Source organism: Agromyces mediolanus (assembly GCF_023715325.1).
GTDB lineage: Bacteria > Actinomycetota > Actinomycetes > Actinomycetales > Microbacteriaceae > Agromyces > Agromyces mediolanus_A.
Genome location: NZ_JAMBNX010000002.1, coordinates 112,042 through 227,384 on the forward strand (window position 1 = coordinate 112,042; position 115,343 = coordinate 227,384).

General features: G+C 70.5%; 88 protein-coding genes and 1 pseudogene (2 of these 89 only partly in view). 53 read left to right on the plus strand and 36 right to left on the minus strand.

Going from position 1 to position 115,343, the window contains the following annotated elements; translation table 11 throughout:
* A protein-coding gene (locus tag M3147_RS04330; RefSeq protein ID WP_251202255.1) for a YihY/virulence factor BrkB family protein crosses the window boundary here: on the minus strand, positions 1 to 975 show its 5' portion. Its footprint begins 336 nt before the window's first position; only the first 975 of its 1,311 coding nucleotides appear in the window; its start codon is at positions 973 to 975; its stop codon lies beyond the left edge, outside the window.
* Between the two features lie 322 nt (positions 976 to 1,297).
* Here M3147_RS04330 and M3147_RS04335 point away from each other — a divergent pair, with 322 nt between their 5' ends.
* The gene (locus M3147_RS04335; protein ID WP_251202256.1) at positions 1,298 to 4,693 is read left to right on the plus strand and encodes a VWA domain-containing protein; all 3,396 of its coding nucleotides are present in this window, start codon (positions 1,298 to 1,300) and stop codon (positions 4,691 to 4,693) included.
* 313 nt (positions 4,694 to 5,006) lie between these two features.
* On the plus strand, positions 5,007 to 12,683 hold the full coding sequence (locus M3147_RS04340) for a DUF5979 domain-containing protein (RefSeq protein WP_251202257.1): 7,677 nt from the start codon (positions 5,007 to 5,009) through the stop codon (positions 12,681 to 12,683).
* A 233-nt stretch (positions 12,684 to 12,916) separates the two neighbouring features.
* Here M3147_RS04340 and M3147_RS04345 read toward each other — a convergent pair whose 3' ends face one another.
* The 4 genes from M3147_RS04345 to sdhC are packed head-to-tail and all read right to left on the minus strand — an operon-like array spanning position 12,917 to position 16,370.
* Positions 12,917 to 13,678 (minus strand): succinate dehydrogenase iron-sulfur subunit, encoded by a 762-nt coding sequence (locus M3147_RS04345; RefSeq protein WP_251202258.1) that lies wholly within the window; start codon positions 13,676 to 13,678, stop codon positions 12,917 to 12,919.
* A 1-nt stretch (position 13,679) separates the two neighbouring features.
* Positions 13,680 to 15,485, minus strand: coding sequence for a succinate dehydrogenase flavoprotein subunit (gene sdhA / locus M3147_RS04350; RefSeq protein WP_251202259.1), 1,806 nt, complete (start codon positions 15,483 to 15,485; stop codon positions 13,680 to 13,682).
* A gap of 7 nt (positions 15,486 to 15,492) precedes the next feature.
* Complete coding sequence (locus M3147_RS04355) at positions 15,493 to 15,936, minus strand: succinate dehydrogenase hydrophobic membrane anchor subunit (protein WP_243568929.1); 444 nt, start codon at positions 15,934 to 15,936, stop codon at positions 15,493 to 15,495.
* 11 nt (positions 15,937 to 15,947) lie between these two features.
* Positions 15,948 to 16,370, minus strand: a complete 423-nt coding sequence (gene sdhC / locus M3147_RS04360) for a succinate dehydrogenase, cytochrome b556 subunit (protein WP_251202260.1) — start codon at positions 16,368 to 16,370, stop codon at positions 15,948 to 15,950.
* A gap of 161 nt (positions 16,371 to 16,531) precedes the next feature.
* On the opposite strand from sdhC, the gene M3147_RS04365 reads away from it, so the two are divergent.
* The 12 genes from M3147_RS04365 to M3147_RS04420 all read left to right on the plus strand — a co-directional run bounded on the left by M3147_RS04365 (position 16,532) and on the right by M3147_RS04420 (position 28,927).
* On the plus strand, positions 16,532 to 17,647 hold the full coding sequence (locus M3147_RS04365; protein WP_251202261.1) for a mannose-1-phosphate guanylyltransferase: 1,116 nt from the start codon (positions 16,532 to 16,534) through the stop codon (positions 17,645 to 17,647).
* Positions 17,648 to 17,705: 58 nt separating this feature from the next.
* The gene (locus tag M3147_RS04370) at positions 17,706 to 18,764 is read left to right on the plus strand and encodes a BMP family lipoprotein (protein ID WP_251202262.1); all 1,059 of its coding nucleotides are present in this window, start codon (positions 17,706 to 17,708) and stop codon (positions 18,762 to 18,764) included.
* 263 nt (positions 18,765 to 19,027) lie between these two features.
* The gene (locus tag M3147_RS04375; protein ID WP_251202263.1) at positions 19,028 to 19,324 is read left to right on the plus strand and encodes a GIY-YIG nuclease family protein; all 297 of its coding nucleotides are present in this window, start codon (positions 19,028 to 19,030) and stop codon (positions 19,322 to 19,324) included.
* A 285-nt stretch (positions 19,325 to 19,609) separates the two neighbouring features.
* The gene (locus tag M3147_RS04380) at positions 19,610 to 20,707 is read left to right on the plus strand and encodes a BMP family lipoprotein (protein ID WP_251202264.1); all 1,098 of its coding nucleotides are present in this window, start codon (positions 19,610 to 19,612) and stop codon (positions 20,705 to 20,707) included.
* A gap of 168 nt (positions 20,708 to 20,875) precedes the next feature.
* Positions 20,876 to 22,390, plus strand: a complete 1,515-nt coding sequence (locus M3147_RS04385; protein ID WP_251202265.1) for an ABC transporter ATP-binding protein — start codon at positions 20,876 to 20,878, stop codon at positions 22,388 to 22,390.
* The gene (locus M3147_RS04390; RefSeq protein ID WP_439954181.1) at positions 22,387 to 23,667 is read left to right on the plus strand and encodes an ABC transporter permease; all 1,281 of its coding nucleotides are present in this window, start codon (positions 22,387 to 22,389) and stop codon (positions 23,665 to 23,667) included. The genes M3147_RS04385 and M3147_RS04390 overlap by 4 nt, the downstream gene beginning before the upstream one ends.
* A complete protein-coding gene (locus tag M3147_RS04395; protein ID WP_439954182.1) occupies positions 23,664 to 24,980 on the plus strand; it encodes an ABC transporter permease in 1,317 nt (438 codons plus the stop codon). Before M3147_RS04390 ends, M3147_RS04395 begins: the two co-directional genes overlap by 4 nt.
* 125 nt (positions 24,981 to 25,105) lie before the next feature.
* The gene (locus tag M3147_RS04400) at positions 25,106 to 25,552 is read left to right on the plus strand and encodes a cytidine deaminase (RefSeq protein ID WP_251202266.1); all 447 of its coding nucleotides are present in this window, start codon (positions 25,106 to 25,108) and stop codon (positions 25,550 to 25,552) included.
* 2 nt (positions 25,553 to 25,554) lie between these two features.
* Positions 25,555 to 26,856: a thymidine phosphorylase gene (locus tag M3147_RS04405; RefSeq protein WP_251202267.1), complete on the plus strand. Its 1,302-nt coding sequence runs from the start codon at positions 25,555 to 25,557 to the stop codon at positions 26,854 to 26,856.
* 148 nt (positions 26,857 to 27,004) lie between these two features.
* Positions 27,005 to 28,120: an adenosine deaminase gene (locus M3147_RS04410; RefSeq protein WP_251202268.1), complete on the plus strand. Its 1,116-nt coding sequence runs from the start codon at positions 27,005 to 27,007 to the stop codon at positions 28,118 to 28,120.
* A 73-nt stretch (positions 28,121 to 28,193) separates the two neighbouring features.
* A complete protein-coding gene (locus M3147_RS04415; protein WP_251202269.1) occupies positions 28,194 to 28,646 on the plus strand; it encodes a PTS sugar transporter subunit IIA in 453 nt (150 codons plus the stop codon).
* Positions 28,643 to 28,927, plus strand: coding sequence for a PTS sugar transporter subunit IIB (locus M3147_RS04420; RefSeq protein WP_251202270.1), 285 nt, complete (start codon positions 28,643 to 28,645; stop codon positions 28,925 to 28,927). The genes M3147_RS04415 and M3147_RS04420 overlap by 4 nt, the downstream gene beginning before the upstream one ends.
* 38 nt (positions 28,928 to 28,965) lie before the next feature.
* On the opposite strand, the gene M3147_RS04425 is transcribed toward M3147_RS04420, so the two are convergent.
* Positions 28,966 to 30,675 carry a phospho-sugar mutase gene (locus M3147_RS04425; protein ID WP_251202271.1) on the minus strand — a complete coding sequence of 570 codons (1,710 nt, stop codon included), beginning with the start codon at positions 30,673 to 30,675 and terminating at the stop codon, positions 28,966 to 28,968.
* A gap of 58 nt (positions 30,676 to 30,733) precedes the next feature.
* Positions 30,734 to 31,561, minus strand: a complete 828-nt coding sequence (locus tag M3147_RS04430; protein WP_251202272.1) for a purine-nucleoside phosphorylase — start codon at positions 31,559 to 31,561, stop codon at positions 30,734 to 30,736.
* An 85-nt stretch (positions 31,562 to 31,646) separates the two neighbouring features.
* On the opposite strand from M3147_RS04430, the gene M3147_RS04435 reads away from it, so the two are divergent.
* Together M3147_RS04435 and M3147_RS04440 are read left to right on the plus strand one after the other, a co-directional pair.
* The gene (locus M3147_RS04435; RefSeq protein ID WP_251202273.1) at positions 31,647 to 33,077 is read left to right on the plus strand and encodes an NAD(P)H-quinone dehydrogenase; all 1,431 of its coding nucleotides are present in this window, start codon (positions 31,647 to 31,649) and stop codon (positions 33,075 to 33,077) included.
* Positions 33,078 to 33,381: 304 nt separating this feature from the next.
* Entirely contained in the window at positions 33,382 to 34,275 is an 894-nt protein-coding gene (locus M3147_RS04440; protein WP_251202274.1) for an endonuclease domain-containing protein, read from the plus strand.
* Between the two features lie 173 nt (positions 34,276 to 34,448).
* Here M3147_RS04440 and M3147_RS04445 read toward each other — a convergent pair whose 3' ends face one another.
* The gene (locus M3147_RS04445) at positions 34,449 to 35,954 is read right to left on the minus strand and encodes a nucleobase:cation symporter-2 family protein (protein WP_251202275.1); all 1,506 of its coding nucleotides are present in this window, start codon (positions 35,952 to 35,954) and stop codon (positions 34,449 to 34,451) included.
* 301 nt (positions 35,955 to 36,255) lie between these two features.
* On the opposite strand from M3147_RS04445, the gene M3147_RS04450 reads away from it, so the two are divergent.
* From M3147_RS04450 to M3147_RS04475, 6 genes are all read left to right on the plus strand, one after another.
* Complete coding sequence (locus tag M3147_RS04450; RefSeq protein ID WP_251202276.1) at positions 36,256 to 36,597, plus strand: ArsR/SmtB family transcription factor; 342 nt, start codon at positions 36,256 to 36,258, stop codon at positions 36,595 to 36,597.
* A complete protein-coding gene (locus M3147_RS04455; protein ID WP_251202277.1) occupies positions 36,594 to 37,100 on the plus strand; it encodes an SRPBCC family protein in 507 nt (168 codons plus the stop codon). Before M3147_RS04450 ends, M3147_RS04455 begins: the two co-directional genes overlap by 4 nt.
* Positions 37,100 to 37,732, plus strand: coding sequence for a dihydrofolate reductase family protein (locus M3147_RS04460; RefSeq protein WP_251202278.1), 633 nt, complete (start codon positions 37,100 to 37,102; stop codon positions 37,730 to 37,732). The genes M3147_RS04455 and M3147_RS04460 overlap by 1 nt, the downstream gene beginning before the upstream one ends.
* A 27-nt stretch (positions 37,733 to 37,759) precedes the next feature.
* On the plus strand, positions 37,760 to 38,935 hold the full coding sequence (locus tag M3147_RS04465) for an adenosylhomocysteinase (RefSeq protein WP_251202279.1): 1,176 nt from the start codon (positions 37,760 to 37,762) through the stop codon (positions 38,933 to 38,935).
* Positions 38,936 to 38,999: 64 nt separating this feature from the next.
* A complete protein-coding gene (locus M3147_RS04470) occupies positions 39,000 to 39,827 on the plus strand; it encodes an MBL fold metallo-hydrolase (RefSeq protein WP_251202280.1) in 828 nt (275 codons plus the stop codon).
* A gap of 52 nt (positions 39,828 to 39,879) precedes the next feature.
* The gene (locus M3147_RS04475; RefSeq protein WP_251202281.1) at positions 39,880 to 40,392 is read left to right on the plus strand and encodes a hypothetical protein; all 513 of its coding nucleotides are present in this window, start codon (positions 39,880 to 39,882) and stop codon (positions 40,390 to 40,392) included.
* 116 nt (positions 40,393 to 40,508) lie between these two features.
* Here M3147_RS04475 and M3147_RS04480 read toward each other — a convergent pair whose 3' ends face one another.
* Positions 40,509 to 42,287, minus strand: coding sequence for an acetyl/propionyl/methylcrotonyl-CoA carboxylase subunit alpha (locus M3147_RS04480; RefSeq protein ID WP_251202282.1), 1,779 nt, complete (start codon positions 42,285 to 42,287; stop codon positions 40,509 to 40,511).
* 135 nt (positions 42,288 to 42,422) lie between these two features.
* The gene (locus M3147_RS04485) at positions 42,423 to 43,058 is read right to left on the minus strand and encodes a Maf family protein (RefSeq protein ID WP_251202283.1); all 636 of its coding nucleotides are present in this window, start codon (positions 43,056 to 43,058) and stop codon (positions 42,423 to 42,425) included.
* A 54-nt stretch (positions 43,059 to 43,112) separates the two neighbouring features.
* Here M3147_RS04485 and M3147_RS04490 point away from each other — a divergent pair, with 54 nt between their 5' ends.
* Genes M3147_RS04490 through M3147_RS04505 form a run of 4 tightly spaced genes read left to right on the plus strand, consistent with a single transcriptional unit; the run spans position 43,113 to position 47,448 of the window.
* Positions 43,113 to 44,450 carry a class I SAM-dependent RNA methyltransferase gene (locus M3147_RS04490; RefSeq protein ID WP_251202284.1) on the plus strand — a complete coding sequence of 446 codons (1,338 nt, stop codon included), beginning with the start codon at positions 43,113 to 43,115 and terminating at the stop codon, positions 44,448 to 44,450.
* Between the two features lie 28 nt (positions 44,451 to 44,478).
* Positions 44,479 to 45,168 (plus strand): response regulator transcription factor, encoded by a 690-nt coding sequence (locus M3147_RS04495; RefSeq protein WP_251202285.1) that lies wholly within the window; start codon positions 44,479 to 44,481, stop codon positions 45,166 to 45,168.
* Positions 45,169 to 45,202: 34 nt separating this feature from the next.
* Positions 45,203 to 46,393: a sensor histidine kinase gene (locus M3147_RS04500; protein WP_251202286.1), complete on the plus strand. Its 1,191-nt coding sequence runs from the start codon at positions 45,203 to 45,205 to the stop codon at positions 46,391 to 46,393.
* Positions 46,390 to 47,448, plus strand: a complete 1,059-nt coding sequence (locus M3147_RS04505) for a hypothetical protein (protein ID WP_251202287.1) — start codon at positions 46,390 to 46,392, stop codon at positions 47,446 to 47,448. The genes M3147_RS04500 and M3147_RS04505 overlap by 4 nt, the downstream gene beginning before the upstream one ends.
* A 387-nt stretch (positions 47,449 to 47,835) precedes the next feature.
* Here M3147_RS04505 and M3147_RS04510 read toward each other — a convergent pair whose 3' ends face one another.
* Both M3147_RS04510 and M3147_RS04515 read right to left on the minus strand, forming a co-directional pair.
* On the minus strand, positions 47,836 to 48,066 hold the full coding sequence (locus M3147_RS04510; protein ID WP_251202288.1) for a hypothetical protein: 231 nt from the start codon (positions 48,064 to 48,066) through the stop codon (positions 47,836 to 47,838).
* Between the two features lie 9 nt (positions 48,067 to 48,075).
* Positions 48,076 to 49,677, minus strand: a complete 1,602-nt coding sequence (locus tag M3147_RS04515) for an acyl-CoA carboxylase subunit beta (protein WP_251202289.1) — start codon at positions 49,675 to 49,677, stop codon at positions 48,076 to 48,078.
* 129 nt (positions 49,678 to 49,806) lie between these two features.
* Between M3147_RS04515 and M3147_RS04520 the strand changes: the two genes are divergently transcribed.
* The 3 genes from M3147_RS04520 (at position 49,807) to M3147_RS04530 (ending at position 52,202) form a co-directional block, all read left to right on the plus strand.
* Entirely contained in the window at positions 49,807 to 50,706 is a 900-nt protein-coding gene (locus M3147_RS04520; RefSeq protein WP_251202290.1) for a biotin--[acetyl-CoA-carboxylase] ligase, read from the plus strand.
* Between the two features lie 4 nt (positions 50,707 to 50,710).
* Entirely contained in the window at positions 50,711 to 51,250 is a 540-nt protein-coding gene (locus M3147_RS04525; RefSeq protein ID WP_251202291.1) for a PH domain-containing protein, read from the plus strand.
* 346 nt (positions 51,251 to 51,596) lie between these two features.
* The gene (locus M3147_RS04530) at positions 51,597 to 52,202 is read left to right on the plus strand and encodes a DarT ssDNA thymidine ADP-ribosyltransferase family protein (protein WP_251202292.1); all 606 of its coding nucleotides are present in this window, start codon (positions 51,597 to 51,599) and stop codon (positions 52,200 to 52,202) included.
* Here M3147_RS04530 and M3147_RS04535 read toward each other — a convergent pair.
* The gene (locus tag M3147_RS04535; RefSeq protein WP_251202293.1) at positions 52,169 to 52,759 is read right to left on the minus strand and encodes a GtrA family protein; all 591 of its coding nucleotides are present in this window, start codon (positions 52,757 to 52,759) and stop codon (positions 52,169 to 52,171) included. The genes M3147_RS04530 and M3147_RS04535 overlap by 34 nt on opposite strands.
* A 113-nt stretch (positions 52,760 to 52,872) precedes the next feature.
* Between M3147_RS04535 and M3147_RS04540 the strand changes: the two are divergent.
* The 4 genes and pseudogenes from M3147_RS04540 to M3147_RS04555 form a co-directional block, all read left to right on the plus strand.
* Positions 52,873 to 54,006: pseudogene (locus M3147_RS04540) on the plus strand (5-(carboxyamino)imidazole ribonucleotide synthase); the annotation flags it as partial.
* Positions 54,006 to 55,247, plus strand: a complete 1,242-nt coding sequence (locus tag M3147_RS04545; protein ID WP_251202294.1) for an acyltransferase family protein — start codon at positions 54,006 to 54,008, stop codon at positions 55,245 to 55,247. The pseudogene M3147_RS04540 and the gene M3147_RS04545, both read left to right, overlap by 1 nt.
* Positions 55,248 to 55,338: 91 nt before the next feature.
* The gene (purE, locus tag M3147_RS04550; protein ID WP_251202595.1) at positions 55,339 to 55,806 is read left to right on the plus strand and encodes a 5-(carboxyamino)imidazole ribonucleotide mutase; all 468 of its coding nucleotides are present in this window, start codon (positions 55,339 to 55,341) and stop codon (positions 55,804 to 55,806) included.
* Entirely contained in the window at positions 55,803 to 57,185 is a 1,383-nt protein-coding gene (locus M3147_RS04555) for an LCP family protein (RefSeq protein ID WP_251202295.1), read from the plus strand. Before purE ends, M3147_RS04555 begins: the two co-directional genes overlap by 4 nt.
* Positions 57,186 to 57,207: 22 nt before the next feature.
* Here the strand turns inward: M3147_RS04555 and M3147_RS04560 are convergent, their stop codons facing one another.
* Positions 57,208 to 58,350, minus strand: coding sequence for a glycosyltransferase (locus M3147_RS04560; protein WP_251202296.1), 1,143 nt, complete (start codon positions 58,348 to 58,350; stop codon positions 57,208 to 57,210).
* 171 nt (positions 58,351 to 58,521) lie between these two features.
* Between M3147_RS04560 and M3147_RS04565 the strand changes: the two genes are divergently transcribed.
* The 3 genes from M3147_RS04565 to M3147_RS04575 all read left to right on the plus strand — a co-directional run bounded on the left by M3147_RS04565 (position 58,522) and on the right by M3147_RS04575 (position 62,391).
* Entirely contained in the window at positions 58,522 to 60,549 is a 2,028-nt protein-coding gene (locus tag M3147_RS04565; RefSeq protein ID WP_251202297.1) for an acyltransferase family protein, read from the plus strand.
* A 70-nt stretch (positions 60,550 to 60,619) separates the two neighbouring features.
* The gene (locus tag M3147_RS04570) at positions 60,620 to 61,570 is read left to right on the plus strand and encodes a glycosyltransferase (protein ID WP_251202298.1); all 951 of its coding nucleotides are present in this window, start codon (positions 60,620 to 60,622) and stop codon (positions 61,568 to 61,570) included.
* Positions 61,567 to 62,391: a glycosyltransferase gene (locus M3147_RS04575; protein WP_251202299.1), complete on the plus strand. Its 825-nt coding sequence runs from the start codon at positions 61,567 to 61,569 to the stop codon at positions 62,389 to 62,391. The genes M3147_RS04570 and M3147_RS04575 overlap by 4 nt, the downstream gene beginning before the upstream one ends.
* 138 nt (positions 62,392 to 62,529) lie before the next feature.
* Here M3147_RS04575 and M3147_RS04580 read toward each other — a convergent pair whose 3' ends face one another.
* Both M3147_RS04580 and M3147_RS04585 read right to left on the minus strand, forming a co-directional pair.
* Positions 62,530 to 64,749, minus strand: coding sequence for an acyltransferase family protein (locus M3147_RS04580; RefSeq protein ID WP_285873360.1), 2,220 nt, complete (start codon positions 64,747 to 64,749; stop codon positions 62,530 to 62,532).
* A gap of 103 nt (positions 64,750 to 64,852) precedes the next feature.
* Positions 64,853 to 65,836 (minus strand): glycosyltransferase family 2 protein, encoded by a 984-nt coding sequence (locus M3147_RS04585; RefSeq protein WP_251202301.1) that lies wholly within the window; start codon positions 65,834 to 65,836, stop codon positions 64,853 to 64,855.
* A 164-nt stretch (positions 65,837 to 66,000) separates the two neighbouring features.
* On the opposite strand from M3147_RS04585, the gene M3147_RS04590 reads away from it, so the two are divergent.
* On the plus strand, positions 66,001 to 68,052 hold the full coding sequence (locus tag M3147_RS04590) for a DUF6541 family protein (RefSeq protein WP_251202302.1): 2,052 nt from the start codon (positions 66,001 to 66,003) through the stop codon (positions 68,050 to 68,052).
* 107 nt (positions 68,053 to 68,159) lie between these two features.
* A complete protein-coding gene (locus M3147_RS04595; RefSeq protein ID WP_251202303.1) occupies positions 68,160 to 69,953 on the plus strand; it encodes an LGFP repeat-containing protein in 1,794 nt (597 codons plus the stop codon).
* 80 nt (positions 69,954 to 70,033) lie between these two features.
* Here the strand turns inward: M3147_RS04595 and M3147_RS04600 are convergent, their stop codons facing one another.
* The 3 genes from M3147_RS04600 to glf form a co-directional block, all read right to left on the minus strand.
* A complete protein-coding gene (locus M3147_RS04600; RefSeq protein WP_251202304.1) occupies positions 70,034 to 70,999 on the minus strand; it encodes an ABC transporter substrate-binding protein in 966 nt (321 codons plus the stop codon).
* A gap of 44 nt (positions 71,000 to 71,043) precedes the next feature.
* Entirely contained in the window at positions 71,044 to 72,486 is a 1,443-nt protein-coding gene (locus M3147_RS04605; protein WP_251202305.1) for a lipopolysaccharide biosynthesis protein, read from the minus strand.
* A 74-nt stretch (positions 72,487 to 72,560) separates the two neighbouring features.
* Entirely contained in the window at positions 72,561 to 73,715 is a 1,155-nt protein-coding gene (gene glf / locus M3147_RS04610; RefSeq protein WP_251202306.1) for a UDP-galactopyranose mutase, read from the minus strand.
* A gap of 135 nt (positions 73,716 to 73,850) precedes the next feature.
* Between glf and M3147_RS04615 the strand changes: the two genes are divergently transcribed.
* Positions 73,851 to 74,735: a glycosyltransferase family 2 protein gene (locus tag M3147_RS04615; RefSeq protein ID WP_308201043.1), complete on the plus strand. Its 885-nt coding sequence runs from the start codon at positions 73,851 to 73,853 to the stop codon at positions 74,733 to 74,735.
* 61 nt (positions 74,736 to 74,796) lie between these two features.
* Here M3147_RS04615 and M3147_RS04620 read toward each other — a convergent pair whose 3' ends face one another.
* The 4 genes from M3147_RS04620 to M3147_RS04635 are packed head-to-tail and all read right to left on the minus strand — an operon-like array spanning position 74,797 to position 79,196.
* Positions 74,797 to 75,183, minus strand: a complete 387-nt coding sequence (locus M3147_RS04620; protein WP_251202307.1) for a DUF2304 domain-containing protein — start codon at positions 75,181 to 75,183, stop codon at positions 74,797 to 74,799.
* Entirely contained in the window at positions 75,180 to 75,938 is a 759-nt protein-coding gene (locus M3147_RS04625; RefSeq protein WP_251202308.1) for a glycosyltransferase family 2 protein, read from the minus strand. The genes M3147_RS04620 and M3147_RS04625 overlap by 4 nt, the downstream gene beginning before the upstream one ends.
* 49 nt (positions 75,939 to 75,987) lie before the next feature.
* Positions 75,988 to 77,919 (minus strand): glycosyltransferase, encoded by a 1,932-nt coding sequence (locus M3147_RS04630; RefSeq protein WP_251202309.1) that lies wholly within the window; start codon positions 77,917 to 77,919, stop codon positions 75,988 to 75,990.
* Between the two features lie 56 nt (positions 77,920 to 77,975).
* Complete coding sequence (locus tag M3147_RS04635; RefSeq protein ID WP_251202310.1) at positions 77,976 to 79,196, minus strand: hypothetical protein; 1,221 nt, start codon at positions 79,194 to 79,196, stop codon at positions 77,976 to 77,978.
* A gap of 160 nt (positions 79,197 to 79,356) precedes the next feature.
* Here M3147_RS04635 and M3147_RS04640 point away from each other — a divergent pair, with 160 nt between their 5' ends.
* Together M3147_RS04640 and M3147_RS04645 are read left to right on the plus strand one after the other, a co-directional pair.
* The gene (locus M3147_RS04640) at positions 79,357 to 80,886 is read left to right on the plus strand and encodes a class I SAM-dependent methyltransferase (protein WP_251202311.1); all 1,530 of its coding nucleotides are present in this window, start codon (positions 79,357 to 79,359) and stop codon (positions 80,884 to 80,886) included.
* A gap of 31 nt (positions 80,887 to 80,917) precedes the next feature.
* The gene (locus M3147_RS04645) at positions 80,918 to 81,118 is read left to right on the plus strand and encodes a hypothetical protein (RefSeq protein WP_251202312.1); all 201 of its coding nucleotides are present in this window, start codon (positions 80,918 to 80,920) and stop codon (positions 81,116 to 81,118) included.
* Positions 81,119 to 81,176: 58 nt separating this feature from the next.
* On the opposite strand, the gene M3147_RS04650 is transcribed toward M3147_RS04645, so the two are convergent.
* Genes M3147_RS04650 through M3147_RS04670 form a run of 5 tightly spaced genes read right to left on the minus strand, consistent with a single transcriptional unit; the run spans position 81,177 to position 86,910 of the window.
* Complete coding sequence (locus tag M3147_RS04650) at positions 81,177 to 81,923, minus strand: ABC transporter ATP-binding protein (protein ID WP_251202313.1); 747 nt, start codon at positions 81,921 to 81,923, stop codon at positions 81,177 to 81,179.
* On the minus strand, positions 81,907 to 82,779 hold the full coding sequence (locus M3147_RS04655; RefSeq protein ID WP_251202314.1) for an ABC transporter permease: 873 nt from the start codon (positions 82,777 to 82,779) through the stop codon (positions 81,907 to 81,909). The genes M3147_RS04650 and M3147_RS04655 overlap by 17 nt, the downstream gene beginning before the upstream one ends.
* Positions 82,780 to 82,803: 24 nt before the next feature.
* Positions 82,804 to 84,078, minus strand: a complete 1,275-nt coding sequence (locus M3147_RS04660; protein ID WP_251202315.1) for an O-antigen ligase family protein — start codon at positions 84,076 to 84,078, stop codon at positions 82,804 to 82,806.
* Between the two features lie 16 nt (positions 84,079 to 84,094).
* Positions 84,095 to 85,456 carry an O-antigen ligase family protein gene (locus M3147_RS04665; protein WP_251202316.1) on the minus strand — a complete coding sequence of 454 codons (1,362 nt, stop codon included), beginning with the start codon at positions 85,454 to 85,456 and terminating at the stop codon, positions 84,095 to 84,097.
* Positions 85,457 to 85,479: 23 nt separating this feature from the next.
* Positions 85,480 to 86,910: a bifunctional cytidylyltransferase/SDR family oxidoreductase gene (locus M3147_RS04670; protein ID WP_308201048.1), complete on the minus strand. Its 1,431-nt coding sequence runs from the start codon at positions 86,908 to 86,910 to the stop codon at positions 85,480 to 85,482.
* A gap of 208 nt (positions 86,911 to 87,118) precedes the next feature.
* Here M3147_RS04670 and M3147_RS04675 point away from each other — a divergent pair, with 208 nt between their 5' ends.
* On the plus strand, positions 87,119 to 90,268 hold the full coding sequence (locus tag M3147_RS04675; protein ID WP_251202318.1) for a CDP-glycerol glycerophosphotransferase family protein: 3,150 nt from the start codon (positions 87,119 to 87,121) through the stop codon (positions 90,266 to 90,268).
* 22 nt (positions 90,269 to 90,290) lie between these two features.
* Here M3147_RS04675 and M3147_RS04680 read toward each other — a convergent pair whose 3' ends face one another.
* From M3147_RS04680 to gmd, 4 genes are read right to left on the minus strand one after another with little or no spacing between them, the layout of a single operon-like run.
* Entirely contained in the window at positions 90,291 to 93,953 is a 3,663-nt protein-coding gene (locus tag M3147_RS04680) for a bifunctional glycosyltransferase/CDP-glycerol:glycerophosphate glycerophosphotransferase (protein WP_251202319.1), read from the minus strand.
* A 13-nt stretch (positions 93,954 to 93,966) separates the two neighbouring features.
* Positions 93,967 to 95,151, minus strand: coding sequence for a DegT/DnrJ/EryC1/StrS family aminotransferase (locus M3147_RS04685; RefSeq protein ID WP_251202320.1), 1,185 nt, complete (start codon positions 95,149 to 95,151; stop codon positions 93,967 to 93,969).
* Positions 95,148 to 96,098 carry an NAD-dependent epimerase/dehydratase family protein gene (locus tag M3147_RS04690; RefSeq protein WP_251202321.1) on the minus strand — a complete coding sequence of 317 codons (951 nt, stop codon included), beginning with the start codon at positions 96,096 to 96,098 and terminating at the stop codon, positions 95,148 to 95,150. The genes M3147_RS04685 and M3147_RS04690 overlap by 4 nt, the downstream gene beginning before the upstream one ends.
* Positions 96,095 to 97,132 carry a GDP-mannose 4,6-dehydratase gene (gmd, locus tag M3147_RS04695; RefSeq protein WP_251202322.1) on the minus strand — a complete coding sequence of 346 codons (1,038 nt, stop codon included), beginning with the start codon at positions 97,130 to 97,132 and terminating at the stop codon, positions 96,095 to 96,097. Before gmd ends, M3147_RS04690 begins: the two co-directional genes overlap by 4 nt.
* Before the next feature lie 179 nt (positions 97,133 to 97,311).
* Between gmd and M3147_RS04700 the strand changes: the two genes are divergently transcribed.
* Together M3147_RS04700 and M3147_RS04705 are read left to right on the plus strand one after the other, a co-directional pair.
* Positions 97,312 to 99,753, plus strand: coding sequence for a hypothetical protein (locus tag M3147_RS04700; RefSeq protein ID WP_251202323.1), 2,442 nt, complete (start codon positions 97,312 to 97,314; stop codon positions 99,751 to 99,753).
* Entirely contained in the window at positions 99,750 to 101,327 is a 1,578-nt protein-coding gene (locus tag M3147_RS04705) for a polysaccharide pyruvyl transferase family protein (RefSeq protein ID WP_251202324.1), read from the plus strand. Before M3147_RS04700 ends, M3147_RS04705 begins: the two co-directional genes overlap by 4 nt.
* A 33-nt stretch (positions 101,328 to 101,360) precedes the next feature.
* On the opposite strand, the gene M3147_RS04710 is transcribed toward M3147_RS04705, so the two are convergent.
* Entirely contained in the window at positions 101,361 to 102,542 is a 1,182-nt protein-coding gene (locus M3147_RS04710) for an acyl-CoA dehydrogenase family protein (RefSeq protein ID WP_251202325.1), read from the minus strand.
* A gap of 104 nt (positions 102,543 to 102,646) precedes the next feature.
* Between M3147_RS04710 and manA the strand changes: the two genes are divergently transcribed.
* Positions 102,647 to 103,918, plus strand: a complete 1,272-nt coding sequence (gene manA, locus M3147_RS04715) for a mannose-6-phosphate isomerase, class I (RefSeq protein ID WP_251202326.1) — start codon at positions 102,647 to 102,649, stop codon at positions 103,916 to 103,918.
* Positions 103,919 to 103,948: 30 nt separating this feature from the next.
* On the opposite strand, the gene M3147_RS04720 is transcribed toward manA, so the two are convergent.
* Positions 103,949 to 104,917 carry a GlxA family transcriptional regulator gene (locus tag M3147_RS04720; RefSeq protein ID WP_251202327.1) on the minus strand — a complete coding sequence of 323 codons (969 nt, stop codon included), beginning with the start codon at positions 104,915 to 104,917 and terminating at the stop codon, positions 103,949 to 103,951.
* A gap of 84 nt (positions 104,918 to 105,001) precedes the next feature.
* Between M3147_RS04720 and M3147_RS04725 the strand changes: the two genes are divergently transcribed.
* The 5 genes from M3147_RS04725 to M3147_RS04745 all read left to right on the plus strand — a co-directional run bounded on the left by M3147_RS04725 (position 105,002) and on the right by M3147_RS04745 (position 111,349).
* Positions 105,002 to 105,151 (plus strand): hypothetical protein, encoded by a 150-nt coding sequence (locus M3147_RS04725; RefSeq protein WP_251202328.1) that lies wholly within the window; start codon positions 105,002 to 105,004, stop codon positions 105,149 to 105,151.
* A 60-nt stretch (positions 105,152 to 105,211) separates the two neighbouring features.
* Complete coding sequence (gene galE, locus M3147_RS04730) at positions 105,212 to 106,174, plus strand: UDP-glucose 4-epimerase GalE (protein ID WP_251202329.1); 963 nt, start codon at positions 105,212 to 105,214, stop codon at positions 106,172 to 106,174.
* A gap of 215 nt (positions 106,175 to 106,389) precedes the next feature.
* A complete protein-coding gene (locus M3147_RS04735; RefSeq protein ID WP_251202330.1) occupies positions 106,390 to 106,710 on the plus strand; it encodes a WhiB family transcriptional regulator in 321 nt (106 codons plus the stop codon).
* Between the two features lie 141 nt (positions 106,711 to 106,851).
* Positions 106,852 to 109,938 (plus strand): glycosyltransferase, encoded by a 3,087-nt coding sequence (locus M3147_RS04740; RefSeq protein ID WP_251202331.1) that lies wholly within the window; start codon positions 106,852 to 106,854, stop codon positions 109,936 to 109,938.
* A complete protein-coding gene (locus M3147_RS04745) occupies positions 109,928 to 111,349 on the plus strand; it encodes a DUF5719 family protein (protein ID WP_251202332.1) in 1,422 nt (473 codons plus the stop codon). Before M3147_RS04740 ends, M3147_RS04745 begins: the two co-directional genes overlap by 11 nt.
* Before the next feature lie 39 nt (positions 111,350 to 111,388).
* Here M3147_RS04745 and M3147_RS04750 read toward each other — a convergent pair whose 3' ends face one another.
* Entirely contained in the window at positions 111,389 to 111,832 is a 444-nt protein-coding gene (locus tag M3147_RS04750) for a hypothetical protein (RefSeq protein WP_251202333.1), read from the minus strand.
* Positions 111,833 to 111,877: 45 nt separating this feature from the next.
* Between M3147_RS04750 and M3147_RS04755 the strand changes: the two genes are divergently transcribed.
* The 3 genes from M3147_RS04755 (at position 111,878) to ahcY (ending at position 115,076) form a co-directional block, all read left to right on the plus strand.
* Positions 111,878 to 112,093 (plus strand): DUF3499 family protein, encoded by a 216-nt coding sequence (locus tag M3147_RS04755; RefSeq protein WP_251202334.1) that lies wholly within the window; start codon positions 111,878 to 111,880, stop codon positions 112,091 to 112,093.
* The gene (locus tag M3147_RS04760; protein ID WP_251202335.1) at positions 112,090 to 113,529 is read left to right on the plus strand and encodes a phosphomannomutase/phosphoglucomutase; all 1,440 of its coding nucleotides are present in this window, start codon (positions 112,090 to 112,092) and stop codon (positions 113,527 to 113,529) included. Before M3147_RS04755 ends, M3147_RS04760 begins: the two co-directional genes overlap by 4 nt.
* A gap of 65 nt (positions 113,530 to 113,594) precedes the next feature.
* On the plus strand, positions 113,595 to 115,076 hold the full coding sequence (gene ahcY, locus M3147_RS04765) for an adenosylhomocysteinase (RefSeq protein ID WP_251202336.1): 1,482 nt from the start codon (positions 113,595 to 113,597) through the stop codon (positions 115,074 to 115,076).
* A 52-nt stretch (positions 115,077 to 115,128) separates the two neighbouring features.
* Here the strand turns inward: ahcY and M3147_RS04770 are convergent, their stop codons facing one another.
* Positions 115,129 to 115,343, minus strand: partial view of an RDD family protein gene (locus tag M3147_RS04770; RefSeq protein ID WP_251202337.1) — the final stretch only. It continues 622 nt past the right edge of the window; only the last 215 of its 837 coding nucleotides appear in the window; the start codon falls outside the window, past its right edge; its stop codon occupies positions 115,129 to 115,131.

Here is a 115,343-nt window from a genome sequence, read left to right on the forward strand (position 1 = left end):
GGGGTTCCGCGAGGTGCTGGACAGCAGCAAGCCGCTGAACAGCTGCAGCACCGAGAGCCCGGCCGAGCCGAGCAGCGAGCCGATCCACATCCGCCGCCACGGCATCGCCGCACCCGAGAGGAAGCGGAACAGCACGGCGAGGGCGAGCGTGTCGATGATGAACACCGCCACGAGCGACCCGAGCTGCACGAAGAAGGTGAACCACCCCGACTCGTTGCTCCAGCCGAGCAGGGAGAACACCCAGCTCACGAACGAGGTCGCGCCGACCGAGAGCACGGAGGCGAGGAGGAGGACGAGCCCGAAGCCGAGCCCGGCCAGCAGGTCGCGCGCCTTCAGCAGGAGATAGGCGCGCGTGTCCTTGGGCAGGCCGAAGATCGAGCGCACCGCGGTGCGGGTGTAGGTGATCCAGCCGATCGCGGTCCAGATCAGGCCGGCGAGGGCGATGGCGCCCGTCCAGCCGAAGAGGCTGGTGCTGGAGCGGGCGATCTCGGCGACGTCCTGCTCCGAGATGACGCCTGCGCTGCCGTCGTCGCCGACCAGCCCCGGGGCGAGGGTGTTGATGAGCCCGAGCAGCGCGTTCAGCGCATCGGGATTGTTCGTGAACCAGAGGCCGACGACCGCGAAGACGACGTACAGCGCCGCGAACACCGCGAACAGGGCCTGGTAGCTGAGCCCCGCCGCGAGGATGAAGCCGTTGCGATCGAGGAAGCGCCGCCACACCCGCACCGGGAACAGCGCGAGGGTGCGCTGGGTGATCGCCGTCACCCGCTTGATCGGCTCGTCGAAGCGCTGCCGGAGGGGCTGCTCCGCGGTCTCGAGCCGCTGCTTCGCCTCCTGCTCGGCGACGGTGAGCTCGGCGCGGATCCTGGCGCTCCGGGACTCCGGCGGCTCCGGCGCGGATGCCTCGTCATGGGCAGGCCCGGGCGGGGGCGCGCCTGCGCGCCGCGCCGGCCCCGAGGCATCCCGTCCGCTCACGCTCTCACCATACCGACGGGCCTCCGGCGGCGGGGCGTCGGGCCTGGCGCGGCGCCCACCCCGGCCCGGGCCTGCTCTGAGCCGGGCTCGGGGCCCGCCATGAGCCCCGCTCGGGGGACACCCCGCTTTCGGGGGGTCGAAGGTGAGGAATCCTTGCGGATGGCGCCGAAGTGTGGCAGAACTGGCGCCAGCTGACCCGAAGTTCGAGCCGGCTCCAACCCGATGAAACACAGGAGCTGTCATGCACGCACTCAGTCGTGGGCGCTTCAGCGCGCCTGCACGATCCGGACCGAGGCGGCGACCCGCCGTCGCCCTCGTGTCCATGCTCGCGATTCCCGCACTCATCCTCCTCGGGGCGCCGACGCTCGCCGCCGCCGAGGAGATGCCCGACTCGGCGGCGAGCGCCGACACGCTCGTCGCCGACCCGGCGGCCGAGGGCACCGACTCCGCGGCGACGACGCCGCCGGCGCCGGACCCCGCCACCCCGCCGGCGGAGGAGGTTCCGCCCGCCGAGGAGCCCGCTCCGCCGGCGGAGGAGGTGCCACCTCCCGCCCCCGCAGCCCCCCCGGACGCAGCCGTAGAACCCGAAACGGATGCCCCGGCGGCACCTGACCCGCAGGTGCCGGCCACGGTGCCGGAGGCGGACGCGCCTCCGGCACCCATCGACTGCGACACGATCCCGATCGCCAACGACGACCGCAGCGAGCGGGACGCCTGTCTCGCCGCCCAGCAGGGCTCGATGCGCTCGATGGCGGCGCAGGACGTCGCGCCCGCTGTTCCCGCCCCGAACCCCGATCTGCCCGCCGTGTGCGGCCTCGACATGGCGTTCATCCTCGACAAGTCGGGCTCCATCGGCGGCGCGGGCATCGCGAACCTGAAGGCCGCGGCCAACGCGTTCTCGGGTGCCCTCGTCGACACGGGGTCCGAGGTCTCGGTGACCTCCTTCGATCAGGACGCCGCGGTGCTGCTCGGGGCGACCGAGCTGAGCGGCGGCAACGTCGGCGCCGTGCAGGGCTCCTACAGCGGCCTGAGCTCCGACGGCTGGACGAACTGGAAGCGCGGGCTCGAAGTCGGGCTCGGCACCTTCGGCGGCTTCACCGACAAACCGGTCGAGCTCACGATCGTCATCACCGACGGCAACCCGAACACGGTCGACCCGAACAACGGCGGGGAGTTCCCCGACGGCTCGCCCGGCGCGTTGAACCCGGCGATCGAGCAGGCCAACGCGATCAAGGCGGCCGGCTCGCACGTGCTCGTCATCGCGGTCGGCAGCAGCGTCACGCTCGCCCCGATCGAGGCGATCTCCGGCCCCGAGGCCTTCGACGGCACGAACATCACGACCGCCGACTACCTCACCACGACCGACTATTCGACGCTGGCCGACTCCCTCAAGGAGGTCGCGATCGCCCTCTGCGGCGGCTCGGTCGTCATCGACAAGACGGTCAACGGGCAGCCCGCCGAGGGCTGGGAGTTCTCGACGAGCGACGCCGACGTCACGCCGGCCTCGCAGGAGACGGCGGCGGACGGCATGACCGACCCGTACGACGTCTCCGGCTACGGCGACGAGAACACCCGGGCGATCACCTTCACCGAGGAGGACCGTCCCTACTGGGAGATGGCCTCCGTCAGCTGCGAGGTCGGCGGCGACGACCGGCCGGTCACCCTCGTCGGCGACCACGGCTGGACCGTCGACGTCGGCAAGTTCGAGATCGTGCACTGCAGCGTCGCGAACCGGGAGAACGAGCCGGTCTGGGGCGTGACGAAGTCGAGCGATCCGCCGAGCGGGACCTCGGTCGAGCGTGGCGACACGATCGACTACACGCTCTCGGTGCAGCACGTCTCCGGTCCGGGAGTGAGCGACATCGTGATCGAGGACGACATCTCGCAGCTCGCACCGTACGTCGACTTCGAGGGCTTCATCGGCACGCAGCCGGCGGAGTTCAGCTGGGACGACGACGAACCGGGCAAGCTCTGGCTGAAGGTCGACCAGCTCGACCCGGGCGAGACGCTCGACCTCGTGTACCGCGTGACGGTGCGGGACGACGCCGATCCCGGCGCCGTGCTGCGCAACCACGTGCTCACGAACTGCCCGCCCGCCCAGCCGCCGGTGACGGTGGCCGCGGTGCCGGACGCCGAGCCCGACCCGTGCGTCACCGAGCACCCGACCCCCGGCTGGGAGCTGTGGAAGACCGCCGACCCGGTCTCGGGGAGCACCGTCTACCCGGGCCACGACGTGGTCTACACCCTGCACGCGTACAACTTCTCGCAGGCCGAGGTGACGGGCGCGACCGCGGTCGACGACCTCGCCGACGTGCTCGACGACGCCACGCTCGTCGAGCCGTTGGACCCGCAGCTGGAGCTCGACGGCACGGACCTCACCTGGTCCATCCCCGACCTCGCGCCCGGTGAGGAGGCGGCGATCTCCTTCACGGTGACCGTCGACGACGACGCCTGGGGCGAGACGCTGCGCAACGTGGTCACGCCGGACGGCGTCGGGGAGTGCCCGCCGGAGGGCACCGACGACGCACCGCTCGTGAAGGGCGAGCAGCTCGTGCTCGCCGACTGCGAGACCGACCACGAGGTGGCCGAGCCCGACATGCGGATCGAGAAGCTGTGGTCGCACGACGACGGTGAGAACCCCGTCGACTCCGGCGACGCGCCGCCCGACGTCATCTCCTACACCCTCAACGTGTGGAACGACGGCGACCCGGTCGTGGACCCGGTGGTGACCGACACCCTGCCCGAGGGCGTGACCTTCGTGCCCGGCAGCGAGGTGCTGCCGGCGGGCTGGATGCTCGACGACTCGGTCGAGGGCGAGCTGACCTTCTCCTACACGGGAGAGTTCGGCAGCATGGCGTACCCGGGGGTCACGATCACCTTCGACGTCGAGGTGGGCGAGCTCGCCCAGCCCGACCCGACGGTGCCGATCCCGGACCTCGTGAACGCGGCCTGCGTGGCCGCGGAGGTGCCGCCGCCCGAGACGGAGACGTCGCCGGAGACCGCCCCGGCCTCGCTCGCCGAGATCGTCGCGGCCGCGGTCGACGAGGAGCCGGATCCGGATGGCCCGCTCGTGGACTGCGCCGAGGCGGAGACGCCCGTGAAGTCGATCGCGCTCGACGGTTTCGCGCAGTGCCTGAACGACACCCCGTGGTTCAGCTACGCGATCACGCCGTCGAACCTCGACACCCTGCCCGATGTGGCACTCATCTGGTGGACGGTCGACGCCTTCGCGGGTCACGACCCGTCGATCCCGGCCGGTGACGAAGCGGCGATCCTCGCCGACGGCGCCTCCCAGGTCGACTACGTGACGGTGCCGCCGGGCTGGCAGCCGGGGGACACCATCTCCGGAGCCCAGCTCTGGCCGGGGGCCGAGGTGGACGCCGAGGGCAACCCGACGGACTGGCCGGGCTGGACCCTGCTGCCGAACGGCACCTGGGTGCTCGACCCGTCGGCCCCGTTCTACGACCTCCGCAACGAGGCGGTCGTGGAGATCCGGGTGAACCCGTCGACGGACACCATCACGGCCTACCCGCCGGCGACGCCCGACTGCAACGCGGCGCCGACGAACTCGCCGAAGCCGTCGACGCCCGCCTCGGGCATCGCATCGACCGGGTTCGATCAGGGCTGGCTGCTGCCGCTCGCGGCGGGCCTGCTCGCCGTCGGTGCGCTCGGCGTCTGGTTCGTCGCCCGCCGTCAGCGGCGGGACGACTCCGGTTGAGCCCACGCGCCGCCGCGCCGTGAACGGGCGCGGCGGCGCACCGCCCGGTCGGGGCGGATCGGGTCGGGGGACCCCGGTCCGCGCCGACCCCGGAAGACGGATGCCCCGACCGCGACGTCGGGGCATCCGCCGTGCACGGGCGCGGGGGACACGCAACCGTCAGTTGACCCCCGTTTTGGTGGTGGTGCCAGTATTCCGAACGACCCTCATCTCTGCCACGCTACGAAGGACTCACGTTCTGCGTGGGTTGCAAACCCGAAACCCGAATGACGCGCAACCCGAAATTTCGCGTCGAACCCGAAGGCGTGCAGCCATGCTTACCCGAACCCGTGTTTCGTCGACCCCTCGGCACCGCGACACCCTACCCAAGGGCCGCCTGAAGAAGGCGCTCTCGGTCCTCGCGAGCGGTGCGCTCATCATCGGCATGGGGGTGAGCGGCGCACTCTTCACCGCGGCGCCAGCCCAGGCTGCGCCCGTGGACCTCGGCACGGTGGAGGCCCAGGTCTCCAACCAGCGCGGTGACGCCGGCAGTACCGGCCAGAACGCCGGCACCACGAGCGGCTACTGCATCCGATACAGTCCGCCGAACTCCTCGAGCGAGACCGGGCCGTCGAACTGGGTGGCGAGCGGCAGCGAAGCCCTCACCGCGCACGGTCGCGGCGGCAGCAACTGTCCGAACAACCTGAGCACGTCGACCCAGAGCGCGATCGGCGTGCAGCCGGCCGCCGGGTCGCTGGCGCCGGAGCCGGGTGCGGCGTTCAACATCGGGAAGATCACGCACTACAACAACCCCATCAACTACTCGGGTTCGAGCGACTACTTCAAGGGCACCGTCAGCTACCGGCTGCCGAGCCTGTCGAAGCAGTTCGACTTCAACTGGTGGATGTGGGAGACGCCGAACAACGGCAACGACAACCAGAACCGCGACCAGTTCAAGTTCCTGAACCAGGCGTCCGACACGACCATCTCGGTCGGCGGCGTCGACTACAAGCTCGTCATCCTCGGCTTCCGCACCGTCTCGAACGGCGCGGCGTGTCCCGCCGACCCGGGCAGCGCGGTCAACGAATGGCTCACCTACGAGGGCCAGCAGACCCAGGCCTGCCTCTACGGCAAGCTCGCCCAGGTCCGCAAGCTCACGGTCAAGAAGGTCGTCGTCGGCGCGGGCGCCCCCGACACCACGTTCAGCTTCGCCCCCACGAGCAACCTCGACGGCTCGCCGTGGAAGAACAGCTTCACCCTGAAGGGCGGCCAGTCCAAGACGGCCGACGCCGTGCAGGGCGAGACCGTCACGATCGCCGAGAACGCGGTCGCGGACGTGCAATGGTCGCTCACCGGCGTCGCCTGCGTCGACAGCGCGAACCAGCCGATCGGCACACCGAACCTCGGCAGCCGGAACGTGACCCTCACGAACATCCCGGCCAGCGCGAACTCCGACATCACCTGTACCTTCACGAACACCTACGCCACGAAGGCGAAGCTGACGTTGAAGAAGGTCGTCGCCTCCGGCACCGCGAACAAGAACTCGTGGACCCTCTCCGCGAACACCGGCGGCGGCGCCGCCGAGCTCTCCGGGCAGGACCAGGGCCCGGGCGTGAGCAACGCCAACCTCTCGGCCGGCACCTACGCGCTCGCCGAGTCCGGCGGACCCGCCGGCTACACGCAGCAGGGCAACTGGGTCTGCGTCAACGACGCGAACGGCTCGAGCGTGACCGTGACGAACGGCAACGTCGACCTCGTCGACAAGTCCGCGGTCACCTGCACCGTCACGAACCGATTCCAGACCGGTTCGCTCGAGGTGAAGAAGGTCATCACGGATGCCTCGGGCTTCTCGGGCGACGCCTCGACCCAATTCACCGGCACCTGGAGCTGCACCGTCGCCGGCCAGGGCGTCGTGCAGAGCGGCACCTACACCGTCTCGACCGGCACCGCCCAGACCGTGAGCACGACGCTCCCGGCCGGCGCGAACTGCACCGTCACCGAGAACGGGCCGAGCGGCAACCTGAAGAACGGCTCCTACGAGTGGGTGCAATACGCCACCGACGGGCCGAAGACGATCGTCGACAACCAGAAGGCCACCATCACGGTCACCAACTCGACGAAGCAGAACTCCGGCACGTTCACGGTCGAGAAGAAGGTGGTCCCGGCCGACGCGAACACCCCCGCCGGCGGGTACACGGGCGGCACCGGCCGTCAGTTCACCGTCCACTACGTCTGCACCCTCGGCGGCCAGACGATCTCCGAGGGCGACCTGCAGGTGACGCCGGGCACGCCGGTCTCCGGGCCGACGCTGCCGACGAGCGCGAGCTGCTCGCTCACCGAGCCGGCGTTCTCGGCCAAGGCCGGCGACTTCGCGGACGCCTCCTACGAGTGGGCGAACCGCACGGTGCTGCCGAACGTGGTGACGATCCCGAAGGGCGTCGACGCGACCGTCGATTCCACGGTGACGAACACCTTCGTACGCAACTTCACGAAGCTCGACGTCAAGAAGGTCGTCACGGGCGCCGGCTACAGCTCGACCGGTGACGACTTCAAGGTCAACGTCGTCTGCGGCTCGACCACGACGCCGCTCACGCTGAAGAACGGCGAGACCGAGACCGTCCAGAACATCCCGGTCGGCAGCCTCTGCACCGTTCAGGAGGTCACCCCGATCACGGCACCGCTCGACGCGGGCCACGAGTGGGGCGCCCCGACGTACGCGCCGGGCACGCAGGTCACGGTCGTGAAGGGCGAGACGAAGCTCGTCACCGTCACGAACACGACGGTGCCGGTCTACGGCCAGGTCTCGGTCACCAAGGCGACCGAGGGCGGCGGCATCGCGGCCGACACGGCCTTCGACGTCACCGTCACCTGTGGCGCGACGAGCTACAACGCCTCCATCAAGGCCGGCGAGACCTACACGACCCCGGCCGGCGAGCTGCTCGCCGGCACCGAGTGCACCGTGCACGAGGGCGCGGTCTCCGGCGGCCTCGTCGACGACTCCTACGCCTGGGCTGCGACCCCCGTCGCGAACGACCTGAAGGTCACCGTCGCGAAGAACGAGACGAAGAACGTCGTCATCACGAACACGACGAAGCGCGTCTACGGCTCGCTCGTGATCACGAAGGACCTCGTCGACCCCGACGGCGTGTACAGCGGGCCCGGCTTCTCGGGCACCTACAGCTGCACCGACGGCTCGAACGGCAACTGGGGCCCGCTGGCCGACGGCGGTCAGGCGACCATCACCGACATCCTGCTCGGCGCCAACTGCACCGTGACGGAGACGGCCCCGGCCGCTCCCGCCCCGGGTGACGGCTCCTACGTCTGGGCCGGCATCGACTACGCGCCGGGCACCCAGGTGACCCTGAGCGCGGCCACGCCGAACCCCGGCGTCACGGTGACGAACACCATCGTGCGCCAGTCCGGCTCCTTCGCCGTCGCGAAGACCGTCGAGGGCGACGCCGCCGGCTACGACCCGGCTGTGCCGTTCGGCTTCGACTGGGTCTGCACCGACGACAGCAACAAGAAGTACACCGGCAGCTTCGACGTGCTGGCCGGTGCGGTCGGCGGACCGGGGGAGCTCATCCCCGCGGGCAGCGACTGCACCGTCACCGAGCAGGACGCCCCGGCGCCCGCCGCGAGCTACACCTGGGACGGCGTGACCCTCACGGCGACCCCGGGCGGCAGCCCGCAGGACGGCCGCTCGGTGTCCTTCACCATCCCGGCTCCGCAGAACGGCGACCCCGTCACCGTGCAGGTCTCGGCGGTGAACGCGCTGTCGAAGAAGTACGGCTCGGTCGAGATCACCAAGGTGGTCGAGGGCGACGGGTACACCGGCGGCGCCGACATGGAGTTCGAGGCATCCGTCGCCTGCGGCGTGAACGGTACCGAGTCGGTGACCTTCACGACCGGCGGCAGCGACCCGCTCGAGCTCCCGCTCGGCTCCGAGTGCACCGTGACCGAGGTCACGCCGGTCGGCGGTCTCGCCGACGGCAGCTGGGCCTGGGACGGCGTGACCGTCTCGCCCGCGAACTTCACCATCACGCAGCCCGGCCAGCAGGTCGACGTCACCGTCACGAACACGCTGAAGCGGGTCACCGGCTCGGTCACCCTCGAGAAGACCCTGACCGGTCCGACCGGTGTGGTCGACCCCGACCGCGAGTACTCCGGCACCTGGCAGTGCACGTACGGCGACGACGCTCCGGTCGGCGGCGACTGGACGACGACGGCCGGCGCGAGCGCGATCACGTTGAGCGACGAGGTGCTCGTCGACTCCGACTGCGTGGTGCTCGGCGAGGACCTCGGCCAGAAGCCGTCGAACGACCCCTCGTACACCTGGGGCGACCCGGTGTTCACGGGCGACACGGTCGGTGCGGCCGAGCCCGCGCTCCTCGTGGTCGGCAACTCGTTCAGCCGTGAGACCGGCACGATCGAGGTGCTGAAGGCCGTCACCGGCGACACCGAGGGCTACGTGGCCCAGGCCGCGGGCGGCACGGACTTCCCGATCAACTTCGACTGCTCCGTGGACGGCGTCGCCGGCCACCTGATGGGCACCGTGAACGTGGCGGACGGCCAGAAGACCGTCCTCGTCGACGGGGTGCCGCTCGGCTGGAGCTGCGAGCTCAGCGAGGGTCAGCTCGACCCCGACACGCTGAAGGATCCCTCCTACAGCTGGGGTCAGGCCACCGTGTCGCCCGCGCAGGTCACGCTCGGCTCCGACGGTGAGACGAAGCTCGTGAACGTCACGAACCCGATCTCGCAGGCCTTCGGCACCTTCACGGTGACGAAGCAGCTCGACCACGTGCCCGGCAAGGTCGTCGCCTCCGGCACCGGCTACACCGGCACCTGGAGCTGCACCTACGACGGCGACGTCGTGGCCTCCGGCGACTGGAGCATCGACGACGCGAGCGGCGGCACCACCGGGGCCTTCGGCCCGGTCCCGCTGACGAGCGAGTGCTCGATCACCGAGGACGAGCCGAGCGACGGCGACCTCGCGACCGGATGGTCGTGGAACGAGCCGGCGATCGCCGACCCGGTCGAGATCGTGTCGACCGACGTCGTGCCGACCGCCGAGGTCACCAACTCGGTGTCCCAGCTGTGGGGCGCTCTCGAGCTCACCAAGGTCACGGAGGGTGACACGGCCGGCATCCCGGCCGGCCTCGACGTCACCGGTTCGTGGACCTGTGACTGGGTCGACGGCGAGGGCGAGGACACGCAGGCCGGTGGCCTGTGGACCGTCCCGGCCACCGGCGGCACCGTCTCCCTCTTCACCGCCGCGCAGAAGAAGGTGCCGGTCGGCGCCGACTGCCAGGTGCAGGAGGACACGCTCGACAACGGTGAGCTGAAGGATCCGTCGTACGCCTGGGCCACCCCGGACAACGGTGAGACCGTCACCCTGGTCGACGGCCAGACCGGCGGCATCACCGTGACCAACACGGTGGAGCGCGTGCGCGGCACCGTCATCATCGACAAGGTCGTGACCGGCCCCGCAAAGGGCCTCGTCGACGGCGCCACGCCGTTCACGGGCACCCTGAGCTGCGTCTACGGCGACGACCCCGCGGTCGAGTACGAGTGGACGGCGACGCCGGACGGCAACGCCACCGTGAACGGGGTGCTCGCGACGAGCGACTGCACCGCGGTGGAGACCGCGCCGACCACCGGTCCGGTCCCGACCGACCCGTCGTACCAGTGGGTCGAGGTCGTCGGCTACGACGGCAACCCGGCCACCGTCCCGGCAGCGGGCAACGACTGGCCCGTCATCACGGTCACGAACGACACCTTCCGGTTGAAGGGCGACTTCACGATCGAGAAGGTCGTCGCAGGCACCGACGCGGCGCTCGAGGGCGTCGACCCGGATGCCTCGTACACCTTCGAGTACTCCTGCACCCTCCCCGAGGGCGGCGACCCGGTCACGGGCGAGCTCACCGCCACGGCGACGACCCCGGCGAACCTGCCGGCGGGCGTGGAGCTCCCCGCGGGCACCGAGTGCACCGTGACGGAGCCGGCGGACGAACTGCCGGGCCTGAAGGACGACGCCTACTCGTGGGGCGACGTGAGCTACACCTCGAGCGACGCGGGAGCGACGACCGAGGGCCGCAGCATCACCTTCACGATCGCGGGCAACGGCGCTGAGGAGCTCGGCCACGTGCTCGTCACCGCGACGAACCCGATCACGAAGACCCCGGGTGCCTTCACCACGGCGAAGACGTCGAACCCGCCGAGCGGCAGCACGGTGAAGCCGGGCGACACCATCACCTACACGGTGACGGTCACCCCGACCGGTCAGGTGACCGTGCACGACATCGTCGCGGTCGACGACCTGAGCGGCGTGCTCGGCAAGGCGGTGCTCGACGAGGACGGCATCACGGCGAGCGTCGGCACCTTCGCCTTCGACGAGGCGACGCAGAAGCTCACCTGGCAGGTCGGCGACCTCGCCGCGAACGCCGGGCCGCAGACGCTCGTCTACTCGGTCACGGTGAACGCGGACGCCTGGGACGCCACGATCGGCAACTCGGTCACCGCCGGCGGCGACGTGCCGTCCGACGAGTGCACCCCGGAGGAGCCCTGCACCACGGACCACCACACCGACCCGGAGCCCGCCCACCTCACCCTGGTGAAGGAGGTCGACAACTCGGCCTTCGTGGGCAAGCTCCGCGAGGGTCAGGTGCCCGGCACGCCGGTCGACTGGCGCCTGCGCCTGCTCGGCCAGGGTCAGTCGGTCTTCCACGGCCTCGGCGGCTCGGCGGACATCTTCGACCGCGAGGTGAAGCCGGGCGCCTACACGCTCCTGGAGTCGCTCGAGAACGAGACGAACCCGCTGCTCGGCTTCTACAGCCCGGGCGACTGGAGCTGCGTGGGTGAGGGCGTCTCGCTCAGCGAGGGCGTGCTCACGCTCGACCCGGGCGCCGACGGCACCTGCACGATCCTGAACACCGCGAAGACGGTCGACCTGTCCATCGACAAGCGCCACGTCGAGCAGAACGACAGCGGTGAGTGGCTCGTGCCGACCGACGAGGACGCCAGCTACCCCTACGCGATCACGGTGAAGAACAACACGCCGAACCTGGTCGTGCCGAACGTGGTCGTGACCGACGAGCTGCCCGCCACCCTGAAGGCGGCCCCGGTCGCCGAGTGGACGGTGCCGGCCGGCTGGACCGCCGCGCTCACGGGCGCATCGGCCGACGGATTCGGCGGCACGGCGACCTTCACGAAGGATGCCTCGTGGACGCCGGAGGAGGAGCAGAGCTTCGAGTTCGGCTTCCAGGTGACGACGGCCTCGGCGCTCCCGCGCGAGGACGGCAGCGACACCGGCAAGATCCTCGACATCGAGAACACCGCGACGGTCACGAGCGGCGGCGTCGAGGGCACCCCGGACGACAACACGTCGACCGAGGAGACACCGGTGAAGTCGATCGAGGTCAACGCGCTCGCGATGTGCATCGCGAACGCCCCGTGGGTCACGTACGACCTGACGCCGTACAACATCGAGAACGTCGAGCTGCCGCGGATCGTGATGATCTGGTGGACGCCGGAGGCCTACGCCGCCCGCAACCCCAACATCCCGGCGAGCGACATCGACGGCATCCTCGCCGACGGCGCCGCGAAGGTCGATGAGATCGTGCCCCCGGCCGACGCGCAGAGCGGTGTGACGATCACCGGTCAGAAGCTCTGGCCCGGTGCCGCGGTCGACGAGGCCGGCAACGGCATCGCCTGGCCCGGCTGGCGTCTGCTGCCGAACGGTCGCTGGGTCCTCGACCCGTCCGCGCCGTTCTACGATCTGCGCGGGTCGGCGATCGTCGAGATCCGCATGAACCCGAGCACGGACGCGGTCGAGGCCTACCCGCCTGCAACGCCCGACTGCAACGCCGCTCCGACCCAGCCGAAGCCGAGCACGCCTGGCGGCATGGCCAGCACCGGCTTCGACCCGAGCTGGGGCATCTGGGGCGCCGCGATCCTCGTGATCGGGGGTGTCGGGCTGCTGCTGATCATCCGCCGCCGCCGCACCGCGGAGTAAGACCCCGGCGGCCGTCGTCGCCGCCGAGGCTGGAGCCTTCTTTGCTCCAGCGGGTCCGGAGTCCATCCCGAGCTCCGGGCCCGTTCCCCATAACACCCACCCGGGCCGCTTTCCCCCGAGAGCGGCCCGGGTGAGTGCATTCCGGGTGCGTGCCGAGCGCACGTGCCGGCACGGAAACGGCGGATGCCGCGGCGATCGAGTCGCCGCGGCATCCGCCGTCTGTGCTGGAGCCGCTAGGGGCGGCCGCGCATGATCGCCTGCTTGACCTCGGCGATCGCCTTCGTCACCTCGATGCCGCGGGGGCAGGCCTCGGTGCAGTTGAAGGTCGTGCGGCAACGCCACACGCCTTCCTTGTCGTTCAGGATGTCGAGGCGCACCTTCGCCTCGTCGTCGCGCGAGTCGAAGATGAAGCGGTGCGCGTTCACGATCGCGGCGGGGCCGAAGTACTGTCCATCGGTCCAGAACACGGGGCAGCTCGACGTGCACGCGGCGCAGAGGATGCACTTCGTGGTGTCGTCGAAGATGGCCCGCTGGGCGACCGACTGCACGCGCTCCTTGCCGGGCTCCGGCGTGGAGTTGGCCTGCAGGAAGGGCTGCACCTCGCGGTAGCTCGCGAAGAACGGCTCCATGTCGACGATCAGGTCCTTCTCGAGGGGGAGGCCCTTGATCGCCTCGACGTAGATCGGCTTCGAGATGTCGAGGTCCTTGATCAGCGTCTTGCAGGCGAGGCGGTTGCGCCCGTTGATGCGCATGGCATCGGAGCCGCAGATGCCGTGGGCGCACGAGCGGCGGAACGTGAGCGAGCCGTCCTGCTCCCACTTGATCTTGTGCAGGGCGTCGAGCACGCGATCGGTCGCGTACATCTCGACGTCGAAGTCCTGCCAGCGCGGCTCGGTGTCCACGTCGGGGTCGAAGCGACGGATCAGGAAGGTCACCGTGAACGACTGGATGGCGTCGGCCTCGGCCGGCGGGTGCTCGAGCGTAGCGGTGCTCACCTCAGTACTTCCTCTCCATCGGCTGGTATCGAGTGATCACGACCGGCTTCCAATCGAGCCGGATGTGATCGCTCGCGTCGGACGAGTGCGCGTCGCCCGACAGATAGGCCATCGTGTGCTGCATGAAGTTCTCGTCGTCGCGCTTCGGGAAATCGTCGCGCATGTGGCCGCCGCGGCTCTCCTTGCGGTTGCGGGCGCTCGTGACGACGACCTCGGCGAGGTCGAGCAGGAAGCCGAGCTCGACGGCCTCGAGCAGGTCGGTGTTGAACCGCTTGCCCTTGTCCTGCACGGCGACGTGCTGGTACCGCTCGCGGAGCCCCGCGATGACGCCGGCGGCGTGGGTCAGCGACTCCTCGGTGCGGAACACCTGCGCGTTGCGGTCCATCTCGTCCTGCAGCTCCTTGCGGATGGCTGCGATGCGCTCGGTGCCCGTCGAGTCGCGGAGACCGGTGAGCAGCTCGCGGACGCCGGCGGCCGGGTCCACGGGGAGCGGGGTGAAGTCGACCGTCTTCACGTACTCGACCGCGTTGCGGCCGGCGCGCTTGCCGAAGACGTTGATGTCGAGGAGCGAGTTGGTGCCGAGGCGGTTCGAGCCGTGCACCGAGACGCAGGCGCACTCGCCCGCGGCGTAGAGGCCGGGCACGACGGTCGTGTTGTCGCGCAGCACCTCGGCGTCGTTGTTCGTCGGGATGCCGCCCATCGCGTAGTGCGCGGTCGGCATGACGGGGACCGGCTCGTACACCGGGTCGACGCCCAGGTAGGTGCGCGCGAACTCCGTGATGTCGGGGAGCTTCGTCTCGAGCACCTCGGCGCCGAGGTGGGTGCAGTCGAGGAGCACGTAGTCCTTGTGTGGACCCGCGCCGCGGCCCTCTGCGACCTCCTGGACCATGCAGCGGGCGACGATGTCGCGGGGCGCGAGGTCTTTGATGGTCGGGGCGTAGCGCTCCATGAACCGCTCGCCCGAGGCGTTGCGGAGGATCGCGCCCTCGCCTCGCGCGCCCTCGGTGAGGAGGATGCCGAGGCCGGCGAGGCCGGTCGGGTGGAACTGGAAGAACTCCATGTCCTCGAGCGGCAGGCCCTTGCGCCAGATGATGCCGACGCCGTCGCCCGTGAGGGTGTGGGCGTTCGAGGTGGTCTTGAAGATCTTGCCGAAGCCGCCCGTCGCGAAGATGATCGCCTTCGCCTGGAACACGTGCAGCTCACCGGTGGCGAGCTCGTAGGCGACGATGCCGGAGGGCTGGGGGACCCCGTCGACCTCGGTCATGATCACGTCGAGCGCGTAGTACTCGTTGTAGAACTCGATGCCGAGCTTGACGCAGTTCTGGAACAGCGTCTGCAGGATCATGTGGCCCGTGCGGTCGGCGGCGTAGCAGGCGCGGCGCACCGGCGCCTTGCCGTGGTCGCGGGTGTGCCCGCCGAAGCGGCGCTGATCGATCTTGCCGTCGGGCGTGCGGTTGAACGGCAGGCCCATGTTCTCGAGGTCGATGACGGCGTCGATCGCCTCCTTGGCGAGGATCTCGGCCGCGTCCTGGTCGACGAGGTAGTCGCCGCCCTTGACCGTGTCGAAGGTGTGCCACTCCCAGGAGTCCTCCTCGACGTTCGCGAGCGCCGCGGCCATGCCGCCCTGCGCCGCGCCCGTGTGGGAACGCGTGGGGTAGAGCTTCGAGATGACGGCCGTCTTCGCGCCGGGGCCGGCCTCGATGGCCGCCCGCATGCCGGCGCCGCCGGCGCCGACGATGACGATGTCGTACTGGTGGTAGTGGACGCCGTCGACGACCTGGGTCTCGGCGTGGGTCTCGCTGGTCACGTGTCTCCTATGCAGCGCAGAACGAGGGGAGGAGGTCAGCCGGAGCGCCGGCGGGGCACGGGTCGAAGGTGAAGACCACGAGGGTGCCGAGCACGATGAGCACGGCGGCGGCGAGGAACAGCGCGAGCTTCAGCAGCTTCTGCGCGGTGCCCGGCTTGGTGTAGTCGTTCACGATGGTGCGCATGCCGTTCGCACCGTGGATGAGGGCGAGCCAGAGCATGGCGACGTCCCACCACTGCCAGAACGGGTCGGCCCACTTGCCGCCGACGAAGCCGAAGTCGATGGCCTTGACGCCGTCGCCCAGCATGAGGTTGACGAAGAGGTGGGTGAAGATCAGCACGATGAGCACGACGCCCGACACGCGCATGTAGATCCAGCCCCACTTCTCGAGGTTCACGCCGCGCTTGGGGGCGGGGCGGACGGGGGTGCGGGGTGCTTCGATGGTGGTCACGCTCGCACTCCTCAGTGGCTGAAGACGTTGATCAGGTGGCGCGGGGTGAAGGCGAGCATCGTCACGACCCAGAGGGCGACGACGATCCAGAACAGCACCTTCTGGTGGCGCGTGGCCCAGGTCCAGAAGTCGACCAGGATGATGCGCAGGCCGTTCAGGGCGTGGAACACGATCGCGCCGACGAGGGCGACCTCGCCGACACCCATGATCGGGGTCTGGTACGTGCCGATCACCGCGTTGTACGCCTCGGGGGAGACCCGGACGAGCGCGGTGTCGAGGATGTGCACCAGCAGGAAGAAGAAAATGGCGACACCCGTGATGCGGTGCAGCACCCAAGACCACATTCCCTCGCGGCCGCGATACAGCGTGCCGCCCGGCTTCTGCTTCGCCGGCTTTTCGGGTGCGGTCAGGGTTCCTGCCGAGGACTCTGGCATGAACAACCCTCCCTGGCTGTGTGACGATCGGCCCGTGACGAGCGGGCGCGTCGAGGCGCAGTGCGCCCGGTGCCGAGTCTAGACCCGTGCCGCTCACCACGCGGGTTAGGGGAGCCTTAGCAGCTCGCCACAGCGGCGGGCCGTCCGACTATCCTGGGCTGATGCCAGCGAAGCTCGACCGGTTCTACGCGGTGATCCCCGCCGGGGGCATCGGCTCCCGCCTGTGGCCGCTCTCCCGCGCCGACGCGCCGAAGTTCCTGCACGACCTCACCGGCTCGGGCCAGACCCTGCTGAAGGACACCTGGGACCGGCTCGCCCCGCTCTCGGGCGAGCAGCGGGTGATGGTCGTCACCGGCCGTGCGCACCGCGCCGCCGTCGAGGCGCAGCTCCCCGAGCTCGCCGACGAGAACGTCGTGCTCGAGAGCGAGCCCCGCGACTCGACCGCCGCGATCGGTCTCGCCGCCGCCATCCTCGAACGCCGCGAGCCCGGCGTCATCGTCGGCTCCTTCGCCGCCGACCACGTGATCTCGGGCGACGCATTGTTCCAGCACGCCGTCGCCCAGGCCGTCGCCGCGGCGGACGCCGGCTACATCGCGACCATCGGCATCACGCCGACGGAGCCCGCGGTCGGCTTCGGCTACATCGAGTGCGGCGAGCGGCTCGAGGTCGCCGGTGCCGACGACGTCGAGACGGTCTCGAGCTTCGTCGAGAAGCCCGATCTCGCGACCGCGAAGCGCTACCTCGCGGGCGGCAAGCACCTCTGGAACGCCGGCATGTTCATCGCCCGCGCCGACCAGCTGCTCGCCGAGATCCAGCGCAACAAGCCCGAGCTGCACGCCGGGCTCCTGGAGCTCGCGGCGGCCTGGGACGACCCCGCGACCCGGGGGCCCGCCGTCGACCGCATCTGGCCGCACCTCGAGAAGATCGCGATCGATTACTCGGTGGCCGAGCCCGCGGCGGCGGCCGGGCGGCTCGCCGTCGTCCGCGGGCACTTCCAGTGGGACGACGTGGGCGACTTCGCGTCGCTCGCGAAGCTGAACACGGCGGGCCGTTCCGGCGAACTCGCGATCCTCGGCGAGGGCGCCCGAGTGCTCGCCGACGCCTCGAGCGGCATCGTCGTGAGCCGCTCGAAGCGGGTCATCAGCTTGATCGGCGTGCACGATATCGTCGTGGTGGACACCCCCGACGCGCTGCTCGTCACCACGAGCGAGCACGCGCAGCGGGTGAAAGCGGTCGTCGACGCCCTGCGGCTCGGCGGCTCGAGCGACGTGCTCTAGCCCGACCGGGCTGGCAGCCGGGGCCCTCCGGGGCACAGCAGATGGGGGAGGCGGGCGGATGACCCGACGCACTCGGTTCGGATTCGGCGCCGTGCTGGCCGCGGCATCCCTGGCCTTCGTGGCGTGCGCGCCGGCGCCCGCCGGCGACGGCGAGACCCAGAGCGACGCCTGCGTGCGCATGGTGACGAACTCCGGCGGCCTCGAGGACCGCTCGTTCAACCAGTCGAGCTGGGAGGGGCTGCAGCAGGCGGAGTCCGAGTACGGCATCGACGCCGAGGCGATCGTCTCGACCGGCGAGACCGACCTCGCCCCCAACGTGCAGCAGGCCGTCGACAGCGGCTGCGGGCTCGTCGTGACGGTCGGCTGGGAGCTCGCGGAGGCCACGACCGACCAGGCCGGCAAGAACCCCGACCTCGCCTTCGCGATCGTCGACGAGACGGTCGAGGGCGAGAACATCAAACCCGTCGTCTTCGACACCGCCCAGGCGGCCTACCTCGCCGGCTACCTCGCGGCCGGGGTCTCGAAGACCGGCGTCGTCGCGACGTTCGGCGGCGGCAACCAGCCGCCCGTGACCCTCTTCATGGACGGCTTCGCCGACGGCGTCGCCAAGTACAACGAGGTGCACGGCGCGACGGTGCGGCTGCTCGGCTGGGACAAGGCGGCGCAGGACGGTGCGTTCACCGGCGACTTCGAGGACATCAACAAGGGCAAGGCGCTCACCGAGGGCTTCATCGACCAGGGCGCCGACGTGATCCTCCCGGTCGCGGGCCAGGTCGGCGAGGGCGCCGCTTCGGCCGCCGTGGAGCGCGGCGGCGTCTCGGTGATCTGGGTGGACAGCGACGGCTACGAGACGCTCGCCGCGCAGTACCGGCCGGTGATCCTCACGAGCGTGCTGAAGAACACGCAGGACGCGATGGTGCAGATCGTCGGCGAGGTGCTCGACGACGCGTTCACGAACGAGCCGTACATCGGCACCCTCGAGAACGGCGGGGTCGAGATCGCGCCGTACCACGACCTCGCGCCGCTCGTGAGCGCTGAGCTGGATGCCGAGATCGACGGGCTGCGTCAGCAGATCATCGCCGGCGAGCTCGAGATCACCTCCCCGAGCGCCCCCTAGGCTCCCCGGTACCCTCATCTTGGTTCCCTGAGCTGGTCGAAGGGCCTGGCGCCCTGAGCCTGTCGAAGGGCTGGTTCCCTGAGCCTGTCGAAGGGCCTGGCGCCCTGAGCTCGTCGAAGGCCTGGTTCCCTGAGCTTGTCGAAGGCCTGGCACCCTGAGCTTGTCGAAGGGAGCTCGTCCTCCCCACCTGCCGCCAGACATGATCCTTCCCCAGGTCCGCTCATCCGGCACCGCAGCGTCCCGCCCTCGGCCACGATCAACCCATGCCATGGATGTACATCGTCCGCTGCACGGGCGGCGCCTTCTACACGGGTTCGACGAACGGCGAAGTGGAGTCCCGCGTCGCCGAGCACAACGCCGGCCTCGGGGCGAACTTCACTCGCCGCCATCGCCCGGTCACCCTCGTCTACTGCGAGGAGTGGCCGACCGTCGCACAGGCCTTCGAGCGCGAGAAGCAGGTGCAGGGATGGGGGCGGGCGAAGAAGCTCGCGCTCATCGAGGGGCGCGGCGCGGAACTGCCGGGGCTGGCGCGGGGGCGCGCACGGACGGCTGGCGGGTGAGCTCGCCCGTTGCCTTCGACGGGCTCCCTTCGACGGGCTCAGGGAACCAACCCCTTCGACAAGCTCAGGGGGCCATGGGCGTCGCGGGACGATCGATGGTTCCCTGAGCTTGTCGAAGGGAACGACGCCGGCCCGATCCTGCTCATATGAGCAGAATGTCGCGTCTTGATAACCATTGACGCTGCGGCTCTTCGCGCCCGAGGCATCCGGCGCAACATTCGGTAACGTAACGACGATCAGCCCCCTGCGAGAAGGCGGGGGCCTCTCACGTCTTTGGAGGACACTGTGAAGGTCACGACCAAGAAGGCCGCCATCGGCGGCCTCGCGCTGCTCAGCAGCGCGGCGCTGCTCGCCGGCTGCGCCTCGGCCCCCGACGAGGGCGGCTCGAGCAGCGGCGAGGCGATCGACTTCCTCCCCTGCATGGTCTCGGACGCCGGCGGCTTCGACGACAAGTCCTTCAACCAGCTCGGCTTCGAGGGCATCACCAAGGCCGCCGACGAGCTCGGCGTCGAGGTCAAGACGGTCGAGTCGAAGGACGAGACCGAGTACGCACCGAACCTGACGAGCCTCGTCGACCAGGGCTGCGACCTCATTGTGACCGTCGGCTTCGCGCTCTCCGCCGCGACCGTCGAGTCGGCCACCGCAAACCCCGACGTCGAGTACGTCATCATCGACGACGCGGCCGACAACGACTTCGACGGCAAGACCGACGCCGAGAACATCAAGCCGATCCTCTTCGACACCGCGCAGGCGGCGTTCCTCGCGGGCTACGCTTCGGCCGACTTCACGAAGACGAACGTCGTCGGCACCTACGGCGGCATGAACTTCCCGACCGTCTCGATCTTCATGGACGGCTTCGCCCAGGGTGTCGACTACTACACCCAGGAGAAGGGCAAGGCCGTCAAGGTCGTCGGCTGGGACCGCGCCGCGCAGGACGGTTCCTTCACCGGCGGCTTCGAGGCGAACGACACGGCTCGCCAGACCGCGCAGGCGCTCATCGACCAGAACATCGACGTGCTGCTGCCCGTCGGCGGCCCGATCTACCAGTCGGGTGCTGCGGCGGTCCGCGACTCCGGTCGTGACATCGCGATGGTCGGCGTGGACGCCGACCTCACGCAGACCGACCCCTCGGTCGCCGACCTCATCCTGACCTCGATCCTCAAGGGCATCGACGTCGCGACGTACGACTCGGTCCTCGCGGCCGGCAAGGGCGACTTCGACCCGACCCCGTACGTCGGCACGCTGGAGAACGACGGCGTCGGCATGGCGCCGTTCCACGACTTCGAGTCCAAGGTCTCGCCCTCGCTCCAGGGCGAGCTCGACGACCTGAAGGCGAAGATCATCTCGGGCGACGTCACGGTCGAGTCCTACCTCGCCGGCTAAGTCGAGGCAGCCATGATCGGGGAGGTCGGTACGCCGACCTCCCCGATCTGCTTCCCGCGGTGCGCGCGATGGCGCGCGTGCCGCAACATCTGAGCGGGGCCGTCATCCCCGCCCCAACATCGGCGCAGCATCTGCTGCAGATGCTGCGCGCTCACTAGGATCAAGGACATGAAGCTCGAACTTCGCGGAATCACGAAGCGGTTCGGCAGCCTGGTCGCCAACGACCACATCGACCTCACCGTGGAGGCCGGCGAGATCCATTGCCTGCTCGGTGAGAACGGTGCAGGCAAGTCGACGCTGATGAACGTGCTCTACGGCCTGTATCAGGCCGACGAGGGCGAGATCCTGCTCGACGATGTCGTCCAGCAGTTCTCCGGCCCCGGCGATGCCATGGCCGCCGGCATCGGCATGGTGCACCAGCACTTCATGCTCATCCCGGTCTTCACCGTCGCCGAGAACGTCATGCTCGGCAACGAGGCGACGAAGGGCGGGGTGTTCCTCGACCTGAACGCGGCCCGCGCGAAGGTGCGCGAGATCAGCCAGCGCTTCGGGTTCGACGTCGACCCCGACGCGCTGGTCGACGAACTGCCCGTCGGCGTGCAGCAGCGCGTCGAGATCATCAAGGCGCTCTCGCGCGACGCCCGCGTGCTCGTCTTCGACGAGCCGACCGCGGTGCTCACCCCGCAGGAGACCGACGAGCTGATGCAGATCATGCGCCAGCTGCGCGACTCGGGCACCTCGATCGTCTTCATCACCCACAAGCTCCGCGAGGTGCGAGAAGTCGCCGACCGCATCACGGTCATCCGCCTCGGCAAGGTCGTCGGCGAGGCATCCCCGACCGCGTCGAACACCGAGCTCGCCTCCCTCATGGTCGGTCGCGCCGTCGAGCTGACCGTGCACAAGAACCCGCCCACCCTCGGTGACGAGGCGCTCGTCGTCGAGGGCCTCACCGTCGTCGACCACATCGGCCAGCTCGTCGTGAACGACGTCAGCTTCGAGGTGCGCAAGGGGGAGATCCTCGCCATCGCGGGCGTGCAGGGCAACGGCCAGACCGAGCTCACCGAAGCGCTCGTCGGCCTGCAGCCGCGCGTCCGCGGCTCGATCCGCCTGAACGGCGAGGAGCTCACGACCGTGAGCGTGCAGCGCATCCTCGACGAGGGCGTCGGCTTCGTCCCCGAGGACCGCAACGAAGACGGCCTCGTCGGCGCGTTCACCATCGCCGAGAACCTCATGCTCGACCGCTCCTCGGGCGCCCCCTTCGTGAAGGCCGGCACCATCCAGCGCGGCGCACTCGCCGAGTTCGCACGCGAGAAGGTGAAGGAGTTCGACGTCCGCACCCAGGGCATCGACGAGCAGGTGCGCCAGCTCTCCGGCGGCAACGCGCAGAAGGTCGTGCTCGCGCGCGAGCTCAGCCGCGAGCTCTCGCTGCTGGTCGCGGCCCAGCCGACCCGCGGCGTCGACGTCGGTTCGATCGAGTTCATCCACAAGCGGATCGTCGAGACGCGCGACAGCGGGGTCCCCGTCGTCGTCGTCTCGACCGAGCTCGACGAGGTCGTCGCGCTCGCCGACCGCATCATGGTGATGTATCGCGGTCGCGTGGTCGGCATCGTGCCCGGCACCACCCCCCGTGACGTGCTCGGCCTCATGATGGCCGGCGAACAGCCCGAAGGAGCCGCAGCGTGAGCGAGCCCCAGCCCAAGACCAGCACGACGCCGCGCGACACCACGACGGTGCCGGCTCAGGCGCCGGAGCCCTCGCGCTGGCACCAGACGTTCCAGAAGATCACCACCGGCAACGCCCTCATCTCGGTGCTGTCGGTGCTGCTCGCCCTCGTCGTCGGCGCCATCATGATCGCGTTCACCGACGAGGACGTCCAGAAGGCGGCCGGGTACTTCTTCGCCCGCCCGGGTGACACCTTCGTCGCGGTCTGGCAGTCCGTGTCGGGTGCCTACTCGGCGCTCTTCCAGGGCTCGATCTACAACTTCCGCCGCGACACCTTCGCCGCGGGCATCAAGCCGCTGACGGAGACGCTGACCTTCGCGACACCGCTCATCGCCGGTGGTCTCGGCGTCGGGCTCGCCTTCCGCGTCGGCATGTTCAACATCGGTGGCCGCGGCCAGATGCTGATCGCCGCCTCGGTCGCCGGCTGGCTCGCCTTCGGCTTCGACCTCCCCTGGGGCCTGCACATGCTCGTCGCCCTCGTCGGCGGCCTGCTCGGCGGCGCCCTGTGGGGCGGCATCGCCGGTCTCCTGAAGGCGAAGACCGGCGCGCACGAGGTGATCGTGACGATCATGCTGAACTTCATCGCGTTCTACCTGGTCTCCTGGCTGCTGCGCACGCCGGGGCTGCTCCAGGCGCCCGGCTCCTCGAACCCGAAGACGCCGCCGATGAAGGACACCGCGATCTTCTGGAACCTGAAGGAGTACGGCTACAACCTCCACCTCGGCTTCGTCGTGGTCGTCGCCGCGACGGTGCTCGTCTGGTGGATCCTCAGCCGTTCGAGCCTCGGCTTCCGCTTCCGCGCGGTCGGCGAGAACCCGAACGCGGCGCGCGTCGCCGGCATCAACGTGCCGTCGATCTACGTCTACGCGATGCTCATCTCGGGCGCGCTGCTCGGCCTCGCCGGCGTGAACCAGGTGCTCGGCACCGTGACCACCGGCTTCACCGCCGGCATCGACGCGGGCGTCGGCTTCGACGCGATCACCGTGGCCCTCCTCGGCCGATCCACCCCGTGGGGCATCTTCGCCGCGGGCCTGCTCTTCGGCGCCTTCAAGGCCGGCGGCTACTCGATGCAGGCCGCCGAGGGCGTGCCGGTCGACATCGTGCTCGTCGTCCAGTCCCTCATCGTGCTGTTCATCGCGGCCCCGCCGCTCGTCCGCACGATCTTCCGCCTGCCCGACCCGGGCCGAGGTCCCAAGCGACCTCGACCGATCGTCACGAAGGAGGTGACGGCGAAGTGACCACCGTGACCGAACACCACCAGGTGTCCCCCCAGCCCGACGCGCTCGCCACCACGGTGGTCACGAGCTGGAAGGCGCCCATCGCGTTCGCCGTGTTCACGGTGGCGGCGCTCGCCCTGGCCGTCTTCGCCCCGCGCGAGGGCGACACGACCTACCGACTGAACGCCTCCGACAAGGACGCGATCATCATCGCGAACATCTCGGTGCCCGCGATGCCGGCCCTGTGGGCCGTCGTGGTCCTGCTGGCCGTCGCGACCGCGTTCTCGGTCTGGCTCGTCACGCAGAAGCGCCGGGTGCCGCTCTGGCTCGTCGTCGTCTTCGCGATCCTCTTCCTGTTCGGCTTCCTGACCTGGGCCGGCGCCGGGGCGATGCTGCCGATGATCAACCTGCTCTACGGCTCGTTGAGCCTCGCGGTGCCGCTCATCTTCGGTGCGCTGACCGGCGTCATCGGCGAGCGGGTCGGCGTCATCAACATCGGCATCGAGGGCCAGCTGCTCGCGGGCGCGTTCACCTCCGCGATCACCGCGTCCGTGGTGATGAGCTCGACGGGGTCGATGTGGCTCGCGCTCTTCGCGGGCGTCATCGGCGCGATGGTCGCCGGTGCGCTCGTCGGCATGGTGCTCGCGGCCTTCGCGATCAAGTACTTCGTCGACCAGGTGATCGTCGGTGTCGTGCTGAACGTGCTCGTCACGGGCCTCACGAGCTTCTTCTTCTCGCAGGTGCTCGCCCCGAACGCGGCCGTGCTGAACTCGCCGCCGCGCTTCCCGCGGCTGCCGATCCCGCTGCTGAGCGAGATCCCGATCATCGGGCCGGTGCTGTTCCGCCAGACGCTGATCGTCTACCTCATGTACCTCGCGGTCATCGTGGTCTTCATCGGGCTCTTCAAGACCCGCTGGGGACTCCGGCTCCGCGCGGTCGGCGAGCACCCGCAGGCCGCCGACACGGTGGGCATCAACGTGAACCGCACCCGGTTCTGGAACGTCGCCCTCGCCGGCACCATCGCCGGTCTCGGCGGCACCTTCTTCACGATCGGCTCGGGCATCGCGTTCAACAAGGAGATGACCGCGGGTGCGGGCTTCATCGCCCTCGCGGCGGTGATCTTCGGTGGCTGGGATCCGATCCGGGCGACGCTCGCGGCGCTCTTGTTCGGCTTCGCCTCGAACCTGCAGAACACGCTCTCGGTGATCGGCTCGCCGGTGCCGAGCGAGTTCATGCTGATGCTGCCGTACCTCGTCACGATCATCGCCGTCGCCGGCCTCGTCGGGAAGGTCCGCGGGCCGGCCGCCGCGGGCAAACCATACCGAAAAGCCTGAGCGGCGCATCCGGAGGCCTCGTGCGGCCAGCCCGCCCGGGGCCTCCGGCGTTCCATCCGGCCGGCGCGCCGCGTCATCCGGCCGGCCGCACCATCCGCCAAGCACTGCCCGGAAAGGGGAGCCCCATGACCCGAACCGAAGAGATCGACTGGGAGCTCCTCCGGGAGCGCGCCCGTGACGCGATGGCGAAGGCCTACGTGCCGTACTCGCAGTACCCCGTCGGCGCGGCCGCGATCGTCGACGACGGCCGCGTCGTCTCCGGCTGCAACGTGGAGAACGCCTCCTACGGGGTGACGCTCTGCGCGGAGTGCTCGCTCGTCTCCGCCCTCGTGATGTCCGGCGGCGGCAAGCTCGTCGCGTTCGCCTGCGTCGACGGCCACGGCGAGACGTTGATGCCGTGCGGGCGCTGCCGCCAGCTGCTCTTCGAGCATTCGGCGGAGGGGATGCTGCTCGACACCGTCTCCGGATTCAAGACCATCGACGAGGTGCTGCCGGACGCGTTCGGCCCGCGCACCCTCGCCGTCTACCGCGGCCAGGCGGAGGACTCCGCCGGCCCCAGCAAGGGAGAGTGACCATGGCCGGAGTCGAGGCCTTCGACGCCGTCGACCTGATCCGAGCGAAGCGCGACCGGCGCGAGCTCACGACCGCCGAGATCGACTGGCTCGTCGAGGCGTACACGCGCGGCTACGTCGCCGACGAGCAGATGTCCGCGATGACGATGGCGATCTTCCTGAACGGGATGACCCGTCGCGAGATCCGCGACCTCACGATGGCGATGATCGCCTCGGGGGAGCGGATGGACTTCTCGGGGCTCGGCAAGCCGACGAGCGACAAGCACTCGACGGGCGGCGTCGGTGACAAGATCACCCTGCCGCTGATGCCGCTCGTCGCGACCTTCGGCGTCGCCGTGCCGCAGCTCTCGGGCCGCGGGCTGGGGCACACGGGCGGCACCCTCGACAAGCTCGAGTCCATCCCCGGCTGGCGCGCGGAGATCACGAACGACGAGATGTTCGCGCAGCTCCGCGATGTCGGCGGCGTGATCTGCGCAGCCGGCGCGGGCCTCGCCCCGGCGGACAAGAAGCTCTACGCGCTGCGCGACATCACCGGCACGGTCGAGGCGATCCCGCTCATCGCCTCCTCGATCATGTCGAAGAAGATCGCCGAGGGCACGAGCGCGCTCGTGCTCGACGTGAAGTTCGGCTCGGGTGCGTTCCTGCAGGACATCGAGCGCTCGCGCGAGCTCGCCCGCACCATGGTCGAGCTCGGCGAGGACGCCGGCGTCGCGACGAGCGCCCTGCTCACCAACATGAACGTGCCGCTCGGTCTCACCATCGGCAATGCGAACGAGGTGCGCGAGTCCGTCGAGGTGCTCGCCGGCGGCGGCCCCGCCGACGTGCGGGAGCTCACGATCGCGCTCGCCCGCGAGATGCTCGCCGTCGCCGGTCGCGACGGCGAGGACGTCGAAGGAGCCCTCGACGACGGTCGGGCGATGGACACCTGGCGGCGCGCGATCGCGGCGCAGGGCGGCGACCCGGATGCCGAGCTGCCGGTCGCCCGCGAGCACCACGTCGTCACGGCCGACCGCGACGGCGTGCTCGTCGAGCAGCATGCGCTGCCGTTCGGCATCGCCGCGTGGCGGCTCGGGGCGGGGCGCGCCCGCAAGCAGGACCCGGTGCAGCACGCCGCGGGCATCGAGCTGCACGCGAAGCCCGGCGACGAGGTGCGCGCGGGCCAGCCGCTGTTCACCCTCGCCGCAGACGAGCCGGAGCGCTTCGCTCGGGCGCTCGAGGCCGTCGAGGGCGCCTGGCGCATCGGCGATCCGGGCGAGCCCGTGCAGGACGGCGGGCCGCTCATCGCCGACCGCATCGGCCGCTGAGCGCGCGGCGCGCCCGCTGAGCGCGAGGCGCGCGTCACACAACTCAGGAACGTCGCGCGCGGCATCCCCGGAATTCCAAGGATGCCGCGACGCGACGTTCGCCGTATTCGGCAGATGTTCCTGAGTTGTGACCGGCTATCGTTGACTCGTGGACACGACTGAGTACCGCCTCGAGGGCGACGGGACCGAGCTGCGGAGCCTGCCCAAGGTCAGCCTGCACGATCATCTCGACGGGGGCCTGCGCCCGCAGACCCTGATCGAACTCGCCGAGGAGATCGACCTCGACGTGCCCGCCCCCGACGAGGCCGGCCTCGCCGAGTGGTTCTCCACCCAGTCGAACTCGGGCTCGCTCGTCGAGTACCTGAAGACCTTCGAGCTCACCACCGCGGTCATGCAGACCCGCGAGGGGCTCACCCGCGTCGCGCGCGAATCGGTGCAGGACCTGGCGGCCGACGGGGTCATCTACGGCGAGCTGCGCTGGGCGCCCGAGCAGCACCTCGTCCGGGGCCTCAGCCTCGACGAGGCGGTCGAGGCCGTGCAGGCGGGCATCGAGCAGGGGATCGACGACGCCCGGCACCAGGGCCGCGGCATCCGCATCGGCCAGCTCGTGACCGCGATGCGCCACGCCGACCGCGGACTCGAGATCGCCGAGCTCGCCGTGCGCCACCGCGACCGCGGTGTCGTCGGCTTCGACATCGCCGGCGCCGAGGCGGGTTTCCTGCCGAGCCGTCACCGCACCGCGTTCGACTACCTCGCGGGACAGTTCCTGCCGGTGACGGTGCACGCCGGGGAGGCCGACGGCCTCGACTCGATCCGCAGCGCCCTCGTCGACGGCCGCGCCCTCCGTCTCGGCCACGGCGTGCGCCTGGCGGAAGACCTCATCATCGAGCGCCAGGACGACGAGAACACCTACGTCTCACTCGGCCAGCTCGCCCAGTGGGTGCGCGACCGCGAGATCGCGCTCGAGACGAGCCCGTCCTCGAACCTGCAGACCGGCGCGATCGCGGCCTGGGGCGACGAACTCGTCGACCACCCCTTCGACCTGCTCTACCAGCTCGGCTTCCGGGTCACCGTGAACACCGACAACCGGCTCCAGTCGGGCACGTCGCTCACCCGCGAGCTCGCGCTCCTCTCCGACGCCTTCGGCTACGACCTCGACGACCTCGAGGCGTTCCAGCTGAACGCGGCGGCCGCCGCCTTCCTCCCGCTCGACGATCGCGAAGAACTCGCCGAGCTGATCGAAGACGGGTTCGACGAGGCCTGACCGGCCGCGACGACCCCGTCGCAACCTGCCCGCCGCGCCACGAACACCGCCGGGCTGTGAAACGGAACCGCCAGTGATCCTCCCGCCGCTCCCCGACGAGGCCGTCGCCCTTCGCGTGCACGCCGCCGACTGGCGCGCCGCCGTCCGTGAGGCCGGCCGGGCGTTGACGCGCGCCGGCGCGGTGCGCATCGAGTACGCGGAGCGGATGATCTCGGTCATCGACGAGTTCGGGGCCTACGTCGTGATCGCGCCCGGGCTCGCGCTCGCCCACGCCCGACCCGGCCCCGACGTGCTGCACGAGGGGCTCTCCGTCGTCACGCTCGCCGAGCCGGTCGCGTTCGGCCACCCGCACAACGACCCGGTTCGCGTGATCGTCGGCCTCGCGGTGGCGAACGCGGAGGAGCACGTCGCGAGCGTCGCCGCCCTCGCGAACGCCTTCAACGACCACGACGCGGTCGAGCGGCTCGCTGCGGCCGCGAGCGCCGACGAGGTGCGCGCGATCCTCGGGCTGGAGGCCGGACGATGAGGATCGTGGCCGTGTGCGGCGCCGGGATCGGCACCTCGGCGATCCTGAAGGTCAACGCCGAGCGCGTGCTCGACCGCCTCGGCATCGACGCCGAGGTGAGCGCGAGCGACCTCGAGGGCGTCGCCCGCGCGGCGAGCGATGCGCAGGTCATCCTGACCTCCACCGAGCTCGCAGCGGCGGTGCGCCGGGCGATCGGACGCAACTACGCCGAGATCGTCGAGGTGCGGAACTTCCTCGACCTCGACGAGCTCGCCGTGCTGCTCGAGCGCTCGCTCGGCTGAGCCGGAGCGGGCGCCCGAGCCGTCGGCGGCCCCGGTGCTCAGGCGACGAGCTCGCGCATGCCCGCCTCGAGTGCGGACGCCGCAGCCGTCGCCGCGGCCCGCCGCTCGGCGACGGTGCCCTCGTCGGAGACGGCGTCGATGTAGACCTTGAGCTTCGGCTCGGTGCCGCTCGGGCGGACCATCACGCGCCCGCCGCCCGCGAGCACGATGCGCAGCACGTCCGAGGGCGGCAGCTCGCCGCCCTCGGCGAGGTCCTCGATGCGCTCCACGCGGATGCCGCCGACCTCCGCGGGCGGGTTCGCGCGGAGCCGGGCCATCACCTCAGCGATGCGGGCGAGGTCGGTGACGCGGATCGAGACCTGGGCGGAGGCGAAGCAGCCGAAGCGCTCGACGAACTCGTCGAGATGGTCGGCGACCGTGCGGCCCGCGGCCTTCAGCTCGGCGGCGAGCGCGAGGAAGGCGACCGCGGCGGAGATGCCGTCCTTGTCGCGCACCGTGCCCGGGTTCACGAGGTAGCCGAGGGCCTCCTCGAAGCCGAACACGAGGCCCGGCGCCCGGGAGATCCACTTGAAGCCCGTGAGCGTAGCCCGGAACTCCAGTCCGTGGTGGCGCGCCACGGTCTCGAGGCCGGGGGAGGAGACGATCGAGCAGGCGAGGGTCCCCTCGGGGCCCCCGTCGCCCGTCGCGGCCGCGACGGCGCGCTCGGCCGCCTGCCAGCCGAGCAGCAGGCCCACCTCGTTGCCGGTGAGGCGCCGGTAGCCCTCGGCGGCGGTCGTATCGGGGATCGCGATGGCGAGCCGGTCGGCGTCGGGATCGTTCGCGACGATGAGCTCCGCCCCGGCCTCGCGGGCGGTGGCGAACGCGAGATCCATGGCGCCCGGCTCCTCCGGGTTCGGGAAGGCAACCGTCGGGAACGCCGGGTCGGGCTCGATCTGGGCCGTGACGAGCGTCGGCTCGTCGAATCCCGCGGCCGCGAGCACCTTGGCCGTCGTCTCCCAGCCCACGCCGTGCATCGCCGTGTAGGCGACCTTGGGCTGGGCGGCGGGTGCGCCACCGGCCACCAGCGCCGTCGCCGCGACGTACGCGTCGACGACCGACTCGTCGGCGGTCTCGAACGCGCCGCGCGGCAGCTCGGGCACCTGCGCGGTCTCGGCGACGCGCAGGATGTGCGCGGCGATCTCGGCATCGGCGGGGGAGACGATCTGCGAACCGCCGTGCTCGCCGCCGAGGTACACCTTGTAGCCGTTGTCGTTCGGCGGGTTGTGGCTCGCGGTGACCATGACCCCGGCGCTCACGCCCAGGTGCCGCACCGCGAACGCCGTGACGGGCGTCGGCAGCAGCCGCGGCAGCAGCACGGCGCGCACGCCGGCCCCCGCCATGATCTCGGCCGAGTCGCGGGCGAACACCGCCGAGTTCTTGCGGCCGTCGTAGCCGATCACCACGGAGGGCGACTCGCCCGGGGCCGCCTGCTCGAGCAGGTAGGCGGCGAGCCCGGCGGCCGCCTGCGCCACGAGCACGCGGTTCATCCGGTTCGGTCCTGCGGCGATCTCGCCGCGGAGGCCCGCCGTGCCGAACGCGAGCCGGGTGTCGAAGCGGTCGGCGAGCTCGGCCGCCGCCGCGCCGTCGCCGGCGCGGACGGCGTCGAGGATGCCGCTCAGCTCCTCCCGCGTCTCGGGGTCGGGGTCCTGGGCCAGCCAGGCCTCGGCGAGGGCGACGCGGGCGTCGTCGGTGGGGTGCTGCTCGGGCATCCGATGGTCCTTTCGGGGTCGGCGAAACGCCGGAGCCGCCAACAGGGCGGCGCTGGGCTCAGATCGCGGCGACGATGTCCGCGAGGAGCTTGGAGATCACGGGCTCGGCCTCGCGGCCCGCCTCGATGACCTCCTCATGGCTGAGCGGGGTGGTCTGGATGCCGGCGGCGAGGTTCGTGATGAGGCTCATGCCGAGCACCTCCATGCCGGACTGGCGCGCGGCGATGGCCTCGAGCGCCGTCGACATGCCGACGATGTGGCCGCCGATGGTCTTCGCCATCTGCACCTCGGCCGGCGTCTCGTAGTGCGGCCCGCGGAACTGGCAGTAGACGCCCTCGTCGAGCTCGGGCGAGATCGACCGGGCCAGCTCGCGCAGCCGCGTCGAGTACAGATCGGTGAGATCGATGAACGTGGCGCCCTCGAGCGGCGAGTCGGCGGTGAGGTTGATGTGGTCGCTGATCAGCACGGGCGTGCCCGGCTTCCAGTGCGACTTGATGCCGCCGGCGCCGTTCGTGAGGATCATCGTCTTCGCGCCGGTCGCGGCGGCGGTGCGCACCGAGTGCACGACGCGGCGCACGCCGTGGTTCTCGTAGTAGTGGGTGCGCGCCCCGATGACGAGCGCCCGCTTGCCGTTCGGCAGCAGCACCGAGCGGAGCGTGCCGACGTGACCCTCGAGCGCGGGCTTCGAGAAGCCGGGCACCTCGGTCGCGGGGATCGTGTGCGTCGTCTCGCCGATGATCTCGGCGGCCTTGCCCCAGCCGGAGCCGAGGGTGAGGGCCAGGTCGTGCCGGGCGATCCCGGTGAGCTCGGCGATGCGGTCGGCCGCCTGCTGGGCCACCACGAAGGGGTCGGCGGCGGGGTCGTCGAGGGGGTTCTGCTCGGTCATCCCACCATGCTAATCAGCACGGGAGGGCCGTGGCATCCGCCTGCTCGTTTGCTGCCCTTTCGCGGCCTGCGCCAGAATGTTGAGCATGGCCTATGAATTCGAGCGCACCCAGAGAATCGCTGTCCTCGGAGGCGGTCCCGGCGGGTACGAGGCGGCGCTCGCCGCCGCGCAGCTCGGCGCCGAAGTCACGCTCATCGAACGGGCCGGCGTCGGCGGCTCCGCGGTGCTCACCGACGTCGTGCCGTCGAAGTCGCTCATCGCGACCGCCGAGGCGTCGAACGCGGTGAAGGAAGCCGCCGACCTCGGCGTGCAGTTCTACGCGAAGGGCGAGTCCGAGAAGGCCGTGAAGCCGAGGGTCGCGATCAACCTGGCGGCCGTGAACAAGCGCCTGCTCGGCCTCGCCGCCCAGCAGTCGGAGGACATGCGCTCGAACCTCATCGAAGCGGGCGTGCACCTCGTGCAGGGGGAGGGGCGCCTCGACGGCGCGAACGCCGTCATCGTCTCGACCTCGAAGGGCGGCACCGATTTCGACCGCATCGAGGCCGACACCCTCGTCATCTCGGTCGGCGCGACCCCGCGCGTGCTGCCGACCGCGGTGCCCGACGGCGAGCGCATCCTCACCTGGACGCAGCTCTACCACCTGCAGCAGATCCCCGAGCACCTCATCGTCGTCGGTTCCGGCGTGACGGGGGCGGAGTTCGCCTCGGCGTACCGCGCGCTCGGCGCGAAGGTGACGCTCATCTCCAGCCGCGACCAGGTGCTGCCCGGCGAGGACGCCGACGCCGCGGCGGTCATCGAGAAGGTCTTCACCCGCAACGGCATGAAGGTCATGAACAAGTCCCGCGCCGAGTCCGTGGTGCGCGACGGCGACTCGGTCGTCGCAACCCTCACCGACGGGCGCGAGGTGCGCGGCTCGCACTGCCTCATGGCCGTCGGCTCGGTGCCGAACACGCACGGCATCGGCCTCGAGGAGGCCGGCGTGCAGCTCACCGAGTCCGGGCACATCCGGGTGAACCGGGTCGCCCGCACCTCGATGCCGAACATCTACGCCGCCGGCGATTGCACGACCTTCCTGCCGCTCGCCTCCGTCGCGTCGATGCAGGGCCGCACGGCCGTGTTCCACGCGATGGGCGACGTCGTGAACCCGCCCGAGAACCGCAACATCACCTCGAACATCTTCACCCAGCCGGAGATCGCGACCGTCGGCTGGACGCAGAAGGAGATCGAGGAGGGCGTCGTCCCCGGAACCGTCTACAAGCTGCCGCTCGCCTCCAACCCGCGGGCGAAGATGATGGGCATCCGCGACGGCTTCGTGAAGCTCTTCGCCTCGGCCGGGTCCGGCGCGATCATCGGCGGCGTGATCGTCGCGCCGAAGGCCTCGGAGCTGATCTTCCCGCTCGCGCTCGCCGTGGAGCACCGCCTCACGGTCGACCAGTTCGCCGAGGCGTTCCCGGTGTACCCCTCGCTCTCGGGGTCGCTCACCGACGCGGCCCGCGCGATGCACGTCGTGCGCTGACGCCGCCGCCGCCCGCACCCTCCCTCACCCCCTCCCACCTTCACCCCCCTGACACAACTCAGGAACATCTGGCAGTTATGCGGGTCGTGGATCCGCGTCGGGCCCGGGTTCTCGCGGATCGCGCGGGTGGGCTTCCTGAGTTCTCTCAGGCGCGGGCGCGGGCGCGGCCGCGGGCGGGCGCGGCGCGCGGATGGCTCGTCCTCCACACGGCAGGCCTTCGTCGAGTCATCCCCGTTCCTGAGCCGTACCGCCGTCCGCGGCGGCGGGGCCGGAGACCATGTGAGGCGTGGAACGGCGTCTCGTCATGGCAATCACCGCGCTCGGCGGTATCGCCTGCCGCAGCGAGCTTCTCGACCGAGGCTTCCGCGACGTGCAGTTCGCGGCGGCCGTTCGGGGCGGGGCGGTCCTCCGGATCCGCCGCGGCTACTTCGCGACGCCCGCCGCGCCGCTCGACGGGCGGGTCGCGGTCCGGCTCGGCGGCCGGGTCGGATGCCTGAGCGCGCTGCGGAGCTACGGGCTCTGGGGCGGCTTCCGCGACGAGGCGACGCACATCACGCTCCCGCGGAACGCGTCCAGGCTCCGATGGCGCAGCGACGACGACGGCGGGATGCGCGCCGACCGGTATCCTGCCCGGCCGTGCCGGGTGCACTGGCGCGACCGCCCCGTGCTGCGGAGGCCGTCGCGCGCGTCGAGCTGGCGCGTCGAACTGCACGAGGCGCTCTCGGATGCCGCGGGGTGCGCGCCGCGCGCGGACGTGCGCGCGGCGTTCGAGTCGGCGGTCGCCGCCGGGGCGCTCCGGCTCTCGACCGCGCAGACCCTGCTCGATGCGAGTTGGTCGCGCGAGCGGGCGCCGATGACCCTGCTCGCCGGTTCGGGTTCGGGCGCCGAGTCCCACCTCGTCGAGATCCTGCTCGCACTCCGAGTGGCGTTCGTCCAGCAGGTCGAGTTTCCGGGGGTGGCCCGGGTCGACGCCCTCGTGGAGCGGTGCCTGGTCATCGAGGTCGACGGCTATCGCTACCACGCCGCCGAGCCGCAGTTCGAGGCCGATCGGCGCCGGGACGCCAGGCTGCTCGCGCTCGGCTACCCGGTGCTGCGGCTGCCCGCGCGCACCGTGGTGGAGCAGCCGGAGCTCGCGACCCGGCTGATCGTCGAGGCTCTCGCGACGGTTCGCCGGGCCCGCCTCCCGCGCCGACGGTAGCCCGCACCGACGGTAGCCCGGCACCGGCTGCTCGCGGCATCCTGCGCGCCCGCACAACTCAGGAACGCACTTCGCCCGACCCGCGAGATCGCGGGCCGGGCGAGATGTCTCGCGGTCCATAACCGCCAGATGTTCCTGAGTTGTGCGAGGGGGTGCGAGGGGTGCGAGCGAGGTCAGGGCCGGTCGGGCTCGACGGCGGGGATCGACCCCGTGGGCACGATCCTCACCTCGGAGCCGTCCTTGTCGATGAGCTTGCCGCCGACGTAGTAGTCGCCCTCCTCGAGCGCGGTGAGCGCTTCTTCGGGCACGAGCCGGGTCGGGGCCGCCACGAACGTCGAGCGGTCGCCGCGCGAGTTCGAGCGCCGCACGACGTGGTTGAACAGCACGTTCAGCAGCACGGCCATGATCGTCGCCGAGCTGATGCCGGAGTGGAAGATGATCTGGAACCACGTCGGGAACGCGTCGTAGAACGTCGGCAGCACGACCGGCAGCATGCCGAAGGCGAGCGAGATCGCGACGATGATGAGGTTGAGGTTGTTCTTGTAGTCGACCTTCGAGAGGGTCGCGATGCCGCTCGCGGCGACGGTTCCGAACAGCGCCACGCCGACGCCGCCGAGCACGGGCGTCGGGACGGCCGCGACGATCCGTCCGAGCACGGGCAGCACGCCGAGGAGCACGAGCACGACGCCGCCCGCAGCGACGACGTAGCGGCTCTTGACGCGCGTGATGGCGACGAGTCCGACGTTCTGCGCGAACGCGCTCTGCATGAACGAGTTGAAGACCGGCGAGACGGCGCTCGAGAGCATGTCGGCGCGGAGGCCCGCCGCGATCCGCTTGGAATCGACCTTCGTTCCGACGACCTCGCCGACGGCGAGGATGTCCGCGGTCGTCTCGGTGAAGGTGACGAGCACGACGATGAGCATCGAGATGATCGCCGCGGGCTCGAAGGTCGGCAGGCCGAACTGGAACGGCGTCGGCACGGCGAAGATCGGCCCCTCGAGGGCGCCCGCGAAGTCGACGCGGCCGAACGCGGCGGCGACGACGGTCGCGAGCACGAGCGAGATCAGGATGGCGAGGCGAGCGAGCGCCGGGGTGCCGAACTTCGTCAGCAGCACCATGAGGAGCAGGGCGATGCCCGCGAGGCCGAGGTTCGCCGGGTCGCCGAAGTCGGGCGCCCCGGCGCCGCCCATCGCCCAGGTCCCGGCGACCGGGATCAGGGTGAGGCCGATCGAAGTGATCACGACGCCGGTGACGACGGGCGGGAAGAACTTCACGATCATCGCGAAGAACGGGGCGATGATGATGCCGATCACGGCGGAGGCGATGATGGCGCCGAACACCGCCGGCAGCCCGCCGCCCCCGGAGAGGATCGCGAGCATCGTGGCGACTCCCGCGAAGGAGACGCCCTGCACGAGCGGCAGCTGCGAGCCGAAGAACGGGACGCCGATGGTCTGCAGGATCGTGGCGAGGCCGCCGATGAAGAGCGCGCACGCGATCAGCACGCCGATCTCGAGTTGGCTGAGGCCGGCGGCCTGCCCGATGACGAGCGGCGGGGCGATGATGCCGCCGTACATTGTGAGCACGTGCTGCAGCCCGTAGGCGAAGGTCGGGCCGAGTCCGAGCTTCGTGTCTTCGGGCCTGGCGGGGGCGGGCTTCGCGCCCGATCGTGTGCGTCCCATTGGTTCCTCTGCTGTCGGTTGCGGTTGATGCGGTTTCGCATGTGTCTTCACCGGAGCCGTGTGGGGAACGGCCCGAGGTGGCAGGGTGCACCGACGTGAGGTCGGCGACGCTGCCGAAGGATGAGCTTCCATAATATGGAAAGCTGATTCCAGTTAGTGAGAAGAGTGAAGCACTCGGCTTTCGGGCTGTCAAGGGATGCCGAAGGGATTGTCGATCGGATCGTCGATCGGACTGTCGATCGTCCATGAGTCGAGCGCCGCCGGCTTGCAATGCTTTCCCATATGGGCATATGATGCGGGAATGGCCCGTGCAGCGACCACCTCCGACGTCTTCAATGCGATCGCCGAACCGCAGCGACGAGACATCCTGATGCTGCTCCGCGCCGGTGAGCGCCCTGCGACCTCCATCGCCGAGGCGCTCGGCTTGAGCCAGCCCGGGGCGTCGAAGCACCTCCGCGTGCTGCGGGAGGTCGGGCTCGTGCACGACCGGCGGGACGGCAGACAGCGCGTCTACGCGCTCGACGCGCGCGGCCTCGAGCCCGTGCACGAGTGGGCAGGCGGCTTCGAGCAGTTCTGGAACGAGAGCTTCGAGCGGCTCGACGCGTACGTGCAGGACCTCACGCAGAACAGGAGCGCGGAATGACGGACGACGCGGCGACGAACGGTGCGGAGTCGGCCACGGCCGACCGCGAGATCGTGATCACCCGGGTGATCGACGCCCCGAGGGACCTCGTGTTCGAGGCCTTCACCGAGGTGCGGCATCTCGCGCAGTGGTGGGGCCCGCACGGCTTCACGACGACCACACGCTCCTTCGAGTTCCGCGAGGGCGGGGTCTGGGCGTTCGTGATGCACGGGCCGGACGGCACCAAGTACCCAGAGTGGATCACCTGGACCGAGATCGTCGCGCCCGAGCGCATCGCCATGCTCCACGGCGAGCACGACGGCGATCCCGACGCCTTCGAGTCCGTGCTGAGCTTCGAGCAGCGCGGGGAGTCGACCGCGGTCCGGATGCTGACGGTGTTCCCGAGCCGGGAGCTGCGGGATGCCGCGATCGAACGGCACGGCGCGATCGAGGGCGGGCGACAGACGCTCGCCGAGCTCGCAGCCTACGTCGAACGCCGGCTCCGAACGCCGGGGGTGCGCTGATGGCCGGCACGGTGTTCTTCAGCGTCTCGATGTCGCTCGACGGCTTCATCGCCCCGGCATCGGCCGACGAGCTGATGGGCCGGCAGTGGATGCAGCTGCAGCAGTGGGTCTTCCGGCAGAAGCACTTCCGCGAGAATCTGCAGCTCGGCACCGGCGGCGAGGAGGGGCGCGACAACGAGATCGTCCGCGAGACCTTCGAGCGCACCGGGGCGAGCGTCATTGGCCGGCGCATGTTCGACGCCGGCGAGGCCATGTGGCCGGAGGAGCCGCCGTTCCACACGCCGGTGTTCGTGGCGACCCACACGCCGCGCGAGCCCTGGGTGCGCGCCGGCGGCACCACCTTCTTCTTCGTCACCGGCGGCGTCGAGACCGCGGTCGAGCGGGCCCGCGCGGCGGCCGGTCCGCGCGACATCCGTATCGCCGGCGGAGCGGAGACGATCGTGCAGGCGCTGAACGCGGGGCTCGTCGACGAGTTCCATCTCGCGGTGTCGCCGGTCTTCTTCGGAGCAGGGGTGCGTCTCTTCGAGAGCATCGACGCCGCGCGGATCGGCGTGGAGCAGTCGGGCGTGGAGTCGTCGCCGCTCACGAGCCACCTCCGCTACCGGGTGCGCGTCACGGAGCCGGCGCGGTAGGTTTCGGTCAGCGGAAAGGACCCCCCGATGACCGATCTCCACCTCCCGCCGAGCGGGTTCCCCGCGCTCGACTGGGCCGCCCGCTCGATGCCCGTGCTCGCCGCGACGATGCGCGAGCACGCCGACGCGTTCGCCGGACGCCACGTCGGCATCTGCCTGCACACCGAGCCGAAGACGGGGGTGCTCGTGCAGTGGCTGCTCCGGGTCGGCGCCCGGGTCACGATCACCGGCAACCTCGGCACCACCGTCCCCGAGACGGCGTCGGCGCTCGCCGAGCTCGGCGCGACCGTCGTGGGGGAGCGGACGGATGACCCGGCCGAGCACTCCCGCAACGTCGCGCGGGTCGTGGCCGCCGAGCCCGACCTGCTGCTCGACAACGGCGGCGAGATGATCGAGCTCGTGCTGCGCGGGGGCCCGCGCGGGGCCGGCTTCCTCGGCGCGACCGAGGAGACGACGACGGGCGGGCGTCGCCTGCGCGAACTCGACGTCGCTGCCGATTTCCCGGTCGTGGTGATCAACGACAGCCCGTTGAAGCTGCTCGTCGAGAACGAGTTCGGCGTCGGGCAGAGCATCGTGCAGGGCTTCATGAACGCGACCAACGCGATGCTGCCCGGTATTCGCGCCACCGTCATCGGCTACGGCCCCTGCGGCAAGGGCGTCGCCGACACCCTGCAGCGCCTCGGCGCCCGAGTGAGCGTCGTGGATGCCGACCCGTACCGGGCGCTCGAGGCGATCATGCACGGCCACCGGGTGGGCCCGCTCGACGAGCTGCTGCCGGCATCGGATGCCCTCTTCCTCGCGACGGGGCATCCCGACGTCGTGCCGGCCGAGGCGTTCCCGCTGCTGCCCGACGGGCTCATCGTCGCCGGCGTCGGGCACGAACCCTACGAGCTCGACCTCGCCGCGCTCGCCGAGGCGGCCCTCGAGCGGCGCTCGCTGTCCGTGCCGGGCGGCGACGGCTCGGCGCGCACGCTCTATCGGATGCCCGACGGCCGCGAGATCGTCGTGCTGCACGGCACCCGCATGATCAACCTCGTCGCCGCGAGCGGGAACCCCATCCAGGCGATGGACCTCGGCCTCTCCTTGCAGGCCGCGAGCCTCGCCGCCATCGCCACGGGGCGGGCGCCGTTCACCGGGCCGCACGCGGTGCCGGCCGACGTCGACCGGGCACTCGCGACGCGGCTCGTCGAGACGTGGCGGTGATGCCGGGCGCTTGACCTCGAGTGTGCTTGAGGTTCGAGACTGGGGTTCGAGGTGAGGAGCCCGCATGAATCCATCCGTCCTGCAGTGCGCCGTCTGCGGCGTCGAGTACGACCCCGAGGCGCTTCCGGAGATCTGTCCGATCTGCGCCGATGAACGGCAGTACCTCGCCCCCGACCGGCGGCAGCACTGGGTCGACCCGGCCGACTTCGCCGGGGGCATCGAGGTGTTCGAGACCGAGCCCGGGCTGTGGTCGATCGCGGTCGATGGCGGCCCCGGCATCGACCAGCAGGCCAAGGTCGTCGTCACCGAGGCGGGGAACGTGATGGTGGAGGTGCCGGCCTCGATCACCGAGCGCGCGGTCGAGGCGGTTCGCGCGCTCGGCCCGCTCGCCGCGATCATCGCCTCGCACCCGCACATGTACGGCCTGCAGTCGCAGTGGTCGCGGGCCCTCGGCGGCGCAACGGTGTACGTCTCGAACGCGGACCGCGAGTGGCTCGGCGTCACGCCGGAGCCGGTCGTGTACTGGGACGGCGAGATCGAGCTCGTCCCCGGGGTCTTCGCCTCGCAGCCCGGCGGGCATTTCCCTGGCAGCTGCGTCGTGCACTGGGCCGGGCGCGACGGGGCCGGGGTGCTGCTCACCGGAGACACGATCGGGGTCAACCCCGACGGGGAGTCGCTGGCCTTCATGCGCTCGTACCCGAACCGGATCCCGCTGTCCGCCGGGGTCGTGCTGCGGATCGCCGATCACGTCGAGCGCTACGAGTTCGACCGCGTCTACGGCAACTTCGGGGGCGCCATCCGCTCCGAGGGGAAGGCTCGACTGCGCGCCTCGGCGGACCGGCACGCCGCCTGGGCTCGCGGCGACTTCGACCACCTCACCGGGCCGGGCTGACGGTCGAGGGCGGGCGTCGCGGCCGCGGCTCGGAACCCGGCAAGATGAGACGGTGACCACGTCTCGCTCGCTTCGCCGCGCCATCCGCCCCCTGCTCGCCGCGACGCTCCTCGCGGGCGTGCTCGCCGGGTGCGCGGGCGCGCCGGTCGACGGAGCCGCGCCCACCGCGGCTGCATCGGCCCCGGCGTCCTCGTCGCCCCCTTCGTCGAGCCCCGCGGCGAGGGAGACCCCGGAGCAGAGCTTCCGCACCTGGCTCGCGGCGAGCCGTGAGCCCGAGGTCGAGCTGGCCTGCTCCTACCTGAGCGATGAACTGGTCGAAAGGATGCTGGCGGAGCTCGCCGCGGGCGGCATCCCGCTCGGCGGCTGCGCCGAGATGATCGCCACGACCGCGGAGCTCTACGCGGCGCTCGGCGAGAGCGCGGATGCCGAGGTCGAGACGATCAGCGAGGCGGCCGACCGCGCCGAGCTGTTCGTCACCTACGGCTCAGCCGACTGCGGCACCGTCGTGCTCGTGCCCGAGGGCGGGCGCTGGATCCTGACCGAGCACTCCCAGGAAGTGTGCTGACCGGCGTTCTGCGACTCAGGGCGCAGCTGCCGTGCCGAGGACGGCACACGAGATCCGTGCGCCGGTCCGGTCCGGGAGGGCCGACGCGGAACTCCGTGACCTGACTCGCGGTCGCCCTACGCGTCCGCGATCGACAGCAGCAGGTGCCCGCTCGACACGGTGACGCCCGCCTCGGCGTTCACGACGCCGACGATGCCGTCCTTGTGCGCGATGATCGGCTGCTCCATCTTCATGGCCTCCAGCACGAGCACGAGGTCGCCCTTGACGACCTTGTCGCCCTGAGCGACCGCGACCTTCACGACCGTGGCCTGCATGGGCGCCTTCACGGCGTCGCCGGTCGCGGTGTCGACGGAGCCGCCGGCCGTGCGTCGGCGGGGCGCCGGGGCGCCGTTCGACGCGCCGCCGTTGGAGCCGGCCGTGCCGACGAGCTTCTTCGGCAGCGACACCTCGATGCGGCGGCCGTCGACCTCGACGACGACGCTCGCGCGCGCAGCCGGGCCGCGCACCTCTTCGAGCTCGCCCGACCAGGGCTCGAGCGTGTTGTCGTACTCGGTCTCGATCCACCGCGTGTAGATCGAGAAGGGCTGCTCGCCCTCGGGGGCGAACGCGGGGTTCGTCACGATGTCGCGGTGGAACGGCAGCACGGTCGGCAGGCCCGCGACCTCGAACTCGTCGAGGGCGCGGCGGGCGCGGGAGAGCGCCTCCTGACGGTCCTTGCCGGTCACGATGAGCTTCGCGAGCAGCGAGTCGAAGGCGCCGGAGATCTCGTCGCCGCTCGTCACGCCGGAGTCGACGCGGATGCCGGGGCCACCGGGGAAGCGGAGCTGGTGGATCGGGCCGGGCGCGGGCAGGAAGTTACGGCCCGGGTCTTCGCCGTTGATGCGGAACTCGATCGAGTGGCCGCTCGCCTCGGGGTCGTCGTAGTCGAGCACGCCGCCCTCGGCGAGGCGGAACTGCTCGCGGACGAGGTCGAGGCCGGTGACCTCCTCGGAGACGGGGTGCTCGACCTGGAGGCGGGTGTTCACCTCGAGGAAGGAGACGGTGCCGTCCTGGCCGATGAGGAACTCGCAGGTGCCCGCGCCGACGTAGCCGACCTCCTTCAGGATGGCCTTCGAGGCCGAGTACAGGGCGTCGATCTGGACCTGGCTGAGGAACGGCGCGGGGGCCTCCTCGACGAGTTTCTGGTGGCGGCGCTGCAGGGAGCAGTCGCGGGTCGAGACGACGACGACGTTGCCGTGCTGGTCGGCGAGGCACTGGGTCTCGACGTGGCGCGGCTTGTCGAGGTACTTCTCGACGAAGCACTCGCCGCGGCCGAAGGCGGCGACGGCCTCGCGGGTGGCCGAGTCGAAGAGCTCGGGTACCTCTTCGCGGGTGCGGGCGACCTTCAGGCCGCGGCCGCCGCCGCCGAAGGCGGCCTTGATGGCGACCGGAAGGCCGTGCTGGTCGACGAACTCGAGCACCTCGTCGGCGCCGGCGACCGGGTTCAGCGTGCCGGGGGCGAGGGGCGCGCCGACCTTCTCGGCGACGTGCCGCGCGGAGACCTTGTCGCCGAGGCGCTCGATGGCCTCGGGGGAGGGCCCGATCCAGACGAGGCCGGCGGCGATGACCGCGCGGGCGAAGTCGGGGTTCTCGGCGAGGAAGCCGTAGCCGGGGTGCACCGCGTCGGCGCCGGAGCGGCGGGCGACGGAGAGCAGCTTGTCGATGACGAGGTACGTGTCGGCGCTCGTGGCGCCGTCGAGGGCGTAGGCCTCGTCGGCGAGCTTCACGTGGCGCGCGTCGCGGTCCTGGTCGGCGTAGACGGCGACCGAGCCGATTCCGGCGTCGCGGGCCGCCCGGATGACGCGGACGGCGATCTCGCCACGGTTGGCGATGAGGACCTTGGTGATGCGCGGCATAGTTCTCCACTCTATTGCGCGGGACCCCCTCGGCTTTGAAGGGCTCCCACAAAAACACGCGGGTCCATGGTGCGGCAGCTCACAACTCCGGCGTCGCCGTGCCCCCTGAACACCGATCGGATCGGCGATTTCGGGTCAGCGGTTCCAGAGCTCGGTCCACGGCACCCCGAGCTCGCGCACGAGCTCGCGCAGCGTCGAGAGCGAGAGGCCGACGACCGTCGAGGGGTCGCCCTCCACCGAGCGGATGAACGGGCCGCCCAGGCTGTCGACCGTGAACGCCCCCGCGACCGCCAGCGGCTCACCCGTCGCGATGTAGGCGTCGATCTCGGCGTCGTCGAGCGTCGCGAAGCGCACCGTCGCGACATCCGCCCGTCCGACCGCACGGTTCACCCGACCGCCGCGGTGGTCGATGAGCCAGTGCCCCGACCACAGCGCCCCGCTGCCGCCGTTCTGCGCGAGCCAGCGCTCCTTGGCGACCTCGGGCGCGTGCGGCTTGCCGTGGATGCGGCCGTCGACGAGGAACGCCGAGTCCCCGCCGAAGATCAGTCCGTCGATCGGCTCGCCGCCGGGGGTCGTGCCGAGCAGCGCCTCCGCCTTCGCCTGCGCGAGCAGCTGCACCATCCGTTCCACCGGCAGCGGCCCGTGCTGGCCCTCGTACGCCTCGACCACGGCGCGCTCGTCGACCCCGGGGGCGACCGCGATCGGCTCGATGCCCGCTGCGCGCAAAGTCTGCAGGCGGGCGGGGGAGGTGGAGGCGAGGTAGAGGCGCATGAGCCCATCTTGCCGGGCGGCGGCCGCCCGGCGCTGCTGTGGGATGCTCGATGCATGCTCGGAACTTTGCTCGACCTCCAGGTCGACCGCATCGCCCACGGCGGCGTCGCGGTCGCCCGCCACGACGGCCGCGTCGTCTTCGTCGCCGACGCCATCCCCGGCGAACGGGTGCGGGCACGGGTGACGGATGCCTCGAAGGACCGGTTCTGGCGCGCCGACACGGTCGAGGTGCTCGACGCCTCGCCCGACCGCCGCGAGCACGTCTGGGCCGAGGCATCCGTCGATCGCGACCCCGCCGAGCGCCCCGGCGGCGCGGAGTTCGGGCACATCCGCATCGAGCGGCAGCGCGCGCTGAAGGGGGAGGTCCTCGCCGACGCCCTCTCTCGGATGGGCGGCGTCGAGCTCGCCCCGGAGGTGCGCGCGGTCGACGCGGAGCTCGCACCGGGCGTCGACGGCGAGCTCGGCACCGGCTGGCGCACCCGGGTCCGCCTGCACGTCGACGAGGAGGGTCGGGTCGGCCCCTATGCGGCGCGGAGTCGCCGGGTCATCCCGGTCGCCTCGCTCCCGCTCGCCGCCGCCGAGCTCGCGGCGCTCGCCCCGCTCGGCGCCCCCATGCCCGGCGCAGGCGCGATCGACCTCGTCCTGCCGAGCACGGGGGAGGCGCAGCTCGTCACCCACGAGGCGGCGGCTGAACCGGCGCAGCGCGGTGAGCGCGGCCAGCGGGACCGGCGGGGACGCCGAGGCGGCGCGCGCCGCCCGCAGCCGGCGCGCCAGGCGGCGCCCGTCGACACCGTCGTGGTCGAGGAGCTCGTCGCCGGGCGCCGCTTCCAGGTCGACCGCGGGGGCTTCTGGCAGGTGCACCGCGGGGCCGCCGCCACGCTGTCCGGGGCCGTCCAGCGCGCGATCGACGTCGAGCGCTTCGACCCCCGCGCCGCGAACCTCGACCTGTACGGCGGCGTCGGCCTCCTCGCGGCCGCCGTCGGCGACCGCTTCGGCGGAGCGACCCGCATCACCACCGTCGAGGCGGAGCCGCGGGCGACCATGCACGCGGGCGAGAACCTCGCCGAGTGGGTCGGCGCGCAGGCGGTCACGGCCCGCGTCGACCGTTACCTCGCCGAGCTCGTCGCTACTGCCGGGGGCGCCGAGCGCGCGAGCCTCGCCGGCGGCACGGTCGTGCTCGACCCGCCGCGCGCCGGCGCCGGCCGCGAAGTCGTCGACCGCCTCGCCGAGCTCGGGCCCGCGCAGATCGTCTACGTCGCCTGCGACCCGGTGGCCCTCGCGCGCGACGTCGCCCTGTTCCGCGCGCACGGCTACGAGCCGGAGCAGGTCGAGGCGTTCGATCTCTTCCCGAACACGCATCACCTCGAAGCAGTGGCGCGTCTGGCCCGCTAGGGTGGCACCTGAGGAAACGGGGGGTGCGGTGAGCGACGAGCGCGACAGCGACGCACGACAGGCGACGGTCGCGATCGTCGATGATCACGAGGCGGTCCGACTCGGGCTGCGCGCCGCCTGCCAGGACGCCGGCTACGACGTCATCGCCGACACGGCCGACGTGCCCCAGCTCCTCGCCGCCCTCGGCGGCGGCAGCTGCGACGTCGTCGTCCTCGACCTCTCCCTCGGCGACGGCTCGAGCGTCACCGACAACGTGCGCCAGGTGCTCGCCACCGGCAGCCATGTGCTCGTGCACTCCATCGCCGACCGCGTCGCCGCGGTGCGCGAGGCGCTCGCCGCCGGAGCCGCGGGCGTCATCCCGAAGGCCTCGCCGATGGCGGCGGTGATCGGCGCCATCTCCACGGTCGCGCGCGGCGACGTGCTGAACAACGTCGAGTGGGCGAGCGCGATCGAGGCCGACCGCGACTTCGCGAGGGCCCAGCTCGGCCGCCGCGAGCGCGATGTGCTGCACCTCTACGCCTCGGGCCTACCGTTGAAGCTCGTGGCCGCCCAGCTCGGCATCGCGCACTCGACCGCGCGCGAGTACCTCGACCGCATCCGCGCGAAGTACGTCGAGGTCGGCCGGCCCGCCCCGACCAAGGTCGACCTGCTGCGCCGAGCGGTCGAAGACGGCATCCTCCCCGGCCTCGATGGCGAAGCAGGCGATGCCGTCCGCTGAGTGGCGTGTCGCCCGGCCCACCGTTCGACGGAGGATGTCGGTCAGCCGGAGCCAGGTCGAGACGATCTCCGCCCGCGCCGTCGGGATCGCCGGACTCGTCTTCGCCGCCCAGACGGTGCCCTCCGCGCTCGCCGAGGCGGCGGTGCTCCGCCCGGGAGCCGGAGCCGCGCTCATGGCCGTCGTGTACGGCGCGATCGTCGCGCTCGCCGTGGCGACGCTCTCGAAGGTCGCCATCCGAGCGGCCTGTCTCGCCTTCGCCATCCTCTACCTGCTCGCCCTGCTGTCCTGGCCCACGCTCGTCGAGGACTTCGGCGCGATGGCCGGGCAGGTGCCGTGGCTCTACTTCCTCTGCACCGTCGCGACGACGGCCGCGGTCGTCGCCCTGCCGAGCTGGTGGGCGGCGGCGTACACCGTCGTCGTGCCGATCGTCTACGGCATCGTGCGCGTCTCGCCCTCCGGCGGCGCCGCCGAGCCGCTCCTCGCCGTGCTCGACGCGACCTACGCGCTCATCCTCGGCATCGTGGTGCTCGTCATCATCACCATGCTCAGGCAGGCGGCGATCGGGGTCGACCAGGCGCAGGAGGCCGCGCTGCAGCGCTACGACCTCGCGGCCCGCCTGCACGCGAACGAGCTCGAGCGGGTCAAGGTCGACGCCCTCGTGCACGACAGCGTGCTGACGACCCTGCTGTCGGCCGCCGCCGCGACCAGGCCCGAGCAGCAGGCCCTCGCCGCACGGATGGCGAAGGACGCGATCGCCCGGCTCGACGACGCCGGGGCCGCGGGGCCGCGCTCGCTCGACCGCGTGTCGCTCGGCGTGCTCGTGCGGCGGCTGCGCACCGCGATCGGCACCTTCAACGCGAGCTTCGCGGTGCGCGTCGTGAACGCCGGCGGCGTGGAGCTGCCCGTCGAGGCGGTCGAGGCGCTGTACTCGGCGGCCGTGCAGGCGATGGTGAACAGCCTGCAGCACGCCGACGAGCCCGGCCGGGTCACCCGGCGCGAGCTCCGGGTGCGCGGCGTGCGGGCGAACGGCTGCGTCATCGAGGTGGCTGACAACGGGGTGGGCTTCGACCCGATCACCGTGCCGCATGAGCGGCTCGGCGTGCGGGTCTCGATCGAGGAGCGGATGACGAACGCGGGCGGCCTCGCGAAGATCGAGTCGCTCGCCGGGCACGGCACGACCATCATCCTCGCCTGGCCGACCGGCGCGATCGGGGGCGACGCGTGATCTCCGTCCCCAGATGGCTGCTGCTCGTCCTCGCGGCGCTCTTCTCCACGTACCACGTCATCCTCGGCGTGTACTCGCTCGCGGTGCCGGCGAGCCCGTGGCCGGCCGTCGTGGCGCTCGGCTGCTACGCGGTCGCGACGGTCCTGAGCCTCTGGCCGTCGTCCCGGGCGCGGATGCCGGACTGGCTCGCCGCCTTCGATCTCGCCGTGAGCATCGCCCTGCCGTTGCTCGCGACCAGCCAGCTCGACGCGAGCGGCGACAACGGCTACGCCACCTGGTACGTCGCCGCGGTCGGCACTCTCATGACGATCGCCGCGGCCCGTCGCCAGCTCGTGGTCGCCTGGCTCGGCGTGATCGCGCTCGCCGTGCAGACGATGGTGTGGGCGGGGCCGCTCGCCCTCGGCTCGCTCGGCGTCATCGGCAGCGTGGTCTGGGTAGCCATCGCCCACGCGCTCACCTCGGCGCTCGCGAACTCCGCCCGGGAGACCCGGCGCTACGCGCAGGCCGAACGCGAGGCTGCGGCGTGGCAGGCGGCGCAGGACGCCTACCTCTTCGAAGGGCGGATGCGGCTCGCGCACACCAACCGCGTCGCCGCCCCCATGCTCCGCCGGATCATCGACCGCGACGGCATCCTGAGCGAGTCGCAGCGCGACGAGTGCCGGCGCCTCGAAGCGGCCATCCGCGACGAGATCCGGGGCCGGATGCTCCTCACCGACGCCGTCCGCGTCGAAGTGCAGCGCGCACGCGAGCGGGGGATGACCGTGACCCTCCTCGACGAGGGCGGCATCGACGACCTCGACGAGGTGGCGCGCGACCGCGTGCTGTCGCAGCTCGCCGAGGCGATCGCCGGCTCCAACGCCGACCGCATCATCGCACGCACCGCCGCCGAGGGGTCGGCCGCGGCGGTGACGGTCGTCGGCCTCCGCACCTCGGCGGTGCCCGGGGACGACGGCGACGACGCCGAGGTGGAGCTGTGGCTCGAGATCCCGCGTGCCCCCGAGGGCGAGGCCGCGGCGGCGATGCCGGCCGGCGAGACGGAGCCGGCGGAGGACTGAGCGCCCCGACCGCCGAGCGCCCGGCCCCCGGGGCATCCGCGCCACTTCCAGTGCCCAGCGCCACTTCTGCTGGCACAACGCAGCCGAAGTGGCGCTCGCGCGCGACGCGGACGGGCGTTCCCGAGTACGGGACACCGCGGGGAGTCGGATGCCGGGGAGACGGATGCCGCAGAGTTAAATGAGGAGGGGGCCGGTCGATGACCGGCCCCCTCACAGCCCGAGCCACGGCGACAACCCGAATATCGCCCTGGCTCGCCCCCAACAATCACCGGTTACCCGACCGGTGATGATGGCGACTCCTCTGGAGCCTGCACATCAATAGTGCAACAGGGGCAGGGTTCGCAATAGTCAGCATTTGTGAGGACAACGGGTCCTCACCGGGTCCCCCTAGCGGAGCGAGCGCCGCCAGCGGCCCTGACGGGTCTCGATCGGCCGTCGCAGTGCCGTTCCCGAGCGCACCCATTCGTCCCGCCCAGCGGGCGCGGCGGCGGTCTCGGGCGCGCGCTCCTCGAGCACGGCGGTGACGACGGCGATGACCGCCGCCGTCTCGGCGGGCGCCGGCGGCCGGCGGTCGACGAAACGGAGGTCGACGGGCGGACGGGGGTCCTGATCGGTCACTGCGGCTCCTTACAGCGGGATGTTGCCGTGCTTCTTCGGCGGCAGGCTCGCGCGCTTCGTGCGCAACGTGCGGAGCGCCTTGGCGACGGCGACGCGGGTGGCCGCGGGCTCGATGACGCCGTCGAGCTCGCCGCGCTCCGCGGCGAGGAACGGGGAGGCCACGTTGTAGGTGTACTCGTTCGCGAGCTGGGTGCGCACCGCCGCGACGTCCTCGCCGGCCTCCTCGGCGCGCTTGATCTCGGAGCGGTACAGGATGTTCACGGCGCCCTGGCCGCCCATGACCGCGATCTCCGCGGTCGGCCAGGCGAGGTTGATGTCGGCGCCGAGCTGCTTCGAGCCCATGACGATGTAGGCGCCGCCGTAGGCCTTGCGGGTGATGACGGTGACGAGCGGGACCGTCGCCTCCGCGTACGCGTAGAGCAGCTTCGCGCCGCGGCGGATCACGCCCGTCCACTCCTGGTCGGTGCCGGGGAGGTAGCCGGGCACGTCGACGAGGGTGAGGATCGGGATGGAGAAGGCGTCGCAGAAGCGCACGAAGCGGCTCGCCTTCTCGCCCGCGGCGATGTTCAGCGTGCCCGCCATCTGGCTCGGCTGGTTCGCGATGATGCCGACGGTGCGCCCCTCGATGCGGGCGAAGCCGATCACGATGTTCGGCGCGTAGAGCGGCTGCACCTCGAGGAAGTCGGCGTGATCGACGAGCCCCTCGATGACGGTGCGCATGTCGTACGGCTGGTTCGGCGAGTCGGGGATGACCGTGTTCAGGCGGCGGTCGTCGTCGGTGATCTCGAGTTCGAGCTCCGACTCGAAGACCACCGGGTCGGCCATGTTGTTGTCGGGCAGGAACGAGACGAGCGTGCGCGCGTAGTCGAGCGCGTCCTCCTCGTCGCTCGCGAGGTAGTGCGCGACACCGGAGACGGTGTTGTGGGTGAGCGCGCCGCCGAGCTCCTCGAAGCCGACCTCCTCGCCCGTGACGGTCTTGATCACGTCGGGACCGGTCACGAACATGTGGCTCGACTTGTCGACCATGATCACGAAATCGGTGAGGGCGGGGGAGTAGACCGCACCACCGGCCGCCGGGCCCATGATGAGCGAGATCTGGGGGATGACGCCGGATGCCGCGGTGTTGCGGCGGAAGATCTCGCCGTACTTGCCGAGCGCGACGACGCCCTCCTGGATGCGGGCGCCGCCCGAGTCGAGGATGCCGATGATCGGCACGCCGATCTTCAGCGCGAGTTCCATCACCTTGATGATCTTCTCGCCGGCGACCTCGCCGAGCGAGCCGCCGAAGATGGTGAAGTCCTGCGAGTAGACCGCGACCTGGCGGCCGTGGATGGTGCCGGTGCCGGTCACGACGGCGTCGCCGTAGGGGCGCTTCGACTCCATGCCGAAGGCGTGCGTGCGATGCCGCACGAACTCGTCGAGCTCGACGAAGGACCCCGGGTCGAGCAGACCCTCGATGCGCTCACGCGCGGTCATCTTGCCCTTGGCGTGCTGCTTCTCGATGGCGGCCTGGCCGGAGGCGGTCACCGCCTCGTGGTAGCGCGCTTTGAGGTCGGCGAGCTTGCCCGCGGTGGTCGAGAGGTCGGGGCCGTCGTTCGTCGCTTCGGTCACCGGATCACTCTACCGGTGTGCACTCCGGCCGGATCGTTGACGGAACCCTACAAATCTGGGGCGCTCCTTTCCCGCCTCCCGCCACCGTCGTGCGCCCCGGCGGCGACGGTGCTCGGTAGGGTGATGGCCATGGATTGGGAGCGCTCGCGGGCCGCCGTGCCGCGGTTCGAGTTCCTCGAACAAGCCGGATCGACGAACGACGAGCTGCGGATCGCGGCGACGGGCGAGGATGCCGCGGCCTGGCCGCACGGCGCGGTGGTCGTCACCGACGAGCAGACCGCCGGACGGGGCCGCCTCGGGCGGAGCTGGCTCGCCCCGAGCGGCAAGACGCTCGCGATCTCGCTGCTGCTGCGCCCGGGTTCGGGGCAGGGCCCCGCCCTCCCGCTCGAGGCGTACGGCTGGATTCCGCTCATCGCGGGGGCCGCGATGACGGAGGCGGTGCGGCGCGAGCTCGACCGCGCCCGCGCCGCGCGCCTCGAGGAGGCGACGGATGACGCCGACGCCGACGCCGACGGCGACGGCGACGGCCCCGGCCTGCTCGACGTCGAGCTCAAGTGGCCGAACGACGTGCTCGTCTCCGGATACAAGGTCTGCGGCATCCTCTCCGAACTCCTGCCGCCCGAGCCGGGCGAGGCGGCGCCTGCCGGCGTCGTCGTCGGCGCGGGCCTGAACCTCACCCTCGACGAGCACGACCTGCCGACGCTCACCTCGACCTCGCTGCTCCTCGCGAGCGGGCGCCGACCCGACGCGGACGCCGTGCTCGCGGACTACCTGGGCGGCTTCCTCGAGCTCTTCGACGCGTACCGCGCAGCGGGCGGAGACGCCGTCGTCTCCGGCGTCGCCGAGCGGGTGGGGTCGCTCTGCGGCACGATCGGCGAGGAGGTGCGGGTCGAACTCCCCGGCGGGCGGATGCTGCTCGGCACCGCGCAGGGGCTGGACGCCGACGGCCGCCTGCTGGTGCTCGACCGCGAGTCGGACGAATCGCAGGCCGTCGCCGCGGGCGATGTGACCCACCTGCGGTATGAATGACCCTATGAGGCCACCCGAGACCGAGCTGCGCCAGGCGACGCCGGAGCGCGTCGTCGTGCGCCTGCGGCGGCACGGGCGTCGTCTGATCCTCCCCGCGCTCGTGTTCATCGGGGTGGTCGGCGGTGCGGCGTACGCGAGCGGCATCCTCCTCGAGGACTGGCAGCGCTGGGCGCTCCTCGGCGGTTCGCTCCTCCTCGTGGTCCTCGCCTCGCTGCTGCCGTTCCTCGCCTGGCTCGCCGGCCGCGTGACGATCACCGACCGCCGCGTGATCGTGACGAACGGGGTCTTCGTCCGGGTGCGCCGCGAGCTCCCGCTGCGCCGCGGCTACGACGTGACCGTGCGCCGCACGCCGGGTCAGCGGATGGCCGGTTCGGGCGACGTCCGCATCGAGGTCGGGCGCGAGCGGCCCTTCGTGCTGAAGGATCTTCCCGGTCCGGAGCTCGCTCAGCAGGCGCTCCACGAGCTCATCGCCGGTGCGCCCTCCGTGGCGCCGCTCCAGCCCGCGCAGACCGACGCCGACACCGTCATGTGGGGCCAGCGCTGAGGTCCGCCTCCGTATCGCCGCACGTGGCGGCGACGACCGTCGTGCACGCGTAAAGTAGACGGGCGGTTCCCGCGCGCCCCCCGGCGCGGGACGCAGAGGAAGGTGCCTCTTGGCCGACGAATGCATCCATGGTTTCGACGACGGCCTCTGCGCCATCTGCTTCCCGCCGAAGGCTCCTGAGCCGGCGCCGCAGCCCGCACCGGCGGCGCGGGCGGCCCGCGTACCGGGCCGGCGGCCGAGCGCCGTTCCGCCGCCCGCACCCGCGGCCAGGACCACGCGGGCGAAGGCCGGCAGCGGCGCGCTCAGCGCTCCTCCCATCGACGCCGGGGCACTCCGCATCTACCACGTGACGCACCTCGACAACCTGGCCCGCATCCTCGGCGCCGGCGCGCTCGTGCCCGACGCGGCCGGGGCCGCCCCGGTCGTCGACCTCGCCGCTCCCGCGGTGCGCGAGTTCCGGCGCACCCGCGGGGTCGGGGGGACGGACGCCGTCCTCGCCGACTACGTCCCGTTCCTGCTCACCCCCGACGCCCTCGTCTGGAACGCGGTGCGCGAGGGCACGCCCGACCCGCGGCTCACGGCCGAGGCCGTCGAGCGGCCCGCGGCCGACCACGTCATGCTCGTGAGCTCGGTGGCCGCCGCCCGCGGCGCCGCCACGGCCGACGGCGCGGTCGCTGTGAGCGACGTCGACGCCGCGCTGCCGGGCGCGGAGCTCGCGGCCGCCTGGCCGGCGGTCGAGCGGATGCTCCGACTGCTCGCCCACGAGCAGGAGAACGCGCGCCTGCGCACCGCCGAGTTCCTGGTGCGCGGGGAGGTTCCGCTCGAGCGGATCGCCCTCATCGCGGTCGGCAACGAACGAGTTCGCGATCGCGTGCGCGCCGCGCTCTCCGCGGTCGGCGCGAAGACGCGGATCGCGGTCTACCCGCCCTGGTTCCTGCCCGCCGAGGACTGAGCGGGCTCCTCGAAGAGGGCGCGCTGCGCCTCCTCCGCGCGGGCGAGCTGCGACAGCCCGTCCGCGCGGTGGTGACCGTACACCCAGTAGCGGTAGAGCACGAAGCGGAACAGCGTGCCGAGGCCGAGGCCGATCACGTTCGAGGCGATGTTGTCGGCGACGAGGCTCGTGAACCCGAGCACGTGGTGGCTGACCCAGAGGCAGCCGAGCGCGATCGCCATCCCGCCGAGCGAGACGACGACGTACTCCGCGAACTCGCGGAGGTAGTTCTTCCGGCGGTGGCTGCGGAACGTCCAGTACCGGTTGCCGAGCCAGTTGAAGACGATGGCCACGCTCGTCGAGATCGTCTTCGCGCCGAGCGCCGACTGGGCCCAGCCGTCGGCCCCGAAGGCGCCGAGCCGAAGGGCGTTGAACAGCGCGACGTCGATCGCGAGCCCGATCAGGCCGACCACTCCGAACTTCAGCGCGTACGCGACGACTCCGCGCCACAGGCGGCGTGCCAGATCACCGGCTCGGGAGCCGGCCGCCGCTCCCGTCGTGAGATCGCGCGTCGTCACTCGGCACATTTTAGCCACAGGGACCGCCCGTAGACTGGGGGGATCGGGTCCGGCCGTTCGGCTGGACCGCGACGCCCTGGGCGTCGCGCGGCGGAGCAGAGGAAGAGGTCGGTCGGGTGCGGGTCGGAGTGATCGGTGGCGGGCAGCTCGCGAGGATGATGATCCCTGCGGCGATCGAGCTCGGCGTCGAGCTCCGGGTGCTCGCCGAGGCCGAGGGGATGGCCGCCGAGCTCGCCGCGACCGCGGTCGGCGACTACCTCGACGCCGAGACCGTGCTGGCCTTCGCGCGCGACGTCGACGTCGTCACCTTCGATCACGAGCACGTGCCGCAGGACGTGCTGCGCGCCCTCGTCGACGCCGGCGTCCCAGTGCACCCCGGCCCCGACGCGCTCCGCTTCGCGCAGGACAAGCTGCTCATGCGTGATCGGCTCTCCGAGCTCGGGCTCCCGGTGCCCGACTGGGCGCGCGTCGAGACCGCCGAGGAGCTCGACCGGTTCATCGAGGCGCACGGCGGCGCCGCCGTCGTGAAGACGCCTCGCGGCGGGTACGACGGCAAGGGGGTGCGCGTGGTGCACGGCTCCGCCGAGGTCGCCGAGTGGTTCGCCGCGCTCGCCGAGGACGGCCGCCCCGGCGCGCTCCTCGTCGAGGAGCTCGTGGAGTTCCGCCGCGAGCTGGCGCAGCTCGTCGCGCGCCGCCCGTCGGGCGAGCTCGCCGCATGGCCCGTCGTCGAGACCGTTCAGGTCGGCGGTGTCTGCAGCGAGGTGATCGCCCCGGCGCCGCGGTCCGCAGGCCGTCTCGCCGATGTGGCCGCCGACGTCGCGATCGCCATCGCCGAGGGGCTCGGCGTCACCGGCGTGCTCGCGGTCGAGCTCTTCGAGACGAACGACGACCGCGTGCTCGTGAACGAGCTCGCGATGCGCCCGCACAACAGCGGCCACTGGTCGATGGACGGCGCGACGACTGGGCAGTTCGAGCAGCACCTCCGCGCCGTGCTCGATCTGCCGCTCGGCGGCACCGGCACCCGCGACGACTGGTCGGTGATGGTGAACATCCTGGGCGGCCCCGCCGAGGGGTCGCTCGCCGACCGCTACCCCGCGGCGCTCGCGGGTCATCCGACGGTCAAGGTGCACAACTACGGCAAGGCTCCGCGGCCCGGCCGCAAGGTCGGCCATGTCACCGCGGTGGGAGCCGATCTCGACGAGGTGGTCTACGAGGCACGAGCCGCTGCGGCGGTGTTCCAGGACTGATGTCCGGCGCGACGACCGCATCGCTGGATTCGACGGCGCTGTCGTCGGCCCGTTCCACTGCGCCCGCGGCGGGAGGCGGTAGCGGGGGACGCGGCCGCTTCCTCGCGCTCGACGGACTGCGCGGGATCGCGGCGCTCGTCGTCCTGGTCCACCACGCGCTGCTGCTGAACCCGTCGATCTCCTCGCTCTACGTCGACGGCGGTTCGGCGCCCGAGCCGGGCACGGCCCTGTGGTGGCTCACCTACAGCCCGCTGAAGCTCACGAACGCCGGCCACGAGGCGGTCACCGTGTTCTTCGTGCTGAGCGGCTTCGTGCTCGCGCTGCCGGTCCTGCGGGGCGGCTTCGACTGGGTCTCCTACTTCCCGCGCCGCGTCGTTCGGCTCGGGCTGCCGGTCGCCGGCGCCGTCGCGTTCGCCGCGTTCCTCATCGCCGCGGTGCCGCGCCCCGCGATCGAGCGGTTCTCCCCCTGGGTGGAGGAACGCACCGCGAAAGAGCTCGATTGGCACCTCGTGCTGAACGCGCTGAACCTCTTCAACGGCTCGTACAAGCTCGACAACCCGCTCTGGTCGATCCAATGGGAGATGATCTTCTCCGTCACACTGCCGGTGTTCGTGGTGCTCGCGCTCGCGCTGCGCCGCTGGTGGGCGCTCGGGCTCGCGGCGGCGCTCGCCGGGGTCTGGGTCGGGGCCGAGACGGGCACGGCGGCGTTCGAGTACCTGCCGGTCTTCCTCGTCGGCGTGCTGCTCGCGGCGAAGCTCGACCTGCTCGAGCGGGCGGCCGCCTCCATCAACCGTGCTCGCTGGGCGCCGCTGGCCTGGGCCGGCCTCTTCGCCAGCGCGCTCGTGCTGCTGGTCCTGCGGTGGGAGCTCGGCGCCTTCGGCTCGATCGCCCCCTACGCCGCGCTGCTGAAGGTCGTCGTCGTGATCGGCGCGGGGCTGCTCGTGTTCTGCTGCCTCGGCGCGCGGGGGGCGGCGAGGCCGCTCGGGTCGCGCCCGGTGCAGTTCCTCGCCCGCACCTCGTTCAGCCTCTACCTCGTTCACGTCCCGGTAATCGTGGCGCTCCGGTTCGCCCTGCCGGAACTGCCGGCGCACTGGATCATGGCGCTCGGCATCCCGCTGTCCCTCCTCGTCGGAGCAGTGTTCCACCGCATCGTGGAGGCGCCGTCGCACCGCGCCTCCGGCTGGGTCGGTCGCCGCGCCTCCGCGCTGATGGCGGGGATCCGATCGCCGAACGACCGCTGACGCGCGGCGTCGTTGCGGACATCTCCCAGCCCTCGCCCCTACACTCATTCGAGTGACTGAGACCTCTCCCGCTCCGCTCGTCGGCGTCGTCATGGGTTCCGACTCCGATTGGAACGTCATGCGCGAGGCGTCCGAGCTGCTCGACGAGTTCGGCATCCCCCACGAGGTGGAGGTCGTCTCCGCCCACCGCACGCCGGAGAAGATGATCGACTACGGCAAGCAGGCCGCCGGCCGCGGGCTCAAGGTCATCATCGCCGGGGCCGGGGGAGCCGCGCACCTGCCCGGCATGCTCGCCTCGGTCACCACCCTCCCCGTCGTGGGCGTCCCCGTGCCCCTCTCCCGCCTCGACGGGCTCGACTCCCTCCTCTCCATCGTGCAGATGCCGGCCGGAGTCCCGGTCGCGACGGTCTCGATCGGCGGGGCGAAGAACGCCGGGCTCGTCGCGACGAAGATCCTCGCCACCGCCGACCCGGCGCTCAGCGCGGCGCTGGCCGCCTACGCGGCGTCCCTCGCCGAGCTCGTCGATGAGAAGAACGCGCGGCTGAAGCAGTCCCGATGAGTCTCGCCGCCAGCCCGATCCGGTACCCGGACCTCGCCTCGCGCCCGCTGATGACCCGGCGCGGCTGGTGGCTCGTCGTCCTCAACTTCCTCATCCCCGGCTCGCCGCAGGTGCTGGCGGGCAGCCGCCGGCTCGGCCGCTTCGGCCTCGGTGCGACGCTCCTTTTGTGGCTGCTGCTCGTGGCGGCGATCGTCTGCTGGTTCGTCTGGCCGACGGTCGTGTTCAGCGCGGTCTCGATGTCCTGGTCGCTCTGGATCCTCGCCGCGGTGCTCGTCTTCTACGCGGTGCTCTGGGTCATCCTGACCTTCGACACCCTCAGGATCGTACGGCTCGTGAAGACCGCGCCGTCTGCCCGCGGCTGGATCGCCGGCCTCACGACCGTGCTGATGATCGTGCTCTCCGGCGGCGCCTCGTACGGCGCGTACCTCGCGTTCACCGCGAGCGGCTTCCTCAACTCGGTGTTCATCGCCGGCCCGACCGAGCCGCCGGACGAGAACGGCCGGTACAACATCCTGCTGCTCGGCGGCGACTCCGGCCCCGACCGTGAGGGCATGCGACCCGACAGCATGTCGGTCGTCTCCATCGACGCCGATACCGGGCACGCCGTCATGATCGGCCTGCCGCGCGACCTCGAGGACGTCCCGTTCCCCGACGATTCGCCGCTCGCCCAGGTCTACCCGGACGGCTACGGGGCGATCGACGGCTGCGAGGTCGACGTGTGCATGCTGAACTCGATCTACACCGAGGTCGAGCTGAAGAGCCCCGAGATGTACCCGGACGCCGTCTCGCGCGGCAGCGAGCCCGGCATCGAGGGCATGCGCGACGCGGCAGAGGGGGTCACCGGCCTCGACATCCAGTACTACGTGCTCATCGACATGCAGGGGTTCGAGCAGCTGATCAACGCGCTCGGCGGCGTCGACATCAACGTCGAGACGCGTATCCCCATCGGCGGCGATGAGGACAACGACGGGGTCGACGGGTGGATCGAGCCCGGCCAGCAGCACCTCGACGGCTACTACGCACTCTGGTACGGCCGGGCCCGCTACGGTGTGGCCGGAGGCGACTACGAACGGATGGCGCGCCAGCGCGTCCTGCAGGAGGCGATCCTGCACCAGTTCACGCCGGGGAACGTGCTGGCGAAGTTCCAGGACGTCGCTTCGGCCGGAGCGGACACGGTGAAGACCGACATCCCGCAGTCCATGCTCGGCTACTTCGCGAACCTCGCGATGAAGACGAAGGAGCTGCCGATCGGGCAGGTCGAGCTCGTGCCGGCCAACGGGGTCGACCCGACGGATCCGGACTTCGAGTACATCCGTTCGCTCGTCGCCCAGGCCATCGTGCCGCCGAGCCCGGACCCCGGCGAGCAGCCCGCCGGCTGAGGCTCGTCCGCCGCTCGGGCGGTCAGAGGTCGGCGTGCAGCTGCCAGACCCGCTCGCCGGCGTCCTGCCAGCTGAACGCGCGTGCGCGGTCGGCGGCGGTGATCGCGAGCCTGGAGGCGAGCTCCCGGTCCTCGGCGACGTGCGTGATCGCCGCGGCGAGCCGGTCGGCGAAGCCGTCGGAGCCACCGACCCCGACGGCGACGGAGAGCCCGGCGCCCGCGGCGATCTCCTGATGCGCGGGCGCATCCGAGTGGATGACCGGGATGCCGAGGCTGAACGCCTCGATCAGCCACGTGCCGCTCGCCTCGTCGTGCGCGGGGGCGACGACCGCGGTCGCGCGGCCGATCACGACGGCGAGGTCGGCCGCCTCGAGCCCGTCGAGACGATGCAGTCGCGCGGCACCGACGCCGTGCTCCTCAGCGACCGTCACGAGGTGCTGGTCGCCCCAGCTGTCGGGCCCGAGCACCACGAGGGGGAGCTCGGGTACGCCCGTGCGGCCGAGGGCGGCGAGCACGTCGACGAGGCCTTTCCGCGGCTCGAGGGTGCCCTGCACGAGGAGGTACTCGTCCGGCAGGCCGAGCCGTTCGGCGCGCGCGTCGGCGTCCGGCCCGAGCACGAGCCCCGTCCGCGGCGCCGTGCCGATGACCCGGAGCCGGTCGCCGAAGTCGACGATCATCGAGAGCCGGTCGGCGAGTGCATGCGTCGGCACCACGACGGCGTCCGCGTGCTTGCGTGCGCGCTTCAGCATGCCCTTCTGCCAGGCGACCGCGGTCGAGCTGAGCGCCTCCGGGTTCGTCCAGGCCAGCACGTCGTGCACCGTGACGACCGTCTGATCGCCGGTGCTGCGATCGTGCTTGCGGAGCGGAGCGAACAGGCCCGGGGAGTGGATCATGCCCCCGCCGGGCGACGTCGTGAGGCCGAGCTGCCAGGCGGCGGTGAGCTCGCGGCGCGCGAGGCTCGTCTTGTACAGCTCGGCGAGCCCGGGCAGGGTGTCGAGGACGCGCGCGTAGTCCTCCTCGGGGGAGGAGGAGACGATGCCCTCGACCGCGCAGCCGGGCGGCGCCGTGCGGAGGACGGCGCGGGTCAGCTCCTCCGTGTAGCGGCCCAATGCGCCGGGCACCGGGGCGATGAGCTGATCGACGACGACGCGCAGGGTGACGGGCATCGGACCTCCTCAGACGTGCCAAGTTATCACCCCGAGCTGCGCGGTCCGCGCCGCCGGACGCGCGCCCGACCGAGCGCCGCCCTTCTGGCTCTTCTCAGGCACTTCAACTACCCTTGGTCGAAATCAGCCTTGCTCTCGGGCTTCCCCCACTGCATGAGAGCGATTTCACACATGACTCTTCGCGTAATCCCCGACGCGCCGAGCCGGGACGTCAAGAGCGCCCCGCAGCTGCGCTATCGACACGATCTCGACGGGCTCCGAGCGCTCGCCGTGCTCCTCATCGTCGTCTACCACGTCTGGGTGGGACGCGTCTCGGGCGGCGTCGACGTGTTCCTCATGCTGTCCGCGTTCTTCCTCACCGCCTCGTTCGCGAAGCGGGCGGAGGCCGGTGGCGCGATCGCCCCGCTCGCCTACTGGACGAAGACGTTCAAGCGGTTGCTGCCGGCGGCAGCCGTCGTTCTGCTCGGGGTGCTGGCCGCCACCGCGCTGCTCCTGCCGGCGACGCGTTGGCCGACGATCTGGTCGCAGACCGTCGCCTCGCTGTTCTACTTCCAGAACTGGGAGCTCGCCTCGACCGCGGTCGACTACTACGCCCCGCACGGAGCGATGCTGAGCCCGCTGCAGCACTTCTGGTCGATGTCGATCCAGGGACAGATCTTCGTGCTCTGGCCCCTGCTCATCCTCGGCGGCACCATGATCGCCCGCCGACTCGGACGATCGGTGCGCCTGACGCTCGTGGTCGTGTTCGGGATCGTCTTCGCCGCATCACTGTCGTACTCGATCGTCATCACCGCGGTCAACCAGCAGTGGGCGTACTTCGACACCGGCGCACGGCTCTGGGAGTTCGCGCTCGGATCGCTCGTCGCCCTCGTGCTGCCGTACGTCAAGCTGCCCGAGGCGGTGCGTGCGGTGCTCGGCTGGGCCGGCCTCGCCGGAATCGTGCTCTGCGGAGTGCTCTTCGACGTCGAAGGCGGGTTCCCCGGCTACCTCGCGCTCTGGCCGACGATGTGCGCGGCCATGCTGATCGTCGCCGGGAGCTCGCCGACCAGGTTCGGCCCCGACCGGCTCCTCGCCTTCGGCCCGCTCCGCTGGCTCGGCAACTCGGCCTACGCGCTCTACCTGGTGCACTGGCCGATTCTCGTGTTCTGGATGGCGCTGGCCGGCCGGGGCGCCCCCGGGCCGCTCGCCGGCGCCGCGATCATCGGAGCATCGATCGCGCTCGCGATCGTGGTCCACCTGCTCGTCGAGCGCCCGCTCCGCGAGTTCTCCTGGGGCAACCGCGCCAAGCGCAACGGGCTCGTGGTCATCGCCGCGAGCCTCGCGATCGTCGTGGTCCCGCTCGGTGGGTGGCAGCTGCAGTCGAAGGCGCAGATGGGGGCGCTGGTCGCCGCCGGCGATCACCCGGGAGCCCTCGTCCTCGATCCGACGATCGGGTCGGCGTTCGTCGCGACGTCGCCGCCGCTCCCGGACGCGACGGCCCTCGATGACGAGTGGGTGTCGTTGCCGGACCGGTGCGACGGCAGATTCGCGCCGCACGACGAGGTCGTCGAAGCCGACTGCGCGCAATTCACTCCGGATGTGCCGATCACCGCCACCGTCGTCGTGGTCGGCGACTCCCACAGTGAGCAGATGATGGGTGCCCTGATCCCCGTGGCCGAGCGGTCGGGATGGGAGCTCGTCTCCGTACTGCGCGGTGGATGCTCCTTCGGCCTCGAGGGCGGACGGTGCCCGTCGTGGAGTGCCGCCGTGCTGGACTACCTGCTCGACATCGCGCCGGACGCGGTGTTCACGGTGGGGACGGCCGCCGAGGTCGACGGTCCGGGGGAGCGGATGACCCCTGGGCTCGAGAGCGTCGCGCTGCGACTCGTGGACGAGGGCATCGCCGTGCTGGCCGTTCGTGACAACCCCAGGTTCAGCTACGACGTCTACGAGTGCGCCTTCCTCTCGGACGCGCCGCTCGAGGAGTGCGGCACGACCGCGGAGGCCGCGCTCGCCGCGGTGAACCCGCTCGCCAGAGTCGGCGGGATCGATGGGGTCTTCCTGGTCGACTTCACGGACCAGATCTGCCCAGACGGCATTTGCGCGCCTCAGATCGGCAACGTGTACGTGTACCGCGACGACAATCATTTGACGAAGACCTACGCCACGACCCTCGCGGGCGCCCTCGAGGCGCAACTCGCCGGAGTGCTCCCCAGGTGATGCGGTCCTGGGCGGTCGCGCCGAGCAGGCATGATTGAACCAACCGGATCCGAGGGAGTGAGTGAACCGCATGCCAGACGTCGCGCGAATGCCGAGCGTGGTGGCCGTCGTCGTCGCCTACAACCGTCGCGACCTCCTCGCGGAGACCCTCACGGCACTGCTCGCTCAGGACGTCGCCCCCGATCGCGTCGTGGTGATCGACAACGCGTCCACTGACGGGTCGGCGGCGCTCGCGCGCACGTTCGGCCCGCTGATCTCCGTCGTCGAGCTCCCTCGCAATACCGGCGGCGCCGGTGGATTCGCGGCCGGGATGGCGCTCGCGCTCGCTGAGGGGGACCCGGACTGGCTCTGGCTCATGGACGACGACACCGTGCCGAGCCCGTCCGCGCTGCGGGAGCTTCTCGCTGCGGTGGCGGGCACGGAGTACGTCGCCGCGGGATCGCGGGTGATCTGGACGGACGGCAGCGAGCACCCCATGAACTCGCCGCGAACGAATCCGTTCGCCACGAAGGCCGAGCGGGCGCGGGCGCGGGCCCACGGGGGGATCGCGATCCGGAGCACCTCGTTCGTGTCCATGCTCGTTTCGGCCCCGGTCGCCCGGCTGGTCGGTCTCCCGATCGCGGACTACTTCATCTGGAACGACGACTTCGAGTACTCCACCCGTGTGCTTCGCGGGCGACGCGGGATCCATGTGCCGGCGTCGGTGGTCGTCCACAAGACGAAGGCGCTCGGCTCCACCGATACCGACCCGGGCGAACGCTTCTACTACGAGGTGCGGAACAAGCTCTGGATGCTGCGGTGGTCGCGGTCCCTCGGGGTGCTCGAGAAGCTTGTCTATGGAGCGTCCAGCGTGCGGCGTTGGGTCCGCACCTATCGCCGCTCGAACGATCGCGCCACGCTCGCGAGCGGCTGGGCGCGGGGGCGTCGTGACGGGTGGCGGACCCGTCCTCGCCCGAACATCGTCTCGCTCGCGGACCTCGGTCGCGTCACTGCTGCAGTCGAGGGGATCGAGCGACCATGAGCGAGCCCTTCAGCCTGCTGCTGCCGGTGTACGCCGCGGACGACCCCGCCCACTTCACCCGTGCCTTCGATTCGAGCGTGCGCGACCAGACCCGCGCGCCGAGCGAGGTCGTCCTCGTGCAGGATGGTCCGATCGGCACCGAACTCGACCGCGCCGTCCGACAGGCGATCGCGACCGCCGCGGTGCCAGTGGTGCACGAGGTGCTCATCGAGAACGTCGGGCTCGCCCGCGCTCTGGAGCTGGGCCTCGCGCGTGCGGCCCACGAGATCGTGGCACGGATGGATGCGGACGACGTCTCATTGCCCGAGCGGTTCGAACGTCAGCTCCCGGTCATCGAAGCCGGCGCGGACCTGGTCGGTTCCGGCATGCTCGAGTTCCTCGACGACGACGGATTGATCGTCGGCCGACGCGTGCCGCGCGTGGGCGCCGCCGAGATCGAGCGATATGCGCGGTTCCACGATCCGTTCAACCACCCGACCGTCGTCTACCGACGTTCGGCAGTCGTCCGCGCGGGCGGGTATCAGCCGCTCGGGCGCATGGAGGACTACTGGCTCTTCGCCCGGATGATCCACACGGGCGCTGCGGTGGAGAACCTCGCAGAACCGCTGCTGATGTATCGGGTCGGTGCGGGAGCCTACACTCGGCGGGGCGGTTGGGAGCAGTGGCGTTCGGAGCTCGCCCTCCAGCGCGCCCTCCGATCGATCGGCTTCACCTCGCGCTGGCAGGCGATGCGGAATCTCGGCATCCGAGGCGCCTATCGGTTCGTCCCCGAACGGATCCGACGCTCCGCGTACCGGCGGTTCATCGCCGCGGGTGGGTGATACTCGGAGGCGGAGGGCAGAACGCTTGCTTTGCGCTCGATGCCCGGGCGAAGACCGTCGGCCCTGAGCTGCGACAGTCCCGGAACACGTGCTCCGCGTCGACGCTCGATGTGGGCGGGGGCCCGTGCGTGGCAGCGGCTACCGACGGCTGAGCATACCGAGATCGCCGACTGCTTGGGTCAAGCGTGCCTCGAACACGGGGATCAGCGACTTCATGTAGCTTCGCGACACGTGGTCCAGGTCGAAGTACACCATGAGCCCTCCGATCGCCGCGTAGCACGTCTCTTGATCGCAGAACTGGTCGCTGAGATCGATCACGCGTGCCCGTGGGTCGGCGGCGACCGCAGCGCTGACTGGATCGTCGACGAGCGCGGTCGCGCGGGGGTTCGCGCAGGCCAGCGGGTCGTCGCGGTTCAGCTGAAGGCACTCGGGCGTGCTCCGGCCGAGCGTCAGGGGAGTGTCACGGATCGCGACCACGGCGCCGGCCGCATCCGCCCAGGCCGAGACCCGGGGCAGCAGCGTGTTCCGGTACTGGGTCTGCTGGTCTGCGCCGCTGCCGTCGTCGATCGTCTCGCCGGCACCGAAGGTCGAGACGAGCACGAGGTTCGGCCGGTCATCGACGATGCGCTGCGAGACCTGTTCCGACCAGCCCATGCAGCGTTCCTCGATGGCGGGCCCGCCACCCGGCTGTCCATTGAACGCCACACGCGGCGCCTCGGCGAGCGGGCAGCCGCCCTGGACGCTCTGCCGCACGATCCAGCCGTGCTCCCGGGCGAGCTCGAAGACGACCACCTTCCACTGCTCGGCATGGGAGTCGCCGACGAGCCAGACGATCGGCGCATCGCTGCGGCCAGACGAGAAGTCGCAGGTCTGGAGCAGCACGGCGCCGTCGACGATGATCGGGTCCGGGTCGTCGGCGCACTCCGCTGCGGAGAACCACGGCGCTTCGTCCTCGCCGATGTTGGAGGCCTTCGGAGGGCCGTACGGATCGGCGCATCCGGCCCCCGTCAAGGCCTCGGCGCCGAAGCAGCTGCCCTCCGCGAGCTGCTGGATCTGAGCCGTCTGGTTGTCGAGGACCACACGGCTGCCGAGCAGGACGGCCCCGCTCGCGGCGAGCATCGCGATCACCGACGCGAGGAACACGGCCAGGAACCGACGGCCGCTCGCCTTGGCGAGCAGGCGTTTCCGTCCGGGATCTTCCACCAGGGCTTTCGTCAGTGCGGCGAGGGCGATCGCGATGACGAGGATCACCAGGCGGTCGACCAGGCCCGGCACCCGACTGAGGACGTAGGGGGCGAGGAGGATCAGCGGCCAATGCCAGAGATAGAGGGAGTAGGAGATGTCCCCGAGGTACTGGATCGGCCGCGGGCGGAACACCCAGCTCGAGCTCGCGCTCGCGGCGAGCGAACCGGCGAGGATGACGGCTGCGGTGCCGAGCACCGGGATGGCGGCCATCGGGCCGGGGAACGCGGTCCGGCCGTCGAAGAGCACGGCCGCAGCGATGACGGCGGCGAGTCCACCCCACTGGAGCACGAAGACCGCTGCCCGGCCCCCCGGGCGCACGACCTCGACGCGGGACCTCGCGACCAGCACGGCGAGGAGCGCGCCGACGCCGAACTCCCAGACGCGGGTCGTCGTGACGAAGTAGGCCGGGCTGCGGTCGGCCGCTGTGAAGTAGACGGCATAGGCGAAGGAGAGCAGCGTCACGACGCCGATCCCGATCGTCCACATGCGACGGTGGTTCGGCCGCCCGAGCTTCCGCGCGAGCACGAGGATGAGGAGGAGGAAGAGCGGCCAGACCAAGTAGAACTGCTCTTCGACCGAGAGCGACCAGTAGTGCTGCACGGTCGAGGCGGCGACGTTGTTGGCGGAGTAGTCGACCGACTTGCCGGCGAGGAGCCAGTTCTCGACGTACACCGCCGCAGCGGCCGTCTCCTCCGCGGCGGTCCGCCACGCCGAAGCCGGCAGGAGCAGCACGACTCCGGCCAGCGAGACCAGCGACACGAGGAAGGCGGCGGGCAGGAGACGGCGTGCGCGCCGCATGTAGAACCTGGCGAACTGCAGCCGCCCGGTCGACTCGAGTTCCGCGAGGAGGTGATTGGTGATGAGGAAGCCCGAGATCACGAAGAAGACATCGACTCCGACGTATCCGCCGGGAAGGCGTCCGGGCCAGAAATGCGAGACGACGACCAGAATCACGGCGAGTGCCCGGAGGGCTTGAATGTCGGCTCGGACTCTCGATGGCGAGCGAGGGGGCGCGGGCGCCGCCGATCGACGTCCGGTGACTGCCGTCTGCTGCACTCGACTCCTCTGGTTTCCTCCGCGTCCCTGCGGAGAAACGCCCCCATACGTTAGCATCCGCAGGCGGAAAGAATTTGGAGCGTCCCTGTGCGTTCTGTCTCAGAAGCCGGAGGCCGTAGCTGATCTCAGATGTACCTCATGAACAGGAACTCCACATACCCTAGCCGGTACTGAGATCGAAGGTGCGACGCACGTGGCGCCGATACATCCATCGGTAGGTCGGGAACGACACCCGGATCAGGATGCCGCCGAGGCCCATCGTGCGATTGCGCCGAGCTACCCCGATGAGATCGCGGATCGAGACCTCGGCGCGGAATGCCAGAGCGATCGGTCGCAGCTGCTCGGCCGAGGCGCCAGCCGTGATCCCCCCCGACAGTGTCATCACGGCGAGAAAGGTGCGAAGAGCTGCCCACGATACTGGCGGGAACCGCGGGTCGCTCCCGAGCCGAGCGCGGAGCGCGTCGTACGGTGTCGTGACGATCCCAGGGGTAGGTGTTTGACTCCAGGTCAGCGAATCCCGCCGCACTGCATAGACATACACGACCTCTTCGAGGTAGCGGATCTGGGAGCATTGCGCATACACCACGGTGTTCAGCACGAGATCTTCGTATCGTCGGATTTGCTCGGGGAATCGTAGCTCGGCGAACAAGGTGCGGCGATAGAGCTTGCCGTGCAGAAAGTTCCACAGCAGCCCCTGCAAGGAGGCGTTCGCTGCGTCGGCACCGCCGACCAGCCCATGGAGCCGGTCCGGCCTGGGGTCGAGTCGGCCGTCGGGGGTTCGCACCGCGTGGGCTCCGACCACGACATCAGTACCGCTGTCCACGGCGGCCAAGAGTGCGGAGAGTGCGTTCGGCGGAAGCTCGTCGTCGGCATCGACGAAGACGACGAACTCCCCGACTGCCTGGTCCAGACCGAGATTTCTGGCAGCACTCGGGCCGCCATTGATCTCCGACTCGACGACGACGATCGTGGCATCCGGTCGGCGAGCCGCGAGGCGGCGCACGACGGCGACACTGTCGTCGGTCGAGCGGTCATCCACCACGATGAGCTCCCAGCTCGTCTCGTCCTGCGCGAGGATACTGTCGACGAGCGCTTCGATGGTTCCGACAGCGTTGAACATCGGGGTGATCACGCTGACCCGCACTGCGTCCTCCATTCGCACCGTCGGGTTTCTGGGACGACGATCGCGCAGTCAAGCCTAGCCTTCGAAGCTCGGCGGACTCCGAGACGGCGGGCACTACGATGTACAGGTCATCGCGCCGCCGTGCGCGCGGGTGAGAGCGTCGAGCAGAGGAGATCGTTCAACCGATGAGCTGGTGGCAGATGCTCCCCGTGGTCCTACTCGCGGCAGCGGTGCTCCTCGTGCCCGGCGGTCTGGTGCTCGCCGCGGCAGGAGTGCGCCGTCTGAACCTCCTCGCACTGGCCATGCCGGTGACGTTCACCGTTGGCGGTGTCGTAGCTGTCCTTGCACCCTTCCTCCGTCTGCCATTCTCCGCGCCGACCTTCGTCGGCGGTGCCATCATCGCGGCAGCGGTCGCGCTGCTCGCCCGCCTGCTCCTGGTCCGTGCAGCGGGACGGATGGAACCCCACCGCTCCGGTTGGTGGCCGTGGGCGGTGCGGGACGTCACACGCGGCGGGCTCGCCGCCGAGGGGCGCCTCCCGCGCAGCGGGTTCGGACGCTGGCGGGGCGCTCTGCCAGTGCTCGGTTGGACGATCGGGGCAGCGTTGATCGCGCGCCGGCTCGTGCTCGGCTTCGGGCAACCCGAGAACTTTTCCCAGACGTTCGACAACATCTTCCATCTCAACGCGGTCCATCACATCGCCGTGACGCAGTCCGGATCGTCGTTGACTCTCGGCAACCTGACTGAGGCATCGCGCGCGTTTTACCCGGCTGCCATGCATGACGTCGTGGCGATCGTGGAACAGCTCGCCGGCGTCGACGCGGCGGTGGCGATGAACGCCTCGGTGCTTGTCATCGCGGCCGTGGCCTGGCCGCTCGCCTGCATGTTCCTCGTCGCCCGAGTCGTGGGGTACCGGCCCCTTCCCCTGCTCGTCGCGGGAGCGCTCAGCGCCGGACTGAGCGGCTCGCCGTACCTGCTGATCGGATTCGGCGTACTGTACCCGCTGATGGCCGCGATGGTGATCGCTCCGGTCGCGCTCGGGCTCGTGATCGAGCTCCTCCGGCTCTCAGCTCAGCGGTCGCGCTCCTGGATCGCCCCGATCCTCGCATTCATCGCGATCCTGCCGGGGTTCATGCTGACGCACCCGAGTGCGGTGATCGCAGTCATGGCGCTTACGATTCCCCTCCTGCTGGCGAGGCTGCTGCTCGCGTGGCGCTCCTCGCCGGGGCCTCAGCGGCGGGCGGTCAGGACGTTCTGGACCATCGCCGTGCCCGTCTATCTGATCGTTTTCCTCATCGTGTGGCTCAAGGTGCGTCCGAACCTCGGTGCTGCTCCCTGGGGCGCCACCCAGACGACTTCCGGCGCGATCGGCGAGGTCGCTGCCGCGTCGCCGATCGGTGCGATCACGGCCTGGGTCTATCTGTTCGGCACGATCCTCGGGCTGTATGCAATCGTGCGGTGGCTTCCGTCGCGATGGTGGCTCATCGCGTGCTATGCGATCGCTGGCACCCTGTACGTGTTCGCGGCGGGCTGGGGATCCGGGGCGCTCCGAACGTTCATGGTCGGCGTGTGGTACAACGACCCATTCCGGCTCGCTGCGTTGCTCCCGGTCACGACGCTTCCGGTCGTCGTGATCGGCGTACTCTTTGCGCTCGACTTCCTACGGCGCCGGGTAACCGGGTGGATCCGCCGTCGGCGGGCCATCGCCGGGAACGCTGGATGGATGGGGGCGACCGTCGTGCTCGTGTGCGTCGCGCTCATGGTCGTTGCGACGCAGGGCGGGGCTCTCGCTGGGATCCAGAAACGAATCGCCAACTCCTTCGCGCTCGACGCGGACTCCCGACTCGTCACTCCGGACGAGCTCGCCTTGATCCGGGAGGTTGCCGACTACGTACCAGAGGACGGAATGATCGTCGGCAACCCACTCACGGGTGCAGCGTATGTCTATGCGCTCGGAGACCGCTCGACCGTGGCGCCGCACGTGTTCGGAGAACGAAGCGCCGACGAGCTGATCCTCCTCCGCCATTGGGACGAAGCTGCGTTCCGCGGGGACGTCTGTCCGATCATCGAGGAGTACAACGCATACTGGGCGCTGGACTTCGGCACCGAACTTGTCATCCCAGCCGACGAGGATGAGTTCCGTGGCGTCGACTCGCTGAGCAGCGGACTCGCCCCAGACGTGGAAGTCCTGGCTCAAGTCGGCGATGCACGACTCGTGCGCACGACTGCCTGCGACTAGTCTCGATCTCATCGGGAGAATTCGCGCGTGCCGCCGCGCGAGCAGCGTGGCGTCGTTGCCTGGCGTGCTCGCGCACCTAGGCTGGGAAACCGGTGTAAGGGGGCCACATGTTTCGTGGGTTGCGGCGGGGTATCGTCGCGGTGGTAATCGGGAGTCTGCTGGCCGTCGGGTTCAGCGCGATCGGGGCCGGCGTCGGGCAGTCGGCTGAAGCAGTCGACTACTCGGGATTCCGTGCGGGACGGATCATCTCGGACGATCAGTTTTACAACGGCGCGGCTATGAACGAGGGGCAGATCCAGGCGTTCCTCGAGCAGAAGGTCCCGTACTGCCCACCTGGACGTCAGTGTCTTCGGGACTATCGGCAGGTCACGAGCTCACGAGCTGCCGATGAGGCGTGCGGCCCATATCGCAGTGCCGGTACAGAGACGGCCGCGCAAATCATCGCGAAGGTCTCGCTCGCCTGCGGGATCAGCCCGAAGGTAGTTCTCGTCATGCTCGAGAAGGAGCAGACGCTCGTCACGAGAACCGACACCACCTCGTCGTCTTGGGCTTGGAAAGCCTCGATGGGCTACGCGTGTCCGGACAGCGGCCCGGGCGGGTCGGCGAACTGCGATTCGCAGTACTACGGCTTCTTCAACCAGGTGTACAACGGTGTTCGTCAGTTGAAGCGGTACGGGATCTCGTCCACCTTCTCCTGGTTCCCAGTCGGACGGACGAGTCAGATCCAGTACCACCCGAATACGGGTTGTGGCACGAAATCGGTGTACATCGAGAACAAGGCGACTGCAGCGCTCTACTACTACACGCCATACACCCCGAATGACGCAGCGCTGGCTGCCGGCTACGGCACGGGCAACGCCTGCTCGAGCTATGGGAATCGGAACTTCTACGGGTTCTATAGTGATTGGTTCGGCGACCCGAACGCGGCGCTCACGCGTGGTGCCATCGGTGTCAAGTACGACGCGCTCGGCGGCTTCCGGGGGAAGCTCGGTTCGCCGCTCGGTCCGGAGATCTGCGGCATCAAGGACAACGGGTGCTACCAGGGCTTCCAGAACGGCGTCATCACCTGGACCGCGAAGGCCGGCGCCTGGCCGACTTGGGGTGCGATCCGCGATCGTTGGAAGGCGATCGACTTCGAACGTAGCCCACTCGGGTTCCCGGTGAGCGACGAGATATGCGCGGCTCCGGACGGATCGTGCTATCAGATGTACGAGAATGGCGCCATCAACTGGGTTCCGGGCATTGGTGCCTGGGACACCCACGGCGCGATCCGTGCTCGGTGGAACGTGCTGGGCTTCGAACGTGGCACGCTCGGGTATCCGGTCTCCGGAGAGAGCTGCACCCTGCCTGACGGAGGGTGCTACCAGGTCTTCCAGGGAGGCGTTGTCTCCTGGAAGGGCACGACAGGTGCGTGGGAGACGAAGGGCGCCATCCGTGCACGCTGGGGCGGCACCGGGTACGAGGCGGGTCAGTTCGGCTACCCCACCGGTGGCGAACGATGTGGGCTCGCGCAGGGCGGTTGCACCCAGACGTTCGAGAAGGGCATCATGTCGTGGACGCCCGCCGTTGGCGCGTGGGACGTATCCGGGGAGTTCGCCTCCATCTGGGCCGGGGTGAAAGCCGAGGCCAGCCCTCTTCTCTACCCCACTGCATCCGCCGAGTGCAAGGGCGAGATCTGCACGCAACGGTTCCAGGGCGGCGTCATCGTCAAGGCTGGTCAGGCGAAAGCAGTTCCGGTCTGGGGCGGAATCCACGCTGCATGGATCGGCCAGGGCGGTCTGAGCGGGAAACTCGGTCTTCCGATCTCCAGCGAGCGGGTCGACAACGGCAAGGTCGTTCAGGAGTTCCAGGCAGGGAGGATTATCTGGACCTCCGCGAAAGTGGAGATCGTCGTGAACTGACGCGGATGCACACGCGGAATCGGCCCCGGCCAAGCGGAGTACCGCTGAGCCGGGGCCGATTCGTGTCCCAGAGGATCCGGTTAACTCCGCCGTCCGTCGAGCTCGAAGGCCGCTCGTGCGAGTTCGGCGATCACCGGCTCGGCCGCCCAACGGACGCTCAGTGGCGAGGCCTCGATCAGAGCGTACCCTTCGGCGCCACGGTCGAGCACCACCGAACGGCGAGCTGATCCCAGCGCCGAGTCCCGCAGCGAGCGTACTTCCTTGGTGGGAGCGGTCAGGAGCAGCAAGTCGCGGTCGCTCAGATCGAGGTCAGCTGCTGCTTCGAACTTCGTTCCTTCGGATGGGATGTCGGCCGCCTCGAGCGCAGCGCTCGGAGCGAGACCGTACTCCTTGAGGATGAGTGCCGGATTCGTGGATGCGCCGTACACCTTGAGGTCTGCCCCGACCACGGATCGAGCATCTGCGAACACCCCCGCAAGGCCGTCGAGCGAAGCGTACGACGCTCTGACCTTGCTGATCCGCTTCTCCGTCGTGCGGATCACCTGGTCGCCTCCGTCTTCGACGGCGAGAGCTTCGGCGACGATTCGTGTCGTGGTACGCCAGTCCGTCTCATTCGGCCCGGGGGGAGCGACGACCGGCGCGAGTTCGGTGAGCTGCTCGTACTGCGACTCGTTGATGGTCGAGTTGACCGCGAGAATGAGGTCGGGTCGCGCATCCTCGATCTCACGGATCGGAAAGCCCTCGTCAGGGTCGTACTTCGTCGGGGTCGGCAGTACTCGCCGGTTCAGCTCTGCCGTGAACCACGGGGTCTTGCTGCCGTCCACCAGATTGCCGCTCATCGCGACGGGCAGAACGCCGAACGCGATGCACGTGTCGTGGGACGCGTAACCGATGCACGCGACCCGCTTGGGGGAGCGGGGGATCGTTGTCTCACCGAACCGGTGGGCGATCGTCACGGGATATCCGGCGATAGCGGGGCGTGATCCGCGAGAGGCAGACGTGCACCCGGCGCCCCCGAGCAGCACTGATGCGGCCGCGATGCTCAAGAAGGCTCGACGGTTCAATCTCTCCATACAGGAAACCTCATCGATCAATCGTTCGGGGGCAGGTCGGGGGATATCCGGTCGATTGTACGACCGGGAGCCTCGGGCTTCGCTGAACGGCGGCGGCGCAAGAACCAGTAGCCCAGCGCGGCGGCCACCATGAGGCTGACGACCAACGTCACTGTTCCCGTCAGTGGATCGTTCGGCAACATGAGTGAGATGCACGTGGCGGCAGCGGCGAGCCCCATCCAGCCGAAGAGCGGCTTCAAGGCGATCAGGTCACGCTGAACTCGCCGTGCGACCCAGACGTAGAGCAATCCGAGAACGAGGAACGCGAGCACCTTGATGACACCGATCGGAAACAATGCCCCGATCGACGCGGGATAGATTGCGATCCCGAGCGCGATTGCAGCCACGAGCGGCGTGATTACCGCCAGGGAGCGGGTGCGGTGTACAGCGAAGAGTTGAGTCTGAGCGACGGTGAACGCAATGTAGCCATAGACCACGAACGGAAGCACCTTCGCGAGGGCGAAGAGCTCAGCGTCCGGTCCGTTGACGAGGATGTAGGTACCGATGACGGCTGAACCGGTCCCCGCGAGAGTGAGGAGAAAGGCCATGAAGTACGCTTCGCGTTGCGTCGCTGCACCGTGCCCTTCCTCGTCGCGCCCCCGCAGCGAGAGCAGCGTGACCTGCCAGACGTTGCTCAGAGCGATCGCGATCGCGATCGCTCCAAGGGCGAAGGGCATCACCGCGTTGTATCGTCCAGTCGGCCCGGGCCCCTGAAAGGCATTGATCAGCAGCGCTTCTCCCTGCTGCAGCGCGATGAACGCGACGCTGTGCGGAAGGGCGGGCAGAGCCAACAGAACCGCGTGCTTCAGCGCGGCGGGGTACCGGAAGGGCGGCGACGGTTTCGACAGCGCCACGGCGATGAGCGCAGCGACGAGGGCGCAGCTCGCGTATGCGGCGAGATAGACGACCGCGGTCGCCTCGAAGAGCACGATTGCCAGGAGCCCCGCGACGTGGCCGAGTGCCGTTGCGAGCACGAGGACGATGACGTATGCGACGGCGCGCTGACTGGAGCGAAGGAAAGCGAGGGCAGTTTGGCAAACGGCCTGGAGGGCGATCGTCGCGAGTGCGATCAACAGCAATGTGGAAACGTCGAAGGCGCCGGTGGACAGGGCGATCGTGGTGTAGACGACCCCGGCCAGCGTCGCCGTCCCGAGACTCGTCAGCATGCCGAAAGCGTTCAAGGAGCGCGCCTTCGCACGCCCGTTTTCCGGATCGAAGTAGATCGAGCCGATGATCGTCGGGAATCCAGCGGTCACTGCCACAAGGCTCACGGCGCAGAGCGAGAGCATCAGGCTGACCTGGCCCCATTGCTCCGGATCGAGGATCCGAATCGCGAACGGTTGGACGAGGACGGCACTTCCGCCTTGAGCTACCGCGGCGATCAGGTAGAGCAGGCGCTGCCCCGTGGTCCCGTGGACCACGGGGCTCGAATGCTCGTCGCCCGCCGGAGCCGCCACGCCCTCGGGCGCATCGGATCCGGCGTCGGAGTCGCGGTTCAGCGGAACTCCGGCGCGATCTTGTTCTCGAAGGTCGAGAGCGCCGACCCGATCGCCATGTGCATGTCGAGGTACTGATAGGTGCCCAGTCGACCGCCGAAGATGACCTTCGGCTCCGCCTCGCGAAGGTCGCGGTACTTGAGCAGGCGTTCGCGATCGGCGGGCGTGTTGACCGGGTAGTACGGCTCGTCCCCGCGCTCGGCGAAGCGCGAGAACTCCTTCATGATGACGGTCTTGTCGGTCGGGTACTCCCGCTCCGGGTGGAAGTGCCGGAACTCGTGGATCCGCGTGTACGGCACCTCAGCGTCGGCGTAGTTCATGACGCTGGTTCCCTGGAAGTCGCCGACCGGCAGGACCTCCTGCTCGAAGTCGAGGGTGCGCCAGGAGAGCTCGCCCTCCGTGTAGTCGAAGTATCGATCGACCGGTCCCGTGTAGACGACGGGGACCTGGCCGACGATAGCCCGCTTGTTGATCGGCTGGCTCTCGTCGAAGAAGTCGGTGCTGAGCCGGACCTCGATCAGTGGGTGGTCGGCCATGCGCTCGAGCCACGCCGTGTAGCCGTCGACCGGCAGTCCCTCGTGCGTGTCGTTGAAGTACCGGTTGTCGTAGGTGTAGCGCACCGGGAGGCGGCTGATCACCTCGGCCGGCAGCTCCGTCGTCGGGGTCTGCCATTGCTTCGCCGTGTAGTCGCGGATGAACGCTTCGTAAAGCGGGCGCCCGATGAGCGAGATCGCCTTCTCTTCGAGGTTCTTCGCGGTCTTCGTGTCGAACTCGCCGGCCTGCTCGGCGACGAGCGCTCGCGCACCGTCCGGGCCGAGCGCCTTTCGGAAGAACTGGTTGATCGTGCCGAGGTTGATGGGCAGTGGGTACACCTCGCCACGGAAGTTCGAGTAGACGCGGTGCTCGTAGTCGGTGAACCGCGTGAATCGGTTCACGTACTCCCACACCGTCTCGTTCGAGGTGTGGAAGAGGTGCGCTCCGTACTGGTGGACCTCGATCCCGGTGACCGGCTCCGGTGCACTGAAGGCGTTCCCGCCGATGTGGTCGCGTCGATCGATCACCAGAACGCGCTGGCCGAGTTCATTGGCTACGCGCTCCGCGATGGTCAGGCCGAAGAAGCCCGATCCGACGACGATGAGGTCGGCGTCCGACATAACTCTGTTCCTCCTTCGACCGGGACCCGCGCGGTCCGCCGTACCACTCTAGCCGCCGGGAACCGAACGGACGGACCCGGCTTCTCGGGTATCATTGGCGGCTGACTGTGTCCAGGATCAGGAGAGGGTGTGCGCTTGGCCGCCATTGACATCATGTTCCCCTACTACGGGGACGTCGACCTCATGAAGGCGGCGATCAACAGCGTGCTCGAGCAATCGTTCCGTGACTGGCGCCTCGTCGTCATCGACGACGGCTACCCCGACCCGGAGCCGGCCCGCTGGTTCGGTGAGCTCACCGACGAGCGCGTGAGCTACCAGCGGAACGAGCAGAACCTCGGAGCCAACGGCAACTATCGCAAGGCGGTGGACCTCGTCGAGGCGGAGTACTTCGTCATGATGGGTGCGGACGACGTGATGGAGTCGAACTTCCTCGAGGTCGTCATGCGCGCGTTCGCCTCGTTCCCCGACGCCGATGTCGTGCAGCCGGGAGTCCGGACCATCGACGAACACGGCGAGTTCAGCAATCCGCTCCCCGACCGGGTGAAGTCCTGGTACGCACCGAAGACGAAGGTCCCTATTGTGCTGCAGGGCGAGGACATGGCGACCTCGCTCATCCGCGCGGACTGGGCCTACTTCCCGTCGCTCGCCTGGCGCTCCGCCACCGTGAAGCGGATCGGCTTCCGCCAGGGGTACGACGTCGTGCAGGACCTCGCGCTCCTGCTCGACATCGCGGCCGAGAACGGCACGATGGTCGTCGACCCGGAGATCTCCTTCCGATACCGGCGGCACTCCGCCTCGGACTCGTCGGTGAAGGCGCTCGACGGTTCGCGTTTCGACGAGGAGCGTCGCTTCTTCGAGTGGCAGGCCGACCGCTTCGGCGGGCTCGGGTGGAAGCGAAGCGCCCGCGCAGCCCGCAACCACTGGACGTCTCGGCTCAATGCGGTGACGCTCATGGCCAAGGCGGTCGGGAAGGGCAAGTTCGATTCGCTCGGTACCCTCGCTCGTCACGTCTTCGGCTGACACCGATTCCAACGACCGGGCCCCCTCACCAGTGGTGCGGGGGCCCGATTCGCGTCAGCGCTCAGCGCGATGCGGAATCGGCGCCGTGCTCAGCTTCCGCGGACCTTTCGAGCTCCTCCACGCGCACCGCGAGGAGCGCGACATCCTGAGCGAGGGTCTGCGCCTCCGACTCGAGCTTGGTGAGCTCCGAGGCGTGCTGGAGGCAGACGAGGAACAGGATCGCCAGGCTCACGAAGAACGCGAGGTTCGTCGGCACGGTGATCCCCACGAGTCCCGCGGCCCACTCGAGGGTGCCGGGGAACACTCCGACGATCAGCGCGAGGACGCCAGCCACGAGCCACCAGGTCGCGTGGCGTTCGCGGAGGTGGCGTCGACGGAGCATCTCCACGACCACCAGAAGGACGAGGAGCGCGGCGACGATCCCGAGGATGTAACTGGCGATACTCATTCGGCGCTCACATTCGCTTCACGGGAGACGTTGACCTCGCGAAGGGGGATCGGGGGGCGGATCAGCGCGAAGACGAGGGCGATCGTCGCACGCCCCAGGTACTTCGCCGCTTTCAGCGGGTTGTGCGACGGAGTCCCGCCGGCTCGCGGTCGCATCGCCACCGGCACCTGTCGGATCGTGCAGCCGGACCGGGCGGCGATCACGAGCGATTCGATCGTGTCACCGAGGTACTCCGAGGGGTAGTGGTCGGAGAAGAGGCGAACGGCGCGGGGGCCGCTCGCGCGGAATCCCGACGTCGTGTCGGTGAGCTTGGTCTTCGCGATGCGGCTCAGAATCGTCGACAGGACCAGCATCGCCCACTTGCGCGGCCCGCGGACCTCGTAGTCGCCCTCGCCGGCGAATCGAGCGCCGAGCACGACGTCCGCCTCTGCGAGTTCGGCCACCAGTGCCTCGACCCCGGCCGGATCGTGCTGCCCGTCGGAGTCGACCTGGACCACGTTGTCGAAGCCGTGCTGGAGGGCGTAGTTGAAGCCCACTCGCATCGCCCCGCCGACGCCGAGGTTGAACGGCAGCATCGCTACGATCGCGCCCGCCGACCTCGCCACCTCCGCGGTGGCGTCGGACGAGCCGTCGTCGACCACGAGGATGCTGACACCCGGAAGCTTCTCGTACGCCTCGGCGATCACCGCGGCGACGGACTCCTCCTCGTTGAGCGCCGGCATCACGATCAAAGTCTTGGCGAGTGGCGAGGGCATGGGCTCGATTCTAGTTGCTGAGCGTTGAGCGGTCGGTGCGACGAGGCCGTCAGTCGCGGTCCCGGGGCTCGCCGGCGAAGAAGAGCTCTTCCCATCCCGCGGCGGAGGTCAGTTCGGGCAGCGCGTCACGGTATCGCCGCGACAGTTCCGGCCAGCGCTTCTTCAGCTGGCGGTGCAGCCGTCGACTTTCGCGCAGGAGCCGTCGGAAGGTTCGCGGGTCCCTCGTGTATCGGACCTTCCCGCCGCCGTCCGCCGTCGAGACCAGGGCGCTGTCGAACTTCGGAAGGCGGAACCACGTCCCGTCCCGCTTCGACAGTTCGACCTGCGGAGCACGGACGAACTCGGGCCGCGGCGCGGTCAGTGCCTGTCGGAGCACCATCCGGATCGTGAAGAGCGCCAGACGTGGTCCACGCGGTCCCTTGGCGGGCCGGCCGTCGGGGGAGTGATAGACCCGCTTGCCCTGGACCGGGGCCGGGGCTTCGGCTCCGCGGAGCACGGTCTTCTCCGGGAACGCCGTGGCGATCTCCCGCAGGGTGCCCAGGATCGTCGGGAGCTCCGCCCGCATGTGCTCCGGCCCGCGCAGGATCTCGCGCAACGCGCGATGCCGCAGTTCGATCGGGTAATACTGCATGGCGAGGAGATGCCGGAGGTCCCAGCGCTGGCTGTCCTCGGTGATCGAGCCCCCACCGGGATGGGGCGAGTGCAGGAGCGCCGCCACGAAGCGGTTGCGGGCGTGGAAGTACGCCTGCCAGTCGATCGAATCGTCCTTGTCGAGCCAGGAGACGTGCCAGAGCGCAGCGCCCGGGAGGGTGACGGTCGGGTATCCGAGACCGCTCGCGCGCACGCTGTACTCGGCGTCGTCCCACTTGATGAAGGCGGGGAGCGCGTAGCCCGCCGTGCGCAGGACCTCGACGGGGATGAGGCAGAACCACCAGCCGTTGTAGTCCGCGTCCATACGGGCGTGCATCCAGCGGGTCTGCCGGAGATTGCTGTGCCGGAAGTCGTGAGGCACCTCGTCGTGCGGCTGGGCCCGCCAAACGAACGGCACGCTCTCGATCGTCTCCGCGAAGGCGTGCAGCACCGGGCGGTTGAGGAGATCGAACATGTGACCGCCGACGAGGACCGGTCGCGCCGCGAACCTCGAGAAGCGGATGGCGCGGGCGATGCTCTCGGGCTCGATCTTCACATCGTCGTCGAGCACGATGAGCGAACCGCTCTCGTCCGCATCGACCGTCTCGTACATGGAGCGCGAGAACCCACCGGATCCGCCGAGGTTCGCCTGTCGGATCACACGGAGTCGATCCCCGAGCTCGCCGGCCACCCCTGGGAAGGCCGGGTGGTCGGAGAGCAGCTCGGTGCCCTGGTCGATCACGTAGATCCGGTCGATCAGCTCCGACAGGGCCGCGTCGCCGGAGATGGCGTCGAGCGTCTCGACGCAGTACCCCGCCTTGTTCAGCGTCGTGATGCCGATCGATGCGCCACCGGTGCGCACGGGTGCGACATCGGTCTCCCACGCGCCGTCGAGCAGCACCAGATCCTCGCTCCCGGCGACGAGGTCGAACCAGTACCACCCACCGTCGCCGAACGACGTGACCGGCAGTTCGACGATCGTCTGCGCGTCCCCGCTCACCGCCTCCGATGCGACGCGCTGGGGAACGCCCTGAGCCGTCGAGCGGTAGACGAGCACGGTTCCACCGCCACGAGTGGCGACGCGCAGGCGGACGCGGTCGACGACGGTCCAGCGCTGCCAGTACGACGCGGGGAACGCGTTGAAGTAGCTCGCCAGCGATGTCCGCTCGCCCGAGGCGACGCGCAGGCTCGTGCGCCCGAGGACGTCGTCGAGATGCGCCCGGTCGCTCACCCGCACCTCGCGCCCGCCGATGGACGCCCAGACGTCGGAGTCGACGTACAGCGGCAGGACGTCGGGATCCGCATCCTGGGGGAAGACGACGTGCTGCAGTTCAGTCCAGTGATTGGCCACGGCGGTTACGGTGCTCCGGAGTCGAAAGGCGGCCAGCGGATCGGGCCGCTACGAGCCTAGCTTGCCGCGCTGCGCAGTCGCGGAATCAGCCGCAGCAGCTGGACGCCGAGGACGCACAGCTCGGCGATCGCGAGGCCCCAGGCGACCCCCGGCGCCCCGAGCAGGAACAGCAGCGGCGTCATGAGCGCCGTGCCGACGATCGCCCCGACGATGGTGCTGGAGGCCAGCACCCGGTCCATGCCGAACGCGGTGAGGCAGGCGAACCCGGTCAGCTGGGATGCGAGGATCGCGGCGAGGTTGATCGCCATCGGGACGGCGAGCGCCACGGTGATCGCCAGCGTCCCGCCCGAGAGCAGGTCACCGATCCATGGCCCGGCGAGCGCGTACATGAGTCCGCCCGCCCCGCCGATGACGACGGCGAGCACGGTCACGCGGGCGGCACGGCGCGCCATCACGCGCTCGTCCGGGTTCGGCACCCATCCCTGCGCCACTTGGACCACCGGGCGGGTCGCATAGAGCGAAAGCCGGACGATCCGCTCGGCGAGCGCGTAGGCGGCCGTGGCCTGGGGGAGGAAGACCTCGACCAGGACGATCGGGACGTTGAGGTACACCGAGGAGGTCGCGGACATCGCCACCGGGGCCGCCTGCCCGCGCAGCCCCCGGATCGCTCGGATTACCGAGATCCCGGGAGTCCATCCGCGGTACCTTCGGAGGATGTCCCAGGACGAGAGCAGCCCGGCCGCGAGTACTCCGGCGAGCTGCAGCGCGGCGAACCAGACGGCGTCACGGGTCACGATCAGCACGACGGCACCCGCGACCGTGCCGATCGTCCTGGGCCCGGTGTCGAGGAGCAGGAACCGCAGGGGGCTCGCCTCTCCCACGTAGAACCATCCGGCGCCGAGGCTGACGAGCGTGCCGCTCGCGACCGTCAGCGCCGCCAAGAGCGGGTAGCCCGGGACGAGCGCCACGGCGATGAGCACGGCGATGGGGACGATGACGACGGCCAGCCACATGCGGCTGAGCAGCGAATCGTAGAAGTACGCGCCTCGCCGCTCGGGCTCGAGCGCGGCGACCCTGGTCGGGCCCACGACGCCCCACCCGTAGACGGCCAGGACCGAGGCGAAGCCGGCCACGGCCTGGGCCACGGCGATCGCCGCCCAGGCGCGGTCGCCGGCCGCGATGATCACGGTCGGAATGACGGCCAGGCTGACCACGCCGGAGACGACGACCGACAAGCCGTAGCCGCCCGCGAAGCGCACTGCGGTCCGTGTTCTCATCCGCGGTGGTCTCCTCGGGCCGGTGGCGCCCGGGTCGGGCGGTCGATCCATTCTGCCTCACCCGACCGTCCGGTGCGTTGGCGTGGGTCCGCTCGCGCCTCTAGACTGGCTGCTGGATCGGGTGACGGCGAGGGCTGCCGGACGGGGGAACGGAGGTCCGATGTCTTTTCAGCCCGCGAACCCGGCTGGTCCGCGCAAACTGGTCGTACGACGACGGTGGCTCGAGTGGACCGCTCCGAGCAGCGATCCTCGGCGTGACGTCGACCTCTTCGTCGAGGGCCACCGGATGTGGTCGGGGCGGACGGAGCGTCCGAATCCGCGAACGCAGCGGGTGGTGTGGCCCCGGACGTTGCGCCCCTACCTCCGCGGCGACGGCGAGGCGGAGGTCCGTTCCCCGAACGGCGAGGTGCTCGCGACGGGCCGGTACTCGTTCGGTGAGTCCAGATCCGGCTGGGACCTGCGTGCGGTCGGCGCGGCGGCGCTCGTGGTGGACAAATGGGGCAAGCTCGCGACCGCCCCGAGCAAGAGCCTGCACCTCCTCCTGTTGCACGAGCTCGACGGAGTCATCCGGCAGCTGCAGGATGCCGGATACACGACGAGCGTCACCGGAGGCACCCTGCTCGGCGCCGTGCGGGCGGGCGAGATCCTCGAGCGCGACGACGACGTCGACGTCGTCGTCTATCTCGGTGAGGTCGGACCCGAGCAGGTGTCACTCGCCTCGTACGGCATCCAACGCGCGCTCGAGCGGGCGGGGCGCCGGGTGATCCGCCACAGCGACGCGCATCTGCAGATTCCCGTCGAAGACCACGCCGGAGACGCGCACGTCGACGTGTTCCTCGGGTTCCACCACGAGGGGCGTTATCACCAGCCGATCGCCGTGCGCGGCGAGCTGCCGGTCGAGGCGATCCTCCCGCTCGGCGCGGTTCACCTCGCCGGTCGGGAGTTTCCGGCGGTCGCCGATCCCGAACGCTGGCTCGAGCTCTGCTACGGACCGGATTGGCGCACGCCGGACCCGGCGTTCCGCTTCCGCACCCCGGCGACCACGCGACGACGGTTCGAGAACTGGTTCGGCGTGTACGACCTCAACCGGCATTTCTGGGAGCAGTGGCTGAACCGGCGCCCCGTCTCCTGGGAGGCGGACGCCGAACAGCTCCATGCGCTGCTGCCGCGCGCCACCCGGGTGATCGATCTCGGCTGCGGCACCGGAGCCAACGCGCGGTACCTCTCGGAACGAGGCCACCGGGTGCTCGCCCTCGACTACGCGATCGCCGCGGTGAAGGCCGCCGAGCGGATGTCGGGCGGCTCGTTCGAGGTGCGACGCGTGAATGCCGCCGACCGGCGGGACCTGATCGGGACGGCCGCCGACGAGCGCTCCTCCGGCGTCGAGCCGAACGTGCTGCTCAGCGACGTCCTCGCATATCTGACGCGACCCACCCGCGAGAACGTCTACCGCTTCCTCCAGCTCGTGCTCGGCTCCGGCGGGCGCGTACTGGCGTCGTTCCCCGTCAACCCGTCGCTCCGATACGAGCACGAGCGGCCGGACACCTGGCACCTTCCGCTCGACTGGCTCAGTGAGGAGATCGAGCCGTTCGGGCTCGGCTTCGAGGTGATCGGCCAGGAGTATCGTCGCACGAGCGCAGGGGTGCGCAGATTCGCCACCGTGGTGATCGAGCGCAGGCACCACGCATGACCGGATTCGGAACGAACCTTTGGAGGACCCGATGAGCAGACTCCGACGGGCGGTTTCTCGACTGGCGGGGCGGAAGCCCCGTCCCGCATCGAGCGCTCCCGACGTCGCCAGGCTCGAGCGAGAGCTCACCGAGGTCCGACGCGAACTCGACGAACTGCGCTCCGAGGCCCGTCGGGCAGCCGAGCTCTACGACCTCGTCTTCGAGCGTTTGGGCGAGGACGCGGCGCGCTGATCTGCGCCGCCGTGTCGCCCCGCCCGGCGCGCGCAGTGGCGACGGGAGCGCGGCACGCTCACCGGTTCGACGACTTGAGGGCGGCGATCGCCTCGTCGACGGACCCGTCGAAGATCGCGCGGCCGCGCTGCAGCACGATCCCGCGTTCGCAGAGCTCGGCCACCATACCGAGGTCGTGGCTCACGATGAAGAGCGTCTTCCTGGCGGCGACGAGTTCGCGGATCTTGGTCTTGCACTTCTCCCGGAACGGCGCATCGCCGACCGCCAGCACTTCGTCGACGAGGAGGATGTCGAGCGAGGTGTGGATGGCCACTGAGAAGGCGAGCCGAACGAACATGCCGGAGGAGTAGTGCTTCACCTCGGTGTCGATGAACTCCCCGATCTCGGAGAAGTCGACGATCTCGTCGAACTTCGCGTCGATCTCGTCCTTCGACATGCCGAGGATCGCGGCGTTCAGATACACGTTCTCGCGCCCGCTGAGGTCGGGATGGAAGCCGGCTCCGACTTCGATGAGGCCGGCCACGCGCCCCCGCGTGAGGATGCGTCCCGCATCGGGCCGAAGCACCCCGGAGACGAGCTTCAGGAGCGTCGACTTGCCCGAGCCGTTGTAGCCGAGCAGCGCGATCGACTCGCCCTCGCCCACGGTGATGTCGATCTCGTCGAGCGCCTCGAAGCTCGTCGAGATGCGCTTGCGCTGCAGCCACGCGACGAAAGTCTCCTTGAAGGAGTGCGTGTGCTGGAGTCGATACGTCTTGCGCACCCCCTCGATGATGATGCGAGGTGCGGCGTCAGAGGTCCTGGGCAAAGCGGCCCTCCAGCTTCCTGAAGACGAGCTGCCCGACGAGCAGGAGCACGAGTGCGACGATGACGCCCGTGCCGGCGAAGAGCCACAGATGCTCGGGACGTTCGGCGAGCTCGGAGGTCGTCGGGTACCAGAACGCCGAATGGAACAGCTCCACCGCGGCGGTCAGCGGGTTGGCCATGTAGAGGTCGAACAGCCACGCGGGGGCCTTGTCGCGAACCATGGTGAACGAGTAGAGCACCGGCGACGTCCACGTGGCGAAGAGCAGGATCAGCTCGACCAGGTTCTGCGCATCGCGGTAGGAGACGTTGACGGCGCCGAAGATCATGCCGAGGCCGGTCGCGAGGAGCAGCACGATCACGATGGCGAGCAGCGCACCGGCCAGTTGGACGACGGTCGGCACCCAGCCGACGAAGAGGCAGACCACCAGGAGAATGCTCAGCTGCGGGAGGAAATGCACGAAGGCGATGAAGACGTCGGCGATCGGGAAGAGCTCCCGCGGCAGGTAGATCTTCTTGACCAGCGCCTTGTTGTTCACGATCGACTTGGTCGCGTTGCCGAACGCCTCGTTGAAGAGGTTCACCACGACGATGCCCGAGAAGAGGTAGATCGGGAACCCCTCGATGCCGCGGTTCAGGTTCAGGAACACGCCCATCACGACGTAGAAGATCAAGAACTGCGCGGTCGGCTTGACGTAGGACCAGGCCCACCCGAGCACGGAGCCGTGGTAGCGCGTCAGCACCCCTTTCCGCACGAGGAGCCGCAGCAGATAGCGGTAGCGGAAGACGTCCGCGATGCCGCGGCTCGTGCCGGGGACGACGAAGCCGGACAGATCGGCGGAGGACTGCGGCTCGGACATCCCGACGATTCTAGTCGGCCGCGCTCAGCGCGCGCCCACCGCCAGCGCATCGCGCCAGCTCATGTCCCGCGCGGCTTTGACCGCACAGACGACGAGCAGCATCCAGCCGCCTTCGAGCAGTGCGAAGCTCTCGGCGAAGCTGGTGACGGCGATCACGACGAGCATCATCGCCGGCCACGCGTAGACGACGCTGCGGCGGTTGGATGCGAGCAGCCACGCCCGCACCAGGGCGACGCCGACGAGGGCGACGAGCAGGAGCGCGCCGATGACGCCGACCTGGAAGTACGCGTCCATGTACGCGTTCAGCGCGGACTCGTGCGGGCGGCCGGTGGCCACCTCGATCCAGGTGTACGGGATCCGGTCCGGCCACGGCCCGACGAACCCCCACCCCTGCATCGGGTTGGTGTTGAGGTAGCGCGACAGCTCCCGCCACACGTCGAGCCGCACGTCGAACTCGCCGCGCGCGTCGAGCGCCTCGATGATCTGCACCCGGAACGCCCAGCCGAGGACGACCGCGACGACACCCGTGCTGATGAGGGCGAGCTGCCAGTTGCGGCGGGTCGCCGGCTGTGCCCGGCGCAGGCCGTAGAGCGCGAGTGTGGCGACGAGCGCCGCGCCGAGCGCGATCCAGGTGGTGGGGGACCCGGAGAGGACGAGGCATCCCGCCGCCAGCACGAAGGAGGCGATCGCCCGGCCGCGACGGACGCTCTTCGTGCGCCATTCGATGACGAACGTGAGCAGGGCGATGAGGGCGACGAAGCCGAGGAGGTTGCGGGAGCCGAAGAGGCCCTGGATGGGGCCGAGGGAGGCGAGGTCGCCCTTGATGCCGAGGAAGACGATCGGCAGGTCGAGGAGCAGGCCCGAGAGCACCTCGAGCACGAGCGACACCGTGAGGAGCACCCGCAGCACATCGCCGAACGCCCGGACGATCTGGATCGTGTCCCGCATGAGCGCGACGTACACGCCGAGCACCGTGAAGGCGACGAGGTAGGCGACGCCGGCGACGCTCCGCGCAGGGGTCGCGCTCCAGATCACGGAGGCGGCGCACCAGCCGACGAAGACGAGAATCGTGAGGGGCAGGATGCCGTACCACTCGACCGCGCGCCACCTCGCGACGAGTGAGACGCCGCAGAGGGCGATGAGCGCCGTCAGCGCCGCGAGCAGACCGGGCCAGCCGACGAGGCTGCGGATCGCGTGCGTCGAGAAGGCGAGGCCGACCGCGATCAGCGTGAGCGCCTGGGCGAAGCGGGCGGAGCCCGCGAATTCGCGCAGCGCCGCGACGGCCGGGCGCTCGGTCATCGGTGGGCGCTCCCGATCATGCGTCGGTCCGGGGCGGGAGTCGGTGCGCCGGGACGGGCGGCGCCTCGGCCGGCATCGGTTCGGGCTGCCACTGGCCGCGCTTGGTCGACCAGGCGATCACGACGAGGAGGGCGAGCCCGCCCTCGACGAGCAGCCGGCTCTCGGCGAAGCTCTGCCCGATCAGCGCGACGAGCAGGAGCAGCGGGGCCAGGGAGGCCGCCGTGTGCGGCAGGCGGCGGCCGACGGCGTCCATCGGCGGGTCGACCGCGAGGAACCAGCTGCGCCAGAGGGCCCCGATCACGATCGAGACGAACGCGAGGAGGCCGAGCACGCCGAGCTGCATCCACACGTCGAGCCACGCGTCGTGCGCCTGCAGGTACGTGACGCCCTTCCGCACCGCGAGGTCTTCGAACTGCGGCACCCACGGCATCCAGTAGCCGATCCAGCCCCAGCCGAACCACGGTCGCTCGATCGCCATCCCGATGACCGCGTTCCAGATGTCGAGGCGGCCGGTGAGATCTTCGCCCTTGCCGAACAGGCGGAGCAGGAGGTCCCAGCCGACGACGAGCGCGGTCACGCCGGCGACGAGGGCGCCGAGCGCGGTGGCATAGACCCCGCGGCGGCGCTCGGGTCCGACCCGCCGCGCCCAGATCGCGAAGCCCAGGGCGGCGGCGACGAGGACGCCCGCGAGGATGACGGTCGCCGAACGGGTGAGCGCGAGCGTGAGGAGGGCGATCACGAGCCAGGCGACGCCGGGGCCGCGACGCACGCTGCCTGCGGCGAGCATGGTGGCGAACAGGATGACGGCGAGCAGGGCGACCATCGCGAGGAGGTTGCGACTCGCCACGATGCCCTCGATCGGGCCGCCACCGAGTAGGAGCCCGCGCGACCAGTAGAACGCCATCGGCAGCTTCTCGCCGGTGACCTCGAAGTCGGGGAAGTTCGGCAGCAGCGGTGCCCGCATGAAGACGGCCACCCAGAGCTCGAAGAGGAGGGAGAGCGCGAGGACCCACTTCAGGGCGCCGCCGAGGGTGCGCGCGATGCGATTCCAGCTCAGTGCGGTCGCCAGCGCGACGCCGACGAAGATCGTGACGAGCGCCAGTGCGACGCCGAGCGCCGAGGACGCCGGATAGGCGGACCAGGCGATCGACATCGTCGCGATGAGCGCGAACGCGAGCGTGGACTTCGGGACCCGCCGCCAGCTCCACGTCGGCCGTTCGGCCAGGAGCAGCCAGACGCCGCCCAGGACGACGAGGAGCGCGATCGCTCCGAAGCCCCACCACCCGAGCAGATTCCGCCAGAACTGCCCGGCGAACAGCGTGAAGAACGCGAAGGTCGCGTACGCGCCCACGAACGTGTCGCGCCGGGCCGGAGTCATGCGGACAAGCGTAGCGCGGCGGCTCAACTCCCCACGGTGCGGCGCACGGGCGGGGCGGCCGGCTGCACCCGGACGTCGACTACCTGGCCGGTAAGACCGGAGTCGAGCACGGCCAGCGAGACCCGGGCCACCTCGTCGGGGTCCAGCAGCGTCCCCGCGGGCTCGTCGCCGAACGCCTGGACGCGCATGGGAGTGCGGGTGCGCTGCGGGTTGATGCAGTTGACCGAGACCCCGGCATCGGCCCACTCGTCGGCGAGGGCCTGGGTGAGATTCACGACGCCGGCCTTCGTCGCCGAGTACATGCTGTAGCCGGCGCGACCACGCGTGTAGGAGCTCGAGGTGAAGAGCAGCAGCTGGCCGCCCGACGCCTCCAGATACGGGTAGGCCTCTTGCGCGACCTTGGCCGGCCCGACGAGGTTCGTGTCGACGGTGCGTCGGAGCCGCTTCTTCGAGGTTCGCGTCAGGTCGGACATCGTGAGCACGCCCGCGGTGACCACGACAAAGTCGATCGGCCCCGACTCGGCCGCCTCGGCGAGGGCTCGTCGCACCGTCTTCCGCGAACCGATGTCGGTGCCGGTCGTGCTCCGGCTGAACGCGTGCACGGTGGCCCCGGCTTGGCGTGCCCGCTCCGCGATAGCGGCACCGATGCCGTAGCTGCCGCCGAACACGACGACCGAGCGGCCGTCGAGATCGGGCAGTTCGGTGTCGCTCGCCTGCGCGGCGAAGGAGGCGGACTGCAGCTGGAAGATCTTGTCGGCGATGTGCAGGTCGAGCGGTTCGGTGACCTTCATGTTCTCGGCGGTCCCCTCGACGACCTTGATGCGCACCTCGGGGAGATAGGTGAACACTACGCCGCAGTCGTCGGTCGCGGCGAAGGCCGGGTCGTCGGCCGCGAGCTCGTAGGCGCGGCGGATGACGGAGAGTCGGAAACCCTGCGGCGTCTGGCCCCTGCGGAGCCTCGCTCGCTTCGGGATCCCGGCGATCACCGAGTCGTCGTCGACCTCGATGATCGTGTCGGCGGAGGCGATGGCGGTGTCGACCGCCTCGTACTCGTCGAGGGCCCCGATGCAGTCGTCGATGATGCGGTCGTCGACGAACGGGCGGACCGCGTCGTGGAACAGCACCTTCCCGTCCGCCGGGAGCACTGCGAGGGCAGCCTTCGTGCTGTCGTTGCGCGTCTCGCCGCCGGGGATGATGTCGACGAGCTTCGTGAACCGTGCGTCGTCGCGCAGATGATCGAGCTCGTGGATGGCGCCGGCGTTCATGACGACGAGGATCTCGTCGATCGCCGGGTTCGCGTCGAGGCGCTCGAGCGTGTGCTCCACGATGGCTTTTCCAGCGATGCGGATGAGCTGCTTCGGCATGCCGAGGCCGACACGGGTGCCGACCCCTCCGGCCAGTACGACAGCGGTCGTCTTCAGCGGGAACCACTCCTTCGGATGAGTCTCACGCAGTGAATCTCTGAACCGCGCGTGAACCGGCGACACCTGCGTGGTGCGAGCTCACTCGATGGTAGCGGGCGCCGTTCATGGAGTCGAATCTCCGCTTGCTCGTTGGGATACTAGACTCGCTCCGATCGCATCGCGGTCGAGGCGGTGGGGCCCACTGCTGATCCATCTGATGCGACGAGTGGTCGCGGGTGACGAGGAGGCGCGGGAACGCGTGGCAGAATCAGCACGGAACAGGCGAATCTGGCTGTTCAACGCAGCGGAGTACGCAGGCAACCCGAAGTGGCTGCTGGCCTATGTCGCGCTGCATCGGCCTGATATCGACGCCTACTGGATCTCCGATTCGTCGAGTGTGGTCAAGCAGGTGCGCCGTGCGGGCTACCAGGCGCTGCTGTTCACCGGGAGCGAGAGCCTCCGCATTCAGCGGTCCGCCGGTGTCTTCGTGGTGAATCAGGTGAAGGAGCGCATTCCCGAGGCGCTCCGCGGCGTGGTCCTCCTGAATCTCTGGCACGGGGTCGGGGTGAAGCGCGTCGAGCGCGCGATGACCACGGGCGTGCTGATGCCGCGGATCGTCGGCAAGTACGTTCGCAACAACAAGGCCTACCGGGACACTCAGCTCTTCCTCGTCAGTTCGGAACTGATGGAGCAGCACTTCCGAGATCAGATCGGGTTCGACGAGGCGCAGATCATTCGAGCCGGGTACCCGCAGAACACGTATCGCCGGCTCCACGGAGGACTCGCCACCTTCGACCACGGCATCCGGCGGGCGAAGGGCCTCGGCGAGCAGACCCGGATCGTGCTCTACGCTCCGACGCATCGGGTCGGCGGCAATGCCGGGTTCATCACTCGGGCGCTTCCCGACCTGGACCGAGTGATCGAGGTCCTCGAACGCAGCGACCAGCTGCTGATCCTCAAGATGCACCCGCATCTCGTGAACGATGCAGCCTATGTCGAGCTGAAGCGCAGATACGCGTCCCATCCTCGGCTTCTGTTCTGGGACAACGCGCTCGACGTCTACGAGGTATTCGATCAGGTGGACACGGCGATCGTCGACTACTCCTCCATCCACTACGACCTGGTCGCCGCCGGGGTGCGCTCGTACATCAGGTACGCCTACGATCTCGGTGAGCCGGGCACGCTCGAGCCGGGCTTCGACTACCTGGAGCTCTCCAGGGGGACGCTCGCCAGGAGCTTCGAGGAACTCCTCGTGGCGCTCGAGGGCGACAACACCGTGCCCGAGACCGACCTCGATGCGCTTCGCGCGCAGTTCTGGTCGTACGACGACGACGCCTCGCTCGACCGCATCGTCGAGCACGCGCTGGCCTTCCAGGTCCGGGACATCCCGCTGCCGACGCTCCACAGCTTCGACATCTTCGACACGGTGCTGCATCGCCGCGGCGTCACCCCCGCTTCGATCTTTCATGCGGTGCGCCGCGAGATCGTTCGAGCTGGCGACGACTTCCCCCAGTTCCTCGCGCAGCGCTTCGTCGAAGTGCGCCAGCAGAGCGAAGCCGCGGTTCGCGAAGGGCGCCGCAAGGATCCGCTGCGCGCCGCTACCGCGGAGTTCGAGATCAGCCTCGAGGGCATCTACGAGCGCATCGGCCGAGTGTTCGATCTGGAGCATCGTCAGATCGAGCGCCTGATGGCCTGGGAGATCGAGTACGAGGTCCGTGACGTCGTCCCCGACGCCGTCGTCGTCGAACAGGTTCGCGGGCTCGTCGACGCCGGGGAGCGGGTCGTGCTCATCAGCGACATGTATCTCCCGCGCCCGGTCATCCGACGGATGCTCGAGCGCGCGGATCCGGTGCTCGCGGCGCTGCCGCTCTACCTCTCGAGCGAGTACGGCGTGCAGAAATCGACGAAGCACCTGTACGTGAAGGCCTTCGTCGATCTCGGCTACGACTTCGAACGGTGGATCCACACCGGTGACAACGCGCACGCCGATATCCGGATGGCTGCGCAGCTCGGCATCACGACCGTCCAGATCCCGGCCACGACGCTCGATGCGTACGAGCGGTCGCTCATCCAGACCGTCGGATCCTACGACGGCCACCTCCTCGCCGGGATGCTGCGCGGACAGCGACTGACCCAGCCCACGCGCGCGGAGCTCTTCGCGTACCGCACCGGCGCGCTCTACCTCGTTCCCTACGTGCTGTGGGCGGTGCAGGACGCCGTGGCCCGTGGGTACGAGACCCTGTACTTCATCTCCCGCGACGGCCATCTCCTGCACCGCATCGCCGATCAGTGCATCGAGACGCTCGGGCTCCCGTTGAAGACGCGCTACATCTACGGCTCGCGTCGCGCCTGGCGGCTCGCCTCCCAGCTCGACGGCATCGACGACGACACGTTCGCGCCGCACGGCAGCTTCGGCGGGATCCGCACCTTCGCGGGCCTCGTCGAAGCCTCCAGACTGCAAGAAGACGAGCTGCTCCGGCTCTTCCCCGAGTTCGAGCGCCACCGGCGGGTGGGACGGTTCGACGCCGGGACGGCGGCGTCGATCGTGGAGACGATGCGCGCGTCGAGCAGGTACCGGGCGCGGTTGCAGGCGCTGGCCGAGGAGGACCGTGTCCTCACGACGGCCTACCTGGCGCAGGAGATCGACTTCACGGAGTCGTTCGCGTTCGTCGAGTACTGGGGGCGCGGCTACACGCAGGACTGCCTGGTGCGCCTCTTCGGATCGATGGGAGTCGACACCGGCGCTCCCTTCTACTATGCGCGGAGCATCTACCCCTCGGCGACGTCCGCCGAGCGCCACAATTACACCTCCGCCTCGTACTCGCTCCTGCTCATCGAGGCGCTCTTCGCCAACCTGCCGCACGGAACGACGGAGGGGTACGAGCGGGTGGACGGGCGCATCGTGGCCCGGACGACGCCCCGCGCGTACAACGCGACCCTGCTCGACGCGATGGAACGGATGCTGCCGAAGTTCGCGTGCGACCTCCTCGCCCTGCCGGCGCTCGACCGCGCGCAGCTCGCCCGCGACGGATTCCGCTTCGGGTTCGAGCACTACCGGACGCAGCCCGGGTTCGTCGACTACGTGGACCTCATCGCCCCGTTGCGCGATTCCGTCGAACTCGGAGGCACCGAGCGGGAGTTCGCGCCGGTGCTGACGCTCCGGGATCTCGTGGCCTTCCTCCGGGGGCGGCCGATGGGCGAGATCACGAGGTCGTTCCCCATCAGCATGAAGCGCTCCACCGGGCTCGCGCCGAGGCTGTTCCGGCTGCAGCGCGAGGTGGGGTTCCGTCGGGTGGCCAAACGTTTCGGGCGTCGCCTCGCCGGGCTGATGCCACGGCGTCCGGCGCAGCCGTCGTCGGCGCAGCATGCGGCGAACCCGCCCACCCCGAGCGGTGACGCCACCGGGTGAAACGATCGAGGCGCGCGGGGACTCAGGCGTCCCCGCGCGGGACGAACACCGCGTCGACGAGACGGCCCGCCGCGGCGCCGTCCTCGAGCTCCAGGTACTGGGCGCGGAAACGACGCACCGCGTCGGCGTACTCTTCCCGCACCGCGTCCAGGTTCGCGAGACCGGCGGCCACCTCGTCGAAGGTGCGCACCCACGGGCCCGGGGCCGTCGGCCCGTACGGCACCATCGGTGCACGGCCCTCGAAGTACTCCTCCAGATCCGGCACGTGGAACAGCATCGGCTTGCCGGTGAGCGCGTAGTCGAAGCGCAGCGAGGAGTAGTCGAGGATGGCGGCGTCCGAAGCGAGCATGAGATCGGTGATGGACGGGTGATCCGTGACATCGATGACGTTCTGCCCGGCGACGGAGTAGCCGACTCTCGAGTTCATCACGTGACCTCGGACGAGGATCACCTGGGTGTCCCGGAACCTGTCGGCGAGGCGAGCGAGATCGAGGGACGCGATCGGGCGGGCGCGGAACTCGTCGAGTGAGAGGTAGTCGCGATAGGTGGGCGCGTACAGCACCGCTTTCCGATCCTCGGGGATGCCGAGCTCGGCGCGTGTGCGCTGCCGGATCTGCTCCGCCTCGGCTCGCAACAGGATGTCGTTGCGCGGATAGCCGATCTCGAGCATCTGCCCACGCCACGCCTCGCGGGGCAGGAACTCCTCCAGGAGCGGGGTCGCATACGCCGCGGGGGAGACGAAGTAGTCCCACTCGGCGGCCCGCGCCTCGAACGATGCGATGCGCGCGGGCGGAAGGCCGCTCGCCTCCCAGTGGCGCCGGCCTGCAAGCTTGAACGGGTAGCCGTGCATGGTCTGGATCACGACCTGCTCGCGCCCCCGGACGAACCAATCCGGCTGGTGCACGTTGACGACGAGGTACTTCGACCCGTTGATCGCCCGGTAGAACTCCTCCGAGTGCTCCAGCACCCGGGTGCCGCCCTCGGGAACCGGGACCCGATGGTCGATCGTCGACCAGATGAGTTCCAGGGGGCTTCCGCGGCGGCGGAGTTCGTGGTGGATCGCTTCCGCGGAGTCGCCGGTGACCTCGCCGTAGAGGCAGCGGAAGAAGACCGCGGGGCGAGCGGGCCGGTCACTGGCGGTGAGGGCGCTCGACTCGCGCATCCGTCGCTGCCAGTACCGGCTGCGCTCCTGCTGGTCGAGCGGCGGCGCGATCTCGAGGCGCACGCGCCCGTCGGCGTTCTGCTGCACCCAGAGGCGGACGTCCGAGCGGGCGAACTCGAGCGGCAGTCGTGCACCGAGGGCGCCGGAGTCGATGGGTGCGAAGCCGGTACCGGCCCACTCGATGCGCAGGCGGTAGATGCCACTCGGGGCGATCCGCGGCTCTCCGCCCCACATGGGGAAGTGGAGGGGGAACCGGGCGAGGTACTCGCCGTCGACCCTCTGGAGGGGTTCGCTCCTGATCTCGTGCTTCGCTGAACGGAACACCGCCGTCACGCCGGACTCCGGGATGCCGATCGCGGTGAACCGCGCGATGAGGACGTCGTCCACGAGCTCGATCGACTGCAGGTCCGCACTGCGGGAGCGTTCGACGAGGAGGGCAGCGTGCCCCGGGTAGTAGATCCGCGCGGGGTCCGCGGGCTCGATGCGGGGTTGCAGCAGGGCGCCGCTCGGACGGCGTTCGACGCTGAACGGGCCGGCGCCGGGCGTGCCGCGGAGGGGGATCGCGGAGTCGGCGATGACGGCGATCCACCGGCCGTCCGCCAGGCGGGCTTCGAGCCGCCAGACCTGCTCCGCCCGCGCCTGCTTCGTCCGGGTGTTCGGCTGGGGCAGTTCCAGTTCGGTGTCGAACTCCCGGGCGCCGGGCTGGATCCTCGCGATGGCCGAGGGGATGGCGAACCGGTCATCGGCCCGCACCAGTGCGATCGCGGTGACCTCTTCGGCGGCGCGACCATCGACCAGCAGCCGCTCGGCATCGAACCGTGCACGCTTCAGCGTGACGGCCGGGCGGCTCACGCGCAGGACGAGGCATCCGAGGTGGTCCGAGACGGCGTCGACGACGACGCCGGTGCCGAGCGCCCGCGCCGGGGCGTCTCCGCTCGGCCGCCCGTCGTTCAGCTTCCCGACGCGGGCGATCCCGCCGGAGGTGAGCTTCAACTCGGTGTACCAATCACCGGGCTCCAGCTCCGCCGTCGCTGGATCGAGCAGGAGCCGGAAGTGCGCTTTCGTGCCGTCGGTGTTCGGAGTCGCGAAGGATGCCGTCCGCAACTCGTCGGCGGTCCACTCGATGTCGACCGCGATGCGGGTGGAGCCCTGCACGAGCTCTGCGGCGATGTCGACGTCGTGCGCGGCCGGATCGAGGCCGGTGATCGCGGCGTGCCCGCTCACCTCGAGCCGCCCGTCCTCCCGCCAGCGGACCCGTTGCGTCCGGCTGCGCAGGCGCGACTGGAACTCGCTGAGCCGGAACGCCTCCGGAGCGACCCCGGCCAGGTGCGCGGTGAGGCGGCCGAAGTCCGCCTCGATGGTCGCGCCGACGACTCGGGACTCGAGCTGATCTGCCTGCCAGCCTCCGCCGAGGAGGAACGCAGTGAGATCGTCGCGCCGGTCGGCCACGATGAGCGAGAACGCGACCTTGTTGCGCGCCGGGACGTTCGCCCAGATCCGGGGGTCGCCGCGCACCTCCTCGACGAGCCTGCGCAGTGCCGCGACGAACTCGCCCCATTGCTCCGCGCTGGCGTCGGGGAGCATCGGGATCATGTGCGAGTAATCGTTCGAGAGGAGCTGCTCGAGCCTGGTGGCGCGCGCCTCCGCCAGCCCGGCCGCGTCGAGGAAGGCGAGCGAGTCGAGGGCGACGCGGAGGTGGTCCCGGGTGTTCCGGACGTCCAGCACGGCCTGCGAGATCGAGGAGCCGTCGTCGCGGACGCGCCAGTTGATCGCCGGGTGCGTGAGCACGTCGAAACGATCGGCGAGCGCGTACGCGCGGGTGGAGACGGGCTGGTCCTCGTAGAGGATGCCCTCGGGGAAGCTCAACCCCTGCTTCCGCCAGAAGCTCGTGCGATAGACCTTGCTCCAGGCGACCGCGTTCACCTGGATCGAGGGATCGTCGGCGAGCCGGGCGCCCAGCCGCTCCGCCGCGTGCGCCTCGTAGATCCACGGCCCGGCGGGATGCTCGACGTCGCGCACCAGTCGGCGGTACGGCATCACCGCGAAGTCGGATCCGGTGCGCCGCAGGGTGGCGATCGTGTACCGGTACGCGTGGCGGTCGACGGTGTCGTCGCTGTCGACGAAGGCGAGGAACTCCCCGCGGGCAGCGCGCGCCCCCGTGTTGCGCGCAGCGCCCAGGCCGGCATTCTCCTGCCGGATGACGCGGACGCGAGGGTCCAGTCGACGGAACCGTCGAGCGATGCGAGTGCTCCCGTCGGTGCTTCCGTCGTCGACGATGACGACGTCCAGCGCCCGATAGCGCTGTCGCAGGAGCGACCGCAGCATCGTCGAGAGGTAGGTCTCGACGTTGTAGACGGGGACCACGACCGTGAGCACCCCCGCTGCGGCACGATCCGGGGCGACGGCCGACAGGATCCGTCGCCGCACCCCGTAGGCGCGTCCGAGGATATCCCGGGCGGCCTCCCGAGCGGGCAGCAGGCCGGGCGCCCCCAGCGTGCGGTAGATCGACGATTTCAGACTCATGGGACCGCCCGGTTCAGAGCGATGCGACCAACTCGCGCACCGCGGCGATCTGCTCGGGAACGGGGTAGTGGTGGTTGCCGATGAACAGACCGTCCGTGTGGATCTCGTCCGCGGCGCGCAGCGCTCCGTCGACGCGCGCGTCCAAATGATGCATGACGGGGTTCCGCGCGAAGTTGCCGGCGACGATGGGGCGGGACTCGATGCCCGCTCGGGACAGGAGCTGGACGAGTTCGGCGCGACGGCCGGCGAGGCGCCCCGTGAGCACCATCGAGAACCCGAACCAGCTCGAGTCCGCGCCCTCGGCGACACGCTGGATCCGAACCCCGGGCACGTCGGCGAACTCGGCCACGAAGGTCCGGGCGTTCTCGCGGCGTCCGGCGAGGAGCGAGGGGAGCTTGGCGAGCTGCTCGATACCGAGCGCGCCCGAGAGCTCGAGCGGACGCAGATTGTAGCCGGGGAGTACGAACCGGAAGAGGTCGTCGAACTGGTCGCCCGTCTTCGGGTGGATCAGGTTTTCCGCGGGCAGCTCGCGCGTCCAACCGTGAGCCCGCATCGAGAGCATGGCCTGGTAGAGGTACTCGTCGTCCGTCACGACGAGGCCGCCCTCCATCGTCGAGATGTGGTGGGAGAAGAACGAGCTGTAGGTGCCGAAGACTCCGAACGTCCCGGTCTGGCGCGCTCCGAGGGTGGCGCCGAGCGATTCGCAGTTGTCCTCGAAGAGCAGCAGCCCGTGCTCCGCGCAGAGCGCGCGCAGGGTGTCGAGCTCCGCCGGATTCCCGAGCAGGTTCACGGCGAAGACCGCCCGCGTCCGCGGCGTGATGGCGGTGCGCACGCGCTCGGGATCGAGGTTCAGGGTGTCCGGGTCGACGTCCACGAGCACCGGGACGAAGCCGAGCTGGCTGATCGGGTAGTACGTGGTGGCCCAGGACACGGCGGGCACGATGATCTCGTCGCCGCGTCGGAGACCGAGGTGCGGACTGTAGGCGGCGGCGGCGATGCCGAGGAGGTTGGCGCTGCTGCCCGAGTTCACCATCACGGCGTAGCGGCTCCCGGTGAAGCGGGCGAAGTCCTCCTCGAAGCGGCGGACCTTCGGCCCCATGGTGAAGCGGCCGCTCTCGATCACCGCCTGCATGGCCGAGTACTCGGCGTCGTCCCAGGTGGTGGTCGCCAGGGGGTACCAGGGCTGCTCGCTCGTCACTGCGGGTTCTCCGTCCGGTCGTGGTTCGCCTCGGAACGCAGGAAGGCCGCGTACGCGGCCGCCATCCCTGCGCGGATGCCGGTGGGGGGATTCCACCCGAAGGACGCGGCGAGTGAGGAGTCCATGAGCTTCTGGTGCATCCCCGCCGGCTTCGACGGATCGAAGCTGAGCTCGCACTCGTATCCGACCGTCTCCAGGGCGAACTCGTAGAACTCGCGGATCGAGTGGTCTCGGCCGATGCCGACGTTCAGCAGGGCCGGCCAGTCGGCCAGGCCGTGAGCGGCGTCGGCCACCCAGGCGGCCACGTCCTCGACGTAGGTGAACTCGCGCCGAGCGGTGCCGTCGCCCCAGACGTCGAGATGGTCCGCCCCCGTCGCTCGGGCGACGTGCGCCTTCCAGAGCGTCGCGGCGACGAGATGGCTCGCCGCAGTGCCGTAGTGGTCGTTCGGCCCGTACAGGTTGGACGGGATCACCACGCGATAGTTGAGGCCGTACTGGCGGGACGCATACTCGCAGTACTTCGCCCCGGCGATCTTCGCGAGCGCGTAGCCCTCGTTGGTCGGCTCGAGCGGGGCCTGCAGCACATCGGCTTCGACGAGCGGCTGCCGGTAGTCGCGCGGGTACATGCAGGAGCTGCCGAAGTAGATCAGGTCGCGCACGCCGACCTCTCGGGAGGACTCGAGCACGCTGGTGTCGAGGGCGAGGTTGTCCGCCAGGAACTCGGTCGGAGCGGCCACATTCGCGCTGATGCCGCCGACCTTCGCCGCAGCGTGCAGCACGAGGTCGGGGGAGAGGCGCTCGAAGAGGCGACGGGTGGCGGCTCGGTCCCGGAGGTCCGCATCGTCCCGGGTGATGGCGTGGACCTCGTCGTCGGGGTGGGTGCGCTCCCAGGCGCGCGCGAGGGCGCTGCCGAGCATGCCGCGACCGCCGGTGACGACGACCTTCATCGCAGCGCCTCGGACCACGGCGCCGACTCGGGGGTATCCACCCAGTGCGCGGCGCCGGCTTCGAGAGCGGCGACGTCGGCCTCGACCATGATGCGGGCGAGGGCTGCGCCGTCAACAGACGGCTCCCAGCCCAGTCGCTCGCGTGCCTTCGTGGCATCGCCGATCAGCGCGTCGACCTCGGAGGGGCGGAGGTAGCGCTCGTCGAACCGCACGAACTCGTTCCAGTCGAGGTCGGCGTGACCGAAGGCGACATCGAGGAAGTCGCGGATCGTGTAGCCGACGCCGGTCGCGAGCACGTAGTCGTCGGGCTCGTCGGTCTGGAGCATCTGCCACATGCCGAGCGCGTACTCCGGCGCATAGCCCCAGTCGCGCACGGCATCGAGGTTGCCGAGGTAGAGCTCCGACTGGATCCCCGCTTTGATGCGCGCGACGGCTCGGGTGATCTTGCGGGTGACGAACGTCTCACCGCGGCGCGGCGACTCGTGGTTGAAGAGGATCCCGTTGACGGCGAACAGCCCGTAGGCCTCGCGGTAGTTCTTGGTGATCCAATAGCTGTAGAGCTTCGCGGCCGCGTACGGCGAACGGGGGTGGAACGGCGTGGCCTCGCTCTGCGGGGGCGGCGTGGACCCGTACAGCTCCGAGGAGGAGGCCTGGTAGAAGCGGGTGCGGACGCCGGAGAGGCGGACGGCCTCGAGGAGTCGGACCGTCCCCGTGCCGGTGGTGTCGGCGGTGTGTTCGGGCTCGTCGAACGAGACCCTGACGTGCGACTGCGCGGCGAGGTTGTAGACCTCGTCGGGATCGATCTGCGCCATCAGCGTGACGAGCCGGGCACCGTCGCTCAGATCGCCGTAGTGCAGGAACAGCTTCGCGTCGCTCTCGTGCGGGTCGACGAAGAGGTGGTCGATGCGCGCCGTGTTGAAGGTGGAGGCGCGCCGGATGAGGCCGTGCACCTCGTAGCCCTTCGCGAGCAGCAGCTCGGCGAGATACGACCCGTCCTGCCCCGTGATTCCGGTGATCAACGCGCGCTTGCTCAAATTCGTCCTCGCCTCGGTTTCGGCGTGCTCCTCCCGCGCGCCCCTGACAGCGTACCCGGAGCGCCAATTCGATCAGCGATACCGGTAGCCTGGCACGATGCCGCTCGCCGCGGCGCGGCCGGCACCGGGACCACCCGCCCGAGCCGCCGAGTCCGATCAGCCGTGGGGAAGGGCGAGGAATGCGCGGGACGACGGTACAGGTGCTGGGCGAGGACTACGTCTCGAGGCTCGGACTCCGCCTCGAGCGCGACTTTTCCGTCGTCTCCCGGATCTCCGGCGTCTCGCCGTTCACGATCGCCGCCCCGCACGATGCCGGGCTGCAGCGACCCGACGACGACGGGAAGAGCACGCCGCGGAGCCGACTCGATCACAGCAAGGCGCTGAGGACGGTGCTCGAGGACGCTCACGCCGACCTGCTGGTCGTCGATCTCACCGGGGCGTCGCGGGCCATCGTGGAACTCGGGAGCAGCTGGTACACGCCGGCTCCCGGCGAGGACTCCTGGCTCGGTCGGCGTCTCGCAGCGGAGGTCGAACGAGGTCGTACGACCTCGCCGGCGTTGCGGGGGCCGTCCGAGGGGGAACTCGAGCGCTTCGACGTGTTCGCCGGACTGGTCCGCGACGTCTACGGACCGGAACGCACCCTCCTGGTCGGGTCCGCGGTCTCCGAGTTCTTCTGGGACGGGGTGCGAGTGCAGCCCCGGGGACGTGTCGCGGAGATCCGCCCGCTCCGGCGGTTGCTCGCCACACTCGAGGCACGATTCGCGCAGCTGACCGGCTGTGGGCAGATCGATATCGCCGCGCGCTACCTCCCGCGCGCGGACGGGGCGCCCGACGATCTCAGGCTCGGGCCGGACTTCGAGGCCGCCCTCGAGCGCGAGATCGTCGTCGCCGCGCGTCGCCCGGCGACACCGCCGTCGTCGACGCAGCGCTCGGCGGCGGACCGCGGGGAACGTTCGGCGACGTCCGAGTTCGGCGAGTGGGCCCATCGGCAGCTCGCACGAGGTCGCCGGGTCAGAGCGGATGCGGTGCACCGCCGACTCTCGGCGCAGGCATCCGTATCGCATGCCGACGCGGTCGCGCTCGCCGCGTTCGTCGGAGCGCACCCGGAGAGCGACTGGCGGGCCGTGGCCGAGCTGGTCTGCGCAACGCCCGGCGCCGCCCCGGTGGAGGCGGCACGCCGTCGCTTCGAGCGCAACATCGAAGTCCTCGGCGCGTACCCGCACGTGTACGTCGACGGCGGCCTCGACGTCGGCTTCGAGCCGCACGGCTCGTTGCCGCTCGCCGACGACGTCCGCTTGGTCATCGACCCATCCGCCGAGCTGCCCGCGGCCATCGAGCGAACGACCCGGACCGACGGATGGGATGCGGCGCAGTTCGTCGACGGAGGCTACTCGCTCGGCCTCGACCAGATCGACAATGTGCTGGAGAGCTGGTGGATGTACTTCGAACGGGCCAGACGGGGTGACACGCAGCCCTTCCGGGTCTCCTTCCGGGATCGGGCCGCCTTCGCCCGGTCGCTCTCGGCCGTCGACTACGCCGAGGTGCTCGAGAACGAGCGGCTCTGCCTGACCGTGGACGGGCGCCTGCCCGAACGGCCGGAGTGGGCGCCGATGGTGGACCTCGCGTTCCTGTTCGACCCGTCGGCCCGGGTGTGCGGGCTGCGGAGCGGATTCGGCGATCAGCTGTACTACTACGTGCACGCGCGCGCACTCAGCTCCAAGCACGGCCTCCGTCTGTATCTCGACGACCTCCTCTACGACAACGACGAGATGATCGCGCACACGCCGCATATCCGGCCCGACGTCCTCCCGTTCACCGAGTCGGACGGCGTGTTCTCCGAACTCGTCTCCCGCCGGTTGCGCGCGGCCCGGGTCCGGGATCTGAAGGAACGGCGCGACAACCGCAGCGAGTACCACCGGATGGGCTTGCGCGAGATGGTCCTCGCGACCGACCGGATGCATCTGAAAGCGTGCTACGACCGCCGGGAGTATCCGTCCTCGCTCACGGTGCAGGTGATCGACCTCGACGGCTATGAGCGTCTGATGACGGCCCCGCCCGGCCTGCTGTACCTGGACGTCCTCGCGAAGCACGAACTGCTCGGCTACCGGCTCCTCGCTCAGAAGCCGACGTGGGAACGAGCCATCCATCTGGCGCCGCTCGAGTCGGAGACGGCCAAGGCGATCGAAACGAAGATGCTGGAGACCGACGCCGTCGTGGTGCACATCCGGCGAGGCGACCGCGTCGCCCTCGGAATCGCCGACGGCGACGCCTACTACCGCGACTTCATGCTGCGCACCGCCGGACTCGAGCACCTGCCGAACAAGCATTGGTTCGTGTTCTCGGACGACCTGGACTACTGCCGCAGCCACCGCGAGGAGCTCGGGCTCGACCTCGCGGGCGAGCGGATCACCTTCGTGGAAGGGAACCACCACTATGCGTCGATCGACGACTTCCATCTGATGGCGCTCGGCAAGGTCGTGGTCTGCGGCAAGAGCGGATTCAGCGCATCGGCCGCGATGATCAGCACGCGGGTCGAGCACATCTTCGGTACGGGCTACTCCCTCACCCCTGGCGGCGACGCCTGGAGCCGCACGGAGCCGGCCCCGGAGCCGGCCGCGTGAGCGCGACCAGCGCCGAGGACCGCCCGAGCGGGCGGCGCGCCCAGCTCCGCGCCGTGGTGCTCGGGGACATCGGGCGCGTGGACAACTACCACCTCGGCGACGAGGCGATGACGGAAGTCGCGATCGAGCAGCTCACCGCTCGGGGGGTCCGCGACATCACCCTTGCCGCCGTCGACCCCGCCACGGCTCAGGCCTTCTACGGCGTCCCCGCCGTCCGGCAGTTCGGCTTCGCCTGGAACTGGTCGCGGCAGAAGGTCGAGGCCGCGCTGACCGGCCTCACGGAGGCGCTCCGGGACGGCACCGCGACCGGCCCGCTCGTCGAAGCGGTCCGGGCCGCGGACCTCGTCGTCATCGCGGGCGGCGGCAATCTCACGAGCGAGTATCCGCTCCATGTCTACGAGCGAGTCGCCTTCAGCCGGATCGCCGCGCACTTCGGCGTCCCGCTGTTCGTCACGAGCCAGACGGTCGGACCGGTGCTCCGCGCTCGCGAACGCGACCTCGTCACGGAGATCATCGACGCCGCAGTCTGCTTCGGGGCTCGCGAGCGCTTCTCCACCGAGCTGGTGCGGGAGCTCGCCGCCGATCCCGAGCGGGTGCGCCTCACCCTCGACGACGGCGTGCTGCTCCGAGCCGACGAGTCCGCTCGGACGGACGCCACCGAGCTGAACCTCGGCGAGCGGATCATCGTCGCCTCGTTCGCCGCGGACCAGGGGGCGACCGGATGGTCGCGCGAGGAGTACGCGCCAAAGGTCGCTCGACTGCTCGACGAGCTGGCCGAGGCGCTCGATGCTCGAGTGGTGCTCGCTCCGCACACGGGCGGGCTCGAACCCGCCGCGGCGTCCCGGGACCACCAGCTCGGTCTCGACATCGCCGCCGCCGGATCCGGAGCGATCACCGCGCTCCCGGTGCTCCCCGCACGGGAGTACCTCGCGATCCTCGAGGCTGCGATGCTCTCGATCTCGACCAGGTACCACCCCACCGTGTTCGCGCCCGCGCTCGGCGTTCCGACGGTCGGGATCGCCATGTCCCAGTACTCGTCGGTGCGGATGCGCGGTGCGCTCGGCAATGTCGGCCTCGAGCGCTTCGTCGTTCCCGCGGCCGCCTGGGATCAGCTCGTCCCCGCGTCCCTCGACGCGGTCGCGAACGGTGCGCCCGCCGCCGAGCAGGCGCGATCCGCCGCCGGCTACCAGGCCCGATGGTGGGACGCGATCGTGGATGCGGCGGAGCGCGGGCGCTGGACGGGCCCCGACGAGTACCGGCCGCCGGAGCCGATCGACGTCGATGCGGCGTGGAGCGTGCTCAGCGAGCGGATCGCCCCGCTGTTCGATACCCTCACCGCCGAACGGGTCGTCGCGAAGCTGCAGCTGGAGGAAGCTGCCGCCGCGCTGGCGACGGCGGAATCCCGTGCCCGCGAGGAGCGACTGCGCGCCGACGGGCTCGAGCGGCGACTCGCCGAGCTCGGTGCCGAACGCGATGGGCTCCGCGGGCAGCTCGCCGCGGCCCGGGACCGTCGAATCGTCAAGGTCGCCGACACCGTGGGCGAGATCGCGCGGCGGGTGCGCGGCCGCGGCTGAGCGCCGGGGCACCCGCAGGCGAGCGCGGGCGAGCTAGACGAACGCCGCTTCCCCCGTCACCGTGCGCCCGACGATGAGGGTGTTCATCTCGCGGGTGCCCTCGTAGGAGTAGAGCGCCTCGGCGTCGGCGAAGTAGCGCGCGACGTGGTGCTCGAGCACGATGCCGTTGCCGCCGAGGGTCTCGCGCGCCCAGGCGACGGTCTCGCGCATGCGGGCGGTCGCGAAGGCCTTCGCGAGCGCGGAGTGCTCGTCGCGCTGCGTGCCGGCGTCGAGCATCTGAGAGACCCGCACGACCATGGCGAGGGAGGCGGTGATGTTGCCGAGGCCGTTCACGAGGTGCTCCTGGATGAGCTGGTGGGCGGCGATCGGCTTGCCGAACTGCTCGCGCTCCTTCGCGTAGGCGACGGCCGCCTCGTAGGCGCCGATCGCGGTGCCCACCGCGGCCCAGGCGACCTCGGCGCGGGTCTGACGGAGGATCGCGGCGGTGTCCCGGAACGAGTTCGCGTTCTGCAGGCGCAGCGCCTCGGGCACACGGACGTCGCGCAGCTCGATGTCGGCGTTCTGCACCGGCCGCAGGCTGATCTTGCCCTCGATCTTCGTCGCCGTGTACCCGGGAGTCGAGGTCGGCACGATGAACCCCTTCACCTGGCCGTCGGCTTCGTCCTTCGCCCAGATGATGGTCACGTCGGAGAAGGTGGCGTTGCCGATCCAGCGCTTCTGGCCGTTCAGCACCCATTCGTCGCCGTCGCGTCGCGCGGTCGTGCGCAGGCCCCTGGCGGAGTCGGAGCCGGAGAGCGGCTCGGTGAGGCCGAACGCGCCGATGACCTCGGCGGAGGCGAGCTTCGGGAGCCACTCGGCGCGCTGCTCGGCGGAGCCCGCGACCGCGATCGAACCGGCGGCCAGGCCGTTCTGCACGCCGACGAAGGTGCTCACGGAGGCGTCGATGCGGGCGAGCTCGAGGGCGACGAAACCGCGGAACACGGCCGAGTTCTCGAAGGGCGTCGTCTCGTCCCAGGCGAAGGAGAGCACGCCGAGTTCGGCGAGCGGCTGCACGATCCCCGTCGGGAACTCGGCCCGCTCCCAGTAGCCGCCGATGATGGGCGTCACCTCGCGCTCGCCCCAGGCCCGGATGGCCATCAGGGCCTCCTGCTCCCGTTCGCTGAGGAGGGCCTCGGCGTAGCCGTAGAAGTCGCTCGAGAGGGGCGCGAAGGTCATGACTGCTCCAATGCGGGTCGGATGCCCCGAGCCTAGGACGCCGGGTCGAGGCATCCGTAGCCGTTGGTAGTTTGGAGCCAAGCCGCGAAAGGAACTGCCCCGAGATGTTCGTCAGGATCGACAACGAGCCCAGGGACTACGCCTGGGGCGACCGCGGGCTCATCGCGGACTTCCGGGGCCGGGAGGCGAGTGGGGCGCCCGAGGCGGAGCTCTGGCTCGGGGCCCACCCCGGTTCGCCGTCGCGGATCCTGGGCGGCGAACCGCCGTTCGCGGATCTCGGGGCATGGATCGGCGCCGAGCCCGACCGCGCGCTCGGCTCGTCGGTCGCCGCGCGGTTCGCCGACGAGGGGATGCCTCGGCTGCCGTTCCTCCTGAAGCTGCTGGCCGCCGGTGGGCCGCTGTCGCTGCAGGCCCACCCGACCACGGAGCGGGCGCGCATCGGCTTCGCGAGGGAGGAGGCCGACGGCGTGCCGATCGGTGCGTACGACCGCAACTACCGCGACCGCTTCCACAAGCCGGAGCTCGTCGTCGCGCTCAGTGAGACGTTCGACGCCCTCTCCGGCTTCCGGCCGCTTGAAGAGGTCGACGGCGTGCTCGAGGCGCTGCGTGCCGCCGACGCCGCCTCGCCCGAGCCCCAGCCGGGCGCGATCGGGCTGCTCCTCGACCGGCTGGCCGCCGACGGACTCGCCGGCACCGTCGAGTGGCTGCTGACCGATGGTCGCGGCGGAGACACGGGGGAGTCCGCGTGGCTGATCGAGCGCGTGGTCGCGCTCGCCGACTCGGCGGCGGTGCTCGCCTCGCCGTACGCCGAGTCGTTCCGCACCGTCGGCGCGCTCGCCGAGACCTATCCCGGCGACCCGGGCATCGTCATCTCGCTGCTGCTCAACCGTGTCCGCCTGGCGCGGGGGGAGTCCCTCTTCCTGGCGGCCGGCAACATCCATGCCTATCTCGGCGGCCTCGGCATCGAACTCATGGCCGCGAGCGACAACGTGCTGCGCGGCGGGCTCACCCCGAAGCACATCGACCTCGCCGAGCTCGTCGAGGTGCTCGACTTCACGCCGATGCCGCCGCCGCGCCTCGAGCCCGAGCGGCCGGCCCCCGGGGTGCGGAGCTTCCGGCCGCCGGTGCCCGACTTCGTGCTGCACCGGCTGGAAGCCGCCGTCGATGGACGGCAGCCGGAGGTCGCGATCGACGGACCCGCCATCGTGCTCGCCGAGGGCGGCAGCGTGCGGCTCGTGGGGGCCGAGGGCGGTGTCGAGCTCGGGCGCGGCGAGGCGGCCTTCGTCACGCCCGACGAACGCTACCTGCGCCTCGCGGGCGCGGGCGCGGGCGCGGGCACGGGCGCAGACGCGGTCTGGGTTGCGACGACCGGCTGACTCCGGTGCCGCCGAGGCATCCGCTGGGCGTCAGCCGACGAGCTCGACGGGCTCGCGCTGCCCGAAGAGCCTGCGGTAGGCCGTCGGCGTCGTCTGCAGCACCTTCACGAAGTGGTGGCGCATCACCGCGGCGGCGCCGAAGCCGCACTCGCGCGCGATCTCCTCGAGGCTCAGGCCGGTCTCCTCGAGGAGCTGCTGCGCGCGCAACAGGCGTTGCCGGTTGAGCCAGGCGTTCGGCGTCGTGCCGGTCTCCGCGCGGAAGCGCCGGGCGAAGGTGCGCGGCGACATGAGCGCCTTCCTGGCGAGTCGGTCGACGGTGAGCTCCTCGTCGAGATGCTCCAGCATCCACGCCGTGACGGTCGCGAAGGAGTCGCTCTTGCACTCGACGACGGGCGTCTGGATGAACTGCGACTGGCCGCCGTCGCGCTGCGGCGGGACGACCATGCGTCGGGCGACGATGTTCGCGGCGCTCGCGCCGAGCTCGGTGCGCACGATGTGCAGCGCGGCGTCGATGCCCGCGGCGGTGCCGGCGCCCGTGACAACGCGGCCGTCCTGCACGAACAGCACGTCCGGGTCGACCTCGGTCGCGGGGAACGCGTCGGCGAGCCGGTCGGTGTACATCCAGTGGGTGGTGGACCGCCGGCCGTCGAGGACGCCCGCCTGGCCGAGGATGAAGGCGCCGGAGCAGACGGAGAGGACCCAGGCGCCGCGGTCGACCGCCTCGCGGATGACCGCGAGCACCCGCTCGTCGGCGTCCTGGTCGATGAGCGCGGCGGGCACGGCGACGAGGTCGGCGGATCGGGCGGCGTCGAGGCCTTCGTGGACGACGACGTCGAAGCCGAGCTTCGTCGGGATCGGGCCGGGCTCGGCCGCGACGACGTGGAAGTCGAACTCGGGGCCGCCGTGCTCGCGCCGGTCGATGCCGAACACCTCGCAGATGACGCCGAACTCGAACGGCGCCATGTGCGGGACGGCGATGCAGGCGATGGACCGGAGCATGGGCACCTCGTTTGGCAGAGAATGGCGGGACGATGGCAATGCTGCCACTGTCGGCAGGATCTCACAAGACATAGATTTCCTGCCATGACCATCTTCCTGCTGCTGATCCTCGCCGGACTCGCCGTCTGGGGCGTGGTCGCGACCCTGCTCCGGCTCGACTCCGACGGATACGGCCGCCCGGAGATCCGCGACCGCGTCCGCCACGCCCAGCACGAGCCGCAGTCCAGCCGTTAGCATCGACGAGGCGGCGGCCGGCCCGGTCGCCGTGTCGAGGTGCTGAGGAAGGAACGACGGATGAGCTGGATGGTCACCGGAGGAGCGGGCTACATCGGAGCGCACGTCGTGCGGGCCTTCCAAGCGAAGGGCATCGACGTCGTCGTGCTCGACGACCTCTCGTCCGGTCGCCGCGGGTTCGTCACCGACGGCGTCGACTTCGTGCACGGCTCGATCCTCGACGGCGCCCTGCTCGAGAGCGTCTTCGCCCGCCACGACGTCCGAGGGGTCGTGCACCTCGCGGGCTTCAAGTACGCCGGCGTCTCGGTGCAGCGTCCGCTGCACACCTATCAGCAGAACGTCACCGGCACCGCGACCCTCCTCGCGGCGATGGAGGCGGCGAAGGTCGCGCGGATCGTCTTCTCCTCGAGCGCCGCGGTCTACGGCACGCCCGACGTCGACCTCGTGACCGAGGAGACGGCGAAGCACCCCGCCTCGCCCTACGGCGAGTCGAAGCTCATCGGCGAGTGGCTCCTCGCGGACCAGGCGAAGGCGACGGGGCTCGCGCACACGAGCCTGCGCTACTTCAACGTCGTCGGCTCCGGAACGCCGGAGATCTTCGACCCGAGCCCGCACAATCTCTTCCCGCTCGTCTTCGACGCGCTGCTCGACGGCCGCACGCCGACGATCAACGGCACCGACTACCCGACGCCGGACGGCACCTGCGTGCGCGACTACATCCACGTGGCCGACCTCGCCGCGGCGCATGTCGTGGCGGCCGAGCGGCTGGAGGCGGGCGAGCCCGTCGCCCCCGTCTACAACCTGGGCTCCGGCGACGGCGTCTCGGTCGCCGAGATCATGTCGGCGGTCGCCGCGGTGACCGGCATCGACTTCACCCCCGAGGCGGCGCCGCGCCGGCCCGGGGATCCCGCCCGGATCGTGGCCTCGGGAGAGCTCGCCGCGCGCGACCTCGACTGGCGCATGCGGCACTCGCTCGAGGACATGGTGCGAAGCGCCTGGGAGGCGCGGCGCGCCGCCGGCTGAGCTCGTCGGGAGGTGCCGTCATGTCCCCAGAGCGGGGGACGGGATCACAACTCCGGAACGACTCCGGCGTGTCGCGGCGAGGCGGAAGCCTCGAGCGCGGCTTGAGGGTTTACGATCTGCGACTTGACTCACTCGAATTACACCGCTGTAATTGGTCGTGACGCAGCTCCCGGATCCTCGGAGGCGGCGGGCGGTACAACTGGGTGGGAGACGATATGGCAATTCCTGAATATCGTTCTGGAGTACCTGACGACTGGTTCATCGATCCGGTGCGGCTGGGAGTGCCGGGGGTGCGTCCAACGACGGACGACGACAACCCTCTGGCATGGCAGAGCGACGCGCTATGCGCGCAGACCGACCCGGAGGCGTTCTTCCCCGAGAAGGGCGGATCGACCCGGGACGCGAAGAAGATCTGCACCGGCTGCGAGGTTCGGGCGCAGTGCCTCGAGTACGCGCTCTCGAACGACGAACGGTTCGGGATCTGGGGCGGGCTCTCCGAGCGAGAACGGCGAAAGCTCCGCAAGCGAGCAGGGTGACGACACCCGACGCGACGAACGAGGGCCCGTGCGATGCACGGGCCCTCGGCCGTTGCGCGGAGCCGGCGAGCCGTGCGCGGATCGGCGGCACGCCCGCCGATGGCGACGGCTGGCGGCAGGCGGGTGCTTAGGCTGACTGCGATGTCCCCCAGAGTGACCGCAATTCTCGTCGTGCATCACGGCGGCGAACGCCTGACCCGTGCCCTCGACGCCATTCGCGCGCAGTCGCGCCGGCCCGAGCGTCTGATCGTCGCGTTGGTGCAGGCGGACGCGGAGACGCGGAACGCCGCGGCCGAAGCCGCCCCCGACGGCATCATCCAGATCGAGGAGCGGATCGCCTTCGGCGAGGCCGTGCGCCGTGCCGAGCAGACCCTGCCGCCTCCGCAGGACGACGAGGACGCCGTCTGGCTGCTCTCCGAGGACACTGAAGCCGAGCCCAGGGCGCTCGCCGCGCTCGAGACCACCCTCGAGACCGCGCGCTCGGTCGCGATCGCCGGACCCAAGCTGCTCGACGCCGAGTCGCCCGACCGCATCGCGAGCCTCGGCCGATCCATGACCCGACTCGGCGCGGCCGTGCCGCTCGTCACGGCGGAGCTCGACCAGGGGCAGCACGACGGACTGAGCGACGTGCTCGGCGTCGACCCCGGCGGCCTCCTCGTCCGGCGCAGCGTCTGGCGGGCGCTCGAGGGGTTCGACCCCGCCCTGCCCGTCGTCGACGACGGGCTCGACCTCGCGGTTCGGGCTCGGCTCGCCGGGCATCGCGTGGCCGTGGTGCCGACCGCGCACGTCCGCTTCGCGGCGGGCGGACTGATCGGCCCGGCCGCCGGCCACCGTGCCGGGGCCGTGCGTCGCCGGGCCGCCGCCACGAGGCGCGCCGCCCTGCATCGCCGGATGAGCTACGCGCCCGCCGCGGCGACGCCGCTGCACTGGCTGAGCCTCCTCCCGCTCGCGCTCCTGCGCTCGATCGTGCTGCTCGTGACGAAGGCGCCCGGCCGCATCGTCGGCGAGTTCGGCGCGGCGCTGCGCACCATGTTCTCGTTCGGCGCCGTCGCGCGCTCCCGGCGCGTCCTCCGCGGTGCCCGGTCGGTCGGCTGGTCGGCGATCGCGCCGCTCCGGATCCAGCCCGACGAGATGCGTCGTCGCCGTCGCCTCGAAGCCGAGGAACGACGGGCCAGGGCCAGGGGGCGCGTCGACGGGGTCGACTTCCTCGCCACCGGCGGCGGCTGGGTGCTGCTCGTCGCCGTCGTGGTCGCGATCGCCGTCCTCTTCCCGCTGCTCGGCGCCGCGGGCGTGTCCGGGCCGGGCCTCCTCCCGCTCTCCCCGGCCGTCGACGAGCTGTGGCGCAACGCGAGCTACGGCTGGCGCGACGTGGGCACCGGGTTCGTCGGCGCCGCGGACCCGTTCCAGGCCGTGCTCGCCGTGCTCGGATCCCTCGCGTTCTGGGCGCCGTCGTGGGCGATCGTGGCCCTCTGGCTCCTCGCCATCCCCGTCTCGGCGCTCGGTGCCTGGTTCGCCGCCGCCCGCCTCACCGACCGCGGCGCGCTGCGAGCCCTGGCCGCCGTGCTCTGGATGCTCTCGCCACCGCTGCTGTCGTCGCTCGCCGACGGGCGACCGGGAGCGGTGCTCGCGCACGTCCTCCTCGCCTGGCTGCTGTACGCCGCCCTCGGCTCGGCCACGAGTTGGGCGACGGCCGCGACCGCGTCGCTCCTGTTCACGGCGGTCGTCGCGTCCGCGCCGAGTCTCGCACCGGCGCTCATCGTCGCCTGGATCGTCGGCACGGTCGTGTCGGGGCGCGGCGCCGCGAGGCTCGCGCTGCTGCCGATCCCCGCCGTCGTCCTCGCCGCCCCGGTGATCTGGGCGCAGTTCGCCGCGGGCAACCCTCTCGCGCTGCTCGCCGACCCGGGCGCGCCCGTGCCCGCGGCGGTGCCCGGTTCCGGCGTCCTCGCGCTCGGCTTCACCGATCCGTCGCTCGGCGGCTGGCAGCAGGTCCTCGCCTCGCTGCCGGCGAGCATCGACCCGCGCTGGGTCGTCGCCGCGCTCCTGCTCCCGTTGGCGCTCTCGGCGCTCGCCGCCTTCGCGGTCGGCCGGCTGCGCGCGGCGACCTTCGCGCTCGCGGGCGCCGCGCTCGGGTTCGCGACCGCCGTGGCTGCGGCGCAACTGTCGCTCGCGATCGTCGGGTCCACGGCCGTTCCCGTGGCTTCTGCGCCGGGTCAGAGCATGATGTGGCTCGGGCTCGTGCTCGCCGCGGTCATCGCCCTCGACGGACTTCGTCGTGCCTCGGCCTGGCTCGCGGCGCTGCTGACCGTCGCGACGGCTGCCGCCGTGCTGCCGCTCGCCGTCAGCATCGCCACCGGGCGGGCGGAGGTCGCTGCGGCCGGGTCTCGCTCGCTCCCCGCCTTCGTCACGGCGGAAGCCGAGAACAATCCGCGCGTGACCACGCTGCGCCTGGTGCCCGAGTCGGACGGCGGGCTCCGCGCGACGCTCGAGCACGGTGCGGGCGCCACGCTCGACGAGCAATCGACCATCGCGCAGACCCGGGTCTCGATGGACGCAGGAGAGCTCGCCCTCGCGGAGATCGCCGGCAACCTCGCCTCCCGGGGCGGCTTCGACGCCGACCGGGCGATCGAGGAGTTCGGGATCTCCTATGTGCTGCTCGGTCAGGTCGACGAGGACGCCCCGCGGGCCGCGGCACTCACGGCCGACCGCTCGCGCGCCGCGCTCGATGCCAATGCGGCACTCGTCCCGGTCGGTGAGACCGACTTCGGCACGCTGTGGCGTTTCGCGGACGCGGCGCCCGACGCGCCGGCCGCGCAGATCCCGGCTCAGGCCGGCGCGCCGCTGACGGGCTGGATCGCGACCGTGCAGCTCATCGTCTTCGGTGCGGTGCTGCTCCTCTCGATTCCCGCGGGAGTCGGGCGGGAGGAGCCTGGTCGGCGTCCCAAGCGGTCCCGCCCGGCGCGGGTGCGGCGACGGGACCGGACCCCGCCGGAGGCGGAGACTGCGGCTGCTGCCGCCGCGACGGGCGATCCCGAGGCGGACTCGTCGGAGGGAGCGGCGGCGGACGCGGACGCGCGATCCGCGAACGACACCGACGTCCCTGGCGCGGCGGACGCGGCGGACGGCGAGGAGCCGGATGCCGCGAGCGACGCCGCCCTCGATCCGCCGCCGGTGACGGCCGCCGACCACACGAACCCCGACGAGCGGGAGGGAGCCTCCGATGGCCGATAGCCGCAAGCTGCTTCGCGCCGGAGGTCGCGGCGTCGCCGTACTCACCGCCGCCGCACTCACCGTCGTCGCATTCGGGGCCGCGGCCGTCGTGCCCTGGCCCGAGCACCGTGCCGAGCCCGTCGCCCGCTCGATCGAGCCGGCCGAGAGCCGGACGCTCCGCGTGTGCCCCGGCCCGATGCTCGAGCTCGGCGCCGATGCGGAGTCCGTGTCGGCGCTCGGCTCGGCCGGTCTCACGATCGCGACGCAGCCCGAGGACGCCGGCGCCGAACGCGTCCCCCTGGCGCCTCCGCGCGGCACGGAGGAGGACGTCGCGGTCGCCCTCGTGACCCAGCCGGGGAGCGTCGGGGCCGGGATGCTGGCCGGAGCGCAGTCCCAGCAGCTCACGACCGAGACGGCGGCCGGGTTCCTCGCCGCGTCCTGTGCCGAGCCCGTGGCCGAGGCGTGGCTCGCCGGCGGCAGCACGGAGCTCGGCCGCTCGACGCTGCTGCTGCTCGCGAACCCGGGCGAGGTGACCGCGACGGTGGATGTCCGTGTGCATTCCGAGACCGGTGCGGTGGACGCGCCGGCGGGCCTCGGGCTCGTCGTGCAGCCCGGTGCGCAGCGCGTCGTCTCGATCGCCGGCCTCGCTCCCGGGGCCGCGTCACCCGTCGTGCACGTGACGAGCACGGGCGGCACGGTCGCGGCGACGCTCGAGCAGACCGCCATAGATGTGCTCACCCCGACCGGTGCTGACCTCATCGGGACGACGGCTCCGCCCGCGAAGCGGCAGACCATCACGGGCGTCGTGGTGCCGCAGTCGGGCGGCATCGCGGTCGACGAGGACCACGCCGAGGGTGACGCGCATCCGAGCCTGCGCCTCCTCGCGCCCGGCGACGACCCGGTCGAGGCGGCCGTCTCGGTCGTGCCGGAATCCGGTGGGGAGGGCGCCGTCTTCGACGTCGTGCTTCAACCCGGGCAGGTCAGCGATATCCCGCTCGGCGAGCTCGCCGCGGGCGAGTACACCGTTCGGCTCGACGCCGACGGCGAGTTCGTCGCCGCGGCGCGTACGGCGACCGTGAAGAGCGGTGAGGAGCTGCCGAGCGACTTCGCCTGGTTCCCAGCCTCCCTGCCGCTCCTGGCGGAGACGCTCATCTCAGTGCCGCGCGGCCCCGGCGCGAAACTGCATTTCGCCAACCTGGGCGACGCGGATGTCGAGGCGACCGTGACCACCGACGGTGGCGAGCAGCTGGTGAGCGTTCCCGCGGGCGGCGCGGCCTCGGTGCCGATGACCGGCAACGGCGGCCGGGCGTTCGTCACCGCCGACGCCGGGCTGTTCGCCTCGGTCAGCTTCGCCGGGGACCGGCAGCTCGCCGGGTTCGCGGTGCAACCGCCCGGCCCGCTCGATTCGCCGATCGTCGTCTATCCGCGCTGAGTCGCAGCTCGCCCGGAAGCGCCGCGGTCGCGGCGCTGCTCAGAAGTGCCGGTAGCGCCCCGGCGCGAGCTCCCACGGGTCTCGACCGATCAGCTCGCCGACGGCCCGGAACACGCAGCTCTCGATGAGGAGCTTCTCGTCTTTGTCCTCGCCTTCCTGCAGGCGCAGGAATCGCACGATGGGCAACCGGAAGAACACGATGCGCCGCTCGTCGTGGGAGACGCGCCAGCGATCGACGTGATCGACGTGGATGGCCTCGGCCGGTGCCTGCGCGACCTCGAACACCACGCCGTCGAGCTCCGGCCAGAGCCCGCGCAGGTACGACGCGGTCGCCGCGATCGTCATCTCGAACTCGTCGATGCGGGTGGTGAGCAGCGGCAGGTGCGGCCCGGTGACGGGGGAGCGCAGGCCGCGCCCGTGACGGTCCCGCGCGAGTCGGCGCGGCGAGCTCGGGACCCGGGCGACACGACGAGGACGGGGCATGCCCTCCATCGTAATGTCCGCGGGCCTCGCTACGCTGGTCGAGCCATGAGACGTTGTTCGCGCACCGCATGCACCGCAGAAGCGGTCGCCACGCTGAGCTACGACTACGCCGACTCGATGATCGTCGTCGGCCCGCTCTCGCCGGTCCGCGAACCGCACGGCTACGATCTCTGCGCCGCGCACTCCGAGCGCACGAGTGCGCCGCGGGGCTGGCAGGTCGTGCGGCACAAGCCGATGGGTGAGGTAGGTTTCAAGGCGTGATCGCCTCCGCCGACTCGTCCGATTCCGCTGGCCGTCTGTCCGCCGTCGTGAAGGCCTACGACATCCGTGGGCTCGTCGGCGAGCAACTGACTGAACCCATGGTCGAGGCGCTCGCCGCGGCCTTCGTCGACGAGGTCGGAGCCGCGGGCGGCACCGTCGTGGTCGGGCACGACATGCGCGATTCCTCGCCCGGTTTCGCCGCGGCGTTCGCGCGCGGCGCCGCGGCGCGCGGCGCCTCCGTCACCGAGATCGGGCTCTGCTCGACCGACGAGAGCTACTACGCGTCCGGCGCGTTCGGCGCCCCGGCCGCGATGTTCACCGCGAGCCACAACCCCGCCGCGTACAACGGCATCAAACTCTCCCGGGCGGGTGCGCAGGGCATCTCCCTCGACACCGGTCTCGCGGCGATCCGCGACCGGGCCGCCGACTACCTCGAGGGCGGCATCCTCCCGGTCTCCGAGCCGGGCGCGATCACCGCGCGTGACGTCCTCGTCGACTACGCGGCGTACCTCCGCGGCCTCGTCGACCTCGCCGGCATCCGACCGCTGAAGATCGTCGTCGACGCCGGCAACGGCATGGCCGGGCTCACCGTGCCCGCCGTCCTCGGTGGGGCAGCCGGACTCCCGGCGCTCCCGCTCGAGATCGTCCCGCTGTACTTCGAGCTCGACGGCACGTTCCCCAATCACGAGGCGAACCCCCTCGAGCCCGCCAACCTCGTCGACCTGCAGCGCGCGGTCGTCGAGCACGGCGCCGATCTCGGGCTCGCCTTCGACGGCGACGCCGACCGCTGCTTCGTCGTCGACGAGCGCGGCACCGCCGTCACGCCCTCGGCGGTCGCCGCGATCGTCGCGCTCCGCGAGATCGCCCGTGTGCGCGCAGCCGGCGAGACCGGCGAGGTCGCCGTCATCCACAACCTCATCACCTCTCGCGTCGTCCCGGAGACGATCGAGCGCGCCGGGGCCGTGCCCGTGCGCACCCGGGTCGGGCATTCGCTCATCAAGGACCGCATGCGCGAGACCGGTGCCGTGTTCGGCGGCGAGCACTCCGCCCACTACTACTTCCGCGACTTCTGGGGCGCCGACAACGGCATGCTCGCGGCGATGCACCTGCTCGCCGAGTTCGGTGGTCAGCAGGGGCCGCTCTCCGAGCTCTCCGCGCGGTTCACCCCTTACGCCCTCTCCGGCGAAGTGAACTCGACCGTCGACGACGTGCCCGCCGCCTACGCCCGCATCTTCGAGGCGTTCACCGGTCGCGCGGAGTTCGACGAACTCGACGGCCTGACCGCCGAAGGCATCACCGCGATCGACGAGCCCTTCTGGTGGTTCAACGTGCGCCCGTCGAACACCGAGCCGCTGCTCAGGCTGAACGTCGAGGGCGCCGACGAGGCGACGATGATCCGCATCCGCGACGAGGTGCTCGAACTCATCCGCGCCTGAGACGGCGGCGTCATACTCGGCGCCCGAGTTCCGCATTCCACGGCTGAGGCCGGAGAATGGATGCCATGAGCTCCCAGCCCCTCACCACCGCCCTGCCGTTCAAGGTCGCCGACCTCTCGCTCGCCGAGGCCGGCCGCCACCAGCTGCGGCTCGCCGAGAACGAGATGCCGGGGCTCATGGCGCTCCGCGCCGAGTTCGGCGCCGAGCAGCCCCTGGCCGGCGCCCGCATCGCCGGCAGCCTGCACATGACGGTGCAGACGGCGGTGCTCATCGAGACCCTCGTCGCCCTCGGCGCGGAGGTGCGCTGGGCGAGCTGCAACATCTTCTCCACCCAGGACGAGGCGGCCGCCGCGGTCGTCGTCGGCCCGAACGGCACCGTCGACGAGCCTGCGGGCGTGCCGGTGTTCGCCTGGAAGGGCGAGTCGCTCGAGGAGTACTGGTGGTGCACCGACCGCATCTTCGACTGGTCCGCCGAGGCCGCGGCGGCCGGCGCCGACTGGATCGGGCCGAACATGATCCTCGACGACGGCGGCGACGCCACGCTGCTGGTGCACCAGGGGCGCGAGTTCGAGCTCGCCGGAGCGGTGCCCGAGGCCGGCGCGGCCGACAGCGCCGAGTTCCGAGTCGTGCTCGAGACCCTGCGGCGCTCGCTCGAGCGCTCGAGCGACCGCTGGACCCGTATCGCCGACGAACTCCAGGGCGTCACCGAGGAGACGACGACCGGCGTGCACCGCCTCTACGAGCTCCACGCCCGCGGTGAGCTGCGCTTCCCGGCGATCAACGTCAACGACTCCGTCACGAAGTCGAAGTTCGACAACAAGTACGGCATCCGCCACTCCCTGCCCGACGGCCTGAACCGCGCCACCGACGTGCTCATGGGTGGCAAGGTCGCCTTCGTCGCCGGCTACGGCGACGTCGGAAAGGGTGCGGCCGAGGCGCTGCGCGGCCAGGGGGCCCGCGTCATCGTCTCGGAGATCGACCCCATCAACGCGCTGCAGGCGGCGATGGACGGCTACCAGGTCGCGCGCCTCGAGTCGGTCGTCGGCGAGGTCGACATCCTCGTCACCGGCACGGGCAACAAGGACGTGGTGCGCCTCGAGCACCTCCTCGGGCTGAAGCACCTCGCGGTCGTCGCGAACGTCGGCCACTTCGACAACGAGATCGACATGGCCGCGCTCGAGGCGCTGCCGGGCGCCGAGCGCATCGAGATCAAGCCCCAGGTGCACGAGTGGCGGTTGCCGAACGGGCGCAGCGTGCTCGTGCTGAGCGAGGGCCGGCTGATGAACCTCGGCAACGCGACCGGGCACCCCTCCTTCGTGATGAGCAACTCGTTCACGAACCAGGTGCTCGCGCAGATCGAGCTCTTCACCCGGCCCGAGGCCTATCCCACGGGCGTGTACGTGCTGCCGAAGCACCTCGACGAGAAGGTCGCGCGTCTGCACCTCGACGCGCTCGGCGTCGAGCTCACCGAACTCACCCCGGAGCAGGCCGCCTACATCGGTGTCCCGGTCGAGGGCCCGTACAAGGTGGAGCACTACCGCTACTGACCGGATGCCGCGGCGGCCCGCCTGCGCCGCCGCGGTCCCCGGAAGATCCGGTTCAGCGCTCCGGGAAGCCGTTCGGACGCGCCGTGAGCACCGGGGCGAGCGCGCGCATCCGCGCCGCCTCGAGCTCCAGCGCGGCGGTGTCGCGCTCCCGGCGCAGGGCGATGACCCCGGCGAGGAACAGCTCGGCCGGGGCATCCGGAACCGGTGAGACGTACGGGACCGCCTCCTGGGCGAGCGCCGCGGCGAATCCCGCGCGCCGCTCGGGCA

Coding starts and splice junctions, on each gene's coding strand:
- M3147_RS04335 (WP_251202256.1), top strand. CDS start 1,298: ATGCTCGCGATTCCCGCACTCATCCTCCTCGGGGCGCCGACGCTCGCC.
- M3147_RS04340 (WP_251202257.1), top strand. CDS start 5,007: ATGCTTACCCGAACCCGTGTTTCGTCGACCCCTCGGCACCGCGACACC.
- sdhC (WP_251202260.1), bottom strand. CDS start 16,370: ATGCCAGAGTCCTCGGCAGGAACCCTGACCGCACCCGAAAAGCCGGCG.
- M3147_RS04365 (WP_251202261.1), top strand. CDS start 16,532: ATGCCAGCGAAGCTCGACCGGTTCTACGCGGTGATCCCCGCCGGGGGC.
- M3147_RS04370 (WP_251202262.1), top strand. CDS start 17,706: ATGACCCGACGCACTCGGTTCGGATTCGGCGCCGTGCTGGCCGCGGCA.
- M3147_RS04375 (WP_251202263.1), top strand. CDS start 19,028: ATGCCATGGATGTACATCGTCCGCTGCACGGGCGGCGCCTTCTACACG.
- M3147_RS04385 (WP_251202265.1), top strand. CDS start 20,876: ATGAAGCTCGAACTTCGCGGAATCACGAAGCGGTTCGGCAGCCTGGTC.
- M3147_RS04400 (WP_251202266.1), top strand. CDS start 25,106: ATGACCCGAACCGAAGAGATCGACTGGGAGCTCCTCCGGGAGCGCGCC.
- M3147_RS04405 (WP_251202267.1), top strand. CDS start 25,555: ATGGCCGGAGTCGAGGCCTTCGACGCCGTCGACCTGATCCGAGCGAAG.
- M3147_RS04420 (WP_251202270.1), top strand. CDS start 28,643: ATGAGGATCGTGGCCGTGTGCGGCGCCGGGATCGGCACCTCGGCGATC.
- M3147_RS04425 (WP_251202271.1), bottom strand. CDS start 30,675: ATGCCCGAGCAGCACCCCACCGACGACGCCCGCGTCGCCCTCGCCGAG.
- M3147_RS04430 (WP_251202272.1), bottom strand. CDS start 31,561: ATGACCGAGCAGAACCCCCTCGACGACCCCGCCGCCGACCCCTTCGTG.
- M3147_RS04435 (WP_251202273.1), top strand. CDS start 31,647: ATGGCCTATGAATTCGAGCGCACCCAGAGAATCGCTGTCCTCGGAGGC.
- M3147_RS04440 (WP_251202274.1), top strand. CDS start 33,382: ATGGCAATCACCGCGCTCGGCGGTATCGCCTGCCGCAGCGAGCTTCTC.
- M3147_RS04445 (WP_251202275.1), bottom strand. CDS start 35,954: ATGGGACGCACACGATCGGGCGCGAAGCCCGCCCCCGCCAGGCCCGAA.
- M3147_RS04450 (WP_251202276.1), top strand. CDS start 36,256: ATGGCCCGTGCAGCGACCACCTCCGACGTCTTCAATGCGATCGCCGAA.
- M3147_RS04455 (WP_251202277.1), top strand. CDS start 36,594: ATGACGGACGACGCGGCGACGAACGGTGCGGAGTCGGCCACGGCCGAC.
- M3147_RS04460 (WP_251202278.1), top strand. CDS start 37,100: ATGGCCGGCACGGTGTTCTTCAGCGTCTCGATGTCGCTCGACGGCTTC.
- M3147_RS04465 (WP_251202279.1), top strand. CDS start 37,760: ATGACCGATCTCCACCTCCCGCCGAGCGGGTTCCCCGCGCTCGACTGG.
- M3147_RS04470 (WP_251202280.1), top strand. CDS start 39,000: ATGAATCCATCCGTCCTGCAGTGCGCCGTCTGCGGCGTCGAGTACGAC.
- M3147_RS04480 (WP_251202282.1), bottom strand. CDS start 42,287: ATGCCGCGCATCACCAAGGTCCTCATCGCCAACCGTGGCGAGATCGCC.
- M3147_RS04485 (WP_251202283.1), bottom strand. CDS start 43,058: ATGCGCCTCTACCTCGCCTCCACCTCCCCCGCCCGCCTGCAGACTTTG.
- M3147_RS04490 (WP_251202284.1), top strand. CDS start 43,113: ATGCTCGGAACTTTGCTCGACCTCCAGGTCGACCGCATCGCCCACGGC.
- M3147_RS04500 (WP_251202286.1), top strand. CDS start 45,203: ATGTCGGTCAGCCGGAGCCAGGTCGAGACGATCTCCGCCCGCGCCGTC.
- M3147_RS04520 (WP_251202290.1), top strand. CDS start 49,807: ATGGATTGGGAGCGCTCGCGGGCCGCCGTGCCGCGGTTCGAGTTCCTC.
- M3147_RS04525 (WP_251202291.1), top strand. CDS start 50,711: ATGAGGCCACCCGAGACCGAGCTGCGCCAGGCGACGCCGGAGCGCGTC.
- M3147_RS04545 (WP_251202294.1), top strand. CDS start 54,006: ATGTCCGGCGCGACGACCGCATCGCTGGATTCGACGGCGCTGTCGTCG.
- purE (WP_251202595.1), top strand. CDS start 55,339: ATGGGTTCCGACTCCGATTGGAACGTCATGCGCGAGGCGTCCGAGCTG.
- M3147_RS04555 (WP_251202295.1), top strand. CDS start 55,803: ATGAGTCTCGCCGCCAGCCCGATCCGGTACCCGGACCTCGCCTCGCGC.
- M3147_RS04560 (WP_251202296.1), bottom strand. CDS start 58,350: ATGCCCGTCACCCTGCGCGTCGTCGTCGATCAGCTCATCGCCCCGGTG.
- M3147_RS04565 (WP_251202297.1), top strand. CDS start 58,522: ATGACTCTTCGCGTAATCCCCGACGCGCCGAGCCGGGACGTCAAGAGC.
- M3147_RS04570 (WP_251202298.1), top strand. CDS start 60,620: ATGCCAGACGTCGCGCGAATGCCGAGCGTGGTGGCCGTCGTCGTCGCC.
- M3147_RS04575 (WP_251202299.1), top strand. CDS start 61,567: ATGAGCGAGCCCTTCAGCCTGCTGCTGCCGGTGTACGCCGCGGACGAC.
- M3147_RS04580 (WP_285873360.1), bottom strand. CDS start 64,749: ATGCTAACGTATGGGGGCGTTTCTCCGCAGGGACGCGGAGGAAACCAG.
- M3147_RS04590 (WP_251202302.1), top strand. CDS start 66,001: ATGAGCTGGTGGCAGATGCTCCCCGTGGTCCTACTCGCGGCAGCGGTG.
- M3147_RS04595 (WP_251202303.1), top strand. CDS start 68,160: ATGTTTCGTGGGTTGCGGCGGGGTATCGTCGCGGTGGTAATCGGGAGT.
- glf (WP_251202306.1), bottom strand. CDS start 73,715: ATGTCGGACGCCGACCTCATCGTCGTCGGATCGGGCTTCTTCGGCCTG.
- M3147_RS04620 (WP_251202307.1), bottom strand. CDS start 75,183: ATGAGTATCGCCAGTTACATCCTCGGGATCGTCGCCGCGCTCCTCGTC.
- M3147_RS04625 (WP_251202308.1), bottom strand. CDS start 75,938: ATGCCCTCGCCACTCGCCAAGACTTTGATCGTGATGCCGGCGCTCAAC.
- M3147_RS04635 (WP_251202310.1), bottom strand. CDS start 79,196: ATGAGAACACGGACCGCAGTGCGCTTCGCGGGCGGCTACGGCTTGTCG.
- M3147_RS04640 (WP_251202311.1), top strand. CDS start 79,357: ATGTCTTTTCAGCCCGCGAACCCGGCTGGTCCGCGCAAACTGGTCGTA.
- M3147_RS04645 (WP_251202312.1), top strand. CDS start 80,918: ATGAGCAGACTCCGACGGGCGGTTTCTCGACTGGCGGGGCGGAAGCCC.
- M3147_RS04655 (WP_251202314.1), bottom strand. CDS start 82,779: ATGTCCGAGCCGCAGTCCTCCGCCGATCTGTCCGGCTTCGTCGTCCCC.
- M3147_RS04660 (WP_251202315.1), bottom strand. CDS start 84,078: ATGACCGAGCGCCCGGCCGTCGCGGCGCTGCGCGAATTCGCGGGCTCC.
- M3147_RS04665 (WP_251202316.1), bottom strand. CDS start 85,456: ATGACTCCGGCCCGGCGCGACACGTTCGTGGGCGCGTACGCGACCTTC.
- M3147_RS04680 (WP_251202319.1), bottom strand. CDS start 93,953: ATGAGTCTGAAATCGTCGATCTACCGCACGCTGGGGGCGCCCGGCCTG.
- M3147_RS04690 (WP_251202321.1), bottom strand. CDS start 96,098: ATGAAGGTCGTCGTCACCGGCGGTCGCGGCATGCTCGGCAGCGCCCTC.
- M3147_RS04700 (WP_251202323.1), top strand. CDS start 97,312: ATGCGCGGGACGACGGTACAGGTGCTGGGCGAGGACTACGTCTCGAGG.
- M3147_RS04710 (WP_251202325.1), bottom strand. CDS start 102,542: ATGACCTTCGCGCCCCTCTCGAGCGACTTCTACGGCTACGCCGAGGCC.
- manA (WP_251202326.1), top strand. CDS start 102,647: ATGTTCGTCAGGATCGACAACGAGCCCAGGGACTACGCCTGGGGCGAC.
- M3147_RS04720 (WP_251202327.1), bottom strand. CDS start 104,917: ATGCTCCGGTCCATCGCCTGCATCGCCGTCCCGCACATGGCGCCGTTC.
- M3147_RS04725 (WP_251202328.1), top strand. CDS start 105,002: ATGACCATCTTCCTGCTGCTGATCCTCGCCGGACTCGCCGTCTGGGGC.
- galE (WP_251202329.1), top strand. CDS start 105,212: ATGAGCTGGATGGTCACCGGAGGAGCGGGCTACATCGGAGCGCACGTC.
- M3147_RS04735 (WP_251202330.1), top strand. CDS start 106,390: ATGGCAATTCCTGAATATCGTTCTGGAGTACCTGACGACTGGTTCATC.
- M3147_RS04740 (WP_251202331.1), top strand. CDS start 106,852: ATGTCCCCCAGAGTGACCGCAATTCTCGTCGTGCATCACGGCGGCGAA.
- M3147_RS04745 (WP_251202332.1), top strand. CDS start 109,928: ATGGCCGATAGCCGCAAGCTGCTTCGCGCCGGAGGTCGCGGCGTCGCC.
- M3147_RS04750 (WP_251202333.1), bottom strand. CDS start 111,832: ATGCCCCGTCCTCGTCGTGTCGCCCGGGTCCCGAGCTCGCCGCGCCGA.
- M3147_RS04755 (WP_251202334.1), top strand. CDS start 111,878: ATGAGACGTTGTTCGCGCACCGCATGCACCGCAGAAGCGGTCGCCACG.
- ahcY (WP_251202336.1), top strand. CDS start 113,595: ATGAGCTCCCAGCCCCTCACCACCGCCCTGCCGTTCAAGGTCGCCGAC.